A 115,343-nucleotide genomic window follows, 5' to 3' on the forward strand; every position below is an offset into this window, starting at 1 on the left:
CTACGGCGGTGACGGGCCTTGGGGCCGGCCAGAGCGCGGTGCTCAGGTGGACGGTCTCCAACGGCAGCTGTGCGGACAGCGCCGACGAGGTGACCCTGACCAACCACGCTCGGCCCTCTGCGGACGCCGGCGCTGATGGTGAAATTTGCCAAGGTTCTGAATATAATATGGCCATGTCCACAAACGGACCAATGGTGCAAAACATAAACTCCTTGCTTTGGAGTACCACGGGAGACGGAACTTTTAACGATTCGGCAATACTACTTCCCATATATATGCCAGGTCCGGGGGATATAGCAAATGGGTCTGTAATACTTAGACTCATCGCAAATGGAAATGGAGCCTGTCCATTGGTACAAGATACCATGGAACTTACGATAAATTCATTAGCAGCATCTCTCACCATAAATCATGAGACTTGTTGGCAAAGTGGAGATGCATCCCTTGATGTAACAATGGGAAATGGTACAGGGCCGTATACGGTAAATTTGAACACTTTTCAAACAGAGGTGTTTTCGGATGGGACCTTTAGTTTTTATGAGCTAAATCCAGGGAGCTATTCGCTAAGGGTGGTCGACGGTAATGGATGTGAGTCCATATCCGAGTTTGATATACTTCCAGGGGGACCAAATCTCGATGCAGCTGTTGAGCCAATTTACTCATGCGAATCTGGAAACCTCACAAACTCTATATTGGTAGAATTGGTTAATCCTTCATTAAGCGAAGATGTTGTATATGCCTTGGATTCCACAAATCCAATGGATTTCAGGTCCACTCCAGATTTTGAAAATATTTCCAATGGAGATCATTTTTTAGCGATTTTACATGCTAATGGTTGTTTGAACACTATACCATTCAGAATTGAGGATATTCCTATGTTGGAACTTGATTTGACGAGTCCCGGGCCAAATGAAATAATGGCCAATGTGTCTGGAGGATCACCTCCATATACCTACTTTTTTGTGGAAGATATTGGAACATCCAATAACAGATTTGTGGTGGATGGAAGCGGAGTCTATACGGTAAGGGTTTTGGATGGCAACGGCTGTGAGCGCGTTGAGACAATTACAATGAATTTTGTTGAGATTGAAATACCCAACTTTTTTACCCCGAACAATGATGGGAAAAATGACTTCTGGAGGCCAAAGAACATTGAAGTATATCCTAATATTGAAACCTTTGTTTTTGATAGATATGGTAGAAAAATATGGACTATGGGACCGGTGGATAATGGATGGGATGGGCAATATAGGTCAAAACCCCTGCCATCCGGGGATTACTGGTACATCATTCAATTGAATGATGCCACCGGAAGCGAGTTCGTTGGAAATTTCACTCTATATAGATAATCAACCACCATGAAAAAAATCATTTTTGTTCTATCATTTTCACTTGGGCTTACATTGTTTACAAATGCCCAAGAGCTTACAGTGCCCCAAATATCACAGTATTTGTCGGATAACCCTTTTTTAATGTCACCATCTTATGCAGGGATTGGAAATTATGTCAAAGTACGTATGAATGGATTGAGCCAATGGGTCGGAATCCCTGATGCACCAAAGACCCAATCTCTTTCGGCAGATGTCCGTTTGGGTAATAGGTCGGGAATAGGAATGGTACTCTACAATGATTCCAATGGGGAAACCAAACAGCGGGGGGCCAAACTTTCGTTTGCCCATCATTTGGTACTTGACAGGTATGATGATGTCTTTTTTTCAATGGCCCTTTCTGTTAATTTAAACCAATTTAGAATTGATATAGAAAATTTTCGGGACAATGATGACCTTGGTGTCATTGATGATCGCAAGTCGAACAATACCAATTTTGATTTGGGGACTTTATATCGAAAGGGAGAATTTTATGTAAGCCTAAATATTTCAAACATCTTGAACAAAAACATCGAAAGGTTCAGCCCTATTTATGAGCCCAATGTTCTGAGAAATTATTCTGTGTATTCTGGGTATAGGTTCAGGAAAAACAGGAGATCGGATTTTGAAATGGAGCCATCAATATTTTTTCAATACTTTGAGAGTGACAGCCGCTCCATAACTGACCTCAATGTCAAATTCAGGTTCTACGATTTTATTGATAGCTATTATTTTGGCGTTACATTTCGAATGTTGAACGATCAAGCGGTAAAGCCGCTATATTTAGCTCCGCTCCTGGGACTTAATAAAGGGGACTTTTATTTTGGGTACTCCTATCAAGTAATACTTAATGAATTGTTGGGTTATTCCACGGGCACTCATGTGTTTACCGTGGGGGTCAATCTTTTCCAAGGTATTTCAAATTGTACATGCACTTATTAGGTTGTCATAGGCGTTCAACAATGTTGACAAAAGGGATTAAGCAATGAAGTGGCTGCCAGTTATTGCTATGAACTCAGGTTTTTTTGGTGAAATGGCTATTCATATAGTTGTCCCCGTAAGCCAATCCATGAACAAGTGACCTTTGTGGGTTTTGGAGGCTAACGAACATAATAAACAGCTTGGTACTTTTTACGCTTTCGTTTCTTATTGAACATACCTTATGTCCAATTCCTAAACAAAAAGATTATATTGGGTGTTTTGGTCAGTGTCACTATGCTATATAACGGTTGTATTCATGCATGGAATACCCCGTTCACCTACCAATCAGGAACACTGGTCTTTTACTATAAAAAGAATGGGGGAAGTATCAGATGTAACCGGAACCCTAGGACAAGTACCAAAATTTATGGTTTGGTGCCTTTAGTTTTGGATACCATTACCGATGGCATGGTCTGCGGAAATTAAAATTTAGAATAAAATCCAGCTTTCCGGTTTTTTACATGTTTGTTCATCTTCTGTCACAACCCTTATTTCAATATGGATAAGGGTTTTTCCTTTGTTCACATCGGAAAGTTTTGGGATATCCCCTACTTGGGATGAACACATTGAACCTACGCGGGAATTGACAATGGCAATTGAATGGTCCGGGGATTTTGATCTATCATTTGCAAAGGCGATTAGCTGTGTGTTAGATTTCTGTAATCTAGGGCCAATCCATTATTTGTACTGTTTTTTTAAATTTTTCTCCCTGATGAGGTCGTTAATCGTATCCCAAAGGAGAATCCTTTTTTTTAGGGATTCTTTTGCCACCTTTAACGCTTCATTCCATCGTTGGTCATCATCGCCGCAAAGCTCAGAGACCATTTTTAAGGAAAGAGGACCGTGTTCATGGCTATCCAGTTCTATATGCCGGTCAAGATAATATTTTAGTTTGCTGAGCAAATGATTATTGGTGTTGTCTGATTTCAAAATTTCGATGAACATTTCCGGGATAACATTTTCTCTGCCAAACGTAAAAGCAGAGGCGATCATGTGGGTCTTTTCAGTTTTAATGATTGAGAAGGAGAATCTTACGAAATCGGCGACTCTTTGATCGAGGTTGATTTGACCCAGACAGTGTTCAACTGGTTTATCCGACTTCACGAGATTAATGAATCTATTTATTTCTGTAGTATTTGCTTTTGCCTGCTGCATGGCATCCAAATATAGTTCAAAGTGACTCTTGGCCTCTCCGAATTCGTCAATATCACTTTCTTCACCGTATACTATTTCGTTTATAAATCTGGTGAGATTCTTGTTTTTTGGTGGAATCCAGGGAATTTGGACACCGGTGAACTCTATTTGAAGGGCTTTTAAAAGAGACATAAAGTCCCACACGGCGAAAACATGATTTTCCATAAAGATCCTAATGTCGTCGATATGGTGTAGATTTTTATAAAGTTCATGCTTCTGCAAATGATTTCTGAGTTCTAAAATTTCTGTTTCGATAAGACTTAATCCGCTCATGGTTTTTTCTTATTGCTTATTGTGACAGGGAACTGGACATTGGGGTGAATTCCAACTATTTGCTTACGCTACTGGCATCTTGAATGATGTCTGGGTTTTTTTCGGCTCACTGGTAACTATTGTGCATTGATACAACCTATTTTAGAAAGTGTGTATGGACAAAAAGGTATCAATTGGATGAGTATGTAGGGATGGTGTTTGATACTGTGGATAAACAGAATCAATCCCAGGGCACTGCCACTGTTCTTCTAGGGACCTCTCTGGTTTATGTTTTGATAGTCCATTTTCAAACGATTGCAACGTAAATTGCTTTTGTTCCATAATCGAAATCAGGGCGTTCCAATGGCCGTTCCCCTTTTGGGAAAGAAGGGTACGGTTACAACTACTATCGGCCCTTAGGCTTTCTTTATTCAATCTCTGGTTTTTCGTTGGTTAAGTGGGGCCGATATCTGTTTTCTTAAAAGGGTTTATCCTGTGGGCAGGTAGCCCTCTCTTAACTAGTAAACATAGGGTCTTAGGTTCTTGTAAAAAATTAGTTGCAACAAATGTGTTGCATTATGGGATTTTTATGGCATTCATTCCATTCAACGTTACATCGGAGGTTTTTTTTGGTTCAAATGTTTTATGTATTGGTCTTTTTGAGGTATTCATGAGGCTGGTTTTGCTTTTAAATTTGAAGTTGACTCATTTGGAATTAACATTAATAAGATGATTGGAGCTTTTTTAATGGGGCCTGTTATGAGGTTGTTCTGCGCCTTTTTCCTTATGGGGGTCCTAATGGACCATGTTTGGTTTTGTGTTTCTGGCCCTGGGGGATGGGTTTGGGCAAACGAAAGTGTTGCCGGATATTCTCCCTCGGGAGCTGGGGACATGAAGGAGGGGGCACCAAAGCTTTTTTCGGTATGTCCCTTGATGGGTCCAAAACGGACCGCTGTTGTTATAGAGGGCAGGAATTTCGGATCAGATCCAGACATGGTCGAGGTTCGTTTCAATGGAACCCGGGCGGAGGTCCAAAGTGTTTCGGGGGCGCGGATAACCACGGAAGTGCCGGCGCGCGCGTTCACCGGTGTCCTGACTGTAAAGGTAGGGGGAATATGGCTTTTGGGCCCTGAGTTTGAGTATGAGGTGTCGGAGGTCAAAGTGTCCACTTTTGCCGGAAGACCTGATCATGGCGGTTTTGACGGGAGTTTTAGAAATGGCATTGGAAAAGAAGCCGGATTTGATAGGCCGAGGGATTTGGCAAGGGATTCGAAAGGCAATCTGTTTGTCGCGGACTTTGGCAACCATGCCATTAGGAAGATAGGGCCCAATGGTCGGGTCTCCACGTTTGCGGGCAATGGTGTGGCGGGTGATGCCGATGGTCTAGGGGTACGGGCCAGGTTCAAATTTCCGCAAGGGCTGACTATTGATGGGGCTGACAATATATATGTGGCCGACACAGGCAATCATGCAATTAAAAGGATAGACCCATCAGGTAGGGTCGCGACCATTGCTGGGCGCGCGCAAGGGTATAGGGACGGTAAAGGCCCGGATGCCCGGTTTGATTATCCTTCGGGAATTGCAATGGGCGGTCAAAATGACCTTTACGTGTCGGAAACCAGGAGTCATACAATACGAAGGATTTCTTTGGATGATTTTGAAGTGACCACATATGCCGGTTCAAAATGGAGGCACAGTGGCACTGCGAACGGTAATCTAAAAACAGCAAGATTTCGTTTTCCAAGCGGTCTTGCAATGGACGATAATGGGAATTTGCTGGTTGCTGACACCTACAATGACATGGTTAGGGCTATAGATCTGTCCGCTGGGACTGTGCGGACTTTGGCTGGGGGTGACCGGAATTCCGATGTCAAAAAAACAAAACCTCCGATGTTTTACTGTCCCAGGGGAGTGGCCGTTGACAAACAGGGAATCGTTTCTATGACCGATACAAAGAATCAGTGCATACGGAGGATCGATCTCGAAGGAAGAATTGTCACCATTGCAGGTGTCCCCAATTCCAAAGGGTATAAAGATGGGCAGGGGAGTGAAGCCAAGTTTTCAAACCCTTATGGTATTTTAAATTATGACCAAGGGGAAATCTATGTTGCGGATACGGACAACCACGCAATCCGGAAAATCACCATTGACTAAAGCTGCCATATGGAAGTGGGCAGGTCCCAAGAACGACCATTAAACAAATAGACCATAAAAAGATAAAACAATGAAAACAATGAAAACAATGAAAACAATGAAAACCATTGGAATATTGAGATTAAGGGACATCTTTCTGTTGCTTGTCCTGCTGTCATTGGCACTGTCCTGTGGCTCTGACGACAACGGCATGGACTGTCCTGACCCGACCAACGCTAACTGCGACCAGGTCGGGGACGACCCCCAAGATGACGACCCCCAGGACGATGACCCCCGGGACGATGACCCCCAGGACGACGACCCCGTGGTATTGGAGCCAACCCTGTCGTCCGTGGCACCGGTGACCGGTCCAAAGCATACCGAGGTTGTTATCACCGGGGAGAATTTCGGCACGGATGCCACCAAGGTGTCGGTGAGCTTCAACGGGACCCCTGGGGAAGTGCTGGGCGTCACGGACACGGAGGTGACGGTCAAGGTACCGGCGAGGGCCTATACCGGCCCCATTACGATGGAGGTGGACGGTTTCGATCTCACCGGCCCCGAGTTCGTGTACGAGCTGACCTATACCGTGGAGACCTTTGCGGGAACTCCGGAGGAGGATCCAGGTTATGAGGAAGGAACCGGAACGGCTGCCAAATTCAACCAACCCTATGACTTGGCAAAGGACTCAGGGGGCAACATATTTGTTGTCGACAGGAACAACCATGCCATACGAAAGATAACCCCGGACGGTGAGGTCTCCACTTTTGCCGGTAACGGCAGCTGGGGTAGGGAGAATGGAGAATACTTAAGTCCCCAAGGGTTGGCCATCGACGGCGATGACAATATCTATGTCGCGGATACCGAGAACCATAGGATAGTAAAGATCACACCTAGTGGAGATTGGACGTTGATTGCGGGCGGTGGTCTTGTGGGCGGATATGTAAACGGACCTGGTGCCGGTGCCAGATTCAACTATCCAACGGCAATACTTTTAGAGGAAGGTTCAGGGGGCAGTACGCTGTACGTAACGGACCAATACAATCATGCGATACGAAGGATATCCCTTGATGAGGGTCAATATACGGTGAGCACCTATGCGGGTCCCGGTCCGGAGATTACCGAGCGAGAAGGGTATATGGATGGCGGCCTTTCGGATGCAAGGTTCAGCTATCCCACGGGTATGGCGAAGAGCGGTGACGGGGCCATCCTGATTGCGGATTATGATAACCATAGGATCCGTGCCATAGATCAAGATGCTGGAACGGTTGGAACATTTGCCGGGAGTGATCGGGGATATGTAAATGACGTTCCCCGATCGGAGGCAAAGTTCAGGAGTCCAAGGGGTGTATCGGTGGCCGGGGATGGTAACATATACATTTCCGATCGTTTAAATCACTGCATACGCCGGATCGATCCCGAAGGCAATGTCACCACGATTGCCGGGCTTCCGGAATCTTCAGGTCACGTGGACGGTCTCGGTAATGTGGCCCAATTCACCTCTCCTGCGGGAGTGCTCCAAGGAGGGGAAGGGGAGATCTATGTTGCCGATACGGGCAACCACACAATCCGGAAGATCATCATTGACTAAAGCTGCCATATGGAAGTGGCAGGTCCCAAACGACCATAAAAAGATAAAACCATGAAAACCATGAAAACCATGAAAACAATGAAAACCATAAGAATATTGAGGGCAAGGGACATCTTCCTGTTGCTTGTCCTGCTGTCATTGGCACTGTCCTGTGGCTCTGACGACAACGGCATGGACTGTCCGGACCCGACCAACGCGAACTGCGACCAGATCGGGGACGACCCCCAAGACGATGACCCCCGGGACGACGACCCCGTGGTATTGGAGCCAACCCTGTCGTCCGTGGCACCGGTGACCGGTCCAAAGCATACCGAGGTTGTCATCACCGGGGAGAATTTCGGCACGGATGCCACCAAGGTGTCGGTGAGCTTCAACGGGACCCCTGGGGAAGTGCTGGGCGTCACGGACACGGAGGTGACGGTCAGGGTACCGGCGAGGGCCTATACCGGCCCCATTACGATGGTGGTGGACGGTTTCGATCTCACCGGCCCCGAGTTTGTGTACGAGCTGTCCGAAGTCAATGTGGAGACCTTTGCGGGAACTCCGGAGGAATCAGGTTACGAGGAAGGAACCGGAACGGAGGCCAAATTCGACGAACCCAATGATCTGGTCATGGATTCGAAAGGAAACATATTTGTTGTCGAGTGGGGCAACCATGCCATACGGAAGATAGCCCCGGACGGTGAGGTCTCCACTTTTGCCGGTAACGGCGACTGGGGTACGGAGGATGGAGAATACTTAAATCCCCAAGGATTGGCCATCGACGGCGATGACAATATCTATGTCGCCGATACCGGGAACAATAGGATAGTAAAGATCACACCTAGCGGGGATTGGACGAACATTGCGGGAGGAAATGGATCTGGATATGTAAACGGATCTGGCGCCAGTGCCGAATTCAGGAGTCCAACGGCGATACTTTTAGAGGAAGGTGCAGGGGACAAAGTACTGTACGTATCGGAGGCTAACCATGCGATACGGAGGATATCCCTTGATGACGATCAATTTACGGTGAGCACCTATGCCGGTCCAACGATTGATAACCAGCCAGGGGATACGAACGGCGGCCTTTCGGATGCAAGGTTCAACTATCCCAGGGGCATGGCGAAGAGCGGTGTGGGGACCATTCTGCTTGCGGATTACAGTAACAGTAGAATCCGTGCCATAGATCAAGATGCCGGAACGGTTGGAACATTTGCTGGGGACGACTTTGGGCATCAAGATGGTGATTTGGCTTCGGCAAAGTTTTCGAATCCATCAAGTATATCGGTGGTCGGGGATGGTAACATATACATTACCGATACTGGGAATTCCTGTATACGGCAGATCGATTCCGAGGGGCATGTCACCACGATTGCCGGAGTTCCGGAAAATTACGGTCACAATGATGGTCCCGGTGATGAGGCCCTATTCAACGAACCACGTGGAGTGCTCCAAGGAGGTGAAGGGGAGATCTATGTTGCGGACACCTACAACCACGTAATCCGAAAGATCATCATTGACTAAAGGTGCCATATGGAAGTGGGCAGGTCCCAAGAACGACCATAAAAACAAATAGACCATAAAAAGATAAAACCATGAAAACAATAGGAATATTGAGATTAAGGGACATCTTTCTGTTGCTTGTCCTGCTGTCATTGGCACTGTCCTGTGGCTCTGACGACAACGGCATGGACTGTCCTGACCCGACCAACGCGGACTGCGACCAGGTCGGGGACGACCCCCAAGATGACGACCCTCAGGACGATGATCCCCAGGACGACGACCCCGTGGTATTGGAGCCAACCCTGTCATCCGTGGCACCGGTGACCGGTCCAAAGCATACCGAGGTTGTTATCACCGGGGAGAATTTCGGCACGGATGCCGCCAAGGTGTCGGTGAGCTTCAACGGGAGCGTTGGGGAAGTGCTGGGCGTCACGGACACGGAGGTGACGGTCAGGGTACCGGCGAGGGCCTATACCGGCCCCATTACGATGGTGGTGGACGGTTTCGATCTCACCGGCCCCGAGTTCGTGTACGAGCTGACCTATACCGTGGAGACCTTTGCGGGAAATCCGGAGGAGGATCCAGGTTATGAGGAAGGAACCGGAACGGCTGCCAAATTCAACCAACCCTATGACTTGGTAAAGGACTCAGGGGGCAACATATTTGTTGTTGAGCGGGGCAACCATGCCATACGAAAGATAACCCCGGACGGAAATGTCACCACCTTTGCCGGTAACGGCGACTGGGGTAGGGAGAATGGAGAATACTTAAGTCCCCAAGGGTTGGCCATCGACGGCGATGACAATATCTATGTCGCGGACAGCGGGAACAATAGGATAGTAAAGATCACACCTAACGGGGATTGGACGTTGATTGCAGGTAGTGCGTATGGATATGTAAACGGATCTGGTGCCGGTGCCGAATTCAGAAATCCAACCGAAATACTTTTAGAGGAAGGTTCAGGGGGCAGTACGCTGTACGTATCGGAGGCTAACCATGCGATACGGAGCATATCCCTTGACGACGGTAATCATGCGGTGAGCACCTATGTCGGTCCGGAGATTGACCAGCGAGGGTACATGGATGGCGGCCTTTCCGATGCAAGGTTCAACTATCCCAAGGGCATGGCGAAGAGCGGTGTGGGGACCATTCTGCTTGCGGATTACGGCAACCATAGAATCCGTGTTATAGATCAAAACGAGGAATCGGTTGGAACATTTGCTGGGGGCGACTTTGGGCATCAAGATGGTGATTTGGCTTCGGCAAAGTTTTCGAATCCATCAAGTATATCGGTGGCCGGGGATGGTAACATATACATTACCGATACTGGGAATTCCTGTATACGGCAGATCGATCCCGAGGGGCATGTCACCACGATTGCCGGAGTTCCGGAATCTAAAGGTCACAAAGACGGTTCCGGTGCTGAGGCCCAATTCAACGAACCACGTGGAGTGCTCCAAGGAGGGGAAGGGGAGATCTATGTTGCGGATACGGGCAACCACGTAATCCGGAAGATCATCATTGACTAAAGCCGCCATATGGAAGTGGCAGGTCCCAAGAACGACCATAAAAACAAATAGACCATAAAAAGATAAAACCATGAAAATATTGGAAACAGGAAATTTTTGGGTTACGCGGAGTAGTAATCATAAAATCGGAAAAGTGGATCGGGACACCGAAACTGTCGGGACAATCACCGGGGGTGCCCGAGGGTATGTTGATGGTGGTCCTGTAACAGCAAAGTTTGCCGATCCTTATGGCATATCGGTCGGTTCGGATGGGACCCTGTTTACGGTTGATTCGGATAACCATTGTGTAGAAGGGGTCGATCCCGAAGGGATGGTGGAGACTATCGTTGGAGTTCCCGGGAACAATGATGGGAACGGAGGTTTTGTCGAGGCTCAGGGGACATTGCCGAATTTCAATTCCCTGTCGCGGTGTTATATGCTGGAAACGAAATCTATATTGCGGACCAGCGGCAATCATGCAATCGAAAAGATAACTTGGAAGTGGTCTGGGCCTCAACAAAACTTTCGATGATCAGATGTGTTTAAGCTGTGCTGATTCCTTCCGTTTGATAGAGGATTTGGATTCTTTCAAGATTATTGAGCATTACCGGGAGGTACTGGAAAAGGCCCTGAGTAGTGGTGCAACGGCCATTTTCTTCGAATGTCCCACCTTGGGCCTGAGCCCTTACTGTGGCGAAAAGCTTGGATATTCAAGGGACAGGCTTTTGGAGATCAATATCAGGGCGGTCATGGTGGTCGAGATCGTGAAAAAGGCCTTTTTTGACGATGACCCCCAGATTCTGATCGTTGGGCAGATCGGGCCAATGGCGAACCTATGCTCCGCAGGTTTGGACTTTGCTACCAGCATGGAATGTTCCATGTACCATGGGTTGCAGATAAAGGCCTTTAAGGAGGCAGGGGCGGATCTGGTTTTTGCCAAGGGCATAGGTACTTCGGAGGAGGCCCTTGGAATAGCGAATGCCTGCATGGCCGAGGACATGCCCCTGGTAATATTCTTTGATATGGATTCGGAGGGGAACCTTGCGGACAGTGCGTCCTTGGGGACGGCCATAGAAATGATAGATGGGAAGACCGATTCGTACCCGATGTACTACGGGGCGAAGTGTTTTGATCCGGATAGCCTGTTGAAACTTATCTGTCTGGATGAGATTTGGAAGTACAGGGTACATGAGTATGAAATTTGAAATGAAAAGCAACAATAAAAGCAATCAAACTATGAAAATATTGAGGACAAGGGATAGCTTTCTGTTGCTTGTCCTGGCGTTATCGGCAATGATTTCCTATGGCTCTGACGACAACGGCATGGACTGTCCGGACCCGACCAACGCGGACTGCGACCAGATCGGGGACGACCCCCAGGACGACGACCCCGTGGTATTGGAGCCAACGCTGTTGTCCGTGGCACCGGTGACCGGTCCAAAGCATACCGAGGTTGTTATCACTGGCAAGAATTTTGGTACGGACCCCGACAAGGTGTCGGTGAGCTTCAACGGGACCCCTGGGGAAGTGCTGGGCGTCACGGACACGGAGGTGACGGTCAGGGTACCGGCGAGGGCCCATACCGGCCCCATTACGATGGAGGTGGACGGTTTCGATCTCACCGGCCCCGAGTTCGTGTACGAGCTGACCTATACCGTGGAGACCTTTGCGGGAACTCCGGGGGAACCAGGTTTTCTGGATGGGAAAGGAACGGCTGCCAAATTCAACCAACCCTGGGACTTGGTAAAGGACTCAGGGGGCAACATATTTGTTGTCGACAGGAACAACCATGCCATACGGAAGATAACCCCTCAAGGTGTGGTCTCCACTTTTATGAAAGAAGGAGGAGAAGATGGGGGAGAGCAAAAGAGGTTCGATTATCCCCAAGGGTTGGCCATAGACGGCGATGACAATATCTATGTCGCGGACAGTGGGATCGATAGGATAATAATGATCGACCCTGACCGTGTTTGGACGAACATTGCGGGTGCTGGTCAGGAAGGATATAAAGACGGAACCGGTACCAATGCCGAATTCAAGAACCCAGCAGCAATCCTTGTAGGGGAAGATGCAGGGGGCAGTGCGCTGTACGTATCGGAGGATAACCATGCGATACGGAGGATATCCCTTGATGACGGTCAATATACGGTGAGCACCTATGCGGGTCCCGCTCCGGAGATTACCGAGCGAGAAGGGTATGTGGATGGCGGCCTTTCGGAGGCAAGGTTCAGCTTTCCCTCGGGCATGGCGAAGAGCGGTGAGGGAACGATACTGATTGCGGATCTTGCTAACAGTAGGATCCGTGCCATAGATCAAGATGCCGGAACGGTTGGAACATTTGCGGGAGGCGAAGAAGGGGGATATGTAAATGATGTCCATCGATTGGATGCAAGATTTTACGGTCCATCAGATGTATCGGTGGCCGGTGACGGTACCGTATATGTTGCCGACGCCGATAATTCCTGTATACGCCGGATCGATTCCGAGGGGCATGTCACCACGATAGGGATTTATGACTCCTTTGATTACAATGACGGTCCCGGTGCTGAGGCCAAATTCAACTATCCAATGGGGGTACTCCATGGAGAGGAAGGGGAAATCTATGTTGCGGATACTGACAATAACGTAATCCGAAAGATCATCATTGACTAAAGCTGCCATATGGAAGTGGGCAGGTCCCAAACGACGATTAAACAAATAGACCATAAAAAGATAAAACCATGAAGACCATGAAAACCATAAGAATATTGAGATTAAGGGACATCTTTCTGTTGCTTGTCCTGCTGTCATTGGCACTGTCCTGTGGCTCTGACGACAACGGCATGGACTGTCCTGACCCGACCAACGCGGACTGCGATCAGGTCGGGGACGACCCCCAAGATGATGACCCCGTGGTATTGGAGCCAACCCTGTCTTCCGTGGCACCGGTGACCGGTCCAAAGCATACCGAGGTTGTTATCACCGGGGAGAATTTCGGCACGGATGCCACCAAGGTGTCGGTGAGCTTCAACGGGACCCCTGGGGAAGTGCTGGGCGTCACGGACACGGAGGTGACGGTCAAGGTACCGGCGAGGGCCTATACCGGCCCCATTACGATGGAGGTGGACGGTTTCGATCTCACCGGCCCCGAGTTCGTGTACGAGCTGTCCGAAGTCAATGTGGAGACCTTTGCGGGAACTCCGGGGGAACCAGGTTATGAGGAAGGGTCCGGAACGGCTGCCAAATTCGACCAACCCTGGGATTTGGCAAAGGACTCAGGGGGCAACATATTTGTTGTCGACAGGAACAACCATGCCATACGGAAGATAGCCCCGGACGGTGTGGTCTCCACTTTTATGAAAGAAGGAGGAGAAGATGGGGGAGAGCAAGAGAGCTTCTATTTTCCCCATGGGTTGGCCATAGACAGCGATGACAATATCTATGTCGCGGACAGCGGGAACGATAGGATAGTAATGATCGACCCTGACCGTGTTTGGACGAACATTGCGGGTAATCAGGAAGGATATGTAAACGGATCTGGTGCCAGTGCCAAATTCAGGTTTCCAGCAGCAATCCTTGTAGGGGAAGATGCAGGGGGCAGTGCACTGTACGTATCGGAGGATAACCATGCGATACGAAGGATATCCCTTGATGACGGTCAATATACGGTGAGCACCTATGCCGGTCCGGAGATTACCGAGCTAGGGTACAAGGATGGCGGCCTTTCGGAGGCAAGGTTCCACTTTCCCTCGGGCATGGCGATTATCGGTGAGGGAACGATACTGATTGCGGATTATGATAACCATAGGATCCGTGCCATAGATCAAGATGCCGGAACGGTTGGAACATTTGCGGGAGGCGAAGAGGGATATGTAAATGACGTTTCCCGATCGGAGGCAAGGTTTAGGAACCCATCGGATATATCGGTGGCCGGTGACGGGACCATTTATATCACCGATACTGCGAATTCCTGTATACGGCAGATCGATCCTGAGGGGCATGTCACCACGATAGGGATTTATGACTCCTTTGATTACAATGACGGTCCCGGTGATGAGGCCAAATTCAACTCCCCTTTGGGAGTGCTCCATACAGGGGAAGGGGAGATCTATGTTGCTGATACGGGCAGCCACGTAATCCGGAAGATCATCATTGACTAAAGCTGCCATATGGAAGTGGCAGGTCCCAAACGACGATTAAACAAATAGACCATAAAAAGCTAAAACAATGAAGACCATGAAAACCATTGGAATATTGAGATTAAGGGACATCTTTCTGTTGCTTGTCCTGCTGTCATTGGCACTGTCCTGTGGCTCTGACGACAACGGCATGGACTGTCCGGACCCGACCAACGCGAACTGCGACCAGGTCGGGGACGACCCCCAAGATGATGACCCCCGGGACGACGACCCCGTGGTATTGGAGCCAACGCTGTCGTCCGTGGCACCGGTGACCGGTCCAAAGCATACAGAGGTTGTCATCACCGGGGAGAATTTCGGCACGGACCCCGACAAGGTGTCGGTGAGCTTCAACGGGACCCCTGGGGAAGTGCTGGGCGTCACGGACACGGAGGTGACGGTCAGGGTACCGGCGAGGGCCTATACCGGCCCCATTACGATGGAGGTGGACGGTTTCGATCTCACCGGCCCCGAGTTCGTGTACGAGCTGACCTATACCGTGGAGACCTTTGCTGGAACTCCGGGGGAAGAAGGTTATGAGGAAGGGTCCGGAACGGCTGCCAAATTCAACCAACCCTGGGACTTGGTAAAGGACTCAGGGGGCAACATATTTGTTGTCGACAGGAACAACCATGCCATACGGAAGATAGCCCCGGACGGTGAGGTCTCCACTTTTATGAAAGAAGGAGGAGAAGATGGGGGAGAGCAAGAGAGCTTCTATTTTCCCCAAGGGTTGGCCATAGACGGCGATGACAATATCTATGTCGCGGACAGTGGGATCGATAGGATAGTAATGATCGACCCTGACCGTGTTTGGACGAACATTGCGGGTGTTGGTCAGGAAGGATATAAAGACGGAACCGGTACCAATGCCGAATTCAAGAACCCAGCAGCAATCCTTGTAGGGGAAGATGCAGGGGGCAGTGCACTGTACGTATCGGAGGATAACCATACGATACGAAGGATATCCCTTGATGACGGTCAATATACGGTGGGCACCTATGCGGGTCCCGGTCCAGAGATTGACCTGCGAGAAGGGTATATGGATGGCGGCCTTTCGGAGGCAAGGTTCCACTTTCCCTCGGGCATGGCGATTATCGGTGAGGGAACGATACTGATTGCGGATTATGATAACCATAGGATCCGTGCCATAGATCAAGATGCTGGAACGGTTGGAACATTTGCCGGAGGCGAAGAGGGATATGTAAATGATGTCCATCGATTAGATGCAAGATTTTACGGTCCATCAGATGTATCGGTGGCCGGGGACGGGACCATATACATTACCGATACTGGGAATTCCTGTATACGGCAGATCGATTCCGAGGGGCATGTCACCACGATTGCCGGAGTTCCGGAAAATTACGGTCACAATGATGGTCCTGGTGATGAGGCCATATTCAACGAACCACGTGGAGTGCTCCAAGGAGGGGAAGGGGAGATCTATGTTGCGGATACGGACAACCACGTAATCCGAAAGATCATCATTGACTAAAGCCGCGATTTGGAAGTGGGCAGGTCCCAAGAACGACCATAAAAACAAATAGACCATAAAAAGATAAAACAATGAAAACCATGAAGACCATAAGAATATTGAGGGCAAGGGACATCTTTCTGTTGCTTGTCCTGCTGTCATTGGCACTGTCCTGTGGCTCTGACGACAACGGCATGGACTGTCCTGACCCGACCAACGCGGACTGCGATCAGGTCGGGGACGACCCCCAAGATGATGACCCCGTGGTATTGGAGCCAACCCTGTCTTCCGTGGCACCGGTGACCGGTCCAAAGCATACCGAGGTTGTTATCACCGGGGAGAATTTCGGCACGGATGCCACCAAGGTGTCGGTGAGCTTCAACGGGACCCCTGGGGAAGTGCTGGGCGTCACGGACACGGAGGTGACGGTGAGGGTACCGGTGGGTGCGAATACCGGCCCCATTACGATGGAGGTGGACGGTTTCGATCTCACCGGCCCCGAGTTCGTGTACGAGCTGACCTATACCGTGGAGACCTTTGCGGGAACTCCGTGGGAAGAAGGTTATGAGGAAGGGTCCGGAACGGCTGCCAAATTCGACGAACCCAATGATCTGGTCATGGATTCGAGAGGAAACATATTTGTTGTCGACAGGGGCAACAACGCCATTAGGAAGATAGATCCTGAAGGTGTGGTCACCACTTTTACAAGTAAAGGAGGGCCAGGGAATGAAGAAGAGTTCTATATACCCGAAGGACTGGCCATAGACGGCGATGACAATATCTATGTCGCGGACAGCGGGAACAATAGGATAGTAATGATCGACCCAAATGGTGTTTGGTCGATCATTGCGGGTAGCAATGGATCTGGATATGTAAACGGAGCTGTCGATGTGGCCCTGTTCAACAATCCAGTAGCAATCCTTGTAGGGGAAGATGCAGGGGACAAAGTACTGTACGTATCGGACTCAAATAATCATGCGATACGAAGGATATCCCTTGATGACGATCAATATACGGTGAGCACCTATGCGGGTCCCGGTCCAGAGATTGACCAGCGAGAAGGGTATATGGATGGCGGCCTTTCGGAGGCAAGGTTCAGCGGTCCCTGGGGCATGGCGAAGAGCGGTGACGGGACCATCCTGCTTGTGGATTTTGATAACAATAGGATCCGTTCCATAGATCAAGATGCCGGAACGGTTGGAACATTTGCCGGGAGTGATCGGGGATATGTAACTGACGTTCCCCGATTGGAGGCAAGATTTTACGATCCATCAGATGTATCGGTGGCCGGGGACGGTACCATCTACATTGCCGACGCTGGTAATTACTGTATACGCCGGATCGATCCCGATGGGCATGTCACCACGATTGCAGGAGATCCAGATGTCAATGGTTACAAAGACGGTCCCGGTGCTGGCGCCAAATTCAATTATGCATTGGGGGTGCTCCATGGAGGTGAAGGGGAGATCTATGTTGCGGACACCTACAACCACGTAATCCGGAAGATCATCATTGACTAAAGCCGCGATTTGGAAGTGGCAGGTCCCCAAACGACCATAAAAACAAATAAACAATGAAGACCACCATGAAAACCATAGGAATATTGAGGGCAAGGGACATCTTTCTGTTGCTTGTCCTGCTGTCATTGGCACTGTCCTGTGGCTCTGACGACAACGGCATGGACTGTCCGGACCCGACCAACGCGGACTGCAGCCCAACGCTGTCGTCCGTGGCACCGGTGACCGGTCCAAAGCATACCGAGGTTGTTATCACCGGGGAGAATTTCGGCACGGATGCCACCAAGGTGTCGGTGAGCTTCAACGGGACCCCTGGGGAAGTGCTGGGCGTCACGGACACGGAGGTGACGGTCAGGGTACCGGCGAGGGCCTATACCGGCCCCATTACGATGGAGGTGGACGGTTTCGATCTCACCGGCCCCGAGTTCGTGTACGAGCTGACCTATACTGTGGAGACCTTAGCGGGAGGTGGGCGAGGTTATGAGGAAGGGTCCGGAACGGCTGCCAAATTCGACGAACCCAATGATCTGGTCATGGATTCAAAAGGAAACATATTTGTTGTCGACAGGGGCAACAACGCCATTAGGAAGATAGATCCTGAAGGTGTGGTCACCACTTTTACAAGTAGAGGAGGGCCAGGGAATGAAGAGGAGTTCCATATACCCGAAGGATTGGCCATAGACGGCGATGACAATATCTATGTCGCGGACAGCGGGAACCATAGGATAATAAAGATCACACCTAACGGGGATTGGACGTTGATTGCGGGCAGTAGTCTTGGGATCGGATATGAAAACGCCGTATCAGGCGTCGATGCCAGATTCAACCATCCAACTGCAATCCTCGTAGAAGAAGGAGAAGGGAATCGTGCACTGTACGTATCGGACCAATACAATCATGCAATACGAAAGATATCCTTGACACATCCGACCCATGAGGTAAGTACCTATGCCGGTCCGACAATTGCCAATCAGCCGGGAGAGAGGGATGGCGGCCTTTCGGATGCAAGGTTCAGCGGTCCCTGGGGCATGGCGAAGAGCGGTGGGACCATCCTGCTTGCGGATTATGGTAACCATAGGATCCGTGCCATAGATCAGGATACTGAAAATGTCGGAACATTTACGGGAGGCGATCGGGATCATGTAACTGACGTTCCCCGATCGGATGCAAGGTTTCGGTACCCATCGGATGTATCGGTGGCCGGTGACGGGACCATTTATATCACCGATACTGGGAATTCCTGTATACGGCAGATCGATCCCGATGGGCATGTCACCACGATTGCCGGAGTTCCGGAAAATGAAGGTCACAATGACGGTCCCGGTGATGTGGCCCGGTTCAAATTTCCGTATGGATTGCTTTATGGAGGGGAAGGGGAGATCTATGTTGCGGATACGGGCAACCACGCAATCCGGAAGATCACCATTGATTAAAGGTGCCATATGGAAGTGGGCAGGTCCCAAAAACAACCATGAAAACAATGAAAACAATGAAAACAATAGGAATATTGAGATTAAGGGACATCTGTCTGTTACTGGTCCTGCTGTCATTGGCACTGTCCTGTGGCTCTGACGACAACGGCATGGACTGTCCGGACCCGACCAACGCGAACTGCAACCCAACCCTGTCGTCCGTGGCACCGGTGACCGGTCCAAAACATACCCAGGTTACCATCACCGGGGAGAATTTCGGCACGGATGCCACCAAGGTGTCGGTGAGCTTCAACGGGACCCCTGGGGAAGTGCTGGGCGTCACGGACAGGGAGGTGACGGTCAAGGTACCGGTGGGTGCGAATACCGGCCCCATTACGATGGAGGTGGACGGTTTCGATCTCACCGGCCCCAAGTTCGTGTACGAGCTGACCTATACCGTGGAGACCTTTGCGGGAACTCCGGGGGAAGAAGGTTTTCTGGATGGGTCCGGCACGGTTGCCCAATTTAACCGGCCCTATGATCTGGTCATGGATTCGAAAGGCAATCTGTTTGTCGCCGACTTTGGTAACAATGCCATTAGGAAGATAACTCCTTCGGGCCAGGTCACTACTTTTGCCGGGGATTCTGGTGGTAGGCAGGGTGAGGGGAATGGGCAATTCTATAGGCCCCATGGCCTGGCCATAGACAGCGATGACAATATCTATGTCGCGGACAGCAGGAACCATAGGATAGTAAAGATCGTCCCTGATGGGGATTGCTCGACCATTGCAGGCGGTGGTGCAAGTGGAAATGTAAGCGGAGATGGTGAGTTTGCCAGATTCAACTATCCAACTGCGACCCTCGTAGAGGAAGAAGAAGGGAATCGTGCGCTGTACGTATCGGACCAGAATAATCATGCTATACGAAAAGTATCCCTTAATGACGGTAGGCACACGGTGAGCACCTATGCCGGTCCGGAATCTATCGAGGAAGGGGATACGAATGGCAGCCTTTCGGGTGCAAGGTTCAGCGGTCCCTGGGGCATGGCGAAGAGCGGTGAGGGAACGATACTGCTTGCGGATTATGGTAACCATAGGATCCGTGTTATAGATCAAGATGCCGGAACAGTTGGAACATTTGCCGGGGGCGAACACGGACATGTAGGTGACGTTCCCCGATCGCAGGCAAGGTTTTGGGGCCCAACTGATATTTCCATGGCCGGTGATGGTAACATATACATCGCCGATGGTTTAAATCACTGTATACGCCAGATCGATCCCGATGGGCATGTCACCACGATTGCGGGAAATCCCCGTTTTGGGGGCCACAAAGACGGTTCCGGTGATGTGGCCGAGTTCAACTTTCCAGCTGGATTGCTTTATGGAGGGGAAGGGGAGATCTATATTACAGATTCAAAAAACCATGCGATTCGAAAGATCACCATTGACTAAAGCTGCCATATGGAAGTGGCAGGTCCCAAACGACCATAAAAAGCTAAAACCATGAAAACAATAGGAATATTGAGATTAAGGGACATCTTTCTGTTGCTTGTCCTGCTGTCATTGGCACTGTCCTGTGGCTCTGACGACAACGGCATGGACTGTCCTGACCCGACCAACGCGGACTGCGATCAGGTCGGGGGCGACCCAACCCTGTCGTCCGTGGCACCGGTGACCGGTCCAAAGCATACCGAGGTTGTTATCACCGGGGAGAATTTCGGTACGGACCCCGACAAAGTGTCGGTCAGCTTCAACGGGACCCCTGGGGAAGTGCTGGGCGTCACGGACACGGAGGTGACGGTCAGGGTGCCGGTGGGTGCGAATACCGGCCCCATTACGATGGAGGTGGACGGTTTCGATCTCACCGGCCCCGAGTTCGTGTACGAGCTGACCTATACCGTGGAGACCTTTGCGGGAGGCATGGGCTCGGGTTACGCGGAAGGGTCCGGAACGGATGCCAAATTCTACCGGCCCAATGATCTGGTCATGGATTCAGGGGGCAACATATTTGTTGCCGATAGGGCCAACCATGCCATACGGAAGATAAGCCCTGAAGGTGTGGTCTCCACCGTTATTAGAAATGGAGGGGACGAGTGGGAAGGGTCGTTCTATATTCCCCAAGGGTTGGCCATGGACGGGGATGACAATATCTATGTCGCGGACAGTGGGAACAATAGGATAGTAAAGATCACACCTGACGGTGTTTGGTCGATCATTGCGGGTGGCAATGGATCTGGATATGAAAACGGAACGGGCAATCTGGCCCTGTTCAACAGCCCAGTAGCAATCCTTGTAGGGGAAGATGCAGGGGGCAGTGCACTGTACGTATCGGACACAAATAATCATGCGATACGAAGGATATCCCTTGATGACGATCAATATACGGTGGGCACCTATGCCGGTCCAACGATTGATAACCAGCCAGGGGATACGAACGGCGGCCTTTCGGAGGCAAGGTTCAACTATCCCCGGGGCATGGCGAAGAGCGGTGACGGGACCATACTGCTTACGGATTCTGGTAACCATAGGATTCGTGCCATAGATCAAGATGCCGGAACGGTTGGAACATTTGCGGGAGGCAAAGAGGGATATGTAAATGATGTCGACCGATTGGAGGCAAGATTTTACGGTCCATCAGATGTATCGGTGGCCGGGGACGGTACCATCTACATTGCCGACGCTGGTAATTACTGTATACGCCGGATCGATCCCGATGGGCATGTCACCACGATTGCAGGAGATCCAGATGTCAATGGTTACAAAGACGGTCCCGGTGATGTGGCCCGGTTCAACTTTCCGTTTGGATTGCTTTATGGAGGGGAAGGGGAGATCTATGTTGCTGATAGGCACGGTCACGCAATCCGGAAGATCATCATTGACTAAAGCCGCCATATGGAAGCGGGCAGGTCCCAAGAACGACGATTAAACAAATAGACATAAAAGCTAAAACCATGATAACCATAAGAATATTTAGGGCAAGGGACATCTTTCTGTTGCTTGTCCTGTTGTCATTGGCACTGTCCTGTGGCTCTGACGACAACGGCATGGACTGTCCGGACCCGACCAACGCGGACTGCGATCAGATCGGGGGCGACCCAACCCTGTCTTCCGTGGCACCGGTGACCGGTCCAAAGCATACCGAGGTTGTTATCACCGGGGAGAATTTCGGCACGGATGCCACCAAGGTGTCGGTGAGCTTCAACGGGACCCCTGGGGAAGTGCTGGGCGTCACGGACACGGAGGTGACGGTCAGGGTACCGGCGAGGGCCTATACCGGCCCCATTACGATGGTGGTGGACGGTTTCGATCTCACCGGCCCCGAGTTCGTGTACGAGCTGACCTATACCGTGGAGACCTTTGCTGGAGGTGAGGAAGGTTACGAGGAAGGATCCGGAACGGAAGCCAAATTCTACCGGCCCAATGATCTGGTCATGGATTCAGGGGGCAACATATTTGTTGTCGACAGTGCCAACAACGCCATTAGGAAGATAGCCCCGGACGGTGAGGTCTCCACCTTTGCCGGGGGCGTGCTTGGTAGCGGGGAAGGACAATTCGGTTATCCCAGAGGACTGGCCATAGACGGCGATGACAATATCTATGTCGCGGACAGCGGTAACCATAGGATAGTAAAGGTTGATCCTTCCGGTGATTGGACGTTGATTGCGGGTGTAGAACAGGGATATGTAAACGCGCTAGGTACCGCTGCCAAATTCAGGTTTCCAGCAGGAATCCTTGTAGGGGAAGATGCAGGGGGCAGTGCGCTGTACGTATCGGAGGATAACCATGCGATACGGAGGATATCCCTTGATGACGATCAATATTTGGTGGGCACCTATGCCGGTCCGACAATTGCCAATCAGCCGGGAGAGAGGGATGGCGGCCTTTCGGGTGCAAGGTTCAGCGATCCCCGGGGCATGGCGAAGAGCGGTGAGGGAACGATACTGCTTGCGGATTATGGTAACCATAGCATTCGGGCCATAGATCAAAGTGCCGGAACGGTTGAAAGATTTGCGGGAGGTGACATTGGGCATTTAGATGGCAATCGATCGGAGGCAAAGTTCAGGGGTCCATCGGATATATCAATGGCCGGGGACGGGACCGTATATATTGTCGATTCTGAAAACAACTGTATAAGACATATAGACTCCAGAGGGAACGTTACCACGATTGCCGGGGTTCCAGGAGTTAAAGGTTACAAAAACGGGACAGGTGATGAGGCTCAATTCCATTGGCCAACGGGAGTGCTTTATGGTAGGGAAGGGGAGATTTATGTTGCGGATACCTTTAATAACGCAATCCGAAAGATCATCATTGACTAAAGCTGCCATATGGAAGTGGGCAGGTCCCAAGAACGACCATTAAACAAATAGACCATAAAAAGATAAAACCATGAAAACCATGAAAACCATGAAAACCATAAGAATATTGAGGGCAAGGGACATCTTCCTGTTGCTTGTCCTGCTGTCATTGGCACTGTCCTGTGGCTCTGACGACAACGGCATGGACTGTCCGGACCCGACCAACGCGAACTGCGACCAGATCGGGGACGACCCCCAAGATGACGACCCCCGGGACGACGACCCCGTGGTATTGGAGCCAACGCTGTCGTCCGTGGCACCGGTGACCGGTCCAAAGCATACCGAGGTTGTTATCACCGGGGAGAATTTCGGCACGGATGCCACCAAGGTGTCGGTGAGCTTCAACGGGACCCCTGGGGAAGTGCTGGGCGTCACGGACACCGAGGTGACGGTCAAGGTACCGGCGAGGGCCTATACCGGCCCCATTACGATGGAGGTGGACGGTTTCGATCTCACCGGCCCCGAGTTTGTGTACGAGATATCCGAAGTCAATGTGGAGACCTTTGCGGGAGGTGGTGAGGAAGGTTACGAGGAAGGGTCCGGAACGGAAGCCCGATTTAACCGGCCCTATGATCTGGTCATGGATTCGAGAGGAAACATGTTTGTGGCCGACAGGAACAACCATGCCATACGGAAGATAGCCCCTGACGGAAAAGTCACCACCTTTGCCGGGGGCGTGCTTGGTAACGGGGAAGGAGAATTTAACAATCCCCAAGGATTGGCCATGGACAGCGATGACAATATCTATGTCGCGGACAGCTACAACCATAGGATAGTAATGATCACACCTAACGGTGTTTGGTCGATCATTGCGGGAGGAAATGGATTTGGATATGTAAACGGAGCTGTCGATGTGGCCCTGTTCAACGACCCAGGAGCAATCCTTGTAGGGGAAGATGGGGACAATGCACTGTACGTATCAGATCGGTATAATCATGCGATACGAAGGATATCCCTTGATGAGGGTCAATATACGGTGAGCACCTATGTAGGTCCCGGTCCGGAGATTACCGAGCAAGAAGGGTACATGGATGGCGGCCTTTCGGATGCAAGGTTCAGCTATCCCTGGGGCATGGCGAAGAGCGGTGAGGGAACGATACTGCTTGCGGATTTAGATAACAATAGAATCCGTTCCATAGATCAAGATGCCGGAACGGTTGGAACATTTGCGGGAAGCGAAGATGGGGGATATGTAAATGATGTCGACCGATTGGAGGCAAAATTTTACGGTCCATCAGATGTATCGGTGGCCGGGGACGGTACCATCTACATTGCCGACGCCGATAATTACTGTATACGCCGGATCGATCCCGAGGGGCATGTCACCACGATTGCAGGGGTTCAGGAAAATTACGGTCACAATGATGGTCCCGGTGATGAGGCCTTATTCAACGAACCACGTGGAGTGCTCCATGGAGGGGAAGGGGAGATCTATGTTGCCGATACGGGCAACCACACAATCCGGAAGATCATCATTGACTAAAGCTGCCATATGGAAGTGGCAGGTCCCAAACGACGATTAAACAAATAGACCATAAAAAGATAAAACCATGAAGACCATGAAAACAATAGGAATATTGAGGGCAAGGGACATCTTTCTGTTGCTTGTCCTGATTTCATTGGCACTGTCCTGTGGCTCTGACGACAACGGCATGGACTGTCCGGACCCGACCAACGCGGACTGCGACCAGGTCGGGGACGACCCCCGGGACGATGGTCCCGTGGTATTGGAGCCAACGCTGTCGTCCGTGGCACCGGTGACCGGTCCAAAGCATACCGAGGTTGTCATCACCGGGGAGAATTTCGGCACGGATGCCGCCAAGGTGTCGGTGAGCTTCAACGGGACCCCTGGGGAAGTGCTGGGCGTCACGGACACGGAGGTGACGGTCAAGGTACCGGCGAGGGCCTATACCGGCCCCATTACGATGGAGGTGGACGGTTTCGATCTCACCGGCCCCGAGTTCGTGTACGAGCTGACCTATACCGTGGAGACCTTTGTGGGAGGTGGTGAGGAAGGTTATGAGGAAGGAACCGGAACGGAAGCCCGATTTAACCGGCCCCATGACCTGGTAAAGGATTCGAAAGGAAACATATTTGTGGGCGATATAACCAACCAGGCCATACGGAAGATAGATCCTGATGGTGAGGTCACCACCTTTGCCGGGGGCGTGTTTGGTAGCGGGGAAGGAGAATTCCGTTTCCTCAGGGGATTGGCCATGGACAGCGATGACAATATCTATGTCGCGGACAGCGGGAACAACAGGATAGTAAAGATCACACCTAACGGGGATTGGACGTTGATTGCGGGCAGTAGTCTTGGGCATGGATATGTAAACGGACCTGGTGCCGGTGCCAGATTCAGTAATCCATCCGCAATACTTTTGGAGGAAGATGGGGACAATGCACTGTACGTATCGGACACAAATAATCATGCGATACGAAGGATATCCCTTGATGACGGTCAATATACGGTGGGCACCTATGCGGGTCCCGGTCCGGAGATTACCGAGCTAGGGTACAAGGATGGCGGCCTTTCGGAGGCAAGGTTCCACTTTCCCTCGGGCATTGCGAAGAGCGGTGACGGGACCATACTGCTTGCGGATCTTGCTAACAATAGGATCCGTTCCATAGATCAAAACGAGGAATCGGTTGGAACATTTGCTGGGGGCGACTTTGGGCATCAAGATGGTGATTTGGCTTCGGCAAAGTTTTCGAATCCATCGGGTATATCGGTGGCCGGGGACGGTAACATATACATTACCGATACTGACAATTCCTGTATTAGGCAGATTGATTTCGAGGGACATGTCACCACGATTGCCGGGGTTCCGGAATCTGAAGGTCACAATGATGGTCCCGGTGCTGAGGCCCAATTCAACCATCCACGTGGAGTGCTCCATACAGGGGAAGGGGAGATCTATGTTGCGGATACGGGCAACCACACAATCCGGAAGATCATCATTGACTAAAGCCGCCATATGGAAGAGGTAGGTCCCAAACGACGATTAAACAAATAGACCATAAAAAGATAAAACCATGAAAACAATGAAAACCATAGGAATATTGAGGGCAAGGGACATCTTTCTGTTGCTTGTCCTGCTGTCATTGGCACTGTCCTGTGGCTCTGACGACAACGGCATGGACTGTCCGGACCCGACCAACGCGGACTGCGACCAGGTCGGGGACGACCCCCAAGATGATGACCCCCGGGACGACGACCCCGTGGTATTGGAGCCAACGCTGTCGTCCGTGGCACCGGTGACCGGTCCAAAGCATACAGAGGTTGTCATCACCGGGGAGAATTTCGGCACGGATGCCGACAAGGTGTCGGTGAGCTTCAACGGGAGCGTTGGGGAAGTGCTGGGCGTCACGGACACCGAGGTGACGGTCAAGGTACCGGTGGGTGCGAATACCGGCCCCATTACGATGGAGGTGGACGGTTTCGATCTCACCGGCCCCGAGTTCGTGTACGAGCTGACCTATACCGTGGAGACCTTTGCGGGAAATCCGAACGAATCTCCAGGTTTTCTAGATGGGTTCGGAACGGAAGCCCGATTTAACCGGCCCCATGACCTGGTAAAGGATTCGAAAGGAAACATATTTGTTGCCGACAGGAGGAACCATGCCATACGGAAGATAGCCCCGGACGGTGTGGTCTCCACTTTTGCCGGTAACGGCAGCTGGGGTAGGGAGGATGGAGAATACACAATTCCCCAAGAATTGGCCATAGACGGCGATGACAATATCTATGTCGCGGATAGCGGGAACCATAGGATAGTAAAGGTTGATCCTTCCGGGGGTTGGACGTTGATTGCGGGCAGTAGTCTTGGGTATGGATATGTAAACGGACCTGGTGCCGGTGCCAGATTCAGTAATCCAACGGCAATACTTTTAGAGGAAGGTGCAGGGGGCAGTACGCTGTACGTATCAGATCGGAATAATCATGCAATACGAAGGATATCCCTTGATGACGATCAATATACGGTGAGCACCTATGCCGGTCCGAAGATTGACCAGCGAGAAGGGTATGTGGATGGAGCGTTGTTGGAGGCAAGGTTCCACTTTCCCAGAGGCATGGCGAATAACGGTGAGGGGACGATACTGCTTGCGGATTCTGGTAACCATAGGATCCGTGCCATAGATCAGGATAATGAAAGTGTCCTAACGTTTGCAGGAAGCGGAGATGGATATGAAAGTGACGTTCCTCGATTGGACGCTAAGTTCGATGGCGCATCTGATCTCTCGGTGGCCAGTGACGGGACCATATATATTGCCGATACTGCGAATTCCTGTATACGCCGGATCGATCCCGATGGGCATGTCACCACGATTGCAGGGGTTCCGAAAAATGAAGGTCACAATGATGGTCCCGGTGATGTGGCCAAGTTCAACTATCCATATGGAGTGCTCCATACAGGGGAAGGGGAGATCTATGTTGCGGACACCTTCAACCACGCAATCCGAAAGATCATCATTGACTAAAGCTGCCATATGGAAGTGGGCAGGTCCCAAGAACGACCATAAAAACAAATAGACCATAAAAAGATAAAACAATGAAAACAATAAGAATATTGAGGGCAAGGGACATCAGTTTGTTGCCTATCCGTGGGTTTTTGGCAATGTTCTGTACATATCAGGCCAGTTTGATCATGCAATACGAAAAATATCCCTTGATATTGGTCAATCCTAATAGGGCGTACTTCAATTGAGGGACAAAAATCAGAAATAATTGGTTCAGTTTTTGGCTGTGACCATGTATCATTCCTTTATAATCATGAAATCAAAAAGAATTATCTTCCCAGTGTTTTTTATCGTGTTTCTCCTGATCTGGAGGTGTGGGGGTTCCAATTTATCCGGAAAAAACCAAGATTTTCCCACCTATTTTGAACATGGCAGGGACATCGTTTATCATTTGGACCATCTTTTCCCAAAACTGGCGGCCCTGGATTCCATGGATTTCGATTTTGGCGAGTCTACCTCTTTGGTGAACGAACAGATCAGAAAAACCATGGAGCGGATAAGGACCCCAAAACTTTTGGAAGAGGTTGCGGCATCCTATGTTGCCGGGAGGCATCTTTTCCATTTCACTTATTCAGAGGATGGAAAGATTGGTGTTTTTTCATGGGATTCCAGAATGTTGCTTGCGGACACTTCCATTAAAAACCTTGCGTTATATACTACCTATGATAAGGTAATTCCAACCTCTTTGTACGGCTCTTCCATTATTTATGATCAAATCTATAGCTTGGGCAGGGGTAAACCGACGCCGGTATATGCATTTCGCGGCAAGGGTAGGCAACACAATAGTTTTTATAGGATGGATGCCTATGTAATACAAAATGGATCCTTGGATTTAGCACCTATATTCCCAGACAGAAAGAGCTCATTGTTTTCTGATCTTGATGAAGGGAACATACATTCAGAAGCGGAACTGGATTTTAATATTGAAATGGACGGTACCCTTATTTTAAAACCAGAAGTTTGGGGACCTACACTTGCCTACCGTCCCATGCAATGGGAAAAAAGTGATGGGGATGCCAACTTTTCCGAAACGTTGTGGCCCCTTAGCAGAGACATTTCCAACGAAGACTTTGATCCCTCTAATCCATATGGGTTCTTAAATGGTTCTGAAATGCCCATTTCCAACGAGGATGGTTCTTTCGTGTTTTCCAACGAATTGACAATAGATGTCATGGGCAGAGGAAATGGCACATTGTACAGCATAAGCATTCACAATACCGATGCAATCAAAATCTCATTTGACGAACCCGTGGTTCTTGCCGGTAAAAAAAATGACTTCCTCTTCTTTTTAGCCAGGGACAATTCCTCTAACGGAAATCTATATCTCTACGACCTTAACAAACAAAAAATGCGATGGGTCAAACGTATGTCAAAAGCACTGATATTGGAAAACACCTTGTTGTTCGCAGAGTTGACGGACAAGTTCCTGATTCCAAATATTGATGAAATTGAATGTGACCCCGCCCATGTTTTGGACCGTGGATTTTTTAAGGTCTATGCCGTAGATTATGACAACTTAAACCCTATTGTGGAATATACCGACCAGACTTTTTGCGGTTCGAAAAAAAATAGCCGGTTGGTTGACCTTATACGGTAAATTGACCCTAAAAAGGGAATGTTGCCACGCTTACCGGAAATCCGGATTCCATGCTAAAATGTTGGCCCCGGTATGTAAGCCCGTTTCCCACGAAGGTGATTCTTGTCTCGCAAAATATTTTCCGGGTTTAGCCTTTAATTGTTATTGGATGTTTGTTGTTTATGCAATGGATGTCCCACTGTTGCACCGGGCGTCCAACAAAATCTTCCCACCAATAAAAGAAAATTGGTCGCTTGGGTTTCCGACAATTTCCTCCCAGTTTCATGTTGGATTGGAAATCACCAAATTTCCTTCGTGTCCTCTACCACCAAACCACCCCATGCTCGGGGTAGATCAGGTTAGCGGCCTTTCATAGATCAAATAGTTTGTTTGTCCCTTTTCTATCCAAAGTGTTTCGCCATAACCTGCTAAATTTTTATCAAATTTGATTTTAAATATTGATTGTCAATTGTTTAAATGATATGTGGGTCGGGATTTTTAAGGATGTAAGTGTCATTATTGGGCACCTCACTTTTTTTACATTGTAGCCTTCCCTGAAAATGGGACAGTTTAAAATTCTAAGACATTAATTGGCCGTCAGGTGAAAAATGCAAGTTTACCGAGGGCCGGATAATCAAGGTGCCCAAGGAGAACGAACAGGGGAAGCGCAAGCTCAAGCAGTTGCACGCCGATATGGGTTTGAATGTGCGGATGCTCAAGGAGGTACTGTCTAAAAAGTTCTAGGGCCTTCCGACAAGCAGCACCGTGCCAAGTACCTTCGGGAAATCTATGCCGTAAGCGTATCGCGTTCCTGCCAAGCTCTGGGGCTTGCCCATTCGATGTGGTACCACCGCAACGGAAAGGAGGATTCAAATGTGATCGGGGCACTGTCAAGGTTGGCAGGGAAACTTTCGACCGTGGGCTTTGGGGTGTATTTAAAGCGGCTTCGTCGCGAAGGCCACAAACTGGACAGGGAACGTCCCCTACATGTCTACAGGGCCATAAACCTTAAGCTTTGTTTGTGGACATGGACAAGAGAACCCGTTGGAGGCCCCAAATGCCCTCAATGAGGTGTGGAGCATGGACTTCATGGCCGATGTGCTGTGCTAAAAAAGTAAAGGCTTCATCTGATAGCCGTCGCCAGGTACGTTTAGTTTGTTAATCACTTGTCCATCAATTATTTAATTGGAATATAAAAATCAACGATTGCTATCTTTTTAGGATGTTCATTGAAATTGTTATGGTAAACCTCAAAGGATTCGCCCTCAGCTCTTTCATAATTATTTTCGTCCATCCAAACATAAAGACCTGTCCATGATTTTTCAAAGTCGTCCAGGATAATTTCAAATTTCCCCACAATATATTTTCCTGAAGGAATTTTAGCTGTCTCGAATTCATCTATATGATCCACTTGTTTCCCCATTGGAAGACAAGCTCTAAATCTTGCTTTTTCTTCTTCGGTCACCTTTAAACTATCTTGATAAACAGTCATCAACTTTGTTTCTTCGGTCATAAACCCATTTGGAATTGCCCATGTGATCAATTTTTGAAATGCTGCCGGCAGTCCATGTGGTCCAATACATGTAATGTAGACATAGGTTTGTTCAGGTATTTGTTTGATCTCAATTTTCGCATTCATATCCATCCATTTTTTTAGGTTATCAATAATGCAAACATATTCGTCCAAATCAGGATAGCTTTGTCCAATCTTGCTATTCAGTTGCCGAGTTTTGGAAAACTTGTTTGGATTTTGGCTTTTAAATTCTGTTGGACTGATACCGTAGTATTTTTTGAACGCTTTGGTATATGCCGAATTATCACCAAATCCGTACATATGGGATATCTCCGATAAACTTGATTTTTTGTGCAGGATAGCTAAAACCGACTTTTCTATTCTTCGTCTGGTTATAAATTCATTTAGGGTTTCCCCCGTCATCAATTTGAATATCCTATGAAAGTGGAAAGGAGAGAAGAAGGCTTTTTCCGAAACAGTGCACAACGACAATTTTGAGTCTAGATTTTCGTCAATATATTGAAAGACTTTATTGAGTCGATTGCTATATTTTTTCTGTATTTCACTTTCGTTGTTCACCATTGTCCAATTGCCGACAGCGAATCGGCTATGATTTCGTTGGGGTATGTCCCGCCGAAATCCGCCCCATTGATTTATTGATTTTCCTTTCTCAGTATTAAAGTCAAAATAAACCGATCCAATTCAAAAAATAAGAACAATTAAGGAAATTATACAACCGAAGGATTTGCTTTATGCGCCACAATTTCATTAATGGAACCTATAAAAGCCAAAGAAACCCCACCCACCCAAACAATCTTAAATGCTATTACAAGGCATGTACTTGAAATTTGGCCCCATTTGAATCTGAATTTACCGTCCCTTTAATGCAGGGCGGTACAAGGGCCCCAAGATCAGCTACGCTTTAGGTTTTACAAATTAGCTTATTATTTGATATGGAAGGGCTAGCTTTTCCATTTCGTTAAAAATTCTTGCGACCCAAGTTTTTGTAGGGCCTTATGCGGCCGTTTCCGATTGTAATGTTCCGGCCATTGCTAGGTCAACACCCTTACCTGCAAAAGCGATTTGGGCGGGTATGCATTGGGTACTTTTTGGCGAGAGCTTCGATCGAAGCGCCCAACAAGGCTATTTTGAACTGGTTTCCCCAGTTGGATACACTTGATCTCAATGTCGTTCGGACTGCACCATAACTGAAAATTGGACGAGGTGGACTCCCGACCTTTGTCGACCCATATCACCGATGGAGTGACCAAGACCAACCTGTACGGTTCCCTGACCAATGCTCCGAGAAAAGGAAGGGCCATAACGTCAATTCATTGTTTTTTCCAGAGCTGATTTTTCCTGGGCACCATACTAAAAATACCATTGCCAACACCGAATAAAAATAATTGCCAGCGTATATTTGTATTGGGAAAATTCCTTCGAATTTTCTTCCGTATTGTCACTTTTTATACTTTAATTGCTTGAACAATATATTCACTTTTACACAAAACCGATGTACTTAATTGGCATATGCAAAAAGAAATCCAAGTTTTTTTAAATGCGGTGGAGAAAGTACTGAATGGGCACACTTTTTTCATTACGTTTGACAATTATGTTGATAGAAGCGAAATAGAGGACAAAAGTTTGATCAAAAACGCTGTTTTATCCAAAGAGTTTGATTTAAAATTGTTAGAGGCTGACCTTAACCACCACGACGGTGTTTTTTTCCACAGCCCGACCGATAACGGAAAATTGGTTCCAAAAGTGGACGGCTTCCTAAAAAAGAGTCCATCTATTTCCTCTTTAAATTCTCCAGATGCTATTGATTATTTGGTTTCAATGCTAACCACAACTGGGGCCACAAACACTTTTTGGAGTCCCTATAAAACACAAATGGGCAATCGAAAAGCTGAATGTGTCACCAATTCTTTCTTAGCGGTACTGGGAAGTAAAAATGGGCTAAGATTTTACAAATTAGAAACTAATTTTGTATTTGACTCGGTAGGCTTTTGGGATCATTTAGGTTCGGATAGCATCACTGCGATTTTAACCAAAAAAAGACTTTTCTTCCTTTTTACCAATGGGGGAGATTAATAAAAATAAGTACGCCGGAGTGTAAAATATAGCGATAACATTTTGCGTTTAACGTTATTGCACATTAGGCACATCAAAAAATGATCTATGAAGCAAGTTTTTATGGTTTTAATGTTCCTTATCGTATTTTCTTCCTCTTTTGCACAAGAACCCCCTTCAATACTTTTAATAAGGGAGAATTTTAAGACATGGCAACCCCTAATCGATAATGAAATTAAAGTTTGTAAGAGATTTTACAATTATAGCTGGGGTGAAAATTATCAGTTTAGTCAGTGGTTTGACAATCAAAGGCAAGCTGATACTTTGGTTTTATCAAAAATGTCCCTAATTATAGAGGAAGAAGATCTTGGATACTTTTTGCGCACCGATAGTTACTCATTTTCTGGTGATTGGAATGTAACTGTTGATGCCTATTTCGACACGAAGGGAAGACTATACTTCATATTTTGGAGAATGAATTCATTTCAAGCCGAAGAGCCTGTAACGGTGGAAAAAAGGTTATATTTTGATAAGGGAGGAGAAAAAATTAGACATTTGGTTTCTGTTTATAAAATGAATACCAAGGAAGAGACCGATGTTTCTTATATGGACATTGATATTGATTATAAATTGGAACTCGAAAAATACGAGGTTTATGGCAAATGGAACTCAAAAAAAAGATAACCCGATACCTTGGCAGCCCTTCAGAAAAATGGAGTGCCGAGTGGCTTGCTCACGATCACATATTTTATTGTTTCTTATCAATGGGGAGTTTGGACAGATTGGGGCGGGAATCCCATGCAGTTTCCAAACCTGCTCGGTTTACAGTATTTAAAACACAAATTATGAAAAAAACATTTTTGTTCATTGCATTTTTAGTTTTCTCGTGTAATGAAAATATACAAAACACTGATCGAACTCAAAAAATTACAAAAAACAACCTTCTGGCAATGGTTATGAAAGATGGAAAATACGGGTACATAAATCCTGAAGGTGATTATGTCATCAGTCCTCGATATCCGCTGGCGCGCTCATTTTCCAATGGCATGGCCTGTGTAAATTTTAATGGGGTAAGAAGTGATTTTTTTCCTGGGACGATAGGTGGTTCATATGCCTTTATAGATACCAGCGGGAAATTGAAATTTGAAGAAAAAGCTTTTTCGCTACCTGTTTCTTTTTTTAATGATTACGCAATAATTGAATCAAATAATCAAACTGTAGGGTTTATAGATAAAAATTTGGATTTGGTGGTAGATGGTTTTGACGTTTTGATGCCTTTTAGAGAAGGCATGTCGGCTGCGGTCAAAAGAAGTGAAAATACGGTAGGTTTTATTGATACAACAGGTGAGTGGAGAATTAAATTGGACCTAAAGAGTCATCGAATAGGTGATTTTCATGAAGGCTATGCATTTTTCATGAAAGACAATGGATATGGGTATTTAAATAAGCAAGGGGAAATAGTGATTGAACCCATTTATGAGGGAACCTATGATTTTCATGAAGGGCTAGGTGCATTTTTATTAAATAAAAAGTTTGGGTTTCTAAACAAAGAAGGAAAAGTTGTAATAAATAATGAATACGAGAATGTTGGTGATTTTTCAAATGGACTATGTGCCGTACAAAAAAATGGTAAATGGGGATACATAGACCACAAAGGGAAAGTTGGTATCGCATTTGAGTTTGATGCAGTAAGGGATTTCAATGAAGGCTTTGCATCTGTTCAGAAACAAAATAAGGTTGGTTTTATTGACAAAAATGGCGATTGGCTAATTGGACCCAAATTTGACAACGGGTTGGATTTTAAAAACGGATATGCAATTATAAACAAAGGGGGAAAGCTAGGGTATATTAACGCAAAGGGAGAAATTATTATCGAACCGATCTACGACAGGGTTGATAATTTCGTAGACCCATTCTCTTCAAATGAAAATCTACGATCGGATTAAAAAAAAAATTACTTCCTGAAACCTTCAGGGTCATCAATTAGGGTCATACGTAACCATGTTCAATAAGGTGTTTCTTGACCCTGTTTTACCCTTTGTTCGTATCCATTTATGATTTATAAGGTTGAAGACCCTTCAGATAATAGTTCTTCAATACCATGTAAAGTGATTGTCTTTGCAGTGAAGAGACCATAGCAAGTCTTCCTTTCGATATAGATAGGACAAAAGACAGGATTTGGTTTATCTGGGTCATGGAGAAATTCAATTTTTTCATAAGATACATTATCTGATTTTTTGTGATTGACGCGAAATACGAAAATCGGAGTTGATCTTTGGAGAAACCCCCCAGTTTTTTTAAGGTTTTTGTGCAATGGAATTTTGACGGTTTGGGCTATCTTAGGGATTAAATACTTCCCCCTGAATTATAGCCGTTGAAATTCAGAATACCATGAAAAGGTGTTTTGGAAGAAATCCGTTGCCATGGGAACTAGATTTAACCTGCTTTCTTGCCTTCACTCATTCATTAAATGGGCAATCGGCTTTTCCCAAGCATCTATCTTCATGGCGCAGACTGTTAAGAGATCAATTGTTGAAATTAAATCCAGTTATAAAGAAGGCGAAAATAAGACATCCGCGAATCAGCGAATGTCCAACTCAGAAGCCCTGTTGATAGCAAGTTTGGAGATGAAACCCTTCACAAGATTGGAGCCTTTTTGTTCATTCTATGAAATCACAAGTCAACCAATAATGATAAAAAATGGAAAAATACATTGAGCCTTTATGTCCTGACGAAAAAAGTTTTCTAAAAAAGACAAATGTAATCGAGCAATCGATGTTTCGGAAACTTGTTGCGCGACGTTCGCGAATCCTAAATCCAAAGGAAGATTTTAAAATTGCCGATAATGAAGATGATCGGCGCGAGGTTGAGAAAATGGTGCTGGAAAAAGTCAACTTGGAACGGGATTTTCTACCTGTTAGTTTTCTTACCGATGGAGCAGAACGCTCCACTGCAGTATGCCGTTTGGTGGTGCCGGTAGGAAGTCAACGAAGTTTGGGAACAGGGTTTTTGGTGGCCCCAAACTTGATTATAACAAATAACCACGTTATCGAAGATGAATTTCAGGCAGAAGAAGCTACGGCTGAATTCCTTTTTGAAGACGGATCCACCCCTATCGTTGTGGTAATGCGCCCAGATCAGTTTTTTGTGACCAACAAAGACTTGGATTACACTATCGTGGCATGTGAGGGCCGGGATCTAAGGGAAATTCCGCCCATCATGCTGAAACGCGACCCAACTTTGGTCTCGCGCCATGACCGGGTGAACATAATTCAACATCCCCGTGGAAGGAGCAAGGAAATTGCAATCCATGATAACAGGATCCAATATATCTATGATACCGTAATGCACTATACCACGGATACTGAACCCGGTTCTTCAGGGTCTCCGGTTTTTGACAACGAATGGAACTTGGTCGGCCTCCATCATGCGGGCAGGAACCTAGGGGATGGCAAGGCAGAAAACGAAGCGATACGAATTGCCGCCATTGTCAATGACCTGGACAGGAGGTTTTCTTTGGGTCCAACACACAATGATGATGAAAGCTGGTACCAGTTAATGTCCTCTGTGGACCAGAGATCCCCAATACTTGGATTCTTTGGAAATGCCGGTCTTGGGATCGGCGATTTGGAAGTCCAGGTAAACGGATTTCAAGGGGTTCCAGAATTTGCGGACGTGGGTTGTTGGAACATCGAACATTTTAACAAACATGTAAGCCGATCAAGAATCATGGATGTCGCCGATGTACTGGAACAAATGTCCTTGGATGCAATCGGTTTAAGTGAAGTTGAAAAGCCTGCCATGGACCGCCTCATCACTGAGATAAACAGCCGAGGGTTTAGATATGATTACGTTCTAAGGGACACAAGGGGAAGTCAAGATTTGGCTGTACTATACGATTCTGACACAACAGAGGTAACAAGGAGGAAAGATATTGCCGATCGAAATACAGCAAGTTTAAGGGCCAGAACATCGGATAACAAAACGGCCTTTCCAAGATTTCCCATTTTCACGCAATGTAAGGTCAAACATGGGGAAGATGGGGTTGTGGAGTTCATTATGATCGTAGTCCATTTAAAGGCATTCGGAGACGAACAAAGCCGAAGAAGGCGTAAACTGGCTGCAGAAAAATTAGCAGTGATCATTGAGGACATTCGCGAGCATGAGAACCTTCCAGTGGTACTATGCGGGGACTTTAATGAAAAATTGGACAACGATGTTTTAAATGCAGTCAGCGATACACCGGATTTGTTCGCCCTTACCGCGGATGATGCCCAAACCGATGCCATTTCCTACGTGGGCAACAGGCATCGATCTTTGATTGACCACATAATTGTCAGTCGCGATCTGGATTTGGGCGATATTTCTGATGATGATGCGGCCATAGTGCGTTTGGATAGGAGTATTAGTGATTTTGCCCAAGACATATCGGATCATGTGCCGATAGTATTTCGGATGATCCTTAGAAAATCGGAGAGAGTTGACAATAGGGAGAAACCGGAAACTTTAACTATTGATATTCCGAAAGACGCTAAAAAGGTCGCTATTGATTTTATCAGCGAATAAAATAAAAGCTGATCGGCACTTTTCAAAATTGAAGACTAAAATATAACCGTACAATTCCATAAACCAATAAATTGAATTCATGAAACCTTTTTTTACTGTAATTGTGATGATTTTACCACTTTTCCTTTTCGGTCAAGTAAAGATTAAATTCGAAAATAACCTGGATGAACAAGTAGTGGTCAAGGTGAGATATGGTGAGCTTACAACACCTATTGAGAGTTTGACTGAAATATTTTCGGAAACTTTGGAGCCCAATACAAGCTCACCGGATTATATAAAGATTAAGGAGATTAAGAAAAAGAAAAAATTTGTTGTACTGGGCCAGATACCAAAAAAAGGGCTATTCAAATTTTTTGAATCCACAGTTACCAAAAGGAACCAAGAATACACAGTCCAACTCACAGCAACCATGCAAGAAGTTCCTAATGATGAAATATCATATAAAAGCGTATTGGCCAATCTGAGTTTTACCCCACCGGAAAACTCAAGAAAGGTAATTCATGTGGACGATGCTTACAATATATATTTTGGGGGCCTTTCAATTAGAAAAAATGATAGTGTGGAAATAGATAGAATTGATGCTTCTGTCTTAAAAGCTGTAAAGAAACCTGTTCAATATGGGAATCTCGATAAGGAAATAGAATCATTTTTTACCGGAGGTTTCTTAAGCGACACAAAAGGGGAAGTTCCCGGTGTGGCATCCGCATCATTATCTGTCAATAACAATAAGGTGTACAAACTAAAATATAAATTGGAAGATATTGGTACTCGAGTTTGGTCACCTACCAATGGAAAATCTATCGATGAATTATTTTCAGAATTAAATCCAATTGTAAAAAGAGGCATCGTACAGAGGTATCTTGCGGATACGACCTTAACAATGCACCAACTTGATCATTTATATCTATTTCAGTCCGCCACAATACAAATTGAAAATTATGTCAGCACAGGGACCATTATAGATGCTTCCGTTCCGGTTTTCTTTTCTAACAACAGTGCATTCAAAAAAGAAGAAGGTACTGATGACACAACGACTTCCACCAATATGGTATTGAATATTTGGTCCGAAAAAGATGTTACGTACTTGCTTGTTCAAGCTGCAAAAGAATACCTTGAGAAGCAAAGGGAATTGATTGCTATCGCCAAATCAAATAAAGATGCGCAAAAAATAGCTGAAGCATTAATAGGAGAAAACAATGCGATTACTCCAGTGAAGAATGTTTCTAAAAACGCCATACTTAACAATGTAGGTGATGAAATTAATAGAGCGAATGAAAAGCTTTTAAGACTTGGCCCCATAAAAATTAAACTGTAAACCATGGATGGAGAATTCAATTTCGGGAAATTGCAAAATTCTTATAATTGATTAGGGGAGTGCCGGCCTGCTTTACGGTAGTTTTACCGACCATCACCTTTTTTTTAAATACCACCCAAATAAAGGGGTCGGTTCTTTCTGGGTATTTGGGTAATCCCACCTCTTTTGCCCTATTGGCTATTCCGTTCGTATTGCTATAAAAGGACAAACTTTCATCCCTCATTAAAGCAAGAAAGAGCTCCATCACGTTGATCGTGATTTCCTTTTTTTCGCTTTTTTTCTTTCTTGCCGTAAAGAGCATCTTGGTCAAGGATATGGAATATTCTTAGCTGGAAAACAACAAGATTATCAAAGTTCAAACATCTTATTGTAGCCTTAGCCTTTTACGGTTAGGGAATCCATAACTTGTAAACAGTTCCCAAAGCGGTTCCGTTATCAGAGATTGGATATTCAAGTCCAATTTTATTCATAAAATCCACTACCTGCCAATCCTCGTTTGTAAATTCATCTTTCGGATATGCTTTAAAAGGTTCTGCTTCCAAATCCCAACGAACATAATAATTGACAATATTTTCTATTCTTACATTAGGAACTAATTCCGCAACGATTTGTGGATTTCCTTTTTGTTCATCAATTTCTGTTTCTGACAAATTATCATCCCAATAGTCTGGAACCGGATTGAATTGGTCAACTAAATTTCCTTTGTCGTATAGAAAATACAACCATAAATCCCCATCGTGAACATGGAAAAAGAAAACTGGACAATTGAGTTTTTTGGATAGATATTTTGAAACATCGCCAAATTCATTAAATCCACTTGGGTAAAAGACGGTTACGTTTTGATTTTTTTCATTTAGAACACAGAAATTTGGATTTTCATTGTCCAGATTTTCCTTTACCAAGTCTCCACCGTTGTTTTTGGCGAATTCTTGTAAGCATTTTTCAACATCTTCTTTTGTTTTTCCGATAACTCCGGACATTGATAGAAAAAGTCCCATTGGCCTTGTGTTAATTAATTCAGTAGATGGGTCGCAATTGGTTTTCGGTTCAATATGCACTTTGGTCGTTGGTCCAAAGCTGATTATTAGTCCAAATGCTGCTAGTAGTAATCTCATTTCTCAAATTGGTCACATCGGTTTTGTGAATGAAACGTAGCGTGTCAAAAGACACTGTATTTCGGATTAACACAGGGCCGATTTTTATATTTTGTTTTTAATTTTCCATTCTAAAGGCCAAATTAAAAATTTGGCGTCTTTCCAAACAAGCGCAAACCTTTTGGACTAGCACTTACTAGCTATGCTTTGTGCACCGTGTTGCGCGTGGTGCTTTCCCGCCCAGCCGTTTCATTTCACACAATTCTGACACTTTCTTAAAGTCGGTCGAATTACTTATTTCATAAAAATAATCCAATTGCCATTTTTGAGTTGGGTTGGCTTGCTTATTTTTTGCCATATCCCATTTCGGACAAACTCGGAACCTTCTTTTCCGTTGGGATAAATCCTTTTTTAATCCGTACGGATTTTGGACAAACAAACTGTCCAAACATATTTTCAGTCCGCACGTTCACTGCACAAAAATCAATTCGGTCGGATTCCTTAAATGGCTCAATCGGTCCATTTCCAACATTCTCTTTGTTTTTCTTTAAGTACAGTCTGATATTTTAACATTACGGACAACCTTCTGTATATGGTGCCTATCCCCAAAGATATGCACCACCCACCTTGTTGGTGGCCGTTTTTAATTTTCATCAAACTTTAATTTCTTATTCTTCATTGCAGTTTGCCAACCATATGGAAAAATACCGTGACCGTTCTCAGCTATACTTTACATTATTTTATGAACTCTATTTTGTATTCCTGTTGGCAATAGATAGTACATTTCGTCCACTTGGGTATTCCTTTCATTATCAAGTGTTCCGTTTTGATGTCTAATTGCTCTTTTTATTCCGTTGTGATAAACTAATAGTTTTATTCTCCCATCATTTGTGCCGTTCACTCCAAACGTCCCGTATACCATAATCGGGTCAACAACACCGTCTCCATTGTAGTCCTTCAGTTCAAAGTATTTAGTCCAAAATGAAATCGAATATTCTTCTGATACTTCATTGCCCCCTGGCAATATAAAGTCCTTTAAACTCCATTGGGTGCGATATGACCCATCTTTAAAGGAATAGCAAAATGCCTTTATCGAGTCCAGACATTTTTCCTTTTCATCACATTCAAATTCATTTTCAGTCATTACAATGAAGTGTTTCCCTAATTTATCATCGAATTCGTAAATTCTATAAATGGAATATTCGATTTGCAGCTTCGTTTTCTAGCTATCGGTAAAAATGGAGTCAATCTCCCGTTGATTCAATTGTTTGCTGGATATTCCAGAATCTTGGCAAAATCCTATACTGGTAAGGAATAGGGTTATGAATATTGCTAAGGTTATTTTCATCTTATCCTCAATGGCCAACAATTTGTTTAAATGCTGAACTTTATTGGGCATAGGCGGCCAAAAGGATTGGCTATGCCCAAGTTTTGTAATTTGTCGTTCTGTATAGTTTCCGTGGTTTCGTCTTCTTATTGTGCAATATAAAAATAATTATAGGTTGTCAAACGGTTTATTGTTGTTTTTGATGCTGTTTTCGGCTGAGAAAATGGCTTTTATAAAGCCAAACAACGGCAACAAGTTCGTTGTTTGCAAATTTGCAGAAGAGCATACAGTGCATCCATCCGTCATCTACGGATTTTATCTCCATGATGGAAAAGAAGAGGAAAAGAAGAAGCTATACCCCCTAAATACAGACATCGCCCCATCAGTTCAGCTACCTCCATCGGGGCCGTTAAAACGAACGCTTGGGTAGCGGAAGACCCTGTAATGGAAATTGAATTTTTTTTGAAAAAATATCCAGTAGACAGCTATGGAAAAAAAATATGAAAGATTTAGATAAGGATCTTGAAGAAATCAAAAAGCTATCTCAAGAGGCAGACAGCAATAAGGGTTTTGAAGAAGACTTTGAACAGGACATATCCAAAATAGATTTTATTGACCACAAACAGAATCCACAGGAACCTTACAGACTTTACCATGCCATTGAAGGGATTTTGAGGTCACATCTTCCCGCAGGGGCAAAATAGTAAAAGCTCAGACAGTTCGTGAGAGGGGAAAAGATAATTTTCCTTGCAGGTGGAAAGAAAAAGGATAAAAGGGGAATCAGAGGGGCCAACAGCCGACAAGCGTACATAAGTGCACCTCTAAAACCTGCCCTAAATACTCTTCTGGAATGGATACAGGAGGGAGGCAACAGCTTTGACTTGTTTATAAGGTTTTTAGGCAATTGAACATACAGCATAGCTGTTTTAGATGGGCTTTCGGAATATAATCAGACCTAAATAACAGCTCTCAATCATAACCCCAGGGAGCAAACAAAGAATAGCGCCGGTTTTGGCTGTTTGGTCGGGGAACACCGCCCAAGAAACGGGTCATTGACGGTACGCCACGATCATTGAGATACAAGTATGTCTCTAGGGGATATTTAACCCGGTTGCCCTGCCGTACCGAATCGGTGGTGCGGTAACCACCTTGGCAGACCTTGATTTTTAAAAATTGGATAATACCTTTCCAAGACAGATTCATTCATTTTAGTGTGATCGGATATATAACCCCTATTTTTTAGCTGCAAGAGTATGGGAAATACTAGGGACAGAACAATCAATTTTGCCTGGTTTTATGACTGGCAGTTTTCAAGCTGGTTTTTTAATTTGACAAAAGAGTTGATGTATTTTCGTTTGATGATGGGATCTTTAATGAACCTGGGAATACCGCAAATGGAGAGTGAAGCCACTGTAAAGGTTATATGGACGGTCCCATTGTCACTAGGACGCAATGACCACCCGCTCCAATTATATTTTTCCCTGAGCACACCTTCTTCAGGGTCTCTGTGGTTTGGAACGGGCCGTGTATTGATAATGACCTCATCCGCGGTCTGATTGACCTCATGCCTTGAAATCAATTCTTGTGGGGGAAATGGGGATGGTACGTTAAATGTAGTATGGGAAATCCAGATCGAGCCCCTGTCCTCAATCAATTCACTATGCAGAACGGCCTCATTCCACTGCTGAATTCTTTGGGGTTGCTTTAGATGTTCAATAATGCGGTCAACAGAAGATGAAATGGTAAAGCTAGCAGTCAGCTCCAATATTTTTGAGGTCTCCGCAACCTTTAACTTTCTACAATTCAAAACAATTCCCTTTTTGTTTTTGGCAACTTTCCAAGATCCTTTTTCAGCGAGCGCTTCGAGTTGGTCCAATCCTGAGATGGAGTCCAATCTTGCACTTTGTACAAAAGCTTGGCGACACAAAAAAAATATCAGTAGTAGTATCATAATTGTTTTTTTATAATGTCATGTCAGTACCTTTTTTTGAAAGAATAATTGTAAACGCCATGCGTTTTTTTTAGGGGACCAGAATTTCTTCATATGCCTATTTTCCTTAAAAGGATCGCTCGCAAATCCCAAAATATCAAACACGAAATCCGGGACTGTTATCATTAAGCCTTTTTGCCCTGCCGAGGGGTTTGTTTTTTGGGAGAAAAAATCATCTGAAAAATTTTCGTTGGCTTGATGGCTTGATCCATTCTTTGCTTGGGAAGTACTTATCGGAACCTCCTCAGGGACATCTTTTGGACGGAAGGGATTTTTGCCACTTGAGGGGTACGGCACTTGCTTTTTTCTCAAAAATTTTGGGATGGTTTTCCAAGAACCGGGTCGACTGTCGCGAACTCCGACAATTAAGGTTGGATTTATAGTTATCGTGTCCATTCCATCTTTGCGTTTTAGTGGATCGTGTACTGTGCCCAAGTACTTTTTATGCCATTGGGTATCAGTGTCTGAGCTTTCTGTTGCACCGTGACCGGAGGAGTTGGGAGTACCAACAAAAGTGGATTCCTTCGCATTGACCTTTATGGCGGTCTGAAGTGATCGCAAAGTAGCATTGAAGTCTACATGCCAATATTTGAAGTAACCTGAAACGTTTTGATCTATTATTGCCATGCCCTGAATCAAAGGTTCGGTATCCTCCAATGTCGCTGTTGGGTCTATAGGCCGCTTATTCTTTATGAACTCTAGACTTTGGTGTTTTTCCATAAAACTTTTGCTTACTTATCTCAAACCAAGTTCTTATATGATGTTCCGGGTTGCCAAATCCTTGTTCAGGTCCGTGCCCTGTAGGGCATGCCCGTTAATGGGGCCTTATCCGACGGTCAGTTCTCTTTTGATTATTTTGGTCATCATGGATACTTTGACCCGTGTTGGTAGCAAAATGGAAATAAACCAACTTAAATGGTTCAACAGAATCACTGTTTTACCCCTGAACATTTTATTCAGGCTATGGTGGGCTACCTTGTAAGGGTCAAGCAGTGTCAGTTTTCCAATAAGACCTTGTTTTTCAATTCTGGCGGTAATTTCATCATTGGTTTTCATTGCTCCCGGATTTATTACGCTCACAGATATGTTGGAGTTCTTCAGCTCTTCGGAGAGTCCCAGTGAAAAAGAATGTACAAAGGATTTAGAGGCGGGGTATACCGTTTTGTAGCCTACAGGAGAAAATGCCGCAATACTGGATACGTTGAGAATATAGGATTTTTCCTGTTGCTTGAGATTTGGCAATAGTCCATGCGTTAGCAGGGAGGTCGCCTTTACATTTACCTGAATGATGGTATTGATGTAACTTGTTGGGACATCTGAAAACTTTCGTGTACCCCCCGTTCCGGCATTGTTGATTAAGATGAAAATTGAAAAATTCCCATTTAACCAGTTACATAAGGTCTTGATGTTTTGGTCCGATTTGAAATCTGTTTCATAGTACTGGGTACTGATGTGGTAAGTTTTGCCTAATTCCTGTGCAAGTCTTTTGACATTTTGTTCAGGAAGGCTCACCAAGATCAAATGGATTCCCTTAAGGGCCAAACGTTGTGCAAAGGCCTTGCCCAATCCTTGGCTGGCACCGGTCACAACTGCGTATTTATATTCCTCTTTCCTTTCCATCCCCATCCGTTTTTGGTATAAAATTAGCTCATTGAACCCTGGGAACCGTTTTGGTTTATAATCTCGAACAGGTGGTGTAGGTAAGTGAAAATCAGTATATTGAATATTTTTTAGGTACGAGATTATAAGTACGAACTATTTTTTTTTGAATTCGGAGGGGTCTGTCCCGTAAAATTTTTAAATGTAGTGTTGAAGGAGGTCTTGGAATTGAAGCCCGACCCAAAAGCATTCCCAATATTGAATATTTGTCCGAAAGGTCACTTGAAAGCAAGCTTTTGGCTTTCTCCACCCTATGGCGGTTGACGAAGTTGAAGAAATTCCCGTCAAATCCATTGTTTGTGACTGTGACTACGTCAACTACAAGTGTACTATTATGATAATAAATCAAGAGACACTTTTAACATGGAAAAGACGAGGGAAATTGAACAATACTTAAGGTGGAAGTTCAAACTAAGGGTGCTGGAATTCGCAAAGGACTATGGAAAGGTCAAGGAGACCTGTGAAATGTTCAATGTTAGTAGGAGCAGCTATTTTAATTGGAAAAGAAAATATGAAAAAGATGGTGCCGAGGGTCTTTTAAGGAAAAAGAGAGAGGTTGGTACCTACCCCAATAGAATCAATCAAAAAACGGTTGATCTGATATTGGACCTTAGAAAGGAATACAAACTTGGTACATGGCGTATCAAATGGTATTTGGAAAGATACCATGACATCAATGTTTCTGAATCAAGTGTCTATAGGACCCTAAAAAGGAATGGCATAAAACCACTCAAGCGGAACGTTACCAGAAAGGCCATGGGACCGAAACGGTATGCCAAGGAAACCCCGGGACACCATGTCCAAGTGGATGTCAAGTTCCTGACATTCAACACCACCGAAGGGAAAAAGATAAAACGGTATCAGTACACGGCAATCGATGATTGCACACGTATCAGGGCATTGAAAGTATATGAAAGGCACAACCAATCAAGTTCCATTGACTTTATGGATTATGTGGTAAGTAAGTTCCCATTCCGAATCCATACCGTCCAGACGGACAACGGGCACGAGTTCCAATCCGGGTTCAACTGGCATGTAAAGGACCTTGGCATGGAGCACCGCTATATAAAGGCCGGAAGGCCACAGCTCAACGGAAAGGTTGAACGGTCGCATCTCACGGACAAAAAGGAGTTCTATCAACTATTGGACTACTCTGATGATGTGGATTTGAACAAGAAAATAAAACAATGGGAAAACTTTTATAACTTTAATAGACCACATGGTGCATTTAAGGGAAAGACACCCTATGAGATTTTAATGTATCACTTAAAAAAATGAGAATTTAGTGCCATTTTAGCTGAAGCAGCACAACTGTCGATTAATTATAAGATTAATATAAGAAGTTAATTACACTAGTGAAAGTTAATTGGTGTATTTATCTGCTATTTGGCTATTTCTCTGGTTTATGTAGGAATTTTTATACTTATCGATCATCCTAAAAAATTATCATGGAATATCTTGAAATCATCAACTCCATTGTCTTGGCAATATTGGTCGCCCTGTTTTTTATGCGGCAAAAAATTCTTAACGGCGTAAAGACGTTCTTTGAAATTTTTGATATCAAAAAGGTAAGGGAATATGTAAAGATGAACGAAGAAACTGTTTTAGAAAAACAACAAACTTAATAACAGATGACGCCAAAGTAAGGGAGGTCATGCATGGGGTCACCAATTCCAAAGTAGGCGAGATATCACAATTCTATAAAGAGGTGTTGGACAATGAACACATCGAATTGTTTAAATCAAATGTCCACTTGCCTGAAAACTGTTTGAAGGGGCAGAAAGATGGGCAAATAAGGTATGTAAATGGGTTTCCTCCCCATAACAGGGATAAAATCCTACCTACTCTTTTTCCTGAAAATTTTGTGGATAAGAATCCTTGACTTTTCGATAGGATTTTTTGGAAACTATGTTGTGCCTTGGCATAACCCCATAATTCTTAGCGAATTCATCTTCTTTCCTTAATTTTTTTAGCAGTGTAATCATGTATATAATTTCCATAATTCAATATACGCTCATAGGTATGAGTTAGTGAATAAATTTTCTAGGGGACCGCAAGGAGTACCATATGGTTAAAACGGGATTTTGGTAAAGTGGTAGTTTGAAATCAACTTTCAAAGGGAATCTTTCAGATAAGGTTCGGAATTTATATGGGCCAATGTTCAAATAATCAATTGGGTACAACATTTATCTGCAATGGCTTTGTTGTGTTTCACAGCGGAAAGTATCAAAACAACAAATTTCAAGATAGTTAAAAGTGTTATTTCCTGGATTTGAAAAGTAGCCTTATGTTGTGACTTTTACGGTATTTAGGCAACATAAAATACATGGGGAAAAATCCAGTTTGAAAAACAATTTATTTGGATATTTCCCTAGATTGTCCGAAACGCTGCTTGGGGTGATTTTGCCGTAATTCACCTACGGAAAGTTCTATGTGGTATACTCAAGTGGGCAATACAATGGAGGTTGCTCGATTTTCTTGGGAATACGTACAAATTGAATTGGGATATCATTGTAACCACTTATCAAGATTTTCAGCTACAAAACGATCATCATTCAATTCGGGATATAATCTGTAGACCCGGTCAATCTCTGCTTTCTGACCTGGGCTTAAACGTTCATTTGGATCAATGGTGTTGTTGGATTCTAAAAGACCTTGTCTAATCAGAACTTCGTGAATGCCCGCAATAGATCCTTGAAAACCGTTTCTCGAATCAAAAAATGCCGCATTGGAGTCCGTAACCTTGATGCCGTGGGTCAGCAAATCACCATAGTCTGAACGATTGGCATTCCTAATTTTGTCGTATAACTCCACTGCTTTTTTGTTCCAAACTGCCCAGTGTCCCAACAAGCCGCCCACTATTCTTTTTTTTACCAACCTGCCGCCAACCGGAATGTGGTAAACCGTTAAAAGATCCGCAACAATATTGTCGTCATTTCCCGTGTACAGGGCAATGTCGTTATATCTTCCGGATTCTGCAACGCCTCGGACAACATCAATGGTATGGTACCTGTCAAAAGGTGCCATTTTAATGGCTACAACATTCTCAATTTGAGAAAACTTTCTCCAAAATTCAGTATCCAACACACGACCACCCACCGAAGGCTGCAAATAAAATCCGATCACGGGCATGATTTCTGCAACCGCTTTACAATGTTCAATTAATTCGGAGTTAGATTGTTTTTTAAGGGTGGCCAGGCTTAACAAGACGGCATGATAACCTAGTTCGGAGGCCTTTTTGGCTTCTTTTGTTGCCTGCTTTGTGTTTCCCAAGACCCCAGCAATTCTAAAAACTCTTTCGTTGCTGTGCTTGCAATGATTGTCCATCTCTTCCTTGGCCAATTCCAATACCGGTGAGTACAAACCGGCCTGTCTTATCCCAAATTGGCTAGTATGCACTCCTATTGCCAGACCGCCCGACCCTGCCTCAAGATAATATCTTGACAAAGCCCGTTGCCTCCGTTCGTCCAAATCCAAGTTTTTGGTCAAGGCTGTTGGATGGGCTGGAACAACCAATCCATCTTGCAGTAATATTTTTAGGTCATTCGATAACATGTTGTTCTTTTTGTAGGATTATATAGATTCAATATTTGCCGTCTCTAACTTCAAAATGGGTTGCTTTTCCCAAAAGTCTTTTGTTTTTGTCCACCCAATTTGCTGTCCACTCGATCAATTTGTCCAAGTTTACGGTTGGTGATCCAAATATGGAATGGGACTTAGAGACATTTACCAACAGCGCGGAGTCTTCTTCTTTTCCCGTGAAAACAACCTCTTTACCCATGATTTCTCCAAATTGACGGGCTACTTTAGCAACAGAAATGGTCTCTCGACCGCTAACATTTAGATGATTGGCCGGGGAGGCGCACAATTCCAAACTTCTCAATATCATATCGTTTGCATCACCTTGCCAGATTACATTGGCATACCCCATGGATAGATCGATGGTCTGATGGTTTTTGACTTTTGTTGCAATATCGACCAATACACCATACCTCATTTCCACCGCGTAGTTCAACCTAATGATGACTATATTGGTGCCGTTCTTCAAACTTCCATACTCGAATAATCGTTCTCTTCCCAAACAGGACTGCGCGTATTCCCCAATTGGTAGCGGTTTATCGGATTCGTCGGAACCCCCGGATTCTATTTCCACCAATGGATATACACATCCGGTGGAAAAAGCTACGATTCTCGATTTTTTGAATTTTTCAACGATCAAGCCTGGAAGAAAGGAATTCATTGCCCATGTGAAGCTCTCATTGCCCTCGGTTCCAAACTTCATACCCGCCAAATAGACTACATTTTTGACATCTGGAAGGCTGTTGACAAAATCAATGTCCAATAAGTCCCCTTTTATGGTGTTCACCCCGCTTTCCTCTAGAAATGACTGCTGTTCAGGGGAGCTAAACCTTGAAACCCCAATTATTTTCTTCTGGACTCCGGCTTGGTCACAAGCTCTTTTTGCCATTCTGGCAAGGGAAACCCCCATCTTTCCCGCAACCCCCAACATTAGAAAATCTCCTTCCAATTTTTGCATAAATTGGATCAATTTGGTTGAAGGCCTTGAAAGGGCTTCTTCCAGTTGATGTTCGTCCAAAAAGAATTCTGGGTAATTTTCCATTATTTTATTTTAATATGTTCGAATAGATTTTTACCGCATCATGAATTTTGTTGAGGTAGCAGAATTCATCTGTTTGATGCGCCATTTGTGGCTCTCCGGGACCCAAAATAACTGTTGGCGGATGATTTAACCAAGGTGTCAGGACCGAGGCATCCGTCAAAAATGGAGCTGCTTTCTTAAAATCATTTTGTGTTGGATCAAGTTTGCAGATTTCAAATACGGATTTAATAAATGCATCGTTCTCATTTGTGGATACGGCCCTTAAATCCACTAGTTTTTCAATTTTTACTTCCTCCCCTAACAAGGTATTTAATTTTTGAAGGGCAGTATCATTCCCAAATGTTGTGGTCGATCTGACATCAATTGTAAATTCGGCCTGGTCGGGAACCGAGTTCAAGTTTAACCCTCCCCTAATTTTGCCAACATTGATGGTGGGCAATCCAAGCGAGGGATCCATTTCTGCTTCAAGGTCCAACTTTTCAATTTTGGTAATTGCCCTAGCAGCTTTATATATTGCATTTTCGCCCAAATGGGGCATTGAAGAATGAGCAGTGACCCCAAAAGTTCTGGCTTCAAGGTATAATCCCCCTTTATGGGCAATATAGGGATGGTTGGAAGTAGGTTCACCAACTATTACTGCACGTGCTTTGCCGAGGTCATAACCTTTTTCCATCAAGGATTTTGCTCCTCGGCAACCCAACTCCTCATCTGCGGTGAACACTAATTTCACTCCTCCTTCCATCGATCGATCTTTGGTGCTTTCAACGGCAGCAACGGTCAATGCCGCTATTCCCGCTTTCATGTCGGAAGAACCTCGTCCGTACAGTTTTCCATGTTCAATACTTGGCTCAAACGGGTCGTAGCTCCATTTCTTGGCCCCCAGGGGCACAACGTCCAGATGGCCAGTCAAAATTATGGGGGGTATTTTAGTTGAAAGCCCCTTAGAAGCGATCATATGTAATCTTTCATGACCATATACGGGATATTCCACAACAAACCCATGTTTTTCCAGCAATGTCCCTATGAACAGGGCTATTTTTTTTTCATTGCCTGGCGGATTTATAGTGTTGAACCGAATTAGTTCCTTGGTCAAGGAAATTACATCCATTTAATTTGGTTTTGGGTCAGGTAGTTTTTTTTGTAATTAAATACTATTGGAATAGAATTGTTCCAAACTTGTTGATTTCGTGAAAACTGTTGGGCAATTCTTGCCAGGACCAATGGATTGATTTATTGTTTTGATAGTCCATTCTAGTAAAATTTGCCTTCCAATGGGTTCCGGGAGTTGGTTTTTTTTGAGACATGGGATATAATGTTTCAAATGGAATGAAAATTTCTCCCATCCAACTTAGAATATTGGCATTTGTTTCTTTTGGGCCACCCTGTACGGTGGTCTTGTGAATAATTTTCCTGCGATCTTCAAAATACCAAACCTGCCATCTATGGAGTTCACCATCAAATTTGATGACCATAAGTGGGAGTTCATAGTTTAATGGAGACAATTCATATTCAAAGTATATCTCTTGGGAGGGGTCGGGCCAAATAAATATTTCAAATACATCCTCTAACCACAAGCGCTCACCGTCCTTGTTGAACGATGCGTTCAGTTCGGTGTCTTGGCAGTGAAATAAAAAGTAAACCCCTTTATCAGAGTACAATGCCTTTATTTTGGTTTCCATTCCCGTGTTCAGGTGGGACCTTTGCCGTATGTTGGTCCAAGGGACCTTTTCCCAGTATTGGGATTTGCCATCACCTGTGGGTGTAAAATCGGTGGTTTTGTGAACTATGATTTGATCTGTTCCTGAAGCGTCCATGGACTGAAAGTCAAGTGTTGATTGGATTGAGCAAAAAAGTAGTAGAATTGTTTTCATTGATTCAAAAAGATTTTCCCGGACATGGGTTTAGTGGCAATAGGCAGCATTTTGCCTTAACGTTTAATATTTAGATCCTGAGATTGTTCATTTAATTACTTTTCATGTGTAGCTTGGGCAATGGCCTTAAAGGGACTTGATGCTTTGACGATGACAGCTGCGAACATTTTTATTCTTGATTTGCGGTGCTCCATGATCTATCCATGTCCATATACTGTTTCATTAATGCATTCCATGTCTGGAAAATTTCACCTTACTTGTTATTTTGAACTATTTCCAGTTTGTTTTGTACCAGTTGTGATATTTGATCTGTAGCTGCGGGGAAAACTTGCCTCAAATCAATCTGGTCATTGTTCTGCATCACACTTTTTAATGTCCTCATGAACACATTTTTGATTTCTGTGGCCAAGTTTATTTTACATATGCCCTGGTCAATGGCCTTCTTCAGACATTGATCGGGAATCCCGGACCCTCCATGTAGCACTAAACAGACTTCCGTTTCATCAGAAATTTCCGATAATCTTTCCAAATCTAGTTTTGGTTCCTCTTTATAGAACCCATGGGCAGTACCAATGGCTACCGCTAGGGCATCCACCCCGGTAGCCTCAACAAATTGTTTTGCCTGTTTGGGTCGGGTAAATCCGTTTTTGTGGTTGGGTTGGTCCAGTTTGGCGATATAACCCAATTCGGCTTCCACGTTGGCCCCATAGCTTTCTGCCAATTGCACTACCTTTTTGGTTATAGCTATATTATCTCGGAAGGCTTGTTCGCTGGCATCGATCATAACTGAATCAAAGCCCGCGTCAAGGCATTTTGCAACCAGTTCATAGGAGTCGGCATGATCCAAATGTATCCATCCTTCGACCCCATGCTTGTGCAACATTGCTTTTGCCAAGTCAAATGCAACATTTAGTCCCATGTATTCGATGGAATTTTTGGTAAGCTGTAGGATAATGGGTTGATTAGTTCTCTTTGCGGCCTGGAGAATTCCCTCCAGAGTTTCAAAATTGTAAAAATTCGTAGCCAAGATCCCCTGTCCTTTTTCCTTTAGTTGGGTGAATTTATCTTGTAGCTTCATTTTCAATGGTTGAAATAATTAAACTTTTCCTCTGCGATACGCTTTATGCGCCCTAAATCCATGAAAGCTGCGGTACCTCCAGAATCTGTTGTGGAGATGGCCCCCGTTAGATTACCAAATTCTTGGCATTCTTCTGGTTTGCCACCACTTAGATACTTCGAGATAAATCCGGCATTAAAGCTATCTCCAGCTCCTATGCTGTCCACAACTTGCGCATTGATGAATGCGCCTTTTTCGATTATTTTTCCACCATAGCTCAATATGGAACCTTTATTGCCACGTTTAACAACCAACAGATTGCATTTATCCTTTATTAGATCTATGGCTTGCTTCAAATCTGTTTGGCCAGTAATTTTTAGAAGCTCGGTTTCATTTGGCATGAATATGTCCAAAAAAGGCAAGATCTTTTCCAAATGAATTTCCCATTTGTCCATGGGGTCCCATTGAATGTCCAAGGATGTTGTTAATCCTGCACTTTTTGCCATTTTAAAAAGCCCATCCAGTTTGTCATGGAATTTTGGCTGAAGAAAATAGGAGGAGAAGTGAAGGTGTTTGGCCAACTTTAAATTTTCAGTTTTAATGTCCTCAATTCCCAAATTTAGCATAGCTCCTTGATACGTTATCATGGATCGCTGCTCCTTGTAATTTAATGCGATTGTGGCCCCAGTTTTTTCATTGGGTTCAATGATGATTAATGCAGTATCCACTCCTTTTTGCTGCAGTTCTTGGATGGTGAATTTTCCGAATAGGTCATTTCCAAGTTTACCTATGAACCCTACCTTAAGGCCTAGAGAACTCAGATTGCTTGCACAGATTGCGGAGGAACTGCCCAGCGCTAAGGCCATATTATCAGCGATGATTTCCTCCCCAATTTGTGGGAACCCCAAAATTTGATTCAAGATCAAATCCACATTGAGCTCGCCTATTACCATAACATCATACTTCTTGTTCAAAATTTCAAGTTTTAGATTACCAACTGTAGGACATACATTGTTTTTGTAGGTTCAGTACATCTTTTTTATGGAACATTCCTATTTCTTCCCTTAAACAATTGGCCGCTCCACATGAAGCTGCCAACATTGCGGTTTTCGCCAAATCATATCCTTTTATATAGGCTACCGCAAGCCCTGCCACAAGGGAATCCCCGCAACCTACAGTGTTAATTACAGCATCTACTTTGCTTAATGCATGAACTGTATTTTTGCCATCAGATAAGTACAATCCTTTTTCCCCGAAAGTGACCGCAATTAATTGACTATGCTTTTTGATCTTTGACAACAGGGTCATGGGATCGTCGGTTTGATAAATTTCATACCCCTCATCATGGTTAATATGTACACCGAAGGGATTTTGATTCAGTGCTTTGACCAGAGATAACCCGGAACAATCGATTATTGATTTTATATCGGATTTGTGGGCAATGGAGATCAATTCGCAAAAATTCAGTTCTTGATTGCTGCCGGGCCATGAACCGCTCATACAAATGAGGGAAACATCGGGTAATAGGGTTTTGAAATCATTTATGAACAATTCATAACTGACGTTATCTATTGCCGGGCCCATTTCCAAAATCTCGGTTTCGTCAAATACATCGTTTGATTTTAGTGTCAGGCATGTTCTAGACCATGCTTTCAGCGATGGCCCATAACAAGAAATACCTTGCTCCTTGCATTTTTCCTTGATCCATTGGCCGGTAGCTCCTCCCCAAAAGGCCAAAATACCAACTTCTTCACCTAGTTCTTTTATTCCTAAGGCCACATGGACACCTTTCCCTCCGGGATAAGATTCTTCCATGAGCGCCCTGTTGGCAGTACCTTCCTGAAAGCGGTTTAGATTGATTAATTTATCAATGGAAGGATTGGGGCATACACACAGTATCATTTTGTTAATCGTTTGATCAGTGTTATTGTTTATAAATGTTTACACCTTTTACAACTCTATTTATAGCATTGTTCCTTGAGGGGGTATCTGGACTTAGTCCTAGATTCAATGACTTGTACAATCCCAAAAGCTGACTGGGGATTACGGCACTTATCGCAAAATACTCTTCCATATATTTATCGTTTTCAGCTAGTTCAATGGAAAGATTCAAATTGATCTCATCTTTATAGTTTAACCGTTCCGCTATTCCGATTTCGTAAAGTTTTTGCTCGTGTGAATTGATTGATTTTACCAAATCATATTCATACTTGTTAGTCAAAGGATTACTGGAAAATATATATACAACCAAAGTAGAATCTTTGATGACCACTTTAGGACCATGCCTTAATCCCAGAAAGGAATCATATTTACATACAACCTGCCCATCTGTAAGTTCTTGAACCTTAAGTTGAGATTCGCGCGCTATGCCCTTTAGGATACCGGAACCCAAAAAGACAACCCTATCAAAATTCAATTGTGCGACCTTATAAATTCTTTCTTTGTAGTCCTCTAGAATTTTTTTCCCATACTTTACCAGCGCGTCTACGCATTTCTTGTTTTTGTCCAAATTGCCCAAATCCGATATGAGCAGTCCGGCCAAAAGCATGGTTGTAAAGGAGCTGGTCATGGCGAGACCTTTGTCATTGGAATCCTTGGGCATAACAACGGTATTCGACTTTAGGGGGCTTGTATGCTTTACTAATTTCCCTTGGGGGTTGCAGGTAACGATTAAATGCATTGCCCTTTCACAATATTGTTCCGCCAAATCTACGGCCGCTATACTTTCAGGACTTTCCCCTGACCGGGCAAATGAAATAATCAGGGTAGGCTGGCTTGCACTCAAAAAATCCTTTGGATTCGTTATTAAATCCGTGCTAGCGACCGCTTCGGCAACTCTACCTAGTCTTTTTTCAAAACTTTTACTCAATACTTCCCCAATGTATGAAGACGTACCGGCCCCTGTCAAAATTACCTTTAAGTTCTTATAAACCAGCGCCTCTCCAAGAAACTTGACCAGTTGCGGTTTGTTGGTCTTTATCATGGCATATGTCTCTTGCCATAATCTTGGTTGGGCATTAATTTCCTTAAGGGTATTGCCGCCGCTTTTATTAGTGACGTATTCATCGCCTTTATCCATGTTAGAACTAGAGAGAATTAATTATTGGATTGCACAATAAGTGATATTTAAACCAAATATAGCTTATTTTATTAAAATACAAAGGAAAAAAAAGATTTGATATATTCAAATGCTTTCATTTTATTATAAAATTATATTTTATAGAAAAAAGTGAATGGTATCAAAATGAAATGAAGTATCTTTTTACTCCTAGTTTAAATCCAAATGCATTGCTTCAATTCGGGCTTTTTGGCCAACGAGCAAGTCCAAAGGATGAACGGAACGTTCTTTCTATCGAGGCTTTTGAACGGTTATAGGTCTTTTTTTAGTTTAAAGGCAAAGAGGTAGTCGCCTGATCTTGTTCCCTGTAATCCTCCTCCCCCTGCAGCAACCACAACGTATTGTTCTCCATTGGCAAGGTAGGTGGAAGGTGTGGCATAAGCACCTGCGGGCAAATCATACTCCCATGCAATTTCTCCCGTATGTTTGTTGATTGCCCTAAATTTTTCATCTCTCGAAGCCCCAATGAATATTAGGTCACCTGCTGTAACAATACCACCTCCAAACAATTGTGTTCCCGTGGGTGGAATGCCCCTATTGGTTAATTCTTGGTATTCCCCTAAAGGGATTTCCCATTCAATTTCACCTGAATTAAGATTCACGGCACACAATTTTCCCCAAGGTGGCTTTATACCGGGATAACCTTCTTGATCACGTAATTGTTGGTAGGCTTTCAACTTGTATGCCGTTGCCCCTTCCTTCGAAGTTTTGGATTCAATGGAAGGTTGCTCTACCAACGGCATTTGTTTGGCTGCCTGTTCGTTTTCAAGATGGTATAGATAGGCAAGTATGGCGCGTCTGTTGCTTTCGGGTATTTGTTTAAAGGAGGGCATCATGCCTCTTCCTGTTTTTAACAGGGAACTGGCATCCTCAATTCGAATTCTGTTTTTTAGATCCGCCAGGGACGGAAAAACGGTATTGCCTTCAAGGTTTGAGCCATGGCAAGATGCACAATTATCGGTATATAATTTTTTACCGACCGTTGCCATGTCGTCAAATTCACCGACTTGTTCTTGCATACCAATATCCTCGACAAGCTGTACCAAGTTTGGAATGTCATTGACCCCGACATAAATAATATTGGAATCCGGGTCATAAGCTCCGCCACTCCATTCGGCCCCGCCCCTAAACCCGGGTAACTGAACTATGCCGTACTTATCGGGTGGTGTATATATGCTTCCCCAGCTAAAATCCGTGATTTGGTCTTTGATATTTTCCGAGGATTCTTTGGATAGGTCCGTGATCAGGGTGCGATCAAAATATTGCCTGACAAGAGGGGGTGGTTTTACGGGGAAAGGTTGGGTTGGCCACGAGGATTCTCCTTCCATACAGGAAATGGGAACCGGACGTTCCCTGACTTCAAAAAGGGGTGCCCCCGTTTCCCTGTCCAGCAAGAAAATCAGTCCTTGTTTGGTAAGCTGGGCCACCGCATCTATTTTCTTGCCGTCATGGTTAACACTGACCAGGTTTGGAGGTGCAGGAAGATCGTAGTCCCAAAGGTCGTGATGGGATACCTGAAAATGCCATTTATACGTTCCGGTTTTTGCATCCAAAGCAATTAAGGAATTGCCAAATAAACCTTTTCCCTTACGATTATTACCATAAAAGTCATGGGTAGGGGAGCCTAAGGGGGCATATAGAATACCTCTTTCCGTGTCCAAGCTGAGCCCGGCCCAGGCATTGGCCCCGCCCCCGGTTTTATAATAGTCCTTAGGCCAGGATTCGTAACCAAATTCACCGGGATGGGGTATGGTGTGAAATATCCATTTAAGCTCACCGGTTCTAACGTTGTATGCTCTAATATGTCCAGGTAAGGACCTGTAAGATTCATTGATGCTGGATCCCATTATAAGCAGGTCTTTATACACCACGCCAGGAGAGGTGTTTCTAATATAGGCGGTTTCCTTATTGATTTCTCTATCCAAATGATCCCTTAGGTCGACCACACCCTTTTCGCCAAAGCTGGGATCCAATTTCCCGGTTTTTACGTCTATAGCTTGAATTTCGTTCAATACGCTGTGAAACAATCTCTTGTCTTCCCCATCTTCCCAATAAGTAAGGCCTCGACTGGTTCCCGCCAGTCCCTTCCCCATGTTTTTATTGTTGCTGGTGGGATCGTATTTCCATATTTCATTGCCCGTGGCTGCATCCAATGCCACCACCTTTAATCCGGGTGTTGTGGTATAGAGGATACCATCAATAATAAGGGGATTGCACTGCATGGAGGAACTTGTGTTGCTATCACCGGTTTTATACACCCAAGCAACGTTTAGATGGTCCACGTTGTTCAGATTGATTTGCCCCAAATCAGAATGTGCGTTGCTCTCGTAGCTCCCCCTGTACACTTTCCATGAGTTACTGGATGGGCCAGGGGTCTGCTTTTTTGGATCGCAAGAGGCGAATGGGGCAAACAATAAAGCGAAATATAAAATGTATAATGAAAACTTCATGTAGTAGGGTGTTTTTTGCGATCGATCATGTTTATGAATAAACCTGTGGATTTAATTTAATAATTTTGAAAAAAAAGTAATCAAAAATAAATAATTAATCATAACCTTTGTAATAGTTAATTTTATATTTCGAAATCTTTCATTTAACTAGTAGTAGCCTATGGATAGACGAGTAGCAGTGGTCCATATCTCATGGATTTTAAAATCAGCCTTTTTAACACCGGCCGTGAGCACATTATTTCATAGCTGTCGGGATGAAGTGGCAAATGCTCGGGAAATGCAGATTCTGAAACCAGGGCAAAATGAATCCATAATTGCAATGGCGGATACCATTGTTCCCAGGACGGATACTCCCAGTGCGTCCGATGTAAGGGTGAATCACTTTATTGATCTGTTGTTGAAAGATGTGTTTGATCGGAAGACAAGATCGGCTTTTTTGCAGGGTCTTTCCGATTTTGATGAAAAATGCAAGGCTAGGACCGGAAGTGATTTTTATGATCTTGATGAACAGCGTCGATTTCAATACCTCTCCAAGGTAGATCAACAAATAATGGGCAGGGATTATGGAGAACGTGTACCATTTTACTATTCTTTTAAGCACCTGGTAATAACTTCCTACTTCTCAACCAAGGAAGGGGTAAGGCAAAACCTCGATTATAAGCCTGTACCGGGGCCTTACAAAGGGGAGGTTGATTGCCATGGGAACACCAGGATAATGATTGGAAATTATATGTGAATGAGATGGAAAAAGAGAGATATGATATTATAGTTGTCGGTTCAGGAGTAACGGGAGGATGGGCGGCCAAAGAGTTTACGGAGAGTGGACTGAGGACTCTTGTTCTTGAAAGGGGCAGGGAAGTTAGGCATATCAAGGATTATAGCACAACCAATAAATCCCCTTGGGAATATAGGTACAAGGGGTATGATCCCCATAAGATAAAGGAACAATATCATGTGCAAAGTTTAAAATACAATTTTAACGCCTCCAGTCAACAATACTTTGTCAATGACAGCGAGCATCCTTACACCTATCCAAATGACAAACCTTTCAGGTGGTTTAGAGGGTATCAAACAGGCGGTCGAAGCATAATTTGGGGTAGAGGGTGCTTTAGATTGGGAGACCTGGAATTTGAAGCGAATCTGAATGACGGCCATGGCATAGACTGGCCCATTCGTTATAAAGACATTGAACCGTGGTACGACCATGTTGAAAAGTTCATTGGTATTTGTGGAACCAAGGAGAATATTGCCCATTACCCTGATGGAAAGACCGTTCTTCCCGCTTTTGATATGAACACGGCCGAGAAGGTTATCAAGCAACGGTTGGAATCTTATTATTCAGACCGGAAGTTGATACCTGTACGCATGGCCCATTTAACCAAGGTGGAGCCAGGTCAATTTAAAGGGAGGTCTGCATGTCAATCCAGAAACATGTGCCATGCCGGATGTCCGTTTGGAGCTTATTTTAGCAGCAACAGTTCCACACTTCCTGCTGCAGAAAAGACAGGAAATCTTACGCTAAGGTCCAACTCCATAGTGGAGTCCATCATTTACGATTCCAAATTGAATAGGGCAATTGGGGTCCGAATCATAGATGCAGGGACTTTTGAAAAAAGCGAATATTTTGCACGGGTGATATTCCTATGCGCCTCTACCTTGGCCTCCACGGGGATATTATTGAATTCTAAATCCGAATATTTTCCCAATGGTTTGGGCAATTCCAGCGGAGTTCTGGGACACTATTTAATGGACCACCATAAGAATATAGCGGGAACTGGAACATTAAGGGGCCATTTGGATAAGATTGACCATGGTCACCGTCCAAGTGGAGTCACAATACCTCGTTTTCGAAACCTTGGAAAACAGGAAACTGATTTTCTAAGGGGTTATGGGATCTATGGTAGGGCATTTCGTGAAGGGATCAATCCAAAACAAGTGGGGGTGGGCGTAGAATTTAAAGATCGCCTAACGAGGCCGGGCCCTTGGAGAGTGGCTCTTGCTGCTTACGGGGAATGCCTGCCCTATTTTGACAATAAAGTTGTTTTAGATAAAAAGAGAAGGGATAAATGGGGTCTGCCATTGCTTAAGATCTCTGCAGGGTTCAGGGAAAATGAGTTAAAGATGCGCAGGGATATGCGGAAGCAGATTGAGGAGATAATGCGAATAATGGGTTTGAAGGACATAAAGATTACAACCGGTTCACATATAGCCGGTGACGCCACCCATGAAATGGGCACGGCCCGTATGGGGAATGACCCAAAATTTTCTGTGGTCAATAAATTTAATCAGAGTCATGATATTCCCAACCTATTTATTACCGATGGTTCATGCATGGCGTCATCTAGCTATCTAAGTCCATCGTTTACATATATGGCTCTTACGGCCAGGGCCTGTGACCATGCTATTGGGCTTATGCAAAAAGGCAGTATTTAATGAAATCCACATTATGGAATGCAACAAATCCCATAGTCCAAAACCAAAAGTGTATCAATGAAATCAAAAAGCAAAAGGTTAACATCTTTGGATTTTTTTAGGGGAATCACCGTGGCCGCAATGATCGTAGTGAACGACCCGGGTAGTTGGGAAATCAAATACTATCAACTATCGCATGCCCAATGGGAAGGCTGCACCATGACCGATTTAATATTTCCGTTTTTTTTGTTTATTGTCGGTGTTTCCATTGTGCTCGCTTTCAAAGGTGCTTTGAGGAAAGGTGCGACAAAAAAAAGGCTGATCTGGAAATCACTGAAAAGGGCTGCCATTATCTTTTTACTTGGTATATTCCTTAATTTAGTTCCCCATTTCAATTTTCAAGAACTTAGGGTTCCAGGTGTGCTTCAGCGTATCGCACTGGTGTATATGTTCTGTTCAATGATTTTTTTGTTTGCTCATAGGAGGTATCTTTTCCTGTGGTTTGGTAGTATCCTTGTTGGGTATTATATCGTTATGATGTATGTCCCTGTTCCTGGGATCGGCCCGGCAAGTCTAGATCCCATCAATAATTTTTCAGCTTGGTTTGATAGACTGATTTTAAACGGATACTTGGGAAGTAAAGGCCAAGGTCAGTACGATGCAACCGGAATATTTACGACGGTTCCAGCTATAGCTTCTGGTCTTGCAGGTGTTTTAACAGGTGAATTGCTCTCGGACAGGACAAAAAATCAAAATGAAAAGTTGATCTGGATATTCATTTTTGGTATCTTCTCCATGGGGCTGGGATGGGCATTTAGCTATGGGTTTCCCATAATAAAGAAACTCTGGACCTCTACATTTGTACTACATACGGCTGGTATTGCAGCCCTATGTTTTGCCATGTCCTATTGGTTTTTGGATGTTAAAAATTGGAATAAATGGACTAAACCCTTTTTGGCTTTCGGGGTCAATGCTTTGGCCGCATATTTTATAGCTGCTTTATTGGGTCGTTTAACGAGTTCACCATTCATTGGTTATAAAGGTGTGCAGATTTCACCAAGGGAGTGGTTCTATAACGAAGTATTGAAGGTTCTCTTTAATGGATATAATGCATCATTCGCCTATTCCATATTGAATACAACCTTAATTTTTATGCTCATCTGGTACCTTTATAAAAGGAACATAATCATTAAAGTATAGCCCCCACCATCGTGTAAATTGAAATTTAGATAGTTTAATCTTGGGTTCCAAGCCATTTTATTATCCCATCTTTTGGTTGATGGTCTATTGATATTTGGATATTGGAATTCGGACCTAAACTATTTTTTACGGGCTTATGTACCCCACTTGCGGATTCAAGAAAAGATTCAATATTGTACACAGTTTTCAAATTTCCATCCGCAGAGATCGGGTTAACGATTTTGATGTTTCGTGGATAAATGGAAGCCATTAAATCCGGCAAATCATATGCTTTCAAAGCCCCGGGTACGGTGAAGGATATGAGGCTGGGGTCATAAGATTGGGTAGTGGCAATATCATAATAGCTCAAAAAAGGACTTACCAGCCCTACACGACCAAGGGTCTTGTCAAAAGCGGCGGCATGAAGCAATTCGGCTCCTATGGGTCCTACCGCAATTGCGGAAACCTTTGGGGTGCCCTGTACATGATTTTTTGCAAAATGAACCAGCCTTAACATATCCTCCGCACGCAAGCCTACGAACGATTTCCCAACCAACATGGCGCCAAACCATTGATTATAGGATGTTTCCCCAATATAAGAATCCCCTTTTAAGTAGCCCGGTCCAAGAATGCCCATGCCTGGTAGATCTGCCAACAAAATGGAATAACCATCTTGTAAAATTGCAGGTACCAAAGTATCTTGATCAATGGCATGTTCCATACCTTTCGTATCAAAGTATACGATTATTTCATCTTTGGCATGATTCTTAGGTTTGAGCAAAATTGCGGGAACTTTGTAATCCCCACTTCCCGTTATTAGATATTTTTCCAGAATGCGTTCAGATGTAACATGACGTCCGGAGAAAATAGCCTCTTCATAATCCCTTGGTTTTATAAATCCTGATAGGGCTTTGGCATTTGCTATGGATTCACTGATATGGTTTTTACGTTCCCTGCGGAACTTTTGCAGTCTGCTGTTCTGCTCTTCAACTTTGTCCCTGTTAAGATCAAATATGGTTCTGCCATAATTTGAAGAAATCAACTGCCCCGTTTTACTGACTTTTAGTTCTTCAACCGAAGGAATGCCCACCTCAAGATCTTCTCTGCTTCCTGGGTTGTTCAATTCTTTTTGGAAGAACGCGTACATGGCCTCCCTGTTCTTTTTTGTTGATGTATGCCTGTCATCATCCTCAACTAATGTAAGATTGTTGGCTGCATTCAAAGTTGTATACATTTTTTGGGCTTCATCAAAGGTTTCCCGCGTACCTTGTATGCTGAAAAAATCACGGGTAGTAGCAATTACCATAGTTGGCTTGGGTGCTCTTATCTCGATAAAATCTGCGTGATCGAGGCCCTTGTCCACTAATTGGTATAGGTTCTGTTCTGCGCATTGGGGCCCAATGGACCTGTAAAGAAATTCATAGCTCGTAATGTAGCATTCCGGGGCAGTGGCGAGAATCCTGTCGTCCAATGCGCCAAGATACGCCGTTAGGTTTCCCCCGCCGGATCTTCCGGTCATACCTAGACGACTGCCATCCACCTCTTTTCTGGTAAGCATGTAATCAATGCCCCGTAAAACATCCCAGATAAAATAGTTACCTGTGGAATAGCCGGATATTAAACATTGTGCACCCGCATAGGAATGTTCGTGATCCGGAATCTTGAACTTGAACTGACCAGTATGGTGATTCCAATAGTTATAGCGTTCCCCCTGACCCATAGGGTCAATGGTAAATACGATAAACCCCTTTTTTACAAGATTTATGATGATATGCTGGTACATAGGTGCCCTAAACCCTTCCAATGAGTGCCCGCATGCATAAAAAATTGCCGGGGTATTATCTTTTGCATCATCCGGTAAGTAAAGGGCCCCGGTTACATAGTAGTCCGGCATTGACTCATAGATAATCTTTTCAATTCGGTACCCATCTTTTTTCAATACACCTGTTATTTTGGCATTCAAAGGCGATTTATCGGGGAATGGGCCTACGATCTCCATCAATTGCTTTTTTGCGAGGGCTTGTCTTTTTAACCAATCTTCCTGGGTTTTTAGATTGCCTATGGCCCTTTTGCGTTCCTCCAGTTTGGAATAGGCCAAGTTGCTGAAATGCTTGTAGAGTGAGTTCTCCAAATCTGAATAGGAAGCCCAGTAATCGAAAAAACCAATATCCTCTTCTTGCGCTTGAATCGGGGACAAGATAAACAGGCAAAGAGCACAGAATTTAATGTGATGTTTCACCCTTGGTCGTTTTATTTTCGAACTTGAGGTTGAAATTCACACTAATATCGTTGCCCGTTTCTATTTGACCGAACATCGCTGTGGGTGGTTCAATATTGAAATCACTTAGCTTGATGGGCAATTCGCCCGACAAGCCCAATATTTTGCCGTCGTATGTGGGCATCACCTTAACCTGTACACTCTTTTCGACCCCTGCAATGCCCAAAATCCCGCTTAACATTATTAATTCAGCTTTGGTGCCGCCCATATATACAAAGCCACTGTCCTTGGTTGATTTGAAGGTGATACTCGGGTGCGCAATTGCTTTTATCGCTTTATGCAATTTATTGTCCATGGTCTTTCCCTTTCTGCTTTCAACATCTGTTGAAAAAATACTGACCGATAGCTTTGAAAGTGTACAGCTTTTGAAAACCTTGTTCTTTGATTTTTGGGTCAAAATGGTAATCTGACCAGCTTGTTTTTTCACATCGAGCGTCCAGTCATGCAATGTTGATGTGCCTGTTATATTTATGTTTGAACCTTCGCAGATAACATGTTGTTGTGCGGTGCCAAAAGTGGTGGTAAGGGCAACCACCACATGCACAATAAGGATCTTGCAGCCTGGGATGCATTTCATCTTACCTTTTTTTTCCCGGTTTAACAATTTTGTATACTCCTGTTGCCATCGGTTCTTCCAAAGATTTTGAATTCCAACTTAAATCAGCTGGGACAATGGTTTCCGATGATTTGATCAGATTGTCCAATGTCATCACTTGGCCCGTTTCTGCGGCTAATCTGCCCATAATGGTAGTCAAGGTACTCTCAGCTCCGTACGTTGTATCGTTGAAGCGCGTACCATTCAATATGGCCTGGATGAATTTGGTCTGGACCTTTTGGGAATTGCCGATATCCGTGTTGTCACGATATTTCCAAAATGTTTTTCCTTGATAATCCTTGAACTGGAACCTTTCATTGGCAATTCCTTTTGTACCCCTAATTTCCCATCCCATCCTATTTGCGCAATGGTTCATGTTCCGGCATTGGGAATGCAGCTGTATCCCATTTGGGTACTGGTATTGTATAAAGAAGTGGTCATAGGTGTTGCCCTGCTCCGTTCCAGAAAACACAAGTCTACCTCCATTTCCCAATGCCTTGGAGGGGAAATTGTCCATGACCATGTTCATAATATCTATCTGATGGATAGCTTGCCCGGCCGGTTGCCCTCCCCATAGCCAGGTAAAGTACCTCCAGTTTCTAAGTTGGTATTCCATTTCGGTTTGATGAGCTTCTCTCGGAACGATTTTTGGTTCACCAACATTGTAATAGGTATTCATGGAGGTGATCTCTCCAATCTCCCCGTTTTGTACCCTTTTGACCATCTCCTGAACGGCATCGGAGTATCTGAACTGCAAGCCTACGGACACAACCAGCTTTTTTTGATCTGCCAACAGGCCAGTTTCCATTACCTTTCTATAACCTGGGACGTCGACCGCCAAAGGTTTCTCCAGAAAAGTATGTTTACCAGCTGTTACCGCCGCTTCAAAATGTAAAGGTCTGAATGGGGGAGGAGTGGCCAGTAGAACCACATCGGATAATTCAATCACCTTTTTGTATGCATCAAATCCTACAAACTTACCGGAGTTGTTTATTTCGCATTGGCTGTCATAATTGGCTTTTAATCTTTGGTGCAATCTGTCCACATTGTCCTTAAAAGTGTCCCCTAGGGCAACCACCTTGACCGAGGAGGTGACGTTCAATGCCTCAAACAGAGCACCTGTCCCGCGGCGTCCGCACCCAACCAAACCGATCTTTAGACTTTTGGTGCTATTTGGGTATAGGTCATGTGGCACAAGGGCAAGCATGGTTCCCCCGAGTGCTGCCGAGGCGCTTTTTTTTATGAAGGTTCTCCTTCCGTTCTTTTGTTCGGTTTTCATTTCAAAAGATTTGTATTTATTTAAATCCCCTATTCATCCAGGGCAATCTGCCAAAATTTCAGGGCTTCCTCTTCGGTTGGTTGTTTGACCGGGCTAACCAATCGAAACCCAATATAGGATGCGTCTGTATACCACCAGAAGCTTTTTGGTATTTGTGGGTCATTTTTTTGAAGATATGGGCCCGATGTTGATCTTTTGGTCGGGGAGATGTCCGTTACGTCATCATTCCAGGACCCACCCCTGTAAACTCTAGGATGTAACCTGGTCGGAATGTTCCATGGGTTTACAGACACCGAATCCTTCGATTTGCCATAAAAGGTTTCATCGTATTGATCCAGGGTCCATTCGCCTACGTTCCCAAGAATGTCATATAGACCATGGGCATTGGGTAATTTTTCTCCAACTTTTGAATATTGATAATCACTATTGTCGTAGCTCCATGCGAACAGATCGAGACCCTTTCCCCCTTCCTTAAAGAAATCTTTCCCGTCGGGACCGGTTTTGCACATATATTCCCATTCTGCCTCTGTGGGAAGCCGGTAAAACCTACCGGTAACCGTTGAAAGCCATTTACAAAATGTCAGGGCGGCATAGGGAGAAATGTTAATAACGGGAAAGCCGGCCTTTCCCATTCCCAGACTGGGGTCTTCAAAAGGAGGGCTGGGGCGGGATATGGCATCCAATTTTTCCAGTTTCCCTTCTGGCTCCGCGTGGAACAAATTTTGGTTTTCAGCAAGGAAAAGGTCGAATACCTCCCAAGTGACTTCGTATTTTCCTGCCCAAATACTGTCTATTTTTACTTTATGCAAAGGTTTTTCGTCCATATTGCCCGTCTCGCTCCCCATATCATAAGTCCCACCAGGTATTTTGACCATATCAAAGGAAATATTTGAATTGGAGATATTTTGAGTATAAGCCGTCGAATCCATTTTCATGGGCAATTGGCTGTTCCCAGATTGAATCCCACCAATGACAAACCCCATAAAGATCAATTTATTCTGTAAGCGTGTAATCATGTTATTTATATTACGCTTCATGCTCAAAGATAATTTAATTATAAATAAATAAGGATATGAAAGATTAAAAACTTTTATATAATATATAAATATACTTTATATTCGTGTTATTAAGTGGTGAAGCATCCCGATATTTCATTAACCAATTGGACCACATTGAAACGTTTTTATTTTTTCATATACCTTCTATCACATTGTGCGCCCGCACTTGGCCAAGAGATGGAAAAGTTTAGTTTTAGGAGGGCGGCAATGGGCACCTATCTGAATATCACTTTCTATGCGGCCAATGCAAACATTGCTGAAGATGTTGTGAACAATGCATTTGAAAGGGTGCGGGAATTGAATGGTAAATTAAGTGATTACGACCCTGATAGTGAAGTCAATTTGCTATGCCAGAACCATAATGTAGGCCAATGGATCAAAGTCAGTGAGGAACTGTTTGAAGTTCTATCGATCTCCAAACGCATATCCAAATCGACCAAAGGAAGGTTTGATGTTACGATCGGTGGATATTCCCAATTATGGCGAAGTTCAAAAGAGAACAAGGAATCGGCCTTTATTGATGCTGAAAATTACGGATCTGGCTTTGGTTATCGGGATTTACACCTTAAAGCCGGAAATAGAACGGTAAAAATAGATAACGACAAAATTCGTTTGGACTTTGGTGGAATAGCCAAAGGTTATGTGGCCGATCAGTTGATACTGCTGTTGAACAAGCACCAATTAAGACATATACTAATTGATTTTGGAGGTGATTTATCCACCGGTGACCCGCCTCCAAGTAGCAAGGGATGGAAGGTCAGGGTGGATTTTGAAAGCGAAAGAGGTAAAGATTCAAAGGTGTTGTTGGTCAAGAATATGTCTGTAGCCACATCTGGAGATTTATTTCAGAAAATTTCGCACAATGGAAGGACATTTTCCCATATTATTGATCCCTCCACGGGAATGTGGGCAACCAAATCAATTCAAGTAACGGTGATGGCCGGATCAGGCGCACTGGCGGATAGCTATGCCACTGCGTTTAATGTCATGGATATTGATCAAGTCAAAAAACTTTTGGGAAAAAAGAAGAACAGGGATGTCCACGCATTGATTTCTTATATGGAAAATGGTACAAGAAAGGTTTGGAGCTCGCCTTATTTCAATAAGTTCTTATACGCACAGGATATTCCTTTAGTGAGGTCGAAGTAACCCATATTCTTACTGTTCAACAGGCTAGATCGACTTAAAGATTTTTATAATGGTCGGGCTCGAGAAATATTCCACCAGATTCCCTGTAAAAGCTTTCGTTCAATGTGAAAAGTCCATTTTTTGGTTTATTCCATGATGCTTCGCCCCTGGGATGGTAACTTATCATGTGGTTCCAGTTTTTGTAGTTTTGGGAGCCATTTGTTTCCAGTAGCCCCACTTTTAACCCTGGAAATGGAGGCAAATGCGACGCAAGCAACTTGTTCCAATCCACCAGGATCGGGTTTACCGTTAGATCGGTACAAAAGCAAGGGATTCCTTTGTCATGGGCAAGTTTGGCTATTTTTATGGTATTGCTTAGGGTTTTGCCCATGGCCTTCAGGGCAATTCCGGTGTAGCCCATTTCAATTCTCTTTTGCGCTTCCTTATCAGTATGGGCACTTTCGTCCGCAGCAATCCTAGCCCCTAAGTCAGAAACGTCTTCTTCCAGAGCTTCTGGAAAGGGTTCCTCGACAATCGCTATCTTGTCCAATACTTTTATTCGATCACAATGATCCAGTAACTTAACTAAAGTTTCCTTGCCATGGTATCTGCCATTTGCGTCCAAGTAATAGTAAAATTTCTTGTTGGAAATCGCTTGGGTGGTGGCAGAGCGCAGGCTACTGTCAATTAGTTTGATCCGATGCATGTCTTTTTCGAGCATTTCTTGTTGGGATCCCGGAGAACCAATTTTTATCTTTATAAAGAATTGACCTGAGTTTTTTATTTCTTCAATTCCGGAAGTGGAAGTGGAATAAGAAATTGAGGGAATGCTTGCTATGGTTTCGGTCTTATGGGAAAATGCTTCTCTGTAATCCGATGGAATCAACTCTGTGAATGAATCGATCTTGTTTTGTTTTGCATAAAGTAACCATGCAGCATTGTCCACGGAGGTTAGGGCATTCAACGTAAAGGTTTTTCTCAAGTTTGTATTATTGGTCAATTTGATCCCATAAGCATGGACTTCATCAAATGCATCCTCGATCATCTGGATGGGCGTATCAAAGGATTGGCCAGATAATATCTGCAAGGCCCTGGAGGTCAAATTGAACATAATGGCGTTGCTTCCACTTTCTCCCCATAAAGAAGTTATGGAAGAATCGGACCAAAGCGGACTTTGTACGCCAAGGCCTATGGATTTGTTTCCCTCAGCATCCTTTAATTGCGAAACTACCTGCCATAGGCGCGTAATATACCCTCCTTTAAACCCATATGAATGAATTAGTGGTTCCCTTTCAAACCAAGAATGGCCCCTTGCCATGGTCAGCATTTTTTTGGACTTGGAGATCAGGTTGTTTCCCATCATATTGTTGGGGAGTCCCAATGAGGCGGCTCCTGCCGTTAATGCTGTTTTCTTCAAGAATTCCCTTCTGGTAAAATCGCTGTTATCAACCATACGTGTATATTATTCAAAAATTTTAGTCAAATGGATCTGCATTGCCATAGATCCTTTCAATACGATGGATTATTGCCCCCAAACTTCTTTTAGGGATACCCAGGTTCCAGTTTTTTCGCTTTTCTGGGCAGCATCCAAAAAGGCAAATAGTTCTATGGTTTCACTTGGATCAACAGGAACTTCCCCTGTTTCAAAAAATTCCAAGATTTTGTCAGTCAGTGGGGAAAGGTTTTCAAAATCGCCTAAATAACTCACTCCCTTATCACCAAAGACCTGGCCTCCATATTTTTGCATTCCATTTTTAAGGCCATTGTATGTCCCTATTCTGCCATGTCCCCAATCACCAATTATAAAATGGTGCTTTTCAGAGGTAAAGCACTTTACTTTTTCGCAGCCGTTCCCCATAACGGTATATAAAAGTTCCGCTCCATGGATACCATACCAATACATTGATGGATGTGTTGGTTCATAAATTATGGGAGCGTATACTTGGGCCCCTGTTACATTACCAATAGCACCATCCCTGACTTCCTGTGCGGTTTTCATGAACCTTACCGCTGAGGAGCTAAAGATTGGAATATTGAGTTTTTGGGCGAACTCAAAAATTTCAATTACCTCCACTAACGATATGGCCATTGGTTTGTCAATGAAAACCCGCTTCCCAGCCTTTAGAATGATCTCTGCTTGTTCTTTGTGCAATCTCCCATCAACGGTGCAAAGCAGAACATAATCCACTTTGTTCAACAGCTCTCCAAGCGAATCGGTGATTTCCACGCCCATGGATTTAATTTGTTTGCTGAATTGCCCCACTCTTGAATGACTGGCAGGTAGATCATTGCTTACTGAAGTGTAGGCTGCGGTTACCCTATATCCGCTATTGGAGGTATTGATCCCTCTAACCAAATAGGGGCTATGGGAAGTGTCCATCCCAACAATTCCAACACGTTTATCATTCTTTTGGCTCCACGAAAAATTGTAACCACTGGAACCTAGGCCGGGTATTAGTGTCCCAACGCCGGCACAGGATATCTTTTTTATAAAATTCCTTCTTGCTTGAGTCGCCATAGGGCCGTTAATTGTTTAAAATTGTATTTCAACATTATTTTAACCTTTCCAACAGAGAATTTCTGGCGATGGGCCCATACCGGAAACAGAGATTCCCGGGTATACTTTATTGTGTTTAACCTCTTGTATGTTCTCCCATGAAACCATATGGCCCTTAAAGTGTACTTTTTTCATTTCAAATGAATTTCAATACTACACCAGAAATATAAACAAAATAGAACTAAAAATAATATAAAAACTTTCTAAAAGTTATTTTTTATTAATAAAAACTTATATTTAATTATGTTTTAAATAATATCAAATGGGCTTGCAGGAAATCGATGCAAATAAACATGATTTGAACAGGAGGAACTTTATGAGCTTAAATACCAAGGTGGCAGCCTTTCTGGCAGTAGCCCCTTCCTATGCATTCAAATTGTGTCCTGAACCGAACCAAAAATTAAAAATAGCCATTGTGGGCACGGGTATTAGGGCTTTACGGGCATGGGGACTGGAGCTGGTCAATGGGTATTCGGACCATACTCAATTAGTTGGCCTGTGCGATGCCAATATAAAGAGGGCGGAGGCCTTTAAAGAAATATTGGGAATTCCTGTGAAACTGTTCCCTGCGGACCAGTTTGTCAGAATGATCAAAGAGCAGGAACCGCATATCGTTTTGGTCGCTACTACGGATAATGCGCATTCCAAGTACATTATCGAAGCGTTGAAGTCAGGTTGTGACGTAATAACCGAGAAACCCATTGCCATTGATGAAACCCAATGCCAAGATATTTTGGATGCAGAAAAGGCCCATGACCAAAAAGTTTATGTGGGCTTTAATGTCAGATATATGAACGATTCCATGGAGATGAAAAGAATCTTGGACTCCAAAGTACTTGGCAAAATTATATCGGTAGGGTATCAGGAATATTTGGATAATGTGCACGGTGCCTCTTATTACCGCAGATGGCACGGTAAAAGTAAGTACTCAGGTTCCTTGTTTGTACATAAATCATCCCACCACTTTGATTTGGTCAATTGGCTTCTGGATGATGACCCAGTTGAGGTCAAGGCCATGGGAGGACTTCAGTTTTATGGGGCAAACAATGACTTTAGGGGAAGGAATTGCAGGAATTGCGATTTTACCGAACAATGTGATTTCTATTGGGATATCACAAAAAATGGGCTATTGGGAAAACTGTACACCGATTGTGAAGGTATAGATAATTATTATAGAGATGGCTGTGTATGGGATAAAGCAATAGATGCGCCAGACTCAGGATCTATTTTGGTCCGTTATGGGCGAGGGGCACACTTAAACTATTCGTTTAGCGCTTATTTGCCCTATGAGGGACAGTATATTTCTTTTTCTGGAGAAAAAGGGAGGTTGGATGTGCGGATATTCCATAAGCAAACTTGGATGGACGAGGTCCGATCGGAGTTTAGGTTGAGCATGGGCACTGGGACATCCCGTAGTTGGGTCATTAAACCCAATGAAGGTGCACACGGAGGTGCGGACGCCAGGGTCAAGGACAACTTTTTTAAAAATGGGCATTTGGATCCAATGAATCAAAGAGCTGGGAGCAGGGCCGGGATAATGTCGAGTCTGGTTGGAATTGCAGCCATGAAATCCATTGATCAAGGGAGAACCATCAGAATAGATGAATTGATGGATTTTAGTTAATTCAGGGCTTGGTATGTAGCTATTCTTACTTTTCTGAACACATCCGTGGCGGGTTGGGAGGTCCTGTCCATGACCAATCCAAACAAATTGTTTTTTTGGTCAATCCAAAACAAGGTGCCGTGATAGCCTCCCCAACCAAAAATACCCTTGGGGGAAAGAGTTCCATCCTTGACGGGATCAGTAAGGATAAACAATGAGAACCCAGTGGAACAGCCTGTAAAGGTCCCATTTTCCAACTCTGGGTTTAGAGGTGTTTTTATCAATTCGACCGAAGTAGGACTGATTATATGCCTACCTTTAAAAGAACCGTTATTCAGTAGCATTTGGCAAAAATTTGCATAATCTTTCGTGGTCGATACCATTCCTGCTCCCCCAAGTTGTACTTCAGAAGATTTTAAGTAAGACAATTCATTGTACTTATGCTTGTAAAAGTTGATGACCCCATTTTCATTGCGCAATAAAGGTTGTAAGCGTACTTTTTCATCGTCTGTTAAATGGAATTTAGTGTCGTGCATTTCCAATGGCCCCAAAATACGGTCCTTTAGAAATTCATATAGTGATTTTCCGGTAATTACCTCTATGAGTCTTCCAAGTATTGAGGTGTTGATTCCATACTGATATTGGCTTCCCGGTTCAAACTTTAATGGGATCGATACCATGGACCTGGAAAAATCCTCCAAATCCTTGTACCATAAATCGCTAAGCAAAACTTGTTGTCCATCACTTTTTCTAGGGTAATATCCCCATCCAGATCGATGTGCAAGCAGATCCAGGATGGTAACGGATCTAGTACAAGGATATGTGTTGCCCGATTCATGCTGACATTTTGGATCGGCCATCTCGGGGAGGTGCTTTTCTATGGGGTCGTCCAGAAAAATCTTCCCTTCTTCCAGTAATATCATAACAGCAACTGTTGTAATGGGCTTTGTCATGGACCATAGCGGAAAAATGGTTTGATCGGTAATGTTCTCATCTCCCCTTAATCCTGAATTGACTATACTATCATAGATGATCTGCCCGTCCTTAAAAATGAGCACCTGATTACTTCCAGTCAATCCCTTCTGGATAATGTCCCTTTGCACCGTTGCAATTCGGTTCAATCGCGATTGGTTATAGCGCTCCGTTTTAGCCTCGGTTTTTGAACCGGGGTCTTTGCAGGAGATAAATAATAAAAACAAAGGAACAAATTGAAGAAACTTGACCATGTTCACGTTCTTTGGACCTACGAAAGGAAGAAGTTGAAAGTGCTATCCTTGCCACCCATTTGGAAATAGTTTTCTGGCATTTGAATAATAGATTTTGTCCACAACCTCCCTGGGTAATGAAAGGCCACGGACAGGGTCATTTAACTGTGGAACATAAAAGAGTTCATCGGTATTGAAATATTTCCAGTCATTTTCCCAAAGTTCCTTTATTTTTCTTTCCAATTCCAAGGGGTTTGAGTTATCCGATTCGCCCAAATCCGTGCCGTAAATAACCCGGTCTTGATATTTTATAAAAAAGTCCCGCACTTTTTTTCTGTTTTTCTGTGATTGATGCTGGGTGTGGCTCATGCGCTCTGCCAAATCAACATGGGCATTGGGAAAGCGATCTAAGAAATTGGAAACCTCTTCCACATCCCACTCCAAGCTGGCCATATGCACCGCAATCATGGCAAAATCCGGATTCTTGACCAATCGATTGTCCCTATGGTCGATCTGATCTTGATGTGATGGCTGCTCCGGGTGTAGGAACATATGATACTTAGGGTGGGCCTTAAAATAGTCCCTATCGTTTTTAACGGTCATTGAATCTAGCGGTAACCAGCAATTTAACGGTTCTCCAGCATGACTTAGCCAGATTTTGCCCTGGTCTTGAATAAAATCAAATACCGCATCGAGTTGAGGGTGGTCCAAGAAGATTAAATCACCATTGTTGTCCCGATATTCCATGCCGATATTTTTCCATGTTTTTACCGAATTGGCTCCTTTGTCAAAATCCAGTTCAAGTCGCTCAATAACGTTTTTGGACCAGTTGGGCTCATTCCATCCCTTAAGTGAAAATGCAGTGCCAAAATCAAAAATATCAGGGTGATTTTCTTTTTGTGCCCTACTTATTTCTTGCATCCGCTCAATTTGGGAGGGTCCTGAATGGTCCACCGTTACATTCAATAATTTAAAATTATTGGTACGGGCCAGATCAATGAAATTTGTGTTAAGTGTACTTATATGGACATGGATGTCGATTTTTGGGACAGATTTAAAATCGTCCATCGTATAGTTCTGATTCAATTCAAGTTCGGCCGAGTTCCCTTCTTGATTTTTTTTCTCCTTACATTGAACAAGTGTTAATGACAGTATTACAATCAAACTGCCCAGATAATTCTTCATTTGATATTGGTTTGGATTATTTATTAATACTTTCAAGGAAATTGGTTAGCATTTGAAACTCATCGGTTTTTGGATTACTGTTTATTAGGTTCGCAAAGTACACGGCATCTTGAATTTCACCCTTAATCCTCGCTTTTACCCATTGATGGACAATGTTGTCAGTGTCCTCTTCCAATGCCTTGTTCGCAAGGCTTAGGGCTTCTTTAAGACCATTTTTTTTCTGGATGGCCAAGCATTGGAGCAACAGCAGGGAGTTTTTATCAATTTTTGGGTCGAACCCGTGATTTATGACCCTTTCATTATATCTTTTGGCTCTTTTGGAGTTGCCTAATTGTTCGTAAGAATACGCCAAAATGGAATTTTCAAGTCTCTCATCGGGGTCGTAGGGCTTACCAGCCCCCAAACTTAATGGCCAAATCAAGGCTTTTTTTGCATGATCGATAGCGGAATGATAGTCTTTTGTTTTTAGTGCCTTGATGGCAAGTTCAAGATGGGCCTGACGATAAATTTTCCTTCCTTCTGTGGCCCCTTCAAAAGGAATGACCTCAAAGTCCTTTAAGAATTCCAAGCTCTCCCTGGCATTATTTGATTTCAGTAGGGCTTTTGCATATCGCATGCCCAATATCGAAAGCTCATGGTTTTGATCATAACTGCCCTTGGCGATTTTGGCCGCTTTGGCAAATTCCTTTCTTTCAAAATAGTGGTCTATCAGGAATAGGTTTACCCTCCAGTTGTTTGGGGCAATATTTTTGGCAAATTCAATGGCCAGCCCAAACTCCTTGGGCTCATCCTTGAAAAGTTTGGCCTTTGCCAAGTAAAAAGGTACAAATTCCGGTTGGTTTCCGCACTGGCGCATTAATTTTTTGGCCTCCCCTATTCTTTCTTTTTTCCAAAGTATGAGTGAGGCATAGTACTTGAGGCTCCAATGGTCGGTGAGTTTCATTAACTTTTGGATGGCCTCATAGGTTTCCGCCCTGTAGGGAAAAATAAAATAAGGTGAGGCATTAACTGTGGCGTTGAGCCATTCGGTTTGGTTTATCCGATCCAAGCTGGCCAACCATAAGAGTACTTTGGCGTTCTTGGGGCTGGATCTTAAGATATTTACGCTTTCAGACCTTAGTCCATAAGTCTTGTATTTTAGGGCTAGGTCTATAAACGATTCCTCTTTAAGTTCGTTGGTGATCAGGGAATTAAGATCTATCAAATTTTCATCATCAATCAATGATCGTTCATGGGTGGCAAAGGTGCTGGTATTATCTAAATCGGATATTTTGGACAATACTTCTTTGGCGGGCCCAAGTTTGTTTTGTAGCCTTAGGGAAATGGCTTTGATCTCCAGGGCAATGATATTACCTTGGTTAAACGCCAAAGCTTTATCGCAGAGTTCAATGGCCTTGTGGTAATTTTCCTCAACAATGTGACGTTTCGCCATTTCGGTATAAGCGGCCGTTCTGTATGCCGTTGACTGGGATGCAATGGCAAAACCGCCCATAGCATTTGAAAACTGCTCTAATTTGCTGGAAATTAGCCCAAAGATGTAGTTGGCTTCTGGATCATAGGTGTTGATGGCCAGGGATTTTTTCGCGTACTCCAAAGCAATGTCATATTGCATCATTCGATAATGATTATAAGCCAAACGGTTAAGTGTGGGAGAAAAGGCCGGGTCCAGTGCTAGGCTTTTCAGATAAAACTCCTGGGATAGCTGCAATGGTCTGTTCCCGTTCTTTAGACCGGCATACTGTTTCTCACTTTCAATTCCTTTGGTGAACATGCCAACGGCTGAATTCCAATCAAAGTCCTCGTTGGGATGAATTGGGCGATTCGTGATTAGATGTTTTTTGTTTGAATAGTACTGTAAGAGACTATTTCCCAGGGTTATTTCGAATTCTTGGTTATGTGGCACCTCAATGTCCCAGGTATACAGCTCAAGTGGTTCAAGCTTGATGTGTCTTGATAAGTTCTTGTTGAATGATTTTATGGACAGGCTGGTATCTAGAGGTGCCAGAGCACTCAATTTTACCCTTATATTATCATTGTCCAATTGGGTAACGTTAAGAATGGCATGTTCAGTGGCCATTACCATGCCCCCTGTGTTTACCAGAGGAAAGTAAAGTTCCGAGGACAGGTCACTGTCGTATGGAGTGAATTCTCGATGCTTGAAGGGTGTCAGGCTGCTCTTTTCCATTGCCTGATTGAAGGTGGACCCATTTTGAAATTCGATATATTGTCCTTTTGTATCGGTCAATAGGTTCTCCCAAATCATACCTTCCCCGGAAAGCCCCCATATCCATATTTTCCTCCCTGGCATTTTATCGAAGTCTCGGATGTTTCCAAAACCAAAATTGTCATCATGCCAATAACCGCCCATAAAGTTGGAATAGCTATTGACCACGTGATAAGATTTATAGGTGCCAAAATTGTTTTCTTTATAAAAGGAAATGTCCTTGCCGTTTTCATAAGGCCAAGTGCCCACTTCACCTGAATGACCGACGTAATGGTCCCCTGGATAGATTAATTCAAGGTCGCCCCCCGCTTTGGCAGCGGCATTGGAGTAATGGTAATGGGTAACGGGCAAGTTGGTGGTATTGAACCATGACGAGCGAACCTCAAAAAAGGCTTTGTCTTTTTGAAGATTGATTTCGACATTCCATTTAGTGTTGGTGTGTAAGTCCAAAGCACCGATAATACATGAAACACTTCCATCCCCATTCTCTTTGGTTAGATAATCTTGTGGAGTCGAACATGTTGAGGTGTGCCCCATTAAACCAAAATTGAACTCAAGCCCGCCAGAAGTCCAAGGCCCTCTTTGGGCCACATCCCTAAACTTTACCACATCATTGAAATATATGAATTCGCCTCCTGTGGATTTTTCTATGGCCCCCCATATTTTACCCCCCACATCCGTGTTGATATATACTTGGATATAGTCATTTTCCAAAATTACCATGTTCCACTTTTTTTGAATGCTTTTATTGGTAAATCCGTCAAATCGAAAATAGGGGTAGTTCTTTTTGATGTCCGGTATGGGGTCGGGGTCAGAAAACATATATGTTTTCATTGGGATTTTCTTTTCTGTAATTGTGGCTTTTTGAGTCCAAACGGAGAGTGTAAAGGACATAAAGCTCAAAAAGAAAAATACTTTACTTTTCATAATCTAAAATAATGACGCATAAAAATAATTAAAAATAACACAATAGAAAGAAAAAATTAGTTTTTATACTTTTGTATTCTTATTATATTGTATAATTTTCTATTTTGTGTATTATTACAATATGAAAATAACTATTTGGTATAATAGGTGTTTGTTGAAAATTATAAACTTGCCATAAGAAATAGGTTAAATAGAGCCAAAGATGTATTTGAGTTTTCTTTAAGTCTGACGATGTTTTCTTGATGGTATAAAGGATTGATCCGTTTCCAAGTTGGCGCTTTGATAAAAAAAAGAAAATTAATAAGGATTGAGGCTGTATTATCTCAATATAAATAGTTTTGGGCAGCTTTAATGCGTAGTTCGTATCACTTTCAACAATTAATTCTTTTGTGACAAACTTATGAAGGGAAAAAGACCGCAACCATGGCTAATATACGCCTTGACCACAATGATGTTTTGGGGATTTTGGGGCGCTTTCACAAACGTTCCTGCCCAAAATGGTTTTCCGGATACTTTGATATATTGCGTATGGGCCCTTACAATGCTGGTACCCACGGTTTTTATATTAAAACGGTCCAAGGCTAGAATACAGCTGGATAAAAAATCATTGCTCTATGGGTTTATAGTTGGTTTTCTTGGGGCTGGGGGCCAAATGGTCCTCTTTTATAGTTTGACCATTGGTCCTGCGTATTTGATTTTTCCTATAATTTCACTTTCTCCGGTGGTGACCATAGTGCTTTCTTTCTTCTTGCTTAGAGAGCGTACCGGGTGGATGGGCGCTATTGGTATTTTATTGGCTATGATTGCCTTGCCTCTTTTTGAATATTCTGAGAACAACCCTGACAATGACAATGGGACCCTATGGTTTATTTTGTCGATTATCATTTTAATCGCATGGGGCGTGCAGGCATTTTTCTTGAAGCTTGCAAACCGTACCATGCAGGTGAGCAGTATATTCTTTTATATGGCCATTGCCGGTATCGATTTGATTCCTGTGGCCATCTATATGACAGACTTTTCCCAAGAAATAAATTGGGGAATTAATGGACCTTTTTTAGCCGCAGGAATTCAAATACTTAATTCTGTTGGTGTCTTATGCCTGGTTTATGCGTTTAGAACAGGTAAGGCCATTGTGGTTTCGCCATTGACAAATGCTGGAGCCCCATTGATCACCACCGTGATATCAATGCTATTTTTAGGTCTTGTTCCCGGGTGGGCAAAAATTACAGGAATTTTGTTTGCCGTGACAGCTACTTTTTTGTTGGCACTGGATTCGGAAAAAGTGGATGGCGGTAATAATGATTTCAATCAGCCCCTAAAGTAATAATCCGGTCATACGGATTTTTAATGGAGGCCCTTGAGGGCTTTCGGCCCAAAAGCTTTTGTCTTGGCAAAACGAAAAATTCCCTTCTGGGATTTTTTTGACATTGAACATCCCCTTTTTGCCCCATGTCCGTCTTCTTTATGTAAGGCCTCAAACGAAAGGGCAATGCTGTTCAAACCTTGTCGTATACATATTTTTTGGTTAATTCCAGTTAATATTTTCTTTTTATTTAACAAAAAGAAGAAAAAATAAGTTGTTTTTTATATAAAACCTTCATATTATTGTGTAAAATTGTTTTAAACTTACGAAACATTATTTTTATTGAATGAATTAACTAACTAAACTTATTAACTAATGAAATTGACTAAAACTTTCCTGGTAATTATTGTATTTACTTTATTTACCAGCTTTGAATTGGTTGCTCAGGTTTCAGTATCTGGAAAAACTACCGATGCTGGCGACGGAGCTCCATTGCCAGGGGTGAATGTGGTGATTAAAGGTAGCGCAGTTGGCGTTACGACTGATTTTGATGGAAATTACACGATACAGGTCCCAAATGGAGATGCTGTATTGGAATTTTCTTATGTGGGCTATGAAACGCAGTCATTTGTTGTTGGGGGAAAATCTTCCATTGATGTATCCTTGCAAGAGCAACTTGGCTATCTTGATGAAGTGGTTGTTGTCGGCTATGGATCGGTCAAAAAAAGGGATTTGACCGGTTCAGTCGTGTCCCTTAGCACGGCAGAAGTAACCTTGGGCGGGGCTGTGTCTTCAGCAGCCCAGATGATCCAGGGTAGAGCCGCTGGTGTAGAGGTTTCTGCCAATGATGGGGAACCGGGTCAGGCATTGAATATTGTTATTAGGGGGAATACCTCAATATCCAATAGCAATCAACCCCTATATGTGGTCGATGGGTTTCCTTTGGATCCTGGAGTTTCAATTTCCCCGGAAGATATTGAGTCCATTGATATATTAAAGGATGCGGCCTCAGCGGCAATATATGGTTCGCGGGGCTCCTCAGGTGTTGTTTTGATAACAACTAAAAAAGGTAAAGCTGGAAGAACCGATATAAATGTTGACATATCAACCGGTATTCAATCCATTATTGGTTCATTGGAATATTTGGATTGGGAGGATGCGGCAAGGATTACCAATGAGTTGTATGCCTCCGGGCCAAATGACGGTAACCCATGGTACAGTGATGAGGATTTGGCCGTTTCTGCAGGAAACAACACCAATTGGATTGATGAGGTCACTCGGAACGCCACTGTTACAAATTATAACATCAGGGCTTCGGGAGGAAGCGAAAATTCCCATTTTTCTTTTTCAGGAAATTATTTGGGTCAAGAGGGAATAATAATCGGCAGCGAATTCACAAGGGCTTCGGCACGTCTTAATGCAGACCACAAGTTTGGAAATAAAACTAAATTGGCGGTGAATCTCTATTCCTCAAGGATAAAGGCCAATGGTGTTATCAAATCCCCTGGGTCCAGAAACCTTTCACCGTTTTATTCCACAATAATTAGGGCCGTGCCCGGCAGACCGGCGTACGACCCGGATGGATCGATTCATGAGGGAAATATATTTTCCAGGGATACCCAACCATTTTTGAACCCAATAGGATTTTTTACCACACGCATTAATGATAGGGAATTTTGGCGCAACTATGGCAACCTAACCCTTGATCATGAAATTAGTGATAATCTCATGGCAAGGTTAAATGCCGGTTATGACCGTAATTCAGGACAGACTTCGCAATATCAACCTGCACCTTATGCCGCAACAGGAGACGTGCCCAGTGGTAGTATTGATGCTATATCCCAGACAAACTATCTTTTGGAAGGTACCCTTATGTATAATAAAACTTTTGGGGAGGATCACGATCTAAATGTTTTGGCTGGTGCCTCAACCCAGGAATTTAATGGTTTCAGCTATGGTTTAACAGGGGAAGGGTTTCCGACGGATCGAACTTCGTATAACAATTTGGGCTCAGCTCAAAATCAGTTCATCAACAGTTCACAATGGTCCAGTAAAATAATATCGTTCTTTAGCAGGTTCAATTATAGCTATAAGGACAAACTTCTTTTAACAGCAACCATTAGGGGTGACGGAGCGTCCCAATTTGGTGAGAATAACAAGTGGGGATATTTTCCTTCGGTATCCGGGGCTTGGAGATTGTCGCAAGAGAGTTTCATGGAAAATTCCTTGTTCTCGGACCTTAAGCTAAGGGCTTCCTATGGTTTGACCGGTAACAACAACATTAGTCCATATACATCATTGGCAAGGGTAGGTGCGACTGATGCATATAGCTTTGATGGATCAACTACCTCAATAGGTTTGGGGCCCGATGGTGAATTTGCGCCTAACCCAAATTTAAAATGGGAGGTCACAGGGATGTTGAACGTAGGGCTTGACTTTGGTCTATGGGATGATAGATTGTATGGTTCCATTGATGTATATAAATCAGATACCGATGATCTAATTATTAGTAAGCCTCTTTCTGCTCCATCTACAGGTTTTCAATTTATCATAGATAATGTTGGGTCCATGACAAACAAGGGTGTGGAAGTTGTTTTGGGTGCAAAAATTGCAACTGGAGAAGACTTTAAATGGGACGCAAATCTGAATTTTTCAACCAATGACAATGAGGTTACGCAATTGGATGGGGACAACCCCATTAATATTCAGGTGGCAAGACAGCCCTATGGAGAGGTAGGTTCCGATGTGTTCAGACGAATAATAGAAGGCGGAAGAATAGGTGATTTTTATGGGTACAAATTTATTGGCGTTCTCCAGGAGGGCGAGACCTATGCCCCTCAGCCAAATAGTCTTAATGCCGGAACAGCACTCTATGAGGACGTCAACGGTGATGGGATCATAAATGGTGATGATAGGACGGTAATTGGTAATGCAAACCCTGATTTCACGCTAGGATTTAACAATCATTTTGAGTACAAGGGAGTTTATTTGGATATGTTCTGGCAGGGAGTTTTTGGAAATGATCTGTTCAATTTCAAGGCCATTGCATTGGATAGACAGTTAGGTGTAAATGCTGCAAAACGGTATAGTGATTTTAACACAACGGGAACCCTTCCCGGTGAGAACTGGTTTGATGGGGAATATGGATCTTACGTAAATGACTATTTTATTGAAGATGGCAGTTATATAAGACTTAAAAACATGGTGTTGGGTTATAACATCAGCACTGATAAAATATCTTGGATAAAAAATGTGAATATTTATCTGCAAGGTCAAAACCTTCTGACAATTACGGATTATACGGGATTCGATCCTGAGGTAAGCTTCAATTATTCAGGTACACAAAGCAGTATTAATAGAGGAGTGGATGATTTTGGTTATCCAAATTCCAGAATCTATTCTTTAGGTGTTAAGGCAACTTTCTAAAATAAAAATTGACATTATGAAAAATATGAAAAATATGAAAAACATGAAAAATTTTGTTTCGGTATATTTAATCTTGGCACTAGGTCTGGTTTCATGCACTGAAGAGCTTGCTGAAACCGTATATTCCGATTTGGTCGTTGAAAATGCATATGAAAATGAGTCGGATGCGGAAGGACTGATTTTATCGGTTTATGGTGCCCTTCGAGGTACCAATTGGGGAACGTACTATGAGTATGACTATCTGAACGTGAGCGAGCAGCCAACGGACACCTATGGTAGGGACCTATGGGGGGCCTCGGCCTTGGAATTGGGAACTTGGAACAACAATGAAGGTGAAATTCTAAATTTATGGGATGGCGCCTATAAGACTATTGGTGCCGCCAATTTCGCTATTTCCATACTAGAAGGTATGCCCATCGACGAATCTGTGAAGGCTGGATATATTGGGGAGGCCAAATTTTTAAGGGCCTTGGCCTATCATGATCTGGCCTTTAATTTTGGTGATGTAATATTGAATCTCGGGGAGACTAACGAGGATCTTCCCATAAGCTCACAAGCAGAGGTGATCGCTCAGGTCGTGCAGGATTTATCGGATGCGGAGTCTGTATTGGGCAATTCCTCCACTCCGGGTAGGGCAAGCCGCGGCGCGGCCCTGGCCTTAAGGGCCAAAACACATTTAAATGCCAAAAACTGGACCGAGGCTGCCAATGATGCTGCTGCGGTAATGGGATCGGGGGAATATTCCCTTCTCGCTAGCGTGGAAGATGTGTTTAATGTAGCCAATAAAGCTTCGGGCGAATGGATTTTTGCTGTAATGTCCACAGATGATGGGACAGGACCTGTTTCACAGATAGGATGGCATGCTCTCGCCGGAACCTATATTGAAGGGGGTTGGGGACGGATTTCAATTGCGGTTGATTTTTATAATTCGTTTGAACCTGGGGACACCCGAAGAAATTTATTGAACAACGGTTTTCAGGATGGACGGTTAAGAGATGACGATGGGCTGCCACGCTACTATGCTGCGGAAGGAACGCCGGAATATGATGAACTATCCTTGGATCCAGAAATAAGCTTGCGAAGTTTACCTGGTAACTCCGTGGTTTCCAGTAAATACTTGGGAGGTAATGACCGATTTGAATTTGCCAATGGGGATTTTGCGTACATAGGGGTCAATTACCCCATCTTAAGATACGCGGACATTGTATTGACCAGGGCAGAGGCGTTGAACGAATCCGGTAATTCTGGTGAGGCACTGACCTTGGTGAATGAAATTAGGTCGCGGTCCAACGCTACTCCATTACCAGATATGGGACAACAAGAATTAAGGGATGCCATTTTGGATGAAAGGGGCAAGGAATTCTTTTTGGAAGGTAAAAGAAGAATGGACTTGATCAGGAGCGGCAGGTATATTGAGTTGTGGCGGTCAAATTTGCAAAGTAAGTATCCTGACGAAAATTTCGGGTATCTAAATGAAGACAAAGTCTATTTTCCAATCCCACAGAAAGAAATTGATGCCAATGATCAGCTGGGCAACTAAGAGTTGGGACAAAGCTTTTACTTTGAGTTAGTGGTGTAGTGTTATGTTGTCAAAGCAATTAAGCCCAACAAGGCTTAATTGCTTTTGATTTTAGCGATTTTAGTACCAGAATGATAAAGTCCCGGAAAAATATGAAAGCAAGGATTAAGTATTATTTTCTCGTTTACCTTTCCATTGTGCTATACTGCATTTTGGGATGTTCCATCAATGAAGAAAATCAATTTACCATATTGGAACTGATGGATTCTGACCGAACTGGGATAACGTTCAGTAATGTTATAAAGGAGGATATCGAAGAAAACGTGTTCACTTATACAAATTTTTACAATGGGGGAGGTGTCGCCATTGGCGATATAAATAATGATGGTTTAGTAGATGTTTATTTGAGCGCAAACCAGAAATCCGGCAAGCTGTATCTGAATTTGGGGGATTTTAAATTCAAAGATATTACCAAATCATCCGGGTTGGACAACTTGAAAGGTTGGAAAACAGGGGTCACCATGGTGGATATCAATCAGGACGGGTTGTTGGATATTTATATGTGCAGGTCGGGAAATACGAAACCAAACTTGAGAAGCAATCTTTTGTTCATTAACAAGGGCAACAACACTTTTGAAGAGAAAGGGAAGGTATATGGTCTTGATGATTGGGGCACTTCTGTACAAGCGAGTTTCTTTGATTACGATCTTGATGGGGACCTTGATATGTTCTTGTTGAACCACGCCGTAAAGCCAGTCAAGGAAATCTTCAAAAATTTTCACGATCAAGATGTAGATCGATATACCGGGGACAAACTGTTCAGAAATGATTTGGGTTATTTTACTGAAATAAAGGAATTTGTAGGAATAAATCGCTCAAAACTGGGTGACGGATTAGGGGTCGCAATTGTTGATTTCAATCAGGATTTGTTCCCGGACATTTATGTCTGTAACGATTTTGCCGGCAGGGATTATCTGTACTTCAACAATGGGGATGGTTCCTTCAGCGAAAAGGCGTTGGAGTCATTGTCACATATCTCGTATTCATCAATGGGGGTCGATGCTGCTGACATCAACAATGATGGATGGCAAGACTTAATGGTATTGGATATGAATTCTACCACAAACCTTGGTAGAAAAACCAATATGGGGTCCATGGATCCCGAGGCATTTAATCTACTGGTGGGTTTAGGGGGTCACCGACAATACATGAGAAACACCCTTCAGCTCAATAACGGCAACGAAACATTTTCGGACATAGCTCCAATAGCAGGGGTTTCAAGTACTGACTGGAGCTGGTCTCCCTTATTTGTTGATTTGGACAACGATGGTCTTAATGATCTATTTGTGACCAACGGGATGAGAAAAAACACAAATAATAAGGATTATGAAAAGTATAAAGATAAAAGGCTCCTATCAGAATCTGTCAAGCCAAGTCCGAACTTTGAAGCTGTGGTAAAGGATATTTTGGACAGTATACCGGATGAAAAATCCGTCAATTTGGTTTTTAAGAATGAGGACGGCCTAACCTTTGGCAAAAGAAACAAAGAATGGGGAATATCACTCCCCTCATATTCCAATGGCGCGGCTTATGCCGATTTGGACAATGATGGGGATATGGATTTGATCATAAACAATATAGATGAAGAAGCCCATATTTATAGGAACAATGCAACTGAAATAACAAAAAACCATTTTATTAAAATAAAGCTGAAGGGGGGAGCAAAAAATATTAACGGGATAGGATCAACGGTAATGGTCCAGTCTGGAAACCAAAAACAGTTCAAGCAGCACTACGTGACCCGCGGATACCAATCAAGTGTTGATTATACTATGCATTTTGGGCTTGGGCAGATCAAAAAGGTAGATAGGATAGTGGTAAACTGGCCCAATGGGACATCCATCGAGCTTAATGATATTAATGCTGACCAATCTATAATATTGGAACAGCAGAGTTCTGGGGAAATTCCACGACAGGAGTTATCCAACTCCCCCATCTTTACAAAGGTAACGTCACTGTACGAACTTTACCATAACCACACAGAAAACGAACATGACGATTTTGGCACTGAAATTTTGTTGCCTCATAAAATGTCCACTTTTGGGCCAGCTTTAGCCGTTGGCGATGTAAACAACGATGGACTGGATGACTTTTATGTAGGTGGTGCCAAAGGGTTTGAAGGGGCCCTATATATTCAAACCGCAAATAGTAAATTCTTTAAAAAATATTGCGCGGGCATTGCCAGGGATAGTTTTTACGAAGACATTGACGCATTGTTTTTTGATGCCGATACGGACGGGGATCTGGATTTGTTTGTGGTCAGCGGTGGCAATGAAATGCCGCAGGGACATAAATATTATCTGGACAGACTTTATTTCAATGATGGCAAAGGCAATTTTGAAAGGTCAATCGGTTCTTTACCCAATATGCGTTCCAGTGGCGGAGTGGTAAGGGCCGCCGATTATGACAAGGATGGTGATTTGGACCTATTTGTGGGCGGGAGGCTGCTTCCAGGGAATTATCCCAAGTCTGGACGTAGTTATCTGTTGGAAAACAAAAATGGCAGGTACAAAGATGTTACTCACGATATAGCCCCTGAAATGATATCTCCAGGAATGGTAACGGACGCAGTATGGTCTGATTATAACAATGACGGATGGATGGATTTGGTGTTGGTGGGAGAATGGATGCCCATTACAATATTCGAGAACAGAGGTGACGACTTTGTCAAAATAGATGATGACCCGGTATTGAACAATAGTTCAGGATGGTGGTTCAATATAACTGAGGCGGATATAAATAGGGATGGCACGGTCGATTATATTGTAGGTAATCTTGGAGAAAATTATAAATATAAGACCACGGCCAAAGATCCATTTAGACTTTACTCAAAAGACTTTGATGACAACGGTTCCCTGGACATAGTACTGAGTTATGTTGAAAATGATACGCTCTATCCCCTACGCGGAAGATCTTGCTCTAGTCAACAGATTCCCGCCATAAAAGAGAAATTCAAAGATTATAGGTCTTTCGGCATGTCCAGTTTGGAGGATATATATAATAAAGATTCCTTGGAGCGTTCCGATGTGTATTTGGCCAAGACATTTTCCAGTAGTGTACTTGTCAATACCAGGGAAGGTTTTCAAATTGATGCGCTGCCCAAACTAGCACAGCTTGCGCCGGTTTTTGGATCTATTTATGATGATTTTGATGGGGATGGGATCAAAGATGTTGTTATTGCGGGAAACCTTTATAATTCTGAAATCGAAACTCCCAGAGCGGATGCCGGTCAAGGTCTTTTTTTAAAGGGGAATGGGGAAGGTGGGTTCATACCTGTCAAAGGCGTGGATTCGGGGCTTTTTATCACTGGGGACGTGAAAAAACTGAAAGCCATCCAACTGGGCTCCCAATCAAAAAAAGGGCTTGTTTCCGGGGTAAACAATGGACAAGTAAATATTTATCAGGTACTATAAAAATGCAAAAAACCGAACGATTAAGTGACAAAAGGATGAGGTTGATACCAAAAGTGGCCCTTTTTATTTGGCTTCTCTATTCCAGCAATATGTGGGCACAAATTGGCGAAAGTTCTTCCCAAAAACTGGTCGCTGTATACCCAGAGGAAAGTGATGAACTTTTGTTGAACCCAGGGGTTGGTTTTACGACTTTTCAAAGATTCAACGGGGATGAATTGAATGAAGGGACGGATTGGACCGAGGGTTTCCCCATCGAATATCAAGATTTTGATGGTAAGCTTGAAACTAATGATTATCCACAGACCACGATCGCATACCATAGGATAAATTGGCGCTTTTTGGAAACTGGGCCGGGACTTTACGATTGGGGCATTATAGATAAAGCACTTAGAATAGCTGAACAAAGAGGGCAAACATTAATGCTCCGTGTTTCTCCTTATGAGGGCGGAGACCTAAAGGATGTGCCCTCATGGTACAGAAAATTGACAGGGGAAGGAAAGTCGGATACATTGTTGAGCAAAAAATGGAGGGTAAATCCAGAGAATCCGGAATATCTCAAGTACTTCGGAGGACTAATCGAGGCTTTGGGTAAAAAATATGATGGTCACCCCCATTTGGAGGCTGTTGATATTTCATTTATTGGATATTGGGGAGAGGGTGATGGAATGCATTTGCTTTCGGACCACGTACGTGTTGGTCTCATAAACAAGTATCTCGACAATTTCAAAAAAACCCACCTTATTTTTCAACCCCTCAATGGCGATGCCCCAAGACCCGAATTACTTGTGAGGGGAACCAAAATTGCAGCCTATTGGCCAGATGGAACCAACAATGGTGAAGGTTCTGATATGCGTCATTTGGGGTGGCGGATCGATTGTTTGGGAGACATGGGTTTTTGGAACGATTTTTCCCATATGTTGGATGTATATCCCCAGGACATTGTTAGGAGCGGGATGAAGGACGCTTGGAAAAAAGCGCCCATTGCCATGGAAATATGTGGAACTTTTTTACGATGGCTTGAAAAGGAACAATATGACGAAGAGGTTGTTAATTACATTTTTGAACAGGCGTTGAAATGGCATGTATCCACTTTTAATGCAAAAAGCTCCCCTGTGCCCAGTAAATGGAATCCATTGGTCACTGAATGGTTGAAGAAGATGGGGTACCGTTTTGTTTTAAGGAAGTTTACCTACCCATCCAAGGTAGGGCAGCAAGGACAAATTATCATTTCGTCTTGGTGGGAGAACAAAGGAGTAGCCCCTATTTATAGGGATTATAGATTGGCAATCCGCTTAAAGGGCAAAAAGCAAACAGCAGTATTGTTTACAAGTGCTGATATAAGGAATTGGTTGCCGGGTGATGTGATTTTTGATGAAAAACTATATGTTCCCATTGATGTTCCTCCTGGGGAATATCGGTTAGAGCTTGCCTTAGTGGGTTCGACCGATCAAATACCAAGGGTTAAGTTGGCAAATAAAGGTGTTAATGAGGAGGGCTGGTACCCCATGGGAAAAATACTTGTAACGGACTGATACGATGATAGGTTTCTCAATAATTTTTTTAAAAATGTAGACTAATTATGGACTTCATGTGGACCAAAAACAAAATCATATTAAATATTATCATTTTATGTCTTTTTTCTTGTTCTGAAAATCCGATTAAAACTACGGATGAAAATGGACCTAAGCAGCTTCAAAGCAGTTGGAGGCGAATGGGGCCGGGCGGCGGCGGCTCCACATTTATACCCACCTTTTCATATGACAATGAAGAAGATTTTATGATTCGCTGTGATATGACAGGCGCCTATCATACGAGCAATGGAGGTAAGTCCTACACTGAGATCAACTATCCTAATGGATCGTATTCATTTGCGTACGACCCAAATGACCCTGAGGTAAGATATATTGGATCCAATACGCTGAATAAAACTGAGGATGGAGGTAAAACGTGGAAAAGGGTATATCCCTTTGAAGAGGATGTTATTCGAGAGACGTTCAGTGGTGACCATGCCAACTATTCGATTGAGCCCAAAGAAAGCTCCCTATTCAACATTTTTGATGACACAGCAGCTTCATATACCTATAGCCCAATTGTAAAAAATATCAAAGTAGATCCAAATGACTCCAATGCTATTTACTTTAGTTTGGAAAATTTCCTTTTTCATACCCAAGATGGCGGAAAGTCCTGGCAAAGATTGGAGTTGGATGAAAATATAGATTTCATATTTACCAATTCCCATAACCTTAAAACAAAGGTGCTGGTGTTTACAGCATCAAATGTTAATGCAATAAACAAGGAAACCTTTAAGGTCACTTCATTTAAATATCCAGACCAGATGATACCGGCATTCTCCATTACTGGAGGTAACATATTTAATGGGGATAAAACCATTTTTTACGGATTGCACAACAATGAACCAGATAGGGATTTGGGCAAATTGGCCCCAACCACGCTTTGGATATCAAAAGATCTGGGTGAAACTTGGCAGCAGCACAAAGGAGATACCATAACCAACAAGGGCAATGCATTACCAACCTATTCCACTTTGGCGGCAGCCGAAAATGATGCACAAAAAGTATATGTGGTCTCCAGTAGATATGTGGAAAAGAAGGATGATGGCTCAAATGCAGTTTGGTTCGGGGCCTTAAAATCATCAGATTCAGGCAACTCTTGGAACTGGGTTTGGAAAGGTGGTGGTGGTTCGGGCAAATACGGGACAAGGGATGGCAATGACGCAACAAACTTGGAGGACGCCTGGGTGCAGGAAGCTTTTGGACATGATTTCATTAGATTGATCGATGTAGGGGTGGCTCCCAATGATGGGGATGTGGCCATTGTCACGGATTGGTACCGAAGCATGAAAACTGTGGATGGTGGGAAGAATTGGATGACAGTTTATTCTACAAAGGTGGAGGGTGGAAATTATAGTTCAAACGGATTGGATGTGACCACCTCGTACGGTGTCCATTTTGATCCATTTGACACCTCCCATATTGCAGTTAGCTATACGGACATAGGATATCATCATTCCTTTGATCAAGGAAAAAGTTGGTCCAGATCGACAAAGGGAATCCCTGTGGAGTGGCAAAACACTTGTTACTGGATGGTATTTGATCCAGATAAAAAAAACAAAATATGGTCGGCTTGGTCGTCATTACATGATTTTCCACGGGGTAAAATGACCAGAAACCCCAAATGGAAACAATATGCAAAAGGTGGCGTTGCGGTGTCCACAAATGGTGGTCGGTCCTGGACCCCAACAAATGGAGGTATGGACTTTGATGCCCCGGTTACTTCAATTGTTTTGGATCAAAGTTCTCCGGTAGGCAATAGGACACTGTATGCCACGGCTTATGGTAAGGGTGTGTTTAAATCAATGGACGATGGTAAAAACTGGAAGTTGCACAACCAGGGGATAGATGGTAGTCTTGCCGCTTTTGAGCTTACCATCTTGCCAGATGGCACGTTATACCTGATTACTAGTCCAACCCCCCGCCATATAAATGAAAAAGCGGGAAGAGAAGTTTTCATGGGTGCGGTTTACAGGTCAACCAATGGAGCCCTTTCCTGGACACCTTTGGATCTCGGGGAAAGGACCCTATTTCCAAATGGACTGACCTATGATCCCGATAATCCGGATCGACTTTACCTAGGCTCATGGTCAGATATTAGCTTGAGCGATATGGTGGGCCGAAATATTGCCGAGGCGACCGGTGGAAATGAATTTTTTGATTTGGACGGAGGTATCCTCATGTCCGAAGATGCCGGGAATACTTGGAAGCGTGTTTTTGATGAAAACCATTATGTCTATGATGTTACTGTAGATAATGCCAAGCCTGGTAGAATCTACTGCAATACCTTTAACCAAGGTGCATATGTGAGCGAAGACTATGGTGAATCTTGGAAAAGGCTTAAGGACTATGACTTTCATTGGGGTCATCGGGTGATTGTCGATGAAAACAATGTAGAGAACGTGTTCCTTACCACCTTCGGTTCCAGTGTTTGGTATGGTAAGCCCCGAACGGATTAAATAATATCTTCTTGGAACTATAATATGAATGGAAAAAATACATTTGGTCGGGCAAGTTCACTTGTGGGCGTAATGTTCAGTCTCTGTTCTTTGATATCCTGTAAAATGGAAAGGGGGGAAGGTGAAAGCTCCACCGGAAGAACATTGTATTCGAATGCTAATGGAAGAAACGACCATTGGGGTTTTATTGGTCCAGGTGGGGGCGGGGCAATGTTCAATCCAGCAATTAATCCTGCGGACCATGAAAATGTATTTGTAAGTTGTGACATGACTGGGTCATTTGTAACCTATGATGGGGGCCAAAAATGGAGAATGTTCAACCTAAGGGGAGTGACCAAATTCTTTGATTTTGATAAAAATGATGGGGACATAGTTTACGCCGGAACTTCGCAAATTCTGTACAAGAGTACGGATAATGGCGTGTCATGGAAACCGATTCATCCAAGCCCTAACGATATCATAGATATTGTATCTCAAGGAGACCACGCAGATGAGCGGGTAATTTCGAAGGACAGTATTTTGACCAATGTCGAAGGTATTGCTGTGGATCCCATGGATTCCCAAAGATTATACCTTTTGTCGAGAAAGAGAAAAATTGATTATTGGCCAAGGGGCAGAAACCAACGATTCTATATGGAACTCTCAGTTTCATTGGATGGAGGTGAAAGTTGGGAAGTGCTGGATAAGCTGAGGTTTGATTTGGACAACATTTTCATAGACCCCAATTCCCCAGTGGACAACAGAACCATATATGTATCCGGAAAGGATGGATTGGGCGTAAAGATAAATGGGGTTTGGGGAAATGTCAATCTTCCAATGGATGCAGGTTCGATTACAAAATATGTTGATGGGATAGATAGTATAACGCAAGAACACCTCATCTATATCATTACAGGAAAATCCTATTTTAATCCCGGGGGTGGCGAGGATTCCAAAATCTATGTTACAAGGAACGGTGGGCGCAGCTGGCGACAGGTCGACTTTCCATTGGGAAAACTAAAACTGGAGGGAGCGGAGGATATGGAATATAGGGATATAGCAGTAAGCTATTACCATCCTGAAAATATTTATTTATCGTATTCCAATTTAAAATTTTCCCAGGATTCCATTGCGATTGGCGTGGCCAGAAGCAAGAATTATGGTGAAACCTGGGAGTTGGTTTGGAAAGACATCAACCAGACTCCCACCGAAAATATGGATCGGGGATGGTTGAATGAAAGATTTGGACCTACCTGGGGAGAAAATCCTTTTCATTTGTCGGTCTCGGACAATGACCCGGAATTATGCTTTGGCACGGATTTCGGTAGAACCGTAAAAACAGTTGATGGGGGTAAAACCTGGAAACAGCTCTACACAAAAAAAATCAAGGGAAATGGATGGACTTCCCGAGGGTTGCAGGTAACCACCGGTTATATGCTGGCCTTCGACCCCTTTGATAGGCAACACATTTTTATGGCGGATACCGACACGGGATTGATGGAAAGTCAAGATGGAGGTAAAAGCTGGACAAGCGCTACCCGGAACAATGGTGTTCCGAGGCATTGGGTGAACACTACCTATTGGGTAAAGTTTGACCCTGAAGTTAAGAACAGACTTTGGGCTACAATGAGCGCCAATCACGATTTGCCTAGACCAAAAATGTGGAGAAATAAAGATATGTCAGATTACAAGGGCGGCGTGTTGACAAGTGAGGATGGTGGCAAAACATGGACCGTAATCAGTCACGGCATTGGAGAAATTGCACCAACCCATATGGTCATGGACCATGGGTCCACTACTGAGGAAAGAACGCTTTATGTAGCTGCTTTCGGGAAAGGAGTCTACAAAACGGTGGATGGAGGTAAGACCTGGAGCTTAAAGAATAAGGGGTTGGAAGGCGACCAGCCAGCTGCCTGGAGGTTGACACGAAGTAAAAAAGGGGACCTATACTTGGTGGTTTTTAGGAAAAGCGATGATGGAAGTATCGGTAATGATGGTGATGGGTTATTGTACAAATCCACTGATGGGGCAGAAACATGGAAAAAGATATCGCTGCCCGAAAATGTAAACGGCCCTTCGAGTTTGGTGGTGGACCCAACCAAACCTGACAGGTTGCTTCTTTCCGCTTGGGGAAGATATGGACGGACGGAGTTTTCTGAAAATGTCGGCGGGGGTATTTACCTGTCTGAAGATGATGGTAAAACTTGGCAATCGGTGATGACCGATGACCAACATATACATGACCTGACCATTGATGAAAAAAGCGGAATTTACTATGCTGCTGGATTCAACTCAGCCGCATACCGTTCGATGGATAGGGGCTACAGTTGGGAACGCATTAAAGGCTACAATTTCAAATGGGGCAAACGAGTCCAGCCCGACCCTTTGGATTCTGAAAAAATATATATTGTTACATTTGGAGGAGGGATATGGCATGGACCGTCAAGGGGGGACAAAGATGCACTTGAAGATATTGTTCCGAGGAAACAATTGAATTGATGGGCAGAGGTTTCAAGGCCATAAAATATACCTTTCCTCCTCAATGGTTATTCATTTAAACTGAAGGGGAAGGCATAAACACAAGACGGTGATGGAGGATAAAGCTGGAACAAAGTATATATTGGGCCATGACCCGATTATTTGAACTATATTATGACATTCTTACTTTACCTTGTGTACCGATAGGAATTAAATCCAAACTTAAATTTTACGAAAGAATCCTAATGGCATTTTTTTAACTAATTTCGAACGTAGTTTTCACTATGTTATGTATTGGTTTTTAGAATTAGAATAGTAGAGGGCAAAATTATGGGAAAAAAAAGATCAACTGTAGAGCGAAGAATGGCCATCATATCAGAACTTGAGCAAAATGGCAAGGTAGATGTCAGTGTTTTAAGCAAAACTTATGACGTGAGTGAGGTTACGATAAGAAATGATCTTGGACAACTCGAGAAGAAGAATATTTTGATCAGAGCAAGGGGAGGGGCAATAAAGGTTGACTCCGTAGGTGTGGACCATAATATTGCCCAGAAAAATAGGCTTAACATTAAAGCCAAGCAGGCAATTGGTGCCAAGGCCGCCAGTTTCATTGTCGAAGGAGATACGATAATGGCGGATTCGGGAACAACGGTGATGGAACTGGTCAAAAATTTGAATGAAGAAACGGAATTGACCGTCATCACCAATGCTTTGAACATTGCTAACAGATTGGCAAAAAATGATAAAGTAAATGTGATAATACCTGGTGGATTTCTGAGAAAGAAGTCTTTTTCCCTAATTGGAACACCGGCGGAAAAAAGTTTGAGGAATTATTTCTGTGATAAGCTGTTTCTAGGTGTGGACGGATTGGATATAAATTATGGGTTGTCCACGCCCAATATAGAGGAAGCACACTTTAATAGCGCAATGATAGAAATGTCCAAAATGGTTTTCGTTTTGGCAGACTCCAGCAAAATATTCAAAAAAAGCCTTGCGTTTATCTGCGATTTATCCAAAATAGATGTGTTGATCACGGATAAAGGTGTTACCAAGGAACAAATTACTGCCTTGGAAAACGCAGGTATCCAAGTTGTGGTTTGCTAGCCAATTTGCGCACGCTGGCTCCAGACCAGTATGCTTTCAACTGTCAATTACCATTACGACTTTCGGTAACAGCTATGCGGTGTTATTCATTGCGGGGAAAAAATGCTTCCCGGCAGAATCCAACGTAATCCAATATTTCTGAAATCAAATGTTCCAATTCTAGTTGCTGCATATTCTGCAAAGATTGGAAATAGAAGATTGATCATAATAAGGAATTATGGCCTTAGAGTGCTGCAAAGTAATTTATCAACCTTTGGAACATCATAAAAACTAGAATGCAAATAACCATGAAGCCCATCAAACCAATCAGGTTCTGGTACGGGGAGTTTTTATGGATTCCCATCACTTTTTTGCTGTTTACCACCAGTAAAAGACCAACGCCGATGAGCGGCACCGAAAGCATGGAAGAAGCTTGGGCCAGGATTAAGGAATAAACAGGATTGCCCATGTTGTTGGCCACATAAATGGAAACGATCATTCCCGTTACCAATATGACCCCGGTAAATAGTTTTGGCATTTTCTCATTCATGGATTTGCCCATTCCCAATCCATCGGCCAATAATCCTCCTCCTATCACCGCATTAATGATCAAGGAAGAAAAAGCAGCAGAAATAAACCCCAAAGAGAATATATATTTGGCATGGTTGCCAAGAATTGATTCCAATTGGATTGCCATATCCGTAGCTGAATTTACGCTAATATTGAAAGGGTTCAATGTAGCCGCAGCTGTAATAATTACCAATACGGATATCGTTGCCAATAGAAAAACTCCAAGATTGGAATCCCTTATACTTTTGCTTTTGTCCTTGAGCTTCCATCCTTTGCTCTGAACTAAATAAGACTGGTAAAGGGCACCGTTCAGTGAAAGGGTGGTTCCAACAAGGGCAATAATGGGATTCATGTTTTCGATAGCGAGGTAACGTGGAATAAATCCAACAGCTATTTTGTCAAATTCCGGTTTTATGAAGATCAGGTTAATTGCAAATGCGGCAATCATTAGCACTACCATTACCAACATCATCTTTTCTAAGGCCTTGTACAGGTTTTGGGAAAGGAAAACCAACAACATTGCTAAAGGGGTAAATAAAAATAACCAATAGGTATCGTCAATTCCAGTAAGGCTTTCCATTCCCATTCCGGCTCCTATGTTGTTTCCAAATTGGAAACTCAATGAGGCCAAAAAAGAGCTGATTCCAATTAACACGGAAAACCATTTGCCATATTTTTTGGCTATCAAACTTAATATGGATCGGTCATGCAATACTCCAAAGCGAGTACTCATATTTGTATATCCTACCATAAATATCGCTGCTATTAAAACGACCCAAAGGAAATTGTAGCCATAAGTGGCGCCTATGTCGGAAGAAATGGTAATACTCCCTGGACCCAATACCACGGCAGCCATGATAAAGCCAGGGCCAACCATTTTAAAAAGTCTTTTGATGTACTTGATCATTTGCAAATTGCTTTTAAGGTTGCAGACCCTGTTTTACAGAAAGGAAATTGTGTTGGTTGATTCATGTTATCCTCATGATTTGTGGTAAGGATGCTTCGGCATACCTGTTTAATGATCTTGGTTTCAAGGTTTAATCATCTTGTCAAAGACCACCTTGCCCCCAACAATTGTTTTGATAATTTCAAATTTCCCTTTTTCGTAGGTAAAACATATTAAATCTGCCCGTTTCCCCCTTGTGATTGTTCCTCTATCGTTCAAGCCTATGGCCCTAGCTGGATTTGTTGTGGCCATTTCAATGGCCTCTGCAAGGGAACACCCGGTATATTCAATCATTTTTTCAATGCCCTTGGTGATTAAGAATGAAGCCCCAGCCAAAACATTTTCGGAAGGCATCATAATGGCACCACTGGTGGTGACCACAATTTCTTTGTCAAAATCCCTATATTTTCCGGATGGCATGCCGCCCCACCTGGTTATGTCCGACACCAACATGATATTGGTTGGACCCTTTACTTTAAAAAAAGTTCTTATTTCATCCCTTGTCAAATGGAATCCATCAGCAATAACACTGATTGTTAGCCCGTCATTGGATAATTGTGGCCAAATCGGGTTATAATGTCTATGGATCATATTGGCGCAGCCATTTCCCAAGTGTGTGGATAATGAAGCGCCAAGTTTTACCGCTTCGTTTATTTGCTCGGCGTTGGCCGTGGTATGGCCCAATGCCACTTTGATATTGTGTGCAACACATTTTTTAATGAGTTCCATAGAGCCATCCAGCTCAGGGGCGAGGGTGATTATTTTGATTTTATTACCGGATGCTTTGATCCAAGTTTTGAGTTCTTTCCAATCTGGATTACGAATATGCTTGGGGTTATGGACACCCCTAAAACCGTCCAAAGATGAAATATACGGTCCTTCCAAGTGGAACCCTGGAATAGACTGGGCAAGTTGTGTGTCTCCTAGTATGTGATCAAGATTGCTGAAACTTTGTAGTAAAACTTGGCTTGATTCCGATGTTAAGGTCGGGAAGAAGGTCGTTATCCCATTTTCCCATAACCTTTGGGTGATTTTATTTAGCTTTTCTTTGTTTAAGTCATTACTGACGAAAGAATGGGACAAATATCCGTTGACCTGTTGATCTATCAGTCCAGGGGCTACATAGATTTGAAAATTATTGGGTCCTTTTTGAGTTTTTTTTGGAAGAATTTCACTTATTTTCCCATTGCTGAACTTCAGGTCGATCAGCTGTCCGTCGGAATATAGAATTACATCTTCAAGGATGTTGTCAGTTGAGGTGCCATCCTTTTGAAAGTGAGCCAACGCTGCAGAAAGAAAAAGGAAATTATAAAATAAAAAGATGGATAATTTCTTGTTCATATATCTAAAATTTCAATTAGGGCCATCAAAGCGGTGGCCAATCCAAACATCAGTACCAAGCAGATCCCCAGGTTTATGCCGCCGGATGCTTTGTGTACGCCCATGATGGATCTGTTGTTGATAAGTATTAATATGGGCAAGGCCACGGCAGGAAGTATTAAAGCTTGAAAGGCTTGCGAAAAAATCAAGAGTGCAGGAGGTCTCATATCAATGAACTGAGCTCCAAGACCCAAGACCAGTCCAAAACCGCCCAATGTCCTAAAAATGGGGGATTTAATATCCTTGGGCCTGTCCATATAATCTGTAATCAGCCATGGAGCAATAAGTATTATAGGCATAATTGTGGATATAGCAGCACTTGTAATCCCAAAAATCAATATGAATGATGCGACTTTTCCGCCAATTGGTTCAAAAAGCGAAACCAGATCTAAGGTGTTGCCGAGATCCTTTCCGACTACCCCAAGGGTACCAGCGGCCACGGCCATTATACAACCACTGAGCAAAAGCATCATCAACGCGGACACAAATGCATCCCGTTTTTCCGTTTTAAGGTTTTCCATTGACCACTTTTTAGCATTGACAACAATGCTTCTGATTATAAAGACTGCAGCGGAACAGGTGGTGCCTACTATCGCGGCAATCAACTCAAACGAGCCAGGCTCTTTGGGAACACTTGGTATTAAGCCTTTCAGTATATTGATGATATTGGGCTTTATCATGATCAAAACAATTATAAAACTCAGGGCCATAAGCAAAACCATAACGGTCAGCAACTTTTCAAAGGACCCATATTTACCGAAATACAATAAAGCGAACAGTGTCAAAACCAAAATTACCGTTAAGGAGACCGTGCTTACCACAAAGCGCCCATCCATCAGTCTTGCACCCTCCTGTAGAAGGTCCACCGTAATGCCCATAATGCCCATTAAGGCCATCACCTCACCGATGATCAAGGCCACCATGATATATAGTGCTAAATACCTACCGTACCTGATATGGTTCTTGATATTGTACAGGGCCGTTTTTCCGGATACAATGGTGACCTGTCCATACGCTACCATTAAAACATAGGTGAATATACAGGCAAGGACCAGGGTCCATAAGAGTGTCATCCCAAATTGAGCCCCTACCTGGGCCATAGTTGTAATACTGCCCGTTCCAATATTGTAACCTATCAGAAAAAGACCTGGGCCAATAAGTCCGATAAGCCTGGCAATCCTTTTGTTTATGGACATTTCATCATCTTAGATTTCAATTAAATGCGAAGACTCCTTATCCAGATACAAATAGGTTGAAGGGTGATTTTGGAGAATTGAGGCCGGAATTTCTGGTGTGACCAAGCCTTCCACAACCTTCTTTACGGCCCTACTTTTCCGACTTTCGGGTACACTGCAGATAATATGCCTTGATTGCAATATTCTATTGATTGACATTGTAATGGCTTTGGTTGGAACTTCTTGGAGGCTATTGAACCATCCTTCACCCAGCTGTTGCTTTCTGCATTGCTCATCCAATGTGACCTCTAGATAAGATTCATTGGTGCAAAAATCCGCAGGGGGATCATTAAAGGCCAAATGGGTGTTTTCACCAATTCCTGCAAAAGCAACATCAATGGGGTGCCTAATGATCAATTCATGAAGTCTTTTGCGCTCTCGAGCAACATTTGCTCTTCCATCAATGAAGTGAAATTTCCTTGGGCGGACTATATTGACAAATCGATCTTCAAGATAATTTTTGAACAGTGCCGGGTGGTCCTGTGGCAGACCAATGTATTCATCCAAGTGAAAACATGTAACTGCGGACCAGTCAATTTTCTCTTCAATTAATGCCTCAAGCATTTCAAATTGGGAAGCTCCCGTTGCAAGTATAATGTTGGACGTTCCTTTTGTGGATATGGCCTTTCTTATCAGCGAGGCGGCTTTTCTTGCCGCTTTTTTCCCCAATCGTGTTTTGTTTTTGGAAACAACTATGTTCATTCAGTTTTTGGTAATAAATGGTCGATGATTTAATTATATATCGTTATTTTAGGTAAAGTAATGATATCAAAAATATAAAAAAAAATGATATGAAATATAAAAAAGGTTTCGTAAACTTACTTTTAGTATTGATAATCGAAATGTTATGTGGCTGTTCTTATTGTCAACATGAAAAAACAATCGTGCTGGCTGAAACCGCTGGTGTGCCACGATATTTGGCGTATGTCAAAATCAAGACCGCAAGCCATCGCGAGGCAGTAATATTTTTAAGAGATCAGGATTCGGGAGAAACCATACGCGCGGAAAAATTGTTAAGGGAAAGGACAATTGGGGACACTGTGACCTACATTTTACCAATTACAATGGACGCTTACCAAAAGAGAACATTCTCTATCCTGAATTCCCAACCAGAATATTGTTCCATACATCCAACGGATAGTCTAAAGGTCTTGGGGGAAGGTTTCGAACTACAAATTGAAAACGAGCATTTTGTTGCGGATCTAAGTTCTACGGATGACAAACTGAAAAGAGGACTATACCCTGGCCAACTTTCGTCATTATTTCTTAAAAAAAAGAGGGTCCTTCTCAAGAGGGACGGTAATAATATGCACTGGGCCCCGAATTTTCAGAAAGAGAATTCCAAAGACTACAAGACAATAGGGCATCTAAATTTGGATAATGCCAAAATCACACAGAACAATCCTTATCAGCTTGAACTGGTCAAAAGAGGAAAGGTTGAAGGATATGGGGAAATTGACCTGGAGGGCAAATACTCTTTTTATGCGGGCCTACCCTACTTTATTTATTCATCCAGCATGGAATTTAGCAAAGATGCCAAACTCTTTCTCTTGCGAAATAATGAAATAACGATGGATAAATTGTTCACACATTTGATTTATCCCGACGCTTTGGGTAAATTTCATGAATTACCATTATATGGCCCTGCAAAGCAACTTGATTCATTATCAAAAACACCTTTGGACGATACTATTAATTGGGTTGGGTTCATCAATAAATCAGAAGGTTTTGGCATAGTAAGTTTAATATTGGATTACGATAATTCTAGTAAAAATGGTTCCGATTCCCCCCTTATTAATCCGCATGTGAAAATAACACCGTCCAGGTATGATGGAAGGTACTGGGATAGAAGGCTAATACATAACCGTGCCACTCTGGTGCCAAAGGGCAGTAGATACCGCGAGACAAACGCCTATTTGATTTTGGATAAGGTCGACAACATGGCCGATCAAATTGCGTACCATTTTAGATGTATTAACAACCCAATAAAGGTCATGTACAAAAGCCATTGAGTGGGCAGGTAAATTATAAAATACAAATTCAAACGGTCAAATCCATTTGCTCGGTCCCATGGTTCATAAGAGTTTTCCAATGGTAATCTGTAATATCTATAATTGTTACCGATATCCATTCATTCAGGCTATGTGCCTAGAGGTCATTTTTGATTCAAGAATCCCTTGGCTATCAGATCTGCCAAACTATGATAGTAGCTCCATGAACTGTAAACCTCTCGTGCCCAATCATTAATTATTTGTTTACAATCCTCCCCATTCTTGGATTTTTCTAGAACATCGGTAGTGGTAATGCTTCCTCGATTAAGTAGATCTGGTGGAATCAAGAATTCATTTAGATGATCAATTTTATATTTATTCAGATAATCGCTTAGTTTTGGGGAATGTCTGTAAGTCCATTGAATGTCATATTTTAAGATCAGTTGCAGTCTGGATAGATGAAAGTGGTTGCTCCATCTTCCATGAATTTCAGGGTGTTGTAGTGCATGCGCATCAACCATTTTAAATCTATATACATTGTTTTCAATATTTGTAAAGTCAATTTCCTGAAACCCGAGATTGAAAATTTCAAGACATTCATGAATCCCTTTCCGTGTATTGGCACCACAAAATTGGCAGTTACCGCGATCCATTAAAACTACTTCATTCTTTTTTGCGAAAGCTATATAATCTTGCATGACTTGATATCTATTTAATTGATTGTAAAGGATTGGCACATGTGGAATCAGAATCGTCTTTCACATCACTTTTGTAATCGCTTTTCGTCCCAATTGATACATTGGAGTCAATAATTCTTCTTTGCCTTAACGGGAACATTGTGAACTAAACATAGTCCCATTTACGTACTGGCCCCATGCGCTGGAGGTCAAACTATGGATCTTGCTGGCAAAGGGGAAAAATTGTTTCTTGAACATTGGTTGAATTTCGTAAAGAACATCAATAGAGAGTACATCCTTTTTAATTTTCACTGGTAATATTATACTTTGGAATTGTTGTGTGGATTGAAAGATATTCTATGGGCACTCGCCACTATCATTTAAATTTAGCATATCATTTGATTCCCCGACCAACTTGTCCGGGGCCAGCAATTTTTCATGATCGCAGCTATCTTATCATCCTGTCGTTATTTCCCATAGTGAAAGCGATAAGGGAGCCCCCAAATTATCTATCAAAAACACTTGTTTACTTTTTAAACCTGGTATTCGGCCGGCGATGGTGTCAACTTGCCCGACAACAAATTTTCACAAAGTGTTGTACCCATCAAGCCATTTGTTCCTGTAATATTGATCATACAAGGGTCAGTTCTATTTTGGTCATCCTTGACACTTTGCCCATCTTTTATAATTGCAAAGCAAAATCAGGCATCGTCTGATCTGGATTGCTTTGGGTTATAAACTCGAACCAAAAATACAGACGGATGAAAAATCAATAAAATAAACTTAAGTATGGTTCGATATTATAAAACCGAACTATTTTTTTTGAATTCGGAGGGGGTCTGTCCCGTAAAATTTTTAAATGTAGTGTTGAAGGAGGTCTTGGAATTGAAGCCCGACTCAAAAGCAATTCCCAATATTGAATATTTGTCCGAAAGGTTACTTAAAAGCAAGCTTTTGGCTTTCTCCACCCTATGGCGGTTGACAAAGTTGAAGAAATTCTCGTCAAATCCATTGTTTATGACAAAGGAGAGCTGATGGGAGGAAAGTCCCAGTTGATTGGACAGACTGGCCAGGTTTATCTCGTTATCAAGGTATGGTTCTTTCTCGATCATAAATCGATTGAGCCCGGATTTTAGTTCGACCAATTTCTCTTCAGAAAAAAGTCGTCGTTTTCTATTAATATGCAAGTCTTGCCCATTGATGGACAGAACATCTTCACGTTGCTTTTTGTCAATTGGAAATATCTCCTTTTGTTTGATCAGATAATACCCGCTAGAATACACAGTAATCAAAATAGTATAGTCCAAGTATAAGCTTAGGGATGAATAGTAGCTTGTCGTCTTCAGTATGTCTGCAACAATGGTGATGGTCAGAATCATGACGATGGTATATTTCAGCCATTCTAAATCAATTTCCTTCGTGTCGGAAGAAAAGTCCTGGTTTTTTTTTTGGTGTTTCCTTATTTTGAAAAGCGAGAAGGAAATATAAAAAAGTGAATGTGCCAGTGACAAACCCAAAGTTAAGGGGTAAGTATTGAGGGATATCTCCGCTTGGAGAAAAAGCACAGTCCCATAAAGCAGCGGTGTTATAAGAAAGACCAGACCTGTTTTCTTGATTTTGTGGTTTGGATTTGTGAAGAAAATAATGCTTATGTAAAGTGTCAGGGGAGTAAAAAACTGTAAAAAAAGGATAGCGTTGACCAAATTGGGGTCGACAATTGGCCAATCTGCCAACTTAGCAGCTTCCTCAATCCAGAATGTGGACCAAAGTAGTATCGTAATGCCAAACCATAAATTGGCCTTTCTATTTACCTTACGTGGATTGACAATGGAGAGGAAAGAAAAAAAGGTTAGCGAACTAAAAATAAGTATTGGAACCAATGTTGACATTGCAATAGGTATTAAGGATTGAAAGAAAACTTGACGATTTCCCCCAAACCAAGTGTTAATACGCTTTTTTAAAAGTTACCTTTCTTAAGACCGTGTTGCCCATCGGTTTTAATTTGACCTTTTCCTTCTTGTCACCATTTTGCATTGATACTACAAGTTGATTTGAAGTGTACGGCAAAGAGTCTTCGGTTATATGTTCTGATTCTTTTTCGAAATGGATCCCTCCATCCGAAGGAAAAGTAATTTTAACATGTTCATCATTCATGGGTAAGCAGTAAAAGTCCCTAAACCCATCCAATTCGTAATTTTTAACCACTTTTTCGGAGTGTGGAATTGGAAGTGCATATACCAATGGGCCTCTTTGAAAATAGATTTCACCGTTTCGAAGTTCTTTGGTCTGGATCTCCTGTTCGAATTTTATGTTTATCGTTTCTCTTTGGGACCATGTCCTTTTTATCCCATAATACCCATTTTCCAATTTTGGGGATAAGGAATTTGGTTTGAAATTCATGGACGTTTTCCACCCTGGTTTTCTAAAGGATAGCTCAAATTCAACGGGCTTTTCCGGAGTGATAACGAATTCAATTTGATCTGAGAATGGATATTCAGTGTTCTGTTCAACGATTACATTGACCCCGTTTATTTGTGTGGTCAATTTTGAAGGTCCATATAAGACCGCTACTATGTTTTCATCACGTCTCATCCACATTTGATCTAAATAGTAGGCAAAATTCCGTGTATAGTTTGGTACGCAACATACGGCTGGTTCTGAATGTGTGGGAGAGTATTTAAGTCTGGGTTCCCTCTCATCCTGCGATATGGACCTGCCGTTTAAAATGTAACAATTATCCGGTTTACCGTAGGTAATTGCCCTACCATCCTCGCTTCTGGAACCCAACATCGCATTGAAGGTCAATTTCTCAGCTTGATCTGCGTAATGGATTTTACCAGTTTTTTGAATCGCGGAACCATAAAAATTGCGAAGTTCAAGCATTGCGCAAAACTCGGAAGCGGTATTTGTTGGATCGGCTGTCCTGCCCGCGAGCCACTCATTTCCATGACCTGCTCCACTTGGAAGTATGCATTGTTCCAATTTGTGCATGGCATTGTCCTTGGCAAGCTCCAACTCTTTATGACCTGTAACATAGTAAGCATTTAGAAGACTTCTTAAATGTTCATAGGTATGTACGGCATGACCAATAAATAAGGAATCTTTTTCTTTTAAATAGGGATATCTTACGTCATTGAAGGAGCGGTTTACGGAAAAGGTTGAAAAAGCACGGTATAGATATGTGGCATAGTCCTGATATTTTAATTCACCGGTTATTCGATAAAGCGTCTCACATACATCCGTTAGCATTAGACCATGTGTTGCTCCGCCAAATGACCTGGTCAATTCAAAGGGATTCCTTCCCCTTTCATTATAGTTGTCCATCGTCAATGCCATGGCCTTTTCAACGGCCTTCAAAACCCTGGCTTCATTTGAGAACTCATAATAGGCCAGAAGCATCCTAAAAACCGTGGTCTGGGCCCATAATTCTCCGTTTGAACCTTCATGCTGGTATCTCAAATTTTTCTTATAGATCCCTATATAGCCGTCGTCGTCTTGGGAAGCCAAAAGATTTTCAACAATTTCCATGCTTTGCAATTTTGCTTTTTGATCGTCGACCAAATAGGCATGTCTTACGAAACCGTCCCACCAATTGCCTATGGTCTCCGCATTCCACCACATGATCGACTTCTCCCATTCGGCGCCGGTCAGTGTCAAATCTCCCATTTCGGGAATATCTTCCAGGCCTCCTCTTCTTGCCGTTCTATACAGGTCGTCATTTTTAATACCCGGGTACAGTTCATCCAGTGAACCTACAATTCCTTGTTCCAGGTCCTTTTTCATAAGCTCCAATAGCCAACCAGTAGGTTTTGAACTACCCGTTGCGAAAGCTGTGAATACTGGGTTGATAGAGTTTCTTTGGGAATCAAAAAAAGCAAGGGATTCACTATCGTCTATCATGGAGATTTTATTTTGATCAATTTTTGATGTAAAGGTTTTTCCTTGGGATCCCTCCTTTTGCCTACAGCCTGCAATTATGCAAATTGAATAGAATATTATTGTTGTTGTTTTCATGCGAACTAGTGAAGATTTAATCATTGGATTTCATTTTTTGATTGGGAAAGCTGTGTTTTTTGATTTGGTTAAAAAAGAAAAAAGCGTGGGTTAAATTTCGTTGCCGGCACCTTAAATGTTTGGTTATGAAGTAGTCCAATTCGATAAGCTCCATAACCTCCCTTTGGAAAGTCCCGAGATATAAAAATTGGATCCTTCATCATCGAAGCCCCGTTCTTTTCTAATCAACTGAGGAATTTCTTCTCCCATCGTTCTTTCACAGTCTTTTATCTTATGCCACACATGCCCGCGACCATCTGCCGGCATGATTAAAATAAGCGGACTTATTTTTCCCATATCAATTAAACTTTGTAAAGTCTGGTGTGCACAGCCCCTGAAAACCCAGGCCAATGATTTCCATAAACCCCATGAAGAAGTATCACTACCTGAATTGAATTCACCATGTTCGAAATCCTATTTTAGAATGGATATAGTGATATCCGGCCTACCTGTGATATAGTTGCTCTTGATTTTTATAAATTCAAGTACAGGAATTACCTTGAAAATGGCGGACCTCTCGACTGTCCTAAAACCCCTAAAATCTATCGCCGTGTTAGCAACCAGTTCCTTTTTGACAGTTTTGACTATTCAAAAGTAGTGGCTAAAGCTTTTGGACAATGAATTGATATTAACCAATTATGCGCATATTTAGTCCTTCTGGCTTGGTTGAACTGATAAATAGGGTTATAAACGTTAAAAACCATTTGCTTTTGAAACCCTTGATACAAATACCGTGTTTGGGCAAAAGACGAGACGGGCGGGATAGGGCAAATTTTTAAATTCCCGTTGGAATTTCGAAGCGATAATACTTGTTGGCAATACTTTATTTCCCTACTGGCTTTGGCGGTGACAATTGTCAGTATATCAATGGAGCTAGCGAAAAACCGTCCTTAACAGGAAAAAAGCTGGTTGCTATAATACGTATGATTGGTCATTACTATTAGAGTCCTTAATTCAATGTTGTGGATTGTTTTCAGTCCAATTGTCAAAATCAAATCGGTTTTCCATATTTTTCCAACCGCCTGAATTCGGAAGCTGTAATCCCTTTAAGCTTCTTGAAAACCCTATTGAATTGGCTTATACTTTCAAAGCCACTTTCAAGGGCCACTTGAGAAATATTGGCGTCATCCATGAGAAGCAATTGGCAGGCATTTTCAATTCTGGAGGTATTCACAAAACTCACAAAGGAATGGCCCGTTGCCTTTCTAAACCACCTACAGAAAGATTGGGGCGTGAGATAGGCTATTTCGGAAACTTCATGGACCGTTAACTTTCTATGAAGATTATTAAGAATATACCGGGTAATTTTTTCTATACGCCCGAACTTTTGTTTCCCTTTCAGGGAGAAGGAATATTTTTTATCTGAGATTTTTCTTTTGTCATTGGTGAACGAAGCCCAATCCAATATATTGATCAAACAGGCCAACCTGTTGGCCCGGGACCTACCCTCAAAGGATATGAATAATTGTATTATCTCTTCTGTGGCGTTGAACTGGATTCCATATTTTGCCATTTCGAACAGAGCAAGGAAATAGTTGCAAGCGTGGATTTTTTCAAAAATTTCATGATTGAACTGTAATACTATTGCCTTATGGGTATGCCCTTCAGTTTTATCGGAAACCCAGTGATGGGGTAAATCTGGCCCTACCATAACCAAATCCCCAGATTGAAAGGGCTGTATGCTATCGCCAACATATCTAATGCCCTGCCCCTCCACAATCAACGTAATCTCAGTTTCGGGATGAAAATGCCAAAAAGGCTCAAACCTTGGTTTTTCGATATTGAAAAAGTTGATGGATTTTTGGTTATTCTCGAGATTAAGGATTTCTAATTCGGGTTGCATTTACGCTTTTAACTCTAATATAGTGATTTTTACATATATTAAGTTTAAATATGCGTAATTGAGAATGGTTTTTTTGGTAATAAAAGTACGTCTTCAAACAAACGTTGAACTGTTGACTTAACTTTATACTTGGAAATTCAAATTCGTATGAGGACATACAAATAAAAAGGTCAATGTATTGTTTATGCTTTTGGGAACTGAAATGTTGGCATCCGAGTGCAAAAAATCATTTTAGGGCCCATTAGTTTTTTATTTCACCCATATCGATAACTTCGAAATTGTCGAGGGTAACACTTCTTAAACTTCGTAGATCGTCATTGTCCCACAATTCGTTCGGAGCACCGGAGATAAACATATCAGATCCTACATCAGCCAGTATTATCCCATACTTCTTCATAGCAACTAGGATTATTTGATTTATTTCCGAAAAACTGCTAATATCAAAGTCAGATTTTAATCTCAACCTGGCTCCAAAAGGCAGTAGATTATCATTTCTTTCACCGGAAACCAAATGGCGAGCGGGGTGAACATAGCCTTCATATATTTTGGACCTGCCAATGGTGAACCTTATGGGATGATCAATTTCACCCTTCTCTATTTCTGGATATCTGACCAGTAATGGGAAAATGGGTAATCCAGCAGCGTCCGCGGATGTCCAGCCATCTGGCCTAAAAGTCGTTTTGTTAAGGTCAAAAACGGCCGCGGACGAAGCTTCAAAACCATTGCCCACTTGAGACGCATTATATAGCTCATATAGCATGCCGTTGTCAACATCAATGGCAATGACATGACTATCACCTTCACCATTTCCCTCAATTGGGGCATTCAATGGAATTGGAAATGGGCCTTGGTCACTTTCTTCACCATAATTGCCGTCATAATTATTTCCCCTAAAGGCAATGGGCACTTTGGCCTGCCCTTGATTAACAACGGTATAAGGTATTCCAATGGGGGCCCCTTGATAGGTTCCACTTCCAAAATCGGCAAATAATCCGTTGTCCAAGCCCATATTCTCCAATATCTGATCTGATTTTGAGTCAATGGGAGCATTGGATATATCCAAGTTCAATGGGTGGTCTTCAGGGAATAATTGAATGTTTTCCGCTTCTGATAGTTCACTGTTAGAACCCTGCTCTTCCTCGTCCGCAACCTGATCTGTAGAGCAGGATGAAATCAAAATGTTTAGTACAAATAGATACAGCAAAAAAGATTTGGATGGTTTCATATTACATATTTTATAGATTAAAACTTACCCATTGCGCAATTATTGTTTTTATTCGATGAAGTACGGCCCTTTTTTAAATTGAAAATCAAACCGCTGGTAATTTGCAATTGATCTTATGGAACCCCAGTTCATTTTTAAATGCATCTTCCCTTTATAGGCCCTTCTTGGGGATTTGCGGTGTAATGGTGTATCCGTCTTTTGATCAATCAATTTTAAGGGGTCTGTAATAAAAGAAGCCCTGCTTGTTTTTCGGGGCATCGAAAAACAGGGCAGGACCCAAGGACTTCCAATCAGGACACTATCCGCTACGCTCACTTTACTTCCCGTACGTTCCCTTGCAAATAGGTCTGAAAGAATTCCTAAGGCCCTTGTCGGACCTGTCAAGGCCAAGCCCTGTTTTGCTCATAAATAGGGCATCCACTTCCTTGAAGCCCTTGTCTGCCTACCGGCAGACCCAAGGATCTTGCCAGGTCGCGGACCCTCCCGATTTCATCCCAAAAGCCTTGACAGAACCCCCTTCTTTCATTGTGCTGTGCACAGAGGAAACCAAACGAACGCCCCTTAAAATTTGAGTCCGATGGAGCAAAAAAAAACAGGGGGCAAATCAATAATCATTTAAATCTTTTTATCATGAGTACACTGAGAAACAAAGTACAGTTGATCGGAAACGTTGGGCAGGACCCGACCATTACAGACCTTGAAAGCGGAAAAAAGCTGGCACGTCTGAACTTGGCCACCAATGAACACTACAAGAATGCCCAAGGAGAGCGGGTGACCAATACCCAGTGGCATACCGTAATCGCCTGGGGCAAAACAGCGGAGATTATCGAAGGCTTTGTGACCAAGGGCAAGGAGATTGCCGTGGAAGGGAAACTGACCTCCCGTTCCTATGAGGACAAGGAGGGGAGCAAACGCTATGTGACCGAAGTAGTGGTGGGTGAGATCCTATTGTTGGGCGGTAATGACTGATCTATGGATGGGTGTCCCAAAACCTTTGGGCACCCTTTCTTCCTTTTCACCTTTCAAACAGATATCATGGAACACACCGTCAATGAAATACAGATCAGTTACCGCGAGAGGCTCAGCACCCTGCGATCGTTCTCTCTTTCCAATTCCTATGAAGTGGCCCAACTGTTGTTCAAAAACTGGGACAGCAACACCATTGGGCTGCACGAAACCTTCAAGATCTTGTTGCTCAACCAGTCCAACAAGGTCAAAGGGATTTACCCATTGTCCATGGGGGGGATATCCGCAACCTTGGTGGATTTGCGCATCCTCTTCGCCATTGTACTAAAAACACTGTCCGTAGGTATCATATTGGCCCACAACCATCCCTCTGGGCAAATGAGGGCCAGTGAGGCAGACCGCCAGCTCACCCAAAAGATCCAACAAGGGGCAAAACTTTTTGATGTCCAGGTACTGGATCATATCATCCTGGCTCCCGATGGACGGTATTACAGTTTTGCCGATAATGGGTTCCTGTAGGACAATGCGTTGAAAAAATCAATGAACAGCGAAAAGCCTAAAATGGGAAATTATGGAAACACGTATTAGAAAAGTGTTGGAAATTCCGGCAAGAAAACGCCAGGGCCAAGCGATGGAAAGAAAAGCCACTGCGGATAAATCCTTCCTATTGGTGATCAACCTTGGAATCTTCAGGTTTGAATACAGCAAGGAACAAACATGGCCCACAACGCACCAAGAGGTCTAGATGCCAAAGACTCTCGAAAGAGAGTCTTTGGTCAGTCATCTAACGTCCTGGACCTTTCATATCGGCCTTCAAATGCCATTTGATGCAAAATCCCCCTAATTGTCCACAATGCGCGTTTTCATCATAGGGGAATAGTCGCTACATTTATATGGTGCCACCATGTGCACGATGTACGGCATTAATTCTGATCTGCCACGGCGGACCGATTTGACTTTCCCAAAGTCCGTACAAACAAAAGATTTTTAGAACCGAAGCAACTGGTTTTCCAACCCTGTTGTGCTTGATTTTTGGCCCTGCGGGACGAAAAGGAGAAGCAAGAGGGTAGCGCGCTCGCGCGGCGCTACCGATTATGATTGCTTCGCAAGGCCCTTGTTTATTGGGTTTAGTGATTCTGGTCATGTTGGTGCCCAAGTGATTTTTAATGGAAAAATGAGCTGGGCCCTGTAAAACCAAGGAATTTTTAATGGAAAAATGGATAAAGGATATCAAAAGGAACGGTTTACATGTCTAAGCATCAAGATCTCAATTGCCAAAAAATATCGGAGGTTTTGTAAAACCCTTGGCAGGTCACAGTCCATGACCTTATTGGCGATGATGGAATTTTTTGAAGGAAATGGAATCTCCCCTGACGAGCGGATGCATGATACCATCTCCAGTCTTAAATATTTGGTGAAGCAACGCTTCAATGCCATGATCGCCATTATACGTAGCATCGAAAAGGAACAGACCCTGCCCACGATCAGTATGATCCAGGCCCTCTTTGAACAGGAACTCGAATCCGACGGGGAGGAATGGGAAGGGGACTTTGACTTTATGGAACGGCAACTGACGGAAACCACCCCAAAGGAGGAGGAAATTCTGGATGTGGAAACGACGGTACCCAAGATCCGGTACGATAGGCTAGAGGAACAAATGGAGGACTTGAAATGTGATTTTGCACATGTTCTGGGCCATGTGGTCCTGTCCAAGAACCGATTTGGAAAGGACCATCTTCGATTGGATTTAAATCCAGAAGAAATAGAAAAGTATAGAAGAAAACTCAAAAACCTGTAACACCATGTACATAGGCATTACACGCCAGCAACTGGGGGAGAACTTTCGCGGCAGTGTCCGTGACTTTGTCAACTACCTTGAAAAGGAGAACGAAGGTAAGGCACCAAAACTTCAGGAACTATATTTCAACCAAGAAGAGCATGGTATCGATACGGAGCGGGTCATAGCCGAGATCGATGCCAACACCGCCAAGCTCAAAAAACGGGATCCCAAGTTCTATTCCATTGTGGTAAGCCCATCACAACGGGAACTTGAACATATCGGCAACAGTCCCGAGAAATTGAAACAATATACCCGGGAACTGATGAAGGCCTATGCGGCATCCTTTTATCGAGATAGGGAAGTGACCGTTAAGGATATCCTCTATTTTGCCAAATTGGAGCGGGAACGGACCTATTCCCAGCGGGACCGTGAAGTGAGGGAGAACCAATCGTATGCCACCCAAATCTTGGAACTCAAGCAGCGGATCTGGGCCATGGAAAATGGAGAAGAACAGGGGAATATCGAACAACTTCAAGAGCGGATAAGGGTCCTGGATAGGGATGCGCCCCATCGGCAAAACGGAAAACGGATTGTTCCGGGGATGGCCAAGGAAGGCCATCAGAGCCATATCCATATCATTGTCAGCCGCAAGGATGTGACCAATACCCATAGCCTGTCCCCAGGATCCAAGTTCCGGATCTCGGAGACCATTCTCAATGGGTCAACCGTAAAACAGGGGTTTGATAGGGGCAGGTTCTACCGTGGGGCGGAAAAGACTTTTGATAGTAAGTTCGGGTACCGCCGAAATTTTGTGGAGACCTATCATGCCCGTAACCTCTTGGACAAGGACCCCAAACATTTCTTTGCCCTGTTATTGGGCCTTCCGACACATGAGAAACAGCTGGCCCGCCAATTGCTGTTCAGGGCAGGGGTACGGGTACCCACCTTCCCTGTCAACAAAACACAGTTGGCCCACAAGGCCTTGAAACAACTAAAGAAGGGAATCGGAAAAGCTCTGGAATCAGGAACGATCGGGATTTAATGCACTATGGAATATTTTGGATGGATACAGCTAGTGGTGGCCCTGCTGATCGGGGGAGGGGTTTCTTATGGGGCCGTTCGATATGTCAAATACGGATTTCTTTGGGTACTCCTTGGGCTTGTGTTGATGGCCATTGGGACTTTGGTGGTCCTGGATCGGGAATTGTTTCTTAGGGCATTATTGGGACTATGGTTGCCTTTACTGTTCTTGCATACGGTCTTATATGGCCTTAACGGAAAAGGAAGGGGATCACCAAGGGCCTCCAAGATCTTTGAGGTAAAACTCAAGGTCCGGGGCAGATCCTTGGTACTTGGGAATATCCGTCGGGGCGTGTCCGTGATGGCCTCCGCCGGAAGCGGAAAGACCGAGAGTGTGATCTATGGGTTCCTGAAGCATTTCAAAAAGCAAGGTTTTTCCGGAATCATCCACGACTACAAGGATTTTGAGATCACGGAAATGGCCTGGCCGCTATGGAAAGATGGGGGAGTGCCCTTTCATGTGGTATCCTTCGGACCCATCCACCAGCGTGTCAATCCCATAGCTCCAAGGTACCTGCCCGATGAGGAAAGCGTGCATGAGGTATCAAGGGTACTCTTGGAAAATCTCATGGAACACCGGGATTCGGACGGGAACAGCACCTCCCGCTTCTTTAAGGATGCCGCCGAAGGCCTGATCAGTGGGCTGATATGGCGATTGAAAACGGATTATCCCGATTATTGCACCTTGCCCCACCTGATGGCCCTCTACCAACAGCTTGGCATCAAAAGCTTGGTCAAGTTCCTGCGGAAAAACATTACCTCACGGGCCATGGCCGATGCTTTTATCAGTGGGGTGGGGTCGGAGCGGCAGACCGCCGGGGTGCTGAGTACCTTGGCAAATGCCATTAAAAAGATCAGTACCCGGAAAATATTTTGGGTCCTGTCCGTGGATGAGGTTCCACTGGATATCAACCATCCCAAAAACCCTGCTGTCATTGCCCTGGTGAACAATCCCCAAAAAGATGCTTCCCTCTCACCGGTGATCGCCACCATTATCCATACCATCTCCAAACAAATGGCCCAACGGAAACGACAGCCCTCCTTTATGTTGTTGGAGGAAGCATCCACCATTCGTCTGTTGAACATGCACCGTATCCCCGCCACTTTGAGGAGCTATGATATCGTAAGCCTTTATGTACTGCAGGATAAGATCCAAAACGATATGATGTATGGGGAGAAGGCCAGTAAAGCCATTTTGAGCAACCTGTCCTATCAGTTTTTTGGGAAGGTGAACGACCCCGATACCGCCAAATATTATGAACGTTTTTTTGAAATTGTCAAACGTCCCACAAGGAGTGTGAGCAAAAGCACGGGGCTGAACCTGGAGCGTCGAATCACCGAAGGGGAGAAGGAAGTCTCCAAACGAAGGGCTGATGTGTTCTTTCGGTTGCGACAGGGAGAGTTTGTGGTGTTTGCGGATGGCAAGGACCGGAAGGTGCAGTTTCCAAAACCTGAGATATTCAGGGGACTGCCCGAACCGGTTCCGTATACCGATAGGGAACTGGAACAACACTACCTTAAGGTGCATCGGGAGATCAAGTCGATATTTCGTGGGCCTGATTGATTATTAATTAAAATGTCGCTTATTTGCGACAAATACCTACTTTTTGTCGCAAATAAGCGACATTAGTAAAGACATTCAGTGATTCTTTGAAATGAAAAGGATGAGACCAAATTTCCCTAATAAGTATAGTAAACTCTTCTTGTTTAAATTGAATTTGCTTTTTTGTTACTTGACAAAAATACTTGGTACTTTCATTATATGTTTTTGAATATAAAATTAGATGAAGTCACAAAATTATATGTGCTAACATATAATTAAGGTCAAATCCAATGCTGTGAAAGGCAATCACTTGTGATTCAAATTCTTCATTGTTTTGAGTTTTATGGACTTCTTTTTGGACACTTGATTTGGAACGGCATTATCTATTGTTGCATCAAGGGATTAGATCGATTTTTAAATGATCTAGTTTTAAGGTATGGAATGAATAGGAATGTTTTTTTAAAAAAAAATTGGAATATTTTGCTACTGTCCGTAGATTTGTCCGTGTCCGTAAATATGTCCGTAAATTACCATGGCAACATTTAACTTCTATCTCGATAAGACCGATAAAAAAGGTTTTGCCCCCATTCACCTCAGAATCAATTGCAATGCCGAACAGATAAAGGTCTCCACCAAGGAGAAAGTCAAACCGGAAGAGTTTGACAAAGAAACCCAATCAGTGATCAGTAGTTCCGATAGAGCTGTTGAGATCAACTATTATTTGGGATATTTAAGGGACAGGGCAGAGGAACTGTTCAACAACTCCCTCAAGACACGGTATACGGATAAGGAAATCAAGGATAAACTTACTGATTTTGTCAATGCCCATAAGGAAGGGCATGATGTGAACATTGTTCGGAAATCCGACCCTTCCAATGGGGAGGCGTTTACCTTTGTAGATCTGTTCGCCGGTGCGGGCGGTTTTAGCGAAGGTTTTTTGCAGGCGGAAAGCGA

General features: G+C 43.5%; 89 protein-coding genes and 2 pseudogenes (1 of these 91 running past the window's edge). 53 read left to right on the top strand and 38 right to left on the bottom strand.

Features of this window, described 5'->3' with window-relative positions; translation table 11 throughout:
- The coding region (locus tag FGG15_RS17830) for a T9SS type B sorting domain-containing protein (protein WP_138838882.1) at window positions 1–1,349 on the top strand (1,349 nt) is incomplete at its 5' end.
- Between the two features lie 9 nt (window positions 1,350–1,358).
- Window positions 1,359–2,309, top strand: a complete 951-nt coding sequence (locus tag FGG15_RS17835; RefSeq protein ID WP_138838884.1) for a PorP/SprF family type IX secretion system membrane protein — start codon at window positions 1,359–1,361, stop codon at window positions 2,307–2,309.
- Window positions 2,310–3,026: 717 nt separating this feature from the next.
- On the opposite strand, the gene FGG15_RS17840 is transcribed toward FGG15_RS17835, so the two are convergent.
- A complete protein-coding gene (locus tag FGG15_RS17840; RefSeq protein ID WP_138838886.1) occupies window positions 3,027–3,815 on the bottom strand; it encodes a DUF3050 domain-containing protein in 789 nt (262 codons plus the stop codon).
- Between the two features lie 738 nt (window positions 3,816–4,553).
- Here FGG15_RS17840 and FGG15_RS17845 point away from each other — a divergent pair.
- The 20 genes from FGG15_RS17845 to FGG15_RS20395 all read left to right on the top strand — a co-directional run bounded on the left by FGG15_RS17845 (window position 4,554) and on the right by FGG15_RS20395 (window position 30,259).
- Window positions 4,554–5,948 carry an IPT/TIG domain-containing protein gene (locus FGG15_RS17845; RefSeq protein WP_161991989.1) on the top strand — a complete coding sequence of 465 codons (1,395 nt, stop codon included), beginning with the start codon at window positions 4,554–4,556 and terminating at the stop codon, window positions 5,946–5,948.
- Between the two features lie 88 nt (window positions 5,949–6,036).
- Window positions 6,037–7,518 carry an IPT/TIG domain-containing protein gene (locus FGG15_RS17850; RefSeq protein WP_138838890.1) on the top strand — a complete coding sequence of 494 codons (1,482 nt, stop codon included), beginning with the start codon at window positions 6,037–6,039 and terminating at the stop codon, window positions 7,516–7,518.
- Window positions 7,519–7,596: 78 nt separating this feature from the next.
- Window positions 7,597–9,024 carry an IPT/TIG domain-containing protein gene (locus FGG15_RS17855; RefSeq protein ID WP_161991990.1) on the top strand — a complete coding sequence of 476 codons (1,428 nt, stop codon included), beginning with the start codon at window positions 7,597–7,599 and terminating at the stop codon, window positions 9,022–9,024.
- Between the two features lie 71 nt (window positions 9,025–9,095).
- Window positions 9,096–10,532: an IPT/TIG domain-containing protein gene (locus tag FGG15_RS17860; RefSeq protein ID WP_138838894.1), complete on the top strand. Its 1,437-nt coding sequence runs from the start codon at window positions 9,096–9,098 to the stop codon at window positions 10,530–10,532.
- A gap of 70 nt (window positions 10,533–10,602) precedes the next feature.
- Window positions 10,603–11,043: an NHL repeat-containing protein gene (locus FGG15_RS17865; protein ID WP_138838896.1), complete on the top strand. Its 441-nt coding sequence runs from the start codon at window positions 10,603–10,605 to the stop codon at window positions 11,041–11,043.
- Between the two features lie 4 nt (window positions 11,044–11,047).
- Window positions 11,048–11,716: a homocysteine S-methyltransferase family protein gene (locus FGG15_RS17870; protein ID WP_138838897.1), complete on the top strand. Its 669-nt coding sequence runs from the start codon at window positions 11,048–11,050 to the stop codon at window positions 11,714–11,716.
- Between the two features lie 31 nt (window positions 11,717–11,747).
- Window positions 11,748–13,163, top strand: a complete 1,416-nt coding sequence (locus tag FGG15_RS17875) for an IPT/TIG domain-containing protein (protein WP_161991991.1) — start codon at window positions 11,748–11,750, stop codon at window positions 13,161–13,163.
- Between the two features lie 77 nt (window positions 13,164–13,240).
- Complete coding sequence (locus FGG15_RS17880) at window positions 13,241–14,650, top strand: IPT/TIG domain-containing protein (RefSeq protein ID WP_161991992.1); 1,410 nt, start codon at window positions 13,241–13,243, stop codon at window positions 14,648–14,650.
- 67 nt (window positions 14,651–14,717) lie between these two features.
- Window positions 14,718–16,163: an IPT/TIG domain-containing protein gene (locus tag FGG15_RS17885; protein ID WP_138838904.1), complete on the top strand. Its 1,446-nt coding sequence runs from the start codon at window positions 14,718–14,720 to the stop codon at window positions 16,161–16,163.
- 80 nt (window positions 16,164–16,243) lie between these two features.
- Window positions 16,244–17,662, top strand: a complete 1,419-nt coding sequence (locus FGG15_RS17890) for an IPT/TIG domain-containing protein (protein WP_161991993.1) — start codon at window positions 16,244–16,246, stop codon at window positions 17,660–17,662.
- 53 nt (window positions 17,663–17,715) lie between these two features.
- Window positions 17,716–19,092 carry an IPT/TIG domain-containing protein gene (locus tag FGG15_RS17895; protein WP_138838908.1) on the top strand — a complete coding sequence of 459 codons (1,377 nt, stop codon included), beginning with the start codon at window positions 17,716–17,718 and terminating at the stop codon, window positions 19,090–19,092.
- Between the two features lie 56 nt (window positions 19,093–19,148).
- The gene (locus FGG15_RS17900; RefSeq protein ID WP_161991994.1) at window positions 19,149–20,522 is read left to right on the top strand and encodes an IPT/TIG domain-containing protein; all 1,374 of its coding nucleotides are present in this window, start codon (window positions 19,149–19,151) and stop codon (window positions 20,520–20,522) included.
- A 51-nt stretch (window positions 20,523–20,573) separates the two neighbouring features.
- Window positions 20,574–21,953 (top strand): IPT/TIG domain-containing protein, encoded by a 1,380-nt coding sequence (locus tag FGG15_RS17905; protein WP_138838912.1) that lies wholly within the window; start codon window positions 20,574–20,576, stop codon window positions 21,951–21,953.
- 68 nt (window positions 21,954–22,021) lie between these two features.
- A complete protein-coding gene (locus FGG15_RS17910; protein WP_138838914.1) occupies window positions 22,022–23,389 on the top strand; it encodes an IPT/TIG domain-containing protein in 1,368 nt (455 codons plus the stop codon).
- An 88-nt stretch (window positions 23,390–23,477) separates the two neighbouring features.
- Entirely contained in the window at window positions 23,478–24,911 is a 1,434-nt protein-coding gene (locus tag FGG15_RS17915) for an IPT/TIG domain-containing protein (protein ID WP_161991995.1), read from the top strand.
- A 76-nt stretch (window positions 24,912–24,987) separates the two neighbouring features.
- Window positions 24,988–26,397 (top strand): IPT/TIG domain-containing protein, encoded by a 1,410-nt coding sequence (locus FGG15_RS17920; protein ID WP_161991996.1) that lies wholly within the window; start codon window positions 24,988–24,990, stop codon window positions 26,395–26,397.
- A 76-nt stretch (window positions 26,398–26,473) separates the two neighbouring features.
- Window positions 26,474–27,910, top strand: coding sequence for an IPT/TIG domain-containing protein (locus FGG15_RS17925; protein ID WP_237561869.1), 1,437 nt, complete (start codon window positions 26,474–26,476; stop codon window positions 27,908–27,910).
- Window positions 27,911–27,981: 71 nt separating this feature from the next.
- A complete protein-coding gene (locus FGG15_RS20115; protein ID WP_161991997.1) occupies window positions 27,982–28,137 on the top strand; it encodes a hypothetical protein in 156 nt (51 codons plus the stop codon).
- Between the two features lie 65 nt (window positions 28,138–28,202).
- The gene (locus tag FGG15_RS17930; protein ID WP_138838922.1) at window positions 28,203–29,546 is read left to right on the top strand and encodes a hypothetical protein; all 1,344 of its coding nucleotides are present in this window, start codon (window positions 28,203–28,205) and stop codon (window positions 29,544–29,546) included.
- Between the two features lie 587 nt (window positions 29,547–30,133).
- Window positions 30,134–30,259, top strand: coding sequence for a hypothetical protein (locus tag FGG15_RS20395; RefSeq protein WP_262710858.1), 126 nt, complete (start codon window positions 30,134–30,136; stop codon window positions 30,257–30,259).
- A gap of 443 nt (window positions 30,260–30,702) precedes the next feature.
- Here the strand turns inward: FGG15_RS20395 and FGG15_RS17935 are convergent, their stop codons facing one another.
- Together FGG15_RS17935 and FGG15_RS17940 are read right to left on the bottom strand one after the other, a co-directional pair.
- Complete coding sequence (locus FGG15_RS17935) at window positions 30,703–31,620, bottom strand: AraC family transcriptional regulator (RefSeq protein WP_138838924.1); 918 nt, start codon at window positions 31,618–31,620, stop codon at window positions 30,703–30,705.
- A gap of 470 nt (window positions 31,621–32,090) precedes the next feature.
- A complete protein-coding gene (locus tag FGG15_RS17940) occupies window positions 32,091–32,360 on the bottom strand; it encodes a transposase (RefSeq protein ID WP_138838926.1) in 270 nt (89 codons plus the stop codon).
- A 208-nt stretch (window positions 32,361–32,568) separates the two neighbouring features.
- Between FGG15_RS17940 and FGG15_RS17945 the strand changes: the two genes are divergently transcribed.
- From FGG15_RS17945 to FGG15_RS17965, 5 genes are all read left to right on the top strand, one after another.
- Window positions 32,569–33,132 (top strand): hypothetical protein, encoded by a 564-nt coding sequence (locus tag FGG15_RS17945; RefSeq protein WP_138838928.1) that lies wholly within the window; start codon window positions 32,569–32,571, stop codon window positions 33,130–33,132.
- A 102-nt stretch (window positions 33,133–33,234) separates the two neighbouring features.
- Window positions 33,235–33,795: a hypothetical protein gene (locus FGG15_RS17950; RefSeq protein WP_138838930.1), complete on the top strand. Its 561-nt coding sequence runs from the start codon at window positions 33,235–33,237 to the stop codon at window positions 33,793–33,795.
- 161 nt (window positions 33,796–33,956) lie between these two features.
- The gene (locus tag FGG15_RS17955; RefSeq protein WP_237561870.1) at window positions 33,957–35,057 is read left to right on the top strand and encodes a WG repeat-containing protein; all 1,101 of its coding nucleotides are present in this window, start codon (window positions 33,957–33,959) and stop codon (window positions 35,055–35,057) included.
- Between the two features lie 754 nt (window positions 35,058–35,811).
- The gene (locus FGG15_RS17960) at window positions 35,812–37,677 is read left to right on the top strand and encodes a trypsin-like peptidase domain-containing protein (RefSeq protein WP_138838933.1); all 1,866 of its coding nucleotides are present in this window, start codon (window positions 35,812–35,814) and stop codon (window positions 37,675–37,677) included.
- A 79-nt stretch (window positions 37,678–37,756) separates the two neighbouring features.
- Window positions 37,757–38,992: a hypothetical protein gene (locus tag FGG15_RS17965; RefSeq protein WP_138838935.1), complete on the top strand. Its 1,236-nt coding sequence runs from the start codon at window positions 37,757–37,759 to the stop codon at window positions 38,990–38,992.
- A gap of 16 nt (window positions 38,993–39,008) precedes the next feature.
- Here FGG15_RS17965 and FGG15_RS17970 read toward each other — a convergent pair whose 3' ends face one another.
- From FGG15_RS17970 to FGG15_RS20490, 4 genes and pseudogenes are all read right to left on the bottom strand, one after another.
- Window positions 39,009–39,302 (bottom strand): hypothetical protein, encoded by a 294-nt coding sequence (locus FGG15_RS17970; protein ID WP_138838937.1) that lies wholly within the window; start codon window positions 39,300–39,302, stop codon window positions 39,009–39,011.
- A 79-nt stretch (window positions 39,303–39,381) separates the two neighbouring features.
- Window positions 39,382–40,107: a hypothetical protein gene (locus FGG15_RS17975; protein ID WP_138838939.1), complete on the bottom strand. Its 726-nt coding sequence runs from the start codon at window positions 40,105–40,107 to the stop codon at window positions 39,382–39,384.
- A 175-nt stretch (window positions 40,108–40,282) separates the two neighbouring features.
- A pseudogene (locus FGG15_RS20485) lies at window positions 40,283–40,649 on the bottom strand (MepB family protein).
- Window positions 40,650–40,729: 80 nt separating this feature from the next.
- Window positions 40,730–41,434 (bottom strand): annotated as a pseudogene (locus FGG15_RS20490) (M949_RS01915 family surface polysaccharide biosynthesis protein).
- 154 nt (window positions 41,435–41,588) lie between these two features.
- Between FGG15_RS20490 and FGG15_RS17990 the strand changes: the two are divergent.
- Both FGG15_RS17990 and FGG15_RS17995 read left to right on the top strand, forming a co-directional pair.
- On the top strand, window positions 41,589–41,843 hold the full coding sequence (locus tag FGG15_RS17990) for a hypothetical protein (protein WP_138838943.1): 255 nt from the start codon (window positions 41,589–41,591) through the stop codon (window positions 41,841–41,843).
- A 70-nt stretch (window positions 41,844–41,913) separates the two neighbouring features.
- Window positions 41,914–42,117 (top strand): hypothetical protein, encoded by a 204-nt coding sequence (locus FGG15_RS17995; RefSeq protein WP_138838945.1) that lies wholly within the window; start codon window positions 41,914–41,916, stop codon window positions 42,115–42,117.
- A 590-nt stretch (window positions 42,118–42,707) separates the two neighbouring features.
- Here the strand turns inward: FGG15_RS17995 and FGG15_RS18000 are convergent.
- From FGG15_RS18000 to FGG15_RS18010, 3 genes are all read right to left on the bottom strand, one after another.
- The gene (locus FGG15_RS18000) at window positions 42,708–43,364 is read right to left on the bottom strand and encodes an SRPBCC family protein (RefSeq protein ID WP_138838946.1); all 657 of its coding nucleotides are present in this window, start codon (window positions 43,362–43,364) and stop codon (window positions 42,708–42,710) included.
- A gap of 18 nt (window positions 43,365–43,382) precedes the next feature.
- Complete coding sequence (locus FGG15_RS18005; RefSeq protein WP_138838949.1) at window positions 43,383–44,123, bottom strand: hypothetical protein; 741 nt, start codon at window positions 44,121–44,123, stop codon at window positions 43,383–43,385.
- A gap of 105 nt (window positions 44,124–44,228) precedes the next feature.
- A complete protein-coding gene (locus FGG15_RS18010) occupies window positions 44,229–45,023 on the bottom strand; it encodes an SDR family NAD(P)-dependent oxidoreductase (protein WP_138838951.1) in 795 nt (264 codons plus the stop codon).
- A 402-nt stretch (window positions 45,024–45,425) separates the two neighbouring features.
- Here FGG15_RS18010 and FGG15_RS18020 point away from each other — a divergent pair, with 402 nt between their 5' ends.
- From FGG15_RS18020 to FGG15_RS20130, 3 genes are all read left to right on the top strand, one after another.
- A complete protein-coding gene (locus FGG15_RS18020) occupies window positions 45,426–46,340 on the top strand; it encodes an IS481 family transposase (RefSeq protein WP_138838953.1) in 915 nt (304 codons plus the stop codon).
- Between the two features lie 170 nt (window positions 46,341–46,510).
- Window positions 46,511–46,687 carry a hypothetical protein gene (locus tag FGG15_RS20125; protein ID WP_161991999.1) on the top strand — a complete coding sequence of 59 codons (177 nt, stop codon included), beginning with the start codon at window positions 46,511–46,513 and terminating at the stop codon, window positions 46,685–46,687.
- Window positions 46,688–46,716: 29 nt separating this feature from the next.
- Window positions 46,717–46,944 carry a hypothetical protein gene (locus FGG15_RS20130; protein WP_161992000.1) on the top strand — a complete coding sequence of 76 codons (228 nt, stop codon included), beginning with the start codon at window positions 46,717–46,719 and terminating at the stop codon, window positions 46,942–46,944.
- A gap of 626 nt (window positions 46,945–47,570) precedes the next feature.
- Here the strand turns inward: FGG15_RS20130 and FGG15_RS18025 are convergent.
- The 9 genes from FGG15_RS18025 to FGG15_RS18065 all read right to left on the bottom strand — a co-directional run bounded on the left by FGG15_RS18025 (window position 47,571) and on the right by FGG15_RS18065 (window position 58,179).
- Complete coding sequence (locus FGG15_RS18025; RefSeq protein WP_138838955.1) at window positions 47,571–48,617, bottom strand: dihydrodipicolinate synthase family protein; 1,047 nt, start codon at window positions 48,615–48,617, stop codon at window positions 47,571–47,573.
- 28 nt (window positions 48,618–48,645) lie between these two features.
- On the bottom strand, window positions 48,646–49,683 hold the full coding sequence (locus FGG15_RS18030) for an NAD-dependent epimerase/dehydratase family protein (protein WP_138838957.1): 1,038 nt from the start codon (window positions 49,681–49,683) through the stop codon (window positions 48,646–48,648).
- Window positions 49,684–49,687: 4 nt separating this feature from the next.
- A complete protein-coding gene (locus FGG15_RS18035) occupies window positions 49,688–50,791 on the bottom strand; it encodes a M20 family metallopeptidase (protein ID WP_138838959.1) in 1,104 nt (367 codons plus the stop codon).
- 43 nt (window positions 50,792–50,834) lie between these two features.
- The gene (locus FGG15_RS18040) at window positions 50,835–51,554 is read right to left on the bottom strand and encodes a carbohydrate-binding family 9-like protein (RefSeq protein ID WP_138838961.1); all 720 of its coding nucleotides are present in this window, start codon (window positions 51,552–51,554) and stop codon (window positions 50,835–50,837) included.
- A 253-nt stretch (window positions 51,555–51,807) separates the two neighbouring features.
- Window positions 51,808–52,632 carry a class II fructose-bisphosphate aldolase gene (locus FGG15_RS18045; RefSeq protein ID WP_138838963.1) on the bottom strand — a complete coding sequence of 275 codons (825 nt, stop codon included), beginning with the start codon at window positions 52,630–52,632 and terminating at the stop codon, window positions 51,808–51,810.
- 2 nt (window positions 52,633–52,634) lie between these two features.
- Entirely contained in the window at window positions 52,635–53,585 is a 951-nt protein-coding gene (locus FGG15_RS18050) for a carbohydrate kinase family protein (protein ID WP_237561873.1), read from the bottom strand.
- Window positions 53,586–53,601: 16 nt separating this feature from the next.
- Window positions 53,602–54,513, bottom strand: coding sequence for a 1-phosphofructokinase family hexose kinase (locus FGG15_RS18055; protein WP_138838965.1), 912 nt, complete (start codon window positions 54,511–54,513; stop codon window positions 53,602–53,604).
- A 22-nt stretch (window positions 54,514–54,535) separates the two neighbouring features.
- Entirely contained in the window at window positions 54,536–55,690 is a 1,155-nt protein-coding gene (locus tag FGG15_RS18060; RefSeq protein WP_138838967.1) for an SIS domain-containing protein, read from the bottom strand.
- 290 nt (window positions 55,691–55,980) lie between these two features.
- Window positions 55,981–58,179, bottom strand: coding sequence for an outer membrane protein assembly factor BamB family protein (locus FGG15_RS18065; protein ID WP_138838968.1), 2,199 nt, complete (start codon window positions 58,177–58,179; stop codon window positions 55,981–55,983).
- A 160-nt stretch (window positions 58,180–58,339) separates the two neighbouring features.
- Between FGG15_RS18065 and FGG15_RS18070 the strand changes: the two genes are divergently transcribed.
- From FGG15_RS18070 to FGG15_RS18080, 3 genes are read left to right on the top strand one after another with little or no spacing between them, the layout of a single operon-like run.
- Window positions 58,340–58,915, top strand: a complete 576-nt coding sequence (locus FGG15_RS18070) for a gluconate 2-dehydrogenase subunit 3 family protein (protein WP_138838970.1) — start codon at window positions 58,340–58,342, stop codon at window positions 58,913–58,915.
- 5 nt (window positions 58,916–58,920) lie between these two features.
- Window positions 58,921–60,612, top strand: a complete 1,692-nt coding sequence (locus FGG15_RS18075; protein ID WP_138838972.1) for a GMC oxidoreductase — start codon at window positions 58,921–58,923, stop codon at window positions 60,610–60,612.
- 57 nt (window positions 60,613–60,669) lie between these two features.
- Window positions 60,670–61,791, top strand: coding sequence for an acyltransferase family protein (locus FGG15_RS18080; protein ID WP_138838974.1), 1,122 nt, complete (start codon window positions 60,670–60,672; stop codon window positions 61,789–61,791).
- A gap of 34 nt (window positions 61,792–61,825) precedes the next feature.
- Here the strand turns inward: FGG15_RS18080 and FGG15_RS18085 are convergent, their stop codons facing one another.
- The 4 genes from FGG15_RS18085 to FGG15_RS18100 are packed head-to-tail and all read right to left on the bottom strand — an operon-like array spanning window position 61,826 to window position 66,959.
- The gene (locus FGG15_RS18085; protein WP_138838976.1) at window positions 61,826–64,009 is read right to left on the bottom strand and encodes an alpha/beta hydrolase family protein; all 2,184 of its coding nucleotides are present in this window, start codon (window positions 64,007–64,009) and stop codon (window positions 61,826–61,828) included.
- Window positions 63,993–64,625: a YceI family protein gene (locus FGG15_RS18090; protein ID WP_138838978.1), complete on the bottom strand. Its 633-nt coding sequence runs from the start codon at window positions 64,623–64,625 to the stop codon at window positions 63,993–63,995. Before FGG15_RS18090 ends, FGG15_RS18085 begins: the two co-directional genes overlap by 17 nt.
- Before the next feature lies 1 nt (window position 64,626).
- Window positions 64,627–65,922, bottom strand: a complete 1,296-nt coding sequence (locus FGG15_RS18095) for a Gfo/Idh/MocA family protein (protein ID WP_138838980.1) — start codon at window positions 65,920–65,922, stop codon at window positions 64,627–64,629.
- 29 nt (window positions 65,923–65,951) lie between these two features.
- Window positions 65,952–66,959, bottom strand: coding sequence for a formylglycine-generating enzyme family protein (locus FGG15_RS18100; protein WP_138838982.1), 1,008 nt, complete (start codon window positions 66,957–66,959; stop codon window positions 65,952–65,954).
- Window positions 66,960–67,157: 198 nt separating this feature from the next.
- Between FGG15_RS18100 and FGG15_RS18105 the strand changes: the two genes are divergently transcribed.
- On the top strand, window positions 67,158–68,129 hold the full coding sequence (locus FGG15_RS18105; protein ID WP_138838984.1) for an FAD:protein FMN transferase: 972 nt from the start codon (window positions 67,158–67,160) through the stop codon (window positions 68,127–68,129).
- Between the two features lie 34 nt (window positions 68,130–68,163).
- On the opposite strand, the gene FGG15_RS18110 is transcribed toward FGG15_RS18105, so the two are convergent.
- From FGG15_RS18110 to FGG15_RS20400, 3 genes are all read right to left on the bottom strand, one after another.
- A complete protein-coding gene (locus FGG15_RS18110) occupies window positions 68,164–69,561 on the bottom strand; it encodes an enolase C-terminal domain-like protein (protein WP_138838986.1) in 1,398 nt (465 codons plus the stop codon).
- A gap of 69 nt (window positions 69,562–69,630) precedes the next feature.
- The gene (locus FGG15_RS18115; RefSeq protein ID WP_138838988.1) at window positions 69,631–70,626 is read right to left on the bottom strand and encodes a Gfo/Idh/MocA family protein; all 996 of its coding nucleotides are present in this window, start codon (window positions 70,624–70,626) and stop codon (window positions 69,631–69,633) included.
- Between the two features lie 39 nt (window positions 70,627–70,665).
- Window positions 70,666–70,800, bottom strand: a complete 135-nt coding sequence (locus FGG15_RS20400) for a hypothetical protein (RefSeq protein ID WP_262710859.1) — start codon at window positions 70,798–70,800, stop codon at window positions 70,666–70,668.
- Window positions 70,801–70,927: 127 nt separating this feature from the next.
- Here FGG15_RS20400 and FGG15_RS18120 point away from each other — a divergent pair, with 127 nt between their 5' ends.
- A complete protein-coding gene (locus tag FGG15_RS18120) occupies window positions 70,928–72,289 on the top strand; it encodes a Gfo/Idh/MocA family protein (RefSeq protein ID WP_138838990.1) in 1,362 nt (453 codons plus the stop codon).
- On the opposite strand, the gene FGG15_RS18125 is transcribed toward FGG15_RS18120, so the two are convergent.
- Genes FGG15_RS18125 through FGG15_RS18135 form a run of 3 tightly spaced genes read right to left on the bottom strand, consistent with a single transcriptional unit; the run spans window position 72,286 to window position 77,809 of the window.
- Window positions 72,286–73,494 (bottom strand): serine hydrolase domain-containing protein, encoded by a 1,209-nt coding sequence (locus tag FGG15_RS18125; protein WP_138838991.1) that lies wholly within the window; start codon window positions 73,492–73,494, stop codon window positions 72,286–72,288. The two genes, FGG15_RS18120 and FGG15_RS18125, sit on opposite strands and share 4 nt — an antisense overlap.
- 42 nt (window positions 73,495–73,536) lie before the next feature.
- Window positions 73,537–74,658, bottom strand: coding sequence for an amidohydrolase family protein (locus FGG15_RS18130; protein WP_138838994.1), 1,122 nt, complete (start codon window positions 74,656–74,658; stop codon window positions 73,537–73,539).
- A 16-nt stretch (window positions 74,659–74,674) separates the two neighbouring features.
- Complete coding sequence (locus tag FGG15_RS18135) at window positions 74,675–77,809, bottom strand: DUF5107 domain-containing protein (RefSeq protein ID WP_138838996.1); 3,135 nt, start codon at window positions 77,807–77,809, stop codon at window positions 74,675–74,677.
- A gap of 400 nt (window positions 77,810–78,209) precedes the next feature.
- Here FGG15_RS18135 and FGG15_RS18140 point away from each other — a divergent pair, with 400 nt between their 5' ends.
- The 8 genes from FGG15_RS18140 to agaR all read left to right on the top strand — a co-directional run bounded on the left by FGG15_RS18140 (window position 78,210) and on the right by agaR (window position 95,121).
- Window positions 78,210–79,133: an EamA family transporter gene (locus FGG15_RS18140; RefSeq protein WP_138838998.1), complete on the top strand. Its 924-nt coding sequence runs from the start codon at window positions 78,210–78,212 to the stop codon at window positions 79,131–79,133.
- Between the two features lie 354 nt (window positions 79,134–79,487).
- Window positions 79,488–82,538 (top strand): SusC/RagA family TonB-linked outer membrane protein, encoded by a 3,051-nt coding sequence (locus tag FGG15_RS18145; protein ID WP_138839000.1) that lies wholly within the window; start codon window positions 79,488–79,490, stop codon window positions 82,536–82,538.
- A 43-nt stretch (window positions 82,539–82,581) separates the two neighbouring features.
- The gene (locus FGG15_RS18150) at window positions 82,582–84,078 is read left to right on the top strand and encodes a RagB/SusD family nutrient uptake outer membrane protein (protein ID WP_161992001.1); all 1,497 of its coding nucleotides are present in this window, start codon (window positions 82,582–82,584) and stop codon (window positions 84,076–84,078) included.
- 131 nt (window positions 84,079–84,209) lie between these two features.
- Window positions 84,210–87,530, top strand: coding sequence for a CRTAC1 family protein (locus FGG15_RS18155; protein ID WP_161992002.1), 3,321 nt, complete (start codon window positions 84,210–84,212; stop codon window positions 87,528–87,530).
- Window positions 87,531–87,565: 35 nt separating this feature from the next.
- The gene (locus FGG15_RS18160; RefSeq protein ID WP_161992003.1) at window positions 87,566–89,062 is read left to right on the top strand and encodes a DUF4832 domain-containing protein; all 1,497 of its coding nucleotides are present in this window, start codon (window positions 87,566–87,568) and stop codon (window positions 89,060–89,062) included.
- A gap of 47 nt (window positions 89,063–89,109) precedes the next feature.
- Complete coding sequence (locus tag FGG15_RS18165) at window positions 89,110–91,560, top strand: sialidase family protein (RefSeq protein WP_138839007.1); 2,451 nt, start codon at window positions 89,110–89,112, stop codon at window positions 91,558–91,560.
- A 105-nt stretch (window positions 91,561–91,665) separates the two neighbouring features.
- Complete coding sequence (locus FGG15_RS18170; RefSeq protein ID WP_161992004.1) at window positions 91,666–94,038, top strand: VPS10 domain-containing protein; 2,373 nt, start codon at window positions 91,666–91,668, stop codon at window positions 94,036–94,038.
- A gap of 309 nt (window positions 94,039–94,347) precedes the next feature.
- Window positions 94,348–95,121: a transcriptional repressor AgaR gene (gene agaR / locus FGG15_RS18175; RefSeq protein ID WP_138839012.1), complete on the top strand. Its 774-nt coding sequence runs from the start codon at window positions 94,348–94,350 to the stop codon at window positions 95,119–95,121.
- Between the two features lie 223 nt (window positions 95,122–95,344).
- Here the strand turns inward: agaR and FGG15_RS18180 are convergent, their stop codons facing one another.
- The 4 genes from FGG15_RS18180 to FGG15_RS18195 form a co-directional block, all read right to left on the bottom strand.
- Window positions 95,345–96,577 carry an Nramp family divalent metal transporter gene (locus FGG15_RS18180; protein WP_138839014.1) on the bottom strand — a complete coding sequence of 411 codons (1,233 nt, stop codon included), beginning with the start codon at window positions 96,575–96,577 and terminating at the stop codon, window positions 95,345–95,347.
- 123 nt (window positions 96,578–96,700) lie between these two features.
- Window positions 96,701–97,957: an N-acetylglucosamine-6-phosphate deacetylase gene (nagA, locus tag FGG15_RS18185; protein WP_138839016.1), complete on the bottom strand. Its 1,257-nt coding sequence runs from the start codon at window positions 97,955–97,957 to the stop codon at window positions 96,701–96,703.
- Window positions 97,954–99,192, bottom strand: a complete 1,239-nt coding sequence (locus tag FGG15_RS18190) for an Nramp family divalent metal transporter (RefSeq protein WP_138839018.1) — start codon at window positions 99,190–99,192, stop codon at window positions 97,954–97,956. Before FGG15_RS18190 ends, nagA begins: the two co-directional genes overlap by 4 nt.
- A 9-nt stretch (window positions 99,193–99,201) precedes the next feature.
- Window positions 99,202–99,933 (bottom strand): glucosamine-6-phosphate deaminase, encoded by a 732-nt coding sequence (locus FGG15_RS18195; RefSeq protein WP_138839020.1) that lies wholly within the window; start codon window positions 99,931–99,933, stop codon window positions 99,202–99,204.
- 89 nt (window positions 99,934–100,022) lie between these two features.
- Here FGG15_RS18195 and FGG15_RS18200 point away from each other — a divergent pair, with 89 nt between their 5' ends.
- Window positions 100,023–101,243, top strand: a complete 1,221-nt coding sequence (locus tag FGG15_RS18200) for a hypothetical protein (RefSeq protein ID WP_138839022.1) — start codon at window positions 100,023–100,025, stop codon at window positions 101,241–101,243.
- 143 nt (window positions 101,244–101,386) lie between these two features.
- On the opposite strand, the gene FGG15_RS18205 is transcribed toward FGG15_RS18200, so the two are convergent.
- The 5 genes from FGG15_RS18205 to FGG15_RS18225 form a co-directional block, all read right to left on the bottom strand.
- The gene (locus tag FGG15_RS18205; protein ID WP_138839024.1) at window positions 101,387–101,920 is read right to left on the bottom strand and encodes a DUF5946 family protein; all 534 of its coding nucleotides are present in this window, start codon (window positions 101,918–101,920) and stop codon (window positions 101,387–101,389) included.
- Window positions 101,921–102,699: 779 nt separating this feature from the next.
- Window positions 102,700–103,788, bottom strand: a complete 1,089-nt coding sequence (locus tag FGG15_RS18210) for a helix-turn-helix domain-containing protein (RefSeq protein WP_138839026.1) — start codon at window positions 103,786–103,788, stop codon at window positions 102,700–102,702.
- 55 nt (window positions 103,789–103,843) lie between these two features.
- Window positions 103,844–105,799 carry a beta-L-arabinofuranosidase domain-containing protein gene (locus tag FGG15_RS18215; RefSeq protein ID WP_161992005.1) on the bottom strand — a complete coding sequence of 652 codons (1,956 nt, stop codon included), beginning with the start codon at window positions 105,797–105,799 and terminating at the stop codon, window positions 103,844–103,846.
- Between the two features lie 1,144 nt (window positions 105,800–106,943).
- Window positions 106,944–107,795: an AraC family transcriptional regulator gene (locus FGG15_RS18220; RefSeq protein WP_138839029.1), complete on the bottom strand. Its 852-nt coding sequence runs from the start codon at window positions 107,793–107,795 to the stop codon at window positions 106,944–106,946.
- Window positions 107,796–108,036: 241 nt separating this feature from the next.
- Window positions 108,037–109,020 carry a hypothetical protein gene (locus FGG15_RS18225; RefSeq protein ID WP_202619591.1) on the bottom strand — a complete coding sequence of 328 codons (984 nt, stop codon included), beginning with the start codon at window positions 109,018–109,020 and terminating at the stop codon, window positions 108,037–108,039.
- Between the two features lie 630 nt (window positions 109,021–109,650).
- On the opposite strand from FGG15_RS18225, the gene FGG15_RS18230 reads away from it, so the two are divergent.
- The 7 genes from FGG15_RS18230 to FGG15_RS18255 form a co-directional block, all read left to right on the top strand.
- A complete protein-coding gene (locus FGG15_RS18230; protein ID WP_138839031.1) occupies window positions 109,651–109,989 on the top strand; it encodes a single-stranded DNA-binding protein in 339 nt (112 codons plus the stop codon).
- Between the two features lie 66 nt (window positions 109,990–110,055).
- Window positions 110,056–110,505 (top strand): JAB domain-containing protein, encoded by a 450-nt coding sequence (locus tag FGG15_RS18235; RefSeq protein WP_138839033.1) that lies wholly within the window; start codon window positions 110,056–110,058, stop codon window positions 110,503–110,505.
- A 52-nt stretch (window positions 110,506–110,557) separates the two neighbouring features.
- Window positions 110,558–110,731, top strand: coding sequence for a hypothetical protein (locus FGG15_RS20135; protein WP_161992006.1), 174 nt, complete (start codon window positions 110,558–110,560; stop codon window positions 110,729–110,731).
- A gap of 471 nt (window positions 110,732–111,202) precedes the next feature.
- Window positions 111,203–111,784, top strand: a complete 582-nt coding sequence (locus tag FGG15_RS18240; RefSeq protein ID WP_138839035.1) for a BfmA/BtgA family mobilization protein — start codon at window positions 111,203–111,205, stop codon at window positions 111,782–111,784.
- Window positions 111,785–111,788: 4 nt separating this feature from the next.
- On the top strand, window positions 111,789–112,808 hold the full coding sequence (mobB, locus tag FGG15_RS18245; protein ID WP_138839037.1) for a MobB family relaxase: 1,020 nt from the start codon (window positions 111,789–111,791) through the stop codon (window positions 112,806–112,808).
- A gap of 6 nt (window positions 112,809–112,814) precedes the next feature.
- Complete coding sequence (locus FGG15_RS18250) at window positions 112,815–114,410, top strand: type IV secretory system conjugative DNA transfer family protein (protein ID WP_138839039.1); 1,596 nt, start codon at window positions 112,815–112,817, stop codon at window positions 114,408–114,410.
- 511 nt (window positions 114,411–114,921) lie between these two features.
- On the top strand, window positions 114,922–115,343 hold the start of the coding sequence (locus FGG15_RS18255) for a DNA cytosine methyltransferase (protein WP_138839041.1). Its footprint extends 1,795 nt past the window's final position; 422 of the gene's 2,217 nt are visible here — the first part of the coding sequence; its start codon is at window positions 114,922–114,924; its stop codon lies off the right edge, out of view.

Source organism: Flagellimonas algicola, from assembly GCF_005937185.1.
Taxonomy (GTDB): Bacteria; Bacteroidota; Bacteroidia; order Flavobacteriales; family Flavobacteriaceae; genus Flagellimonas; species Flagellimonas algicola.

What these genes read in the sequence shown, in the direction of transcription:
- FGG15_RS18250 (WP_138839039.1), top strand. Translation starts at nt 112,815, where the DNA reads ATGGAATATTTTGGATGGATACAGCTAGTGGTGGCCCTGCTGATCGGG.
- FGG15_RS18070 (WP_138838970.1), top strand. Translation starts at nt 58,340, where the DNA reads ATGGATAGACGAGTAGCAGTGGTCCATATCTCATGGATTTTAAAATCA.
- FGG15_RS17855 (WP_161991990.1), top strand. Translation starts at nt 7,597, where the DNA reads ATGAAAACCATAAGAATATTGAGGGCAAGGGACATCTTCCTGTTGCTT.
- FGG15_RS18235 (WP_138839033.1), top strand. Translation starts at nt 110,056, where the DNA reads ATGGAACACACCGTCAATGAAATACAGATCAGTTACCGCGAGAGGCTC.
- FGG15_RS18165 (WP_138839007.1), top strand. Translation starts at nt 89,110, where the DNA reads ATGGACTTCATGTGGACCAAAAACAAAATCATATTAAATATTATCATT.
- FGG15_RS18060 (WP_138838967.1), bottom strand. Translation starts at nt 55,690, where the DNA reads ATGGATAAAGGCGATGAATACGTCACTAATAAAAGCGGCGGCAATACC.
- FGG15_RS18035 (WP_138838959.1), bottom strand. Translation starts at nt 50,791, where the DNA reads ATGGATGTAATTTCCTTGACCAAGGAACTAATTCGGTTCAACACTATA.
- FGG15_RS18205 (WP_138839024.1), bottom strand. Translation starts at nt 101,920, where the DNA reads ATGCAAGATTATATAGCTTTCGCAAAAAAGAATGAAGTAGTTTTAATG.
- FGG15_RS17965 (WP_138838935.1), top strand. Translation starts at nt 37,757, where the DNA reads ATGAAACCTTTTTTTACTGTAATTGTGATGATTTTACCACTTTTCCTT.
- FGG15_RS17900 (WP_161991994.1), top strand. Translation starts at nt 19,149, where the DNA reads ATGAAAACAATAGGAATATTGAGATTAAGGGACATCTGTCTGTTACTG.
- FGG15_RS20400 (WP_262710859.1), bottom strand. Translation starts at nt 70,800, where the DNA reads ATGAAAAAAGTACACTTTAAGGGCCATATGGTTTCATGGGAGAACATA.
- FGG15_RS18100 (WP_138838982.1), bottom strand. Translation starts at nt 66,959, where the DNA reads ATGAAGCGTAATATAAATAACATGATTACACGCTTACAGAATAAATTG.
- FGG15_RS17905 (WP_138838912.1), top strand. Translation starts at nt 20,574, where the DNA reads ATGAAAACAATAGGAATATTGAGATTAAGGGACATCTTTCTGTTGCTT.
- mobB (WP_138839037.1), top strand. Translation starts at nt 111,789, where the DNA reads ATGTACATAGGCATTACACGCCAGCAACTGGGGGAGAACTTTCGCGGC.
- FGG15_RS17975 (WP_138838939.1), bottom strand. Translation starts at nt 40,107, where the DNA reads ATGAGATTACTACTAGCAGCATTTGGACTAATAATCAGCTTTGGACCA.
- FGG15_RS18000 (WP_138838946.1), bottom strand. Translation starts at nt 43,364, where the DNA reads ATGATACTACTACTGATATTTTTTTTGTGTCGCCAAGCTTTTGTACAA.
- FGG15_RS18210 (WP_138839026.1), bottom strand. Translation starts at nt 103,788, where the DNA reads ATGTCAACATTGGTTCCAATACTTATTTTTAGTTCGCTAACCTTTTTT.
- FGG15_RS18155 (WP_161992002.1), top strand. Translation starts at nt 84,210, where the DNA reads ATGAAAGCAAGGATTAAGTATTATTTTCTCGTTTACCTTTCCATTGTG.
- FGG15_RS17850 (WP_138838890.1), top strand. Translation starts at nt 6,037, where the DNA reads ATGAAAACAATGAAAACCATTGGAATATTGAGATTAAGGGACATCTTT.
- FGG15_RS18140 (WP_138838998.1), top strand. Translation starts at nt 78,210, where the DNA reads ATGAAGGGAAAAAGACCGCAACCATGGCTAATATACGCCTTGACCACA.
- agaR (WP_138839012.1), top strand. Translation starts at nt 94,348, where the DNA reads ATGGGAAAAAAAAGATCAACTGTAGAGCGAAGAATGGCCATCATATCA.
- FGG15_RS17840 (WP_138838886.1), bottom strand. Translation starts at nt 3,815, where the DNA reads ATGAGCGGATTAAGTCTTATCGAAACAGAAATTTTAGAACTCAGAAAT.
- FGG15_RS18110 (WP_138838986.1), bottom strand. Translation starts at nt 69,561, where the DNA reads ATGGTTGATAACAGCGATTTTACCAGAAGGGAATTCTTGAAGAAAACA.
- FGG15_RS18105 (WP_138838984.1), top strand. Translation starts at nt 67,158, where the DNA reads ATGGAAAAGTTTAGTTTTAGGAGGGCGGCAATGGGCACCTATCTGAAT.
- FGG15_RS17930 (WP_138838922.1), top strand. Translation starts at nt 28,203, where the DNA reads ATGAAATCAAAAAGAATTATCTTCCCAGTGTTTTTTATCGTGTTTCTC.
- FGG15_RS17925 (WP_237561869.1), top strand. Translation starts at nt 26,474, where the DNA reads ATGAAAACCATAGGAATATTGAGGGCAAGGGACATCTTTCTGTTGCTT.
- FGG15_RS18215 (WP_161992005.1), bottom strand. Translation starts at nt 105,799, where the DNA reads ATGATAGACGATAGTGAATCCCTTGCTTTTTTTGATTCCCAAAGAAAC.
- FGG15_RS18130 (WP_138838994.1), bottom strand. Translation starts at nt 74,658, where the DNA reads ATGAAGAATTATCTGGGCAGTTTGATTGTAATACTGTCATTAACACTT.
- FGG15_RS18040 (WP_138838961.1), bottom strand. Translation starts at nt 51,554, where the DNA reads ATGAAAACAATTCTACTACTTTTTTGCTCAATCCAATCAACACTTGAC.
- FGG15_RS17960 (WP_138838933.1), top strand. Translation starts at nt 35,812, where the DNA reads ATGGAAAAATACATTGAGCCTTTATGTCCTGACGAAAAAAGTTTTCTA.
- FGG15_RS17945 (WP_138838928.1), top strand. Translation starts at nt 32,569, where the DNA reads ATGCAAAAAGAAATCCAAGTTTTTTTAAATGCGGTGGAGAAAGTACTG.
- FGG15_RS18125 (WP_138838991.1), bottom strand. Translation starts at nt 73,494, where the DNA reads ATGGTCAAGTTTCTTCAATTTGTTCCTTTGTTTTTATTATTTATCTCC.
- FGG15_RS18090 (WP_138838978.1), bottom strand. Translation starts at nt 64,625, where the DNA reads ATGAAATGCATCCCAGGCTGCAAGATCCTTATTGTGCATGTGGTGGTT.
- FGG15_RS18005 (WP_138838949.1), bottom strand. Translation starts at nt 44,123, where the DNA reads ATGGAAAAACACCAAAGTCTAGAGTTCATAAAGAATAAGCGGCCTATA.
- FGG15_RS20135 (WP_161992006.1), top strand. Translation starts at nt 110,558, where the DNA reads ATGGAAACACGTATTAGAAAAGTGTTGGAAATTCCGGCAAGAAAACGC.
- FGG15_RS17870 (WP_138838897.1), top strand. Translation starts at nt 11,048, where the DNA reads ATGTGTTTAAGCTGTGCTGATTCCTTCCGTTTGATAGAGGATTTGGAT.
- FGG15_RS17835 (WP_138838884.1), top strand. Translation starts at nt 1,359, where the DNA reads ATGAAAAAAATCATTTTTGTTCTATCATTTTCACTTGGGCTTACATTG.
- FGG15_RS18220 (WP_138839029.1), bottom strand. Translation starts at nt 107,795, where the DNA reads ATGCAACCCGAATTAGAAATCCTTAATCTCGAGAATAACCAAAAATCC.
- FGG15_RS18135 (WP_138838996.1), bottom strand. Translation starts at nt 77,809, where the DNA reads ATGAAAAGTAAAGTATTTTTCTTTTTGAGCTTTATGTCCTTTACACTC.
- FGG15_RS20125 (WP_161991999.1), top strand. Translation starts at nt 46,511, where the DNA reads ATGGAATATCTTGAAATCATCAACTCCATTGTCTTGGCAATATTGGTC.
- FGG15_RS18080 (WP_138838974.1), top strand. Translation starts at nt 60,670, where the DNA reads ATGAAATCAAAAAGCAAAAGGTTAACATCTTTGGATTTTTTTAGGGGA.
- FGG15_RS18045 (WP_138838963.1), bottom strand. Translation starts at nt 52,632, where the DNA reads ATGAAGCTACAAGATAAATTCACCCAACTAAAGGAAAAAGGACAGGGG.
- FGG15_RS17940 (WP_138838926.1), bottom strand. Translation starts at nt 32,360, where the DNA reads ATGGCCCTTCCTTTTCTCGGAGCATTGGTCAGGGAACCGTACAGGTTG.
- FGG15_RS17955 (WP_237561870.1), top strand. Translation starts at nt 33,957, where the DNA reads ATGAAAAAAACATTTTTGTTCATTGCATTTTTAGTTTTCTCGTGTAAT.
- FGG15_RS20395 (WP_262710858.1), top strand. Translation starts at nt 30,134, where the DNA reads ATGCAAGTTTACCGAGGGCCGGATAATCAAGGTGCCCAAGGAGAACGA.
- FGG15_RS18160 (WP_161992003.1), top strand. Translation starts at nt 87,566, where the DNA reads ATGAGGTTGATACCAAAAGTGGCCCTTTTTATTTGGCTTCTCTATTCC.
- FGG15_RS17865 (WP_138838896.1), top strand. Translation starts at nt 10,603, where the DNA reads ATGAAAATATTGGAAACAGGAAATTTTTGGGTTACGCGGAGTAGTAAT.
- FGG15_RS18075 (WP_138838972.1), top strand. Translation starts at nt 58,921, where the DNA reads ATGGAAAAAGAGAGATATGATATTATAGTTGTCGGTTCAGGAGTAACG.
- FGG15_RS18065 (WP_138838968.1), bottom strand. Translation starts at nt 58,179, where the DNA reads ATGAAGTTTTCATTATACATTTTATATTTCGCTTTATTGTTTGCCCCA.
- FGG15_RS18180 (WP_138839014.1), bottom strand. Translation starts at nt 96,577, where the DNA reads ATGATCAAGTACATCAAAAGACTTTTTAAAATGGTTGGCCCTGGCTTT.
- FGG15_RS17885 (WP_138838904.1), top strand. Translation starts at nt 14,718, where the DNA reads ATGAAGACCATGAAAACCATTGGAATATTGAGATTAAGGGACATCTTT.
- FGG15_RS18225 (WP_202619591.1), bottom strand. Translation starts at nt 109,020, where the DNA reads ATGAAACCATCCAAATCTTTTTTGCTGTATCTATTTGTACTAAACATT.
- FGG15_RS18025 (WP_138838955.1), bottom strand. Translation starts at nt 48,617, where the DNA reads ATGTTATCGAATGACCTAAAAATATTACTGCAAGATGGATTGGTTGTT.
- FGG15_RS17950 (WP_138838930.1), top strand. Translation starts at nt 33,235, where the DNA reads ATGGTTTTAATGTTCCTTATCGTATTTTCTTCCTCTTTTGCACAAGAA.
- FGG15_RS18030 (WP_138838957.1), bottom strand. Translation starts at nt 49,683, where the DNA reads ATGGAAAATTACCCAGAATTCTTTTTGGACGAACATCAACTGGAAGAA.
- FGG15_RS17860 (WP_138838894.1), top strand. Translation starts at nt 9,096, where the DNA reads ATGAAAACAATAGGAATATTGAGATTAAGGGACATCTTTCTGTTGCTT.
- FGG15_RS18195 (WP_138839020.1), bottom strand. Translation starts at nt 99,933, where the DNA reads ATGAACATAGTTGTTTCCAAAAACAAAACACGATTGGGGAAAAAAGCG.
- FGG15_RS18145 (WP_138839000.1), top strand. Translation starts at nt 79,488, where the DNA reads ATGAAATTGACTAAAACTTTCCTGGTAATTATTGTATTTACTTTATTT.
- FGG15_RS17935 (WP_138838924.1), bottom strand. Translation starts at nt 31,620, where the DNA reads ATGGTGAACAACGAAAGTGAAATACAGAAAAAATATAGCAATCGACTC.
- FGG15_RS18115 (WP_138838988.1), bottom strand. Translation starts at nt 70,626, where the DNA reads ATGGCGACTCAAGCAAGAAGGAATTTTATAAAAAAGATATCCTGTGCC.
- nagA (WP_138839016.1), bottom strand. Translation starts at nt 97,957, where the DNA reads ATGAACAAGAAATTATCCATCTTTTTATTTTATAATTTCCTTTTTCTT.
- FGG15_RS17890 (WP_161991993.1), top strand. Translation starts at nt 16,244, where the DNA reads ATGAAGACCATAAGAATATTGAGGGCAAGGGACATCTTTCTGTTGCTT.
- FGG15_RS17920 (WP_161991996.1), top strand. Translation starts at nt 24,988, where the DNA reads ATGAAAACAATAGGAATATTGAGGGCAAGGGACATCTTTCTGTTGCTT.
- FGG15_RS18150 (WP_161992001.1), top strand. Translation starts at nt 82,582, where the DNA reads ATGAAAAATTTTGTTTCGGTATATTTAATCTTGGCACTAGGTCTGGTT.
- FGG15_RS18230 (WP_138839031.1), top strand. Translation starts at nt 109,651, where the DNA reads ATGAGTACACTGAGAAACAAAGTACAGTTGATCGGAAACGTTGGGCAG.
- FGG15_RS18170 (WP_161992004.1), top strand. Translation starts at nt 91,666, where the DNA reads ATGGAAAGGGGGGAAGGTGAAAGCTCCACCGGAAGAACATTGTATTCG.
- FGG15_RS18020 (WP_138838953.1), top strand. Translation starts at nt 45,426, where the DNA reads ATGGAAAAGACGAGGGAAATTGAACAATACTTAAGGTGGAAGTTCAAA.
- FGG15_RS17875 (WP_161991991.1), top strand. Translation starts at nt 11,748, where the DNA reads ATGAAAATATTGAGGACAAGGGATAGCTTTCTGTTGCTTGTCCTGGCG.
- FGG15_RS17895 (WP_138838908.1), top strand. Translation starts at nt 17,716, where the DNA reads ATGAAGACCACCATGAAAACCATAGGAATATTGAGGGCAAGGGACATC.
- FGG15_RS20115 (WP_161991997.1), top strand. Translation starts at nt 27,982, where the DNA reads ATGAAAACAATAAGAATATTGAGGGCAAGGGACATCAGTTTGTTGCCT.
- FGG15_RS17845 (WP_161991989.1), top strand. Translation starts at nt 4,554, where the DNA reads ATGAGGTTGTTCTGCGCCTTTTTCCTTATGGGGGTCCTAATGGACCAT.
- FGG15_RS17880 (WP_161991992.1), top strand. Translation starts at nt 13,241, where the DNA reads ATGAAAACCATAAGAATATTGAGATTAAGGGACATCTTTCTGTTGCTT.
- FGG15_RS18120 (WP_138838990.1), top strand. Translation starts at nt 70,928, where the DNA reads ATGGGCTTGCAGGAAATCGATGCAAATAAACATGATTTGAACAGGAGG.
- FGG15_RS20130 (WP_161992000.1), top strand. Translation starts at nt 46,717, where the DNA reads ATGCATGGGGTCACCAATTCCAAAGTAGGCGAGATATCACAATTCTAT.
- FGG15_RS17910 (WP_138838914.1), top strand. Translation starts at nt 22,022, where the DNA reads ATGATAACCATAAGAATATTTAGGGCAAGGGACATCTTTCTGTTGCTT.
- FGG15_RS17915 (WP_161991995.1), top strand. Translation starts at nt 23,478, where the DNA reads ATGAAAACCATAAGAATATTGAGGGCAAGGGACATCTTCCTGTTGCTT.
- FGG15_RS18055 (WP_138838965.1), bottom strand. Translation starts at nt 54,513, where the DNA reads ATGATACTGTGTGTATGCCCCAATCCTTCCATTGATAAATTAATCAAT.
- FGG15_RS18010 (WP_138838951.1), bottom strand. Translation starts at nt 45,023, where the DNA reads ATGGAAAGGAAAGAGGAATATAAATACGCAGTTGTGACCGGTGCCAGC.
- FGG15_RS17995 (WP_138838945.1), top strand. Translation starts at nt 41,914, where the DNA reads ATGAAAGATTTAGATAAGGATCTTGAAGAAATCAAAAAGCTATCTCAA.
- FGG15_RS18190 (WP_138839018.1), bottom strand. Translation starts at nt 99,192, where the DNA reads ATGTCCATAAACAAAAGGATTGCCAGGCTTATCGGACTTATTGGCCCA.
- FGG15_RS18240 (WP_138839035.1), top strand. Translation starts at nt 111,203, where the DNA reads ATGGATAAAGGATATCAAAAGGAACGGTTTACATGTCTAAGCATCAAG.
- FGG15_RS18200 (WP_138839022.1), top strand. Translation starts at nt 100,023, where the DNA reads ATGAAATATAAAAAAGGTTTCGTAAACTTACTTTTAGTATTGATAATC.
- FGG15_RS18095 (WP_138838980.1), bottom strand. Translation starts at nt 65,922, where the DNA reads ATGAAAACCGAACAAAAGAACGGAAGGAGAACCTTCATAAAAAAAAGC.